General features: G+C 71.1%; 109 protein-coding genes, 1 tRNA gene and 6 pseudogenes (2 of these 116 only partly in view). 55 read left to right on the forward strand and 61 right to left on the reverse strand.

What is annotated here, in order from left to right:
• Nucleotides 1–638: the 3' portion of an SDR family NAD(P)-dependent oxidoreductase gene (locus Phou_RS13580; protein WP_173056385.1), read on the forward strand. The gene continues 148 nt to the left of window position 1, outside the view; 638 of the gene's 786 nt are visible here — the last part of the coding sequence; its start codon lies beyond the left edge, outside the window; the stop codon is at nt 636–638.
• On the opposite strand, the gene Phou_RS13585 is transcribed toward Phou_RS13580, so the two are convergent.
• The 3 genes from Phou_RS13585 to Phou_RS13595 all read right to left on the reverse strand — a co-directional run bounded on the left by Phou_RS13585 (nt 607) and on the right by Phou_RS13595 (nt 4,750).
• Entirely contained in the window at nt 607–1,503 is an 897-nt protein-coding gene (locus Phou_RS13585; RefSeq protein WP_173056386.1) for an HD domain-containing protein, read from the reverse strand. The two genes, Phou_RS13580 and Phou_RS13585, sit on opposite strands and share 32 nt — an antisense overlap.
• A 149-nt stretch (nt 1,504–1,652) precedes the next feature.
• Nucleotides 1,653–2,822: a hypothetical protein gene (locus Phou_RS13590; protein ID WP_173056387.1), complete on the reverse strand. Its 1,170-nt coding sequence runs from the start codon at nt 2,820–2,822 to the stop codon at nt 1,653–1,655.
• Nucleotides 2,819–4,750, reverse strand: coding sequence for a phosphotransferase (locus tag Phou_RS13595; protein ID WP_173056388.1), 1,932 nt, complete (start codon nt 4,748–4,750; stop codon nt 2,819–2,821). The genes Phou_RS13590 and Phou_RS13595 overlap by 4 nt, the downstream gene beginning before the upstream one ends.
• Nucleotides 4,751–4,879: 129 nt before the next feature.
• Between Phou_RS13595 and Phou_RS13600 the strand changes: the two genes are divergently transcribed.
• On the forward strand, nt 4,880–5,329 hold the full coding sequence (locus Phou_RS13600) for a hypothetical protein (RefSeq protein ID WP_173056389.1): 450 nt from the start codon (nt 4,880–4,882) through the stop codon (nt 5,327–5,329).
• 5 nt (nt 5,330–5,334) lie between these two features.
• Here Phou_RS13600 and Phou_RS13605 read toward each other — a convergent pair whose 3' ends face one another.
• The gene (locus Phou_RS13605) at nt 5,335–5,727 is read right to left on the reverse strand and encodes a cupin domain-containing protein (protein ID WP_173058340.1); all 393 of its coding nucleotides are present in this window, start codon (nt 5,725–5,727) and stop codon (nt 5,335–5,337) included.
• A gap of 107 nt (nt 5,728–5,834) precedes the next feature.
• Between Phou_RS13605 and Phou_RS13610 the strand changes: the two genes are divergently transcribed.
• Nucleotides 5,835–6,866 carry a potassium channel family protein gene (locus tag Phou_RS13610; RefSeq protein ID WP_173056390.1) on the forward strand — a complete coding sequence of 344 codons (1,032 nt, stop codon included), beginning with the start codon at nt 5,835–5,837 and terminating at the stop codon, nt 6,864–6,866.
• On the opposite strand, the pseudogene Phou_RS13615 reads toward Phou_RS13610, so the two are convergent.
• Nucleotides 6,863–8,823: pseudogene (locus Phou_RS13615) on the reverse strand (vWA domain-containing protein). The gene Phou_RS13610 and the pseudogene Phou_RS13615 sit on opposite strands and share 4 nt — an antisense overlap.
• Nucleotides 8,820–10,223, reverse strand: coding sequence for a sigma 54-interacting transcriptional regulator (locus Phou_RS13620; protein WP_173056391.1), 1,404 nt, complete (start codon nt 10,221–10,223; stop codon nt 8,820–8,822). The pseudogene Phou_RS13615 and the gene Phou_RS13620 overlap by 4 nt, the downstream one beginning before the upstream one ends.
• 442 nt (nt 10,224–10,665) lie before the next feature.
• Between Phou_RS13620 and Phou_RS13625 the strand changes: the two genes are divergently transcribed.
• From Phou_RS13625 to Phou_RS13660, 8 genes are all read left to right on the forward strand, one after another.
• Nucleotides 10,666–11,769: a hypothetical protein gene (locus Phou_RS13625; RefSeq protein WP_173056392.1), complete on the forward strand. Its 1,104-nt coding sequence runs from the start codon at nt 10,666–10,668 to the stop codon at nt 11,767–11,769.
• Entirely contained in the window at nt 11,756–14,344 is a 2,589-nt protein-coding gene (locus Phou_RS13630) for a sensor histidine kinase (protein ID WP_173056393.1), read from the forward strand. Before Phou_RS13625 ends, Phou_RS13630 begins: the two co-directional genes overlap by 14 nt.
• Nucleotides 14,341–14,772, forward strand: coding sequence for a roadblock/LC7 domain-containing protein (locus tag Phou_RS13635; protein WP_173056394.1), 432 nt, complete (start codon nt 14,341–14,343; stop codon nt 14,770–14,772). Before Phou_RS13630 ends, Phou_RS13635 begins: the two co-directional genes overlap by 4 nt.
• Nucleotides 14,769–15,209: a DUF742 domain-containing protein gene (locus Phou_RS13640; RefSeq protein ID WP_173056395.1), complete on the forward strand. Its 441-nt coding sequence runs from the start codon at nt 14,769–14,771 to the stop codon at nt 15,207–15,209. The genes Phou_RS13635 and Phou_RS13640 overlap by 4 nt, the downstream gene beginning before the upstream one ends.
• On the forward strand, nt 15,187–15,777 hold the full coding sequence (locus Phou_RS13645) for a GTP-binding protein (protein ID WP_173056396.1): 591 nt from the start codon (nt 15,187–15,189) through the stop codon (nt 15,775–15,777). The genes Phou_RS13640 and Phou_RS13645 overlap by 23 nt, the downstream gene beginning before the upstream one ends.
• Nucleotides 15,778–15,813: 36 nt before the next feature.
• Nucleotides 15,814–16,515, forward strand: a complete 702-nt coding sequence (locus tag Phou_RS13650; protein ID WP_173056397.1) for a hypothetical protein — start codon at nt 15,814–15,816, stop codon at nt 16,513–16,515.
• A 333-nt stretch (nt 16,516–16,848) separates the two neighbouring features.
• Entirely contained in the window at nt 16,849–17,601 is a 753-nt protein-coding gene (locus tag Phou_RS13655) for a nucleotidyltransferase domain-containing protein (protein WP_173056398.1), read from the forward strand.
• A gap of 72 nt (nt 17,602–17,673) precedes the next feature.
• Entirely contained in the window at nt 17,674–18,390 is a 717-nt protein-coding gene (locus Phou_RS13660; RefSeq protein ID WP_173056399.1) for a cellulose binding domain-containing protein, read from the forward strand.
• A gap of 9 nt (nt 18,391–18,399) precedes the next feature.
• On the opposite strand, the gene Phou_RS13665 is transcribed toward Phou_RS13660, so the two are convergent.
• From Phou_RS13665 to Phou_RS13695, 7 genes are all read right to left on the reverse strand, one after another.
• The gene (locus Phou_RS13665) at nt 18,400–19,284 is read right to left on the reverse strand and encodes an N-acetylglucosamine kinase (protein WP_173056400.1); all 885 of its coding nucleotides are present in this window, start codon (nt 19,282–19,284) and stop codon (nt 18,400–18,402) included.
• A 7-nt stretch (nt 19,285–19,291) separates the two neighbouring features.
• Entirely contained in the window at nt 19,292–20,494 is a 1,203-nt protein-coding gene (locus Phou_RS13670; RefSeq protein WP_173056401.1) for a family 16 glycosylhydrolase, read from the reverse strand.
• Between the two features lie 74 nt (nt 20,495–20,568).
• Entirely contained in the window at nt 20,569–21,390 is an 822-nt protein-coding gene (locus Phou_RS13675) for a carbohydrate ABC transporter permease (RefSeq protein ID WP_173056402.1), read from the reverse strand.
• The gene (locus Phou_RS13680) at nt 21,387–22,271 is read right to left on the reverse strand and encodes a carbohydrate ABC transporter permease (protein ID WP_173056403.1); all 885 of its coding nucleotides are present in this window, start codon (nt 22,269–22,271) and stop codon (nt 21,387–21,389) included. Before Phou_RS13680 ends, Phou_RS13675 begins: the two co-directional genes overlap by 4 nt.
• Before the next feature lie 16 nt (nt 22,272–22,287).
• On the reverse strand, nt 22,288–23,679 hold the full coding sequence (ngcE, locus tag Phou_RS13685; protein ID WP_173056404.1) for an N-acetylglucosamine/diacetylchitobiose ABC transporter substrate-binding protein: 1,392 nt from the start codon (nt 23,677–23,679) through the stop codon (nt 22,288–22,290).
• Nucleotides 23,680–23,700: 21 nt separating this feature from the next.
• On the reverse strand, nt 23,701–24,435 hold the full coding sequence (locus tag Phou_RS13690) for a sugar isomerase domain-containing protein (RefSeq protein ID WP_173056405.1): 735 nt from the start codon (nt 24,433–24,435) through the stop codon (nt 23,701–23,703).
• Nucleotides 24,436–24,462: 27 nt separating this feature from the next.
• Nucleotides 24,463–25,365 carry a MurR/RpiR family transcriptional regulator gene (locus Phou_RS13695; RefSeq protein WP_246273531.1) on the reverse strand — a complete coding sequence of 301 codons (903 nt, stop codon included), beginning with the start codon at nt 25,363–25,365 and terminating at the stop codon, nt 24,463–24,465.
• 405 nt (nt 25,366–25,770) lie between these two features.
• Here Phou_RS13695 and Phou_RS13700 point away from each other — a divergent pair, with 405 nt between their 5' ends.
• The 4 genes from Phou_RS13700 to Phou_RS13715 all read left to right on the forward strand — a co-directional run bounded on the left by Phou_RS13700 (nt 25,771) and on the right by Phou_RS13715 (nt 31,479).
• Nucleotides 25,771–26,328, forward strand: coding sequence for an RNA polymerase sigma factor (locus Phou_RS13700; RefSeq protein ID WP_173056406.1), 558 nt, complete (start codon nt 25,771–25,773; stop codon nt 26,326–26,328).
• A gap of 2 nt (nt 26,329–26,330) precedes the next feature.
• Nucleotides 26,331–28,190 (forward strand): EAL domain-containing protein, encoded by a 1,860-nt coding sequence (locus Phou_RS13705; protein ID WP_173056407.1) that lies wholly within the window; start codon nt 26,331–26,333, stop codon nt 28,188–28,190.
• 119 nt (nt 28,191–28,309) lie between these two features.
• On the forward strand, nt 28,310–30,367 hold the full coding sequence (pta, locus tag Phou_RS13710; protein ID WP_173056408.1) for a phosphate acetyltransferase: 2,058 nt from the start codon (nt 28,310–28,312) through the stop codon (nt 30,365–30,367).
• Nucleotides 30,364–31,479: an acetate/propionate family kinase gene (locus Phou_RS13715; RefSeq protein WP_173056409.1), complete on the forward strand. Its 1,116-nt coding sequence runs from the start codon at nt 30,364–30,366 to the stop codon at nt 31,477–31,479. The genes pta and Phou_RS13715 overlap by 4 nt, the downstream gene beginning before the upstream one ends.
• Here the strand turns inward: Phou_RS13715 and Phou_RS13720 are convergent.
• On the reverse strand, nt 31,453–31,617 hold the full coding sequence (locus Phou_RS13720) for a hypothetical protein (RefSeq protein ID WP_173056410.1): 165 nt from the start codon (nt 31,615–31,617) through the stop codon (nt 31,453–31,455). The two genes, Phou_RS13715 and Phou_RS13720, sit on opposite strands and share 27 nt — an antisense overlap.
• 116 nt (nt 31,618–31,733) lie before the next feature.
• Between Phou_RS13720 and Phou_RS13725 the strand changes: the two genes are divergently transcribed.
• The 4 genes and pseudogenes from Phou_RS13725 (at nt 31,734) to Phou_RS13740 (ending at nt 36,636) form a co-directional block, all read left to right on the forward strand.
• Nucleotides 31,734–33,932 (forward strand): MMPL family transporter, encoded by a 2,199-nt coding sequence (locus tag Phou_RS13725; RefSeq protein WP_246273532.1) that lies wholly within the window; start codon nt 31,734–31,736, stop codon nt 33,930–33,932.
• Between the two features lie 92 nt (nt 33,933–34,024).
• Nucleotides 34,025–34,864, forward strand: coding sequence for an alpha/beta hydrolase family protein (locus tag Phou_RS13730; protein ID WP_173056411.1), 840 nt, complete (start codon nt 34,025–34,027; stop codon nt 34,862–34,864).
• 44 nt (nt 34,865–34,908) lie between these two features.
• Nucleotides 34,909–35,723 (forward strand): annotated as a pseudogene (locus tag Phou_RS13735) (NAD-dependent protein deacetylase).
• Nucleotides 35,713–36,636, forward strand: a complete 924-nt coding sequence (locus Phou_RS13740) for an alpha/beta hydrolase family protein (RefSeq protein ID WP_246273533.1) — start codon at nt 35,713–35,715, stop codon at nt 36,634–36,636. The pseudogene Phou_RS13735 and the gene Phou_RS13740 overlap by 11 nt, the downstream one beginning before the upstream one ends.
• A 7-nt stretch (nt 36,637–36,643) precedes the next feature.
• On the opposite strand, the gene Phou_RS13745 is transcribed toward Phou_RS13740, so the two are convergent.
• From Phou_RS13745 to Phou_RS13755, 3 genes are all read right to left on the reverse strand, one after another.
• Nucleotides 36,644–37,606, reverse strand: a complete 963-nt coding sequence (locus tag Phou_RS13745; protein WP_173056413.1) for a zinc-binding dehydrogenase — start codon at nt 37,604–37,606, stop codon at nt 36,644–36,646.
• 13 nt (nt 37,607–37,619) lie between these two features.
• On the reverse strand, nt 37,620–38,807 hold the full coding sequence (locus Phou_RS13750; RefSeq protein WP_173056414.1) for an NAD(P)-dependent malic enzyme: 1,188 nt from the start codon (nt 38,805–38,807) through the stop codon (nt 37,620–37,622).
• A 112-nt stretch (nt 38,808–38,919) separates the two neighbouring features.
• A complete protein-coding gene (locus Phou_RS13755; RefSeq protein ID WP_173056415.1) occupies nt 38,920–39,231 on the reverse strand; it encodes a S26 family signal peptidase in 312 nt (103 codons plus the stop codon).
• A gap of 84 nt (nt 39,232–39,315) precedes the next feature.
• Between Phou_RS13755 and sodN the strand changes: the two genes are divergently transcribed.
• The 3 genes from sodN to Phou_RS13770 are packed head-to-tail and all read left to right on the forward strand — an operon-like array spanning nt 39,316 to nt 40,656.
• Nucleotides 39,316–39,720, forward strand: coding sequence for a superoxide dismutase, Ni (gene sodN, locus Phou_RS13760; RefSeq protein ID WP_173056416.1), 405 nt, complete (start codon nt 39,316–39,318; stop codon nt 39,718–39,720).
• A 20-nt stretch (nt 39,721–39,740) separates the two neighbouring features.
• On the forward strand, nt 39,741–40,226 hold the full coding sequence (locus Phou_RS13765; protein WP_173058346.1) for a GNAT family N-acetyltransferase: 486 nt from the start codon (nt 39,741–39,743) through the stop codon (nt 40,224–40,226).
• Nucleotides 40,227–40,248: 22 nt separating this feature from the next.
• A complete protein-coding gene (locus Phou_RS13770; RefSeq protein ID WP_173056417.1) occupies nt 40,249–40,656 on the forward strand; it encodes an ATP-binding protein in 408 nt (135 codons plus the stop codon).
• A 255-nt stretch (nt 40,657–40,911) separates the two neighbouring features.
• Here Phou_RS13770 and Phou_RS13775 read toward each other — a convergent pair whose 3' ends face one another.
• The gene (locus Phou_RS13775; protein WP_308784449.1) at nt 40,912–41,616 is read right to left on the reverse strand and encodes a FadR/GntR family transcriptional regulator; all 705 of its coding nucleotides are present in this window, start codon (nt 41,614–41,616) and stop codon (nt 40,912–40,914) included.
• Between the two features lie 62 nt (nt 41,617–41,678).
• Nucleotides 41,679–42,107: a hypothetical protein gene (locus Phou_RS13780; RefSeq protein ID WP_173056418.1), complete on the reverse strand. Its 429-nt coding sequence runs from the start codon at nt 42,105–42,107 to the stop codon at nt 41,679–41,681.
• Here Phou_RS13780 and Phou_RS13785 point away from each other — a divergent pair.
• Both Phou_RS13785 and Phou_RS13790 read left to right on the forward strand, forming a co-directional pair.
• Nucleotides 42,106–43,029 carry a diacylglycerol/lipid kinase family protein gene (locus tag Phou_RS13785; protein WP_173056419.1) on the forward strand — a complete coding sequence of 308 codons (924 nt, stop codon included), beginning with the start codon at nt 42,106–42,108 and terminating at the stop codon, nt 43,027–43,029. The two genes, Phou_RS13780 and Phou_RS13785, sit on opposite strands and share 2 nt — an antisense overlap.
• Nucleotides 43,030–43,429: 400 nt before the next feature.
• Nucleotides 43,430–43,684, forward strand: coding sequence for a WhiB family transcriptional regulator (locus tag Phou_RS13790; RefSeq protein ID WP_173041450.1), 255 nt, complete (start codon nt 43,430–43,432; stop codon nt 43,682–43,684).
• A 407-nt stretch (nt 43,685–44,091) separates the two neighbouring features.
• On the opposite strand, the gene Phou_RS13795 is transcribed toward Phou_RS13790, so the two are convergent.
• The 4 genes and pseudogenes from Phou_RS13795 to Phou_RS13810 all read right to left on the reverse strand — a co-directional run bounded on the left by Phou_RS13795 (nt 44,092) and on the right by Phou_RS13810 (nt 47,435).
• On the reverse strand, nt 44,092–44,856 hold the full coding sequence (locus tag Phou_RS13795; protein WP_371872119.1) for a sirohydrochlorin chelatase: 765 nt from the start codon (nt 44,854–44,856) through the stop codon (nt 44,092–44,094).
• Nucleotides 44,838–45,574, reverse strand: a pseudogene (locus Phou_RS55445) (phosphoadenylyl-sulfate reductase). Before Phou_RS55445 ends, Phou_RS13795 begins: the two are co-directional and overlap by 19 nt.
• Nucleotides 45,571–45,732 (reverse strand): hypothetical protein, encoded by a 162-nt coding sequence (locus Phou_RS13805; RefSeq protein ID WP_173056420.1) that lies wholly within the window; start codon nt 45,730–45,732, stop codon nt 45,571–45,573. Before Phou_RS13805 ends, Phou_RS55445 begins: the two are co-directional and overlap by 4 nt.
• Nucleotides 45,729–47,435: a nitrite/sulfite reductase gene (locus Phou_RS13810; protein ID WP_371872120.1), complete on the reverse strand. Its 1,707-nt coding sequence runs from the start codon at nt 47,433–47,435 to the stop codon at nt 45,729–45,731. The genes Phou_RS13805 and Phou_RS13810 overlap by 4 nt, the downstream gene beginning before the upstream one ends.
• 380 nt (nt 47,436–47,815) lie before the next feature.
• Between Phou_RS13810 and Phou_RS13815 the strand changes: the two genes are divergently transcribed.
• The gene (locus Phou_RS13815) at nt 47,816–48,646 is read left to right on the forward strand and encodes an SCO4651 family lipoprotein (protein ID WP_173056422.1); all 831 of its coding nucleotides are present in this window, start codon (nt 47,816–47,818) and stop codon (nt 48,644–48,646) included.
• Between the two features lie 4 nt (nt 48,647–48,650).
• On the opposite strand, the gene Phou_RS13820 is transcribed toward Phou_RS13815, so the two are convergent.
• The 3 genes and pseudogenes from Phou_RS13820 to Phou_RS13830 form a co-directional block, all read right to left on the reverse strand.
• Nucleotides 48,651–50,156, reverse strand: a complete 1,506-nt coding sequence (locus Phou_RS13820) for a sensor histidine kinase (protein ID WP_173056423.1) — start codon at nt 50,154–50,156, stop codon at nt 48,651–48,653.
• A gap of 152 nt (nt 50,157–50,308) precedes the next feature.
• Nucleotides 50,309–51,313, reverse strand: a complete 1,005-nt coding sequence (locus tag Phou_RS13825; protein WP_173058352.1) for an SIS domain-containing protein — start codon at nt 51,311–51,313, stop codon at nt 50,309–50,311.
• 291 nt (nt 51,314–51,604) lie between these two features.
• Nucleotides 51,605–53,133: pseudogene (locus Phou_RS13830) on the reverse strand (MDR family MFS transporter); the annotation flags it as partial.
• Between the two features lie 96 nt (nt 53,134–53,229).
• Between Phou_RS13830 and Phou_RS13835 the strand changes: the two are divergent.
• Nucleotides 53,230–53,811 (forward strand): TetR/AcrR family transcriptional regulator, encoded by a 582-nt coding sequence (locus Phou_RS13835; RefSeq protein ID WP_173056424.1) that lies wholly within the window; start codon nt 53,230–53,232, stop codon nt 53,809–53,811.
• Between the two features lie 492 nt (nt 53,812–54,303).
• Here the strand turns inward: Phou_RS13835 and Phou_RS13840 are convergent, their stop codons facing one another.
• Nucleotides 54,304–54,795, reverse strand: coding sequence for a GNAT family N-acetyltransferase (locus tag Phou_RS13840; RefSeq protein ID WP_173056425.1), 492 nt, complete (start codon nt 54,793–54,795; stop codon nt 54,304–54,306).
• Entirely contained in the window at nt 54,792–55,007 is a 216-nt protein-coding gene (locus tag Phou_RS13845; RefSeq protein WP_173056426.1) for a biotin/lipoyl-binding carrier protein, read from the reverse strand. The genes Phou_RS13840 and Phou_RS13845 overlap by 4 nt, the downstream gene beginning before the upstream one ends.
• 160 nt (nt 55,008–55,167) lie before the next feature.
• On the opposite strand from Phou_RS13845, the gene Phou_RS55450 reads away from it, so the two are divergent.
• A complete protein-coding gene (locus tag Phou_RS55450) occupies nt 55,168–55,242 on the forward strand; it encodes a 50S ribosomal protein bL37 (RefSeq protein ID WP_369814844.1) in 75 nt (24 codons plus the stop codon).
• Nucleotides 55,243–56,688: 1,446 nt separating this feature from the next.
• On the opposite strand, the gene rsrA is transcribed toward Phou_RS55450, so the two are convergent.
• The 5 genes from rsrA to Phou_RS13875 all read right to left on the reverse strand — a co-directional run bounded on the left by rsrA (nt 56,689) and on the right by Phou_RS13875 (nt 59,882).
• Nucleotides 56,689–56,973, reverse strand: a complete 285-nt coding sequence (gene rsrA, locus Phou_RS13855) for a mycothiol system anti-sigma-R factor (protein ID WP_173056428.1) — start codon at nt 56,971–56,973, stop codon at nt 56,689–56,691.
• A 6-nt stretch (nt 56,974–56,979) separates the two neighbouring features.
• Nucleotides 56,980–57,768, reverse strand: a complete 789-nt coding sequence (locus Phou_RS13860) for a sigma-70 family RNA polymerase sigma factor (RefSeq protein ID WP_173056429.1) — start codon at nt 57,766–57,768, stop codon at nt 56,980–56,982.
• Between the two features lie 87 nt (nt 57,769–57,855).
• Complete coding sequence (locus Phou_RS13865) at nt 57,856–58,470, reverse strand: alpha/beta hydrolase family protein (protein WP_173056430.1); 615 nt, start codon at nt 58,468–58,470, stop codon at nt 57,856–57,858.
• A gap of 27 nt (nt 58,471–58,497) precedes the next feature.
• A complete protein-coding gene (locus tag Phou_RS13870) occupies nt 58,498–58,896 on the reverse strand; it encodes a WhiB family transcriptional regulator (RefSeq protein ID WP_246273537.1) in 399 nt (132 codons plus the stop codon).
• 272 nt (nt 58,897–59,168) lie between these two features.
• On the reverse strand, nt 59,169–59,882 hold the full coding sequence (locus Phou_RS13875; protein WP_173056431.1) for an SOS response-associated peptidase: 714 nt from the start codon (nt 59,880–59,882) through the stop codon (nt 59,169–59,171).
• Nucleotides 59,883–59,971: 89 nt separating this feature from the next.
• Here Phou_RS13875 and aroA point away from each other — a divergent pair, with 89 nt between their 5' ends.
• The gene (gene aroA / locus Phou_RS13880; protein ID WP_173056432.1) at nt 59,972–61,270 is read left to right on the forward strand and encodes a 3-phosphoshikimate 1-carboxyvinyltransferase; all 1,299 of its coding nucleotides are present in this window, start codon (nt 59,972–59,974) and stop codon (nt 61,268–61,270) included.
• The gene (gene rsgA, locus Phou_RS13885; RefSeq protein ID WP_173056433.1) at nt 61,243–62,334 is read left to right on the forward strand and encodes a ribosome small subunit-dependent GTPase A; all 1,092 of its coding nucleotides are present in this window, start codon (nt 61,243–61,245) and stop codon (nt 62,332–62,334) included. Before aroA ends, rsgA begins: the two co-directional genes overlap by 28 nt.
• A gap of 970 nt (nt 62,335–63,304) precedes the next feature.
• Here the strand turns inward: rsgA and Phou_RS13890 are convergent.
• Nucleotides 63,305–63,841, reverse strand: coding sequence for a DUF2087 domain-containing protein (locus tag Phou_RS13890; protein WP_173056434.1), 537 nt, complete (start codon nt 63,839–63,841; stop codon nt 63,305–63,307).
• 51 nt (nt 63,842–63,892) lie between these two features.
• On the opposite strand from Phou_RS13890, the gene hisN reads away from it, so the two are divergent.
• The 3 genes from hisN (at nt 63,893) to Phou_RS13905 (ending at nt 66,179) form a co-directional block, all read left to right on the forward strand.
• Nucleotides 63,893–64,705 carry a histidinol-phosphatase gene (gene hisN / locus Phou_RS13895; protein WP_173056435.1) on the forward strand — a complete coding sequence of 271 codons (813 nt, stop codon included), beginning with the start codon at nt 63,893–63,895 and terminating at the stop codon, nt 64,703–64,705.
• 95 nt (nt 64,706–64,800) lie between these two features.
• The gene (locus tag Phou_RS13900) at nt 64,801–65,670 is read left to right on the forward strand and encodes a hypothetical protein (protein WP_173056436.1); all 870 of its coding nucleotides are present in this window, start codon (nt 64,801–64,803) and stop codon (nt 65,668–65,670) included.
• Nucleotides 65,671–65,783: 113 nt separating this feature from the next.
• Complete coding sequence (locus Phou_RS13905; RefSeq protein WP_173056437.1) at nt 65,784–66,179, forward strand: ATP-binding protein; 396 nt, start codon at nt 65,784–65,786, stop codon at nt 66,177–66,179.
• Between the two features lie 3 nt (nt 66,180–66,182).
• Here Phou_RS13905 and Phou_RS13910 read toward each other — a convergent pair whose 3' ends face one another.
• The 3 genes from Phou_RS13910 to Phou_RS13920 are packed head-to-tail and all read right to left on the reverse strand — an operon-like array spanning nt 66,183 to nt 69,128.
• On the reverse strand, nt 66,183–66,824 hold the full coding sequence (locus Phou_RS13910) for a response regulator (protein ID WP_173058356.1): 642 nt from the start codon (nt 66,822–66,824) through the stop codon (nt 66,183–66,185).
• 14 nt (nt 66,825–66,838) lie between these two features.
• Nucleotides 66,839–67,966, reverse strand: a complete 1,128-nt coding sequence (gene macS / locus Phou_RS13915; protein ID WP_173056438.1) for a MacS family sensor histidine kinase — start codon at nt 67,964–67,966, stop codon at nt 66,839–66,841.
• Nucleotides 67,959–69,128: a PP2C family protein-serine/threonine phosphatase gene (locus tag Phou_RS13920; protein ID WP_173056439.1), complete on the reverse strand. Its 1,170-nt coding sequence runs from the start codon at nt 69,126–69,128 to the stop codon at nt 67,959–67,961. Before Phou_RS13920 ends, macS begins: the two co-directional genes overlap by 8 nt.
• A 112-nt stretch (nt 69,129–69,240) precedes the next feature.
• Between Phou_RS13920 and Phou_RS13925 the strand changes: the two genes are divergently transcribed.
• Nucleotides 69,241–69,669: an ATP-binding protein gene (locus tag Phou_RS13925; protein WP_173056440.1), complete on the forward strand. Its 429-nt coding sequence runs from the start codon at nt 69,241–69,243 to the stop codon at nt 69,667–69,669.
• 505 nt (nt 69,670–70,174) lie between these two features.
• Here Phou_RS13925 and Phou_RS13930 read toward each other — a convergent pair.
• Nucleotides 70,175–71,113, reverse strand: coding sequence for a ribose-phosphate diphosphokinase (locus Phou_RS13930; protein ID WP_173056441.1), 939 nt, complete (start codon nt 71,111–71,113; stop codon nt 70,175–70,177).
• 130 nt (nt 71,114–71,243) lie between these two features.
• Here Phou_RS13930 and Phou_RS13935 point away from each other — a divergent pair, with 130 nt between their 5' ends.
• Complete coding sequence (locus tag Phou_RS13935; RefSeq protein WP_173056442.1) at nt 71,244–72,458, forward strand: glycoside hydrolase family 16 protein; 1,215 nt, start codon at nt 71,244–71,246, stop codon at nt 72,456–72,458.
• A 10-nt stretch (nt 72,459–72,468) separates the two neighbouring features.
• On the opposite strand, the gene Phou_RS13940 is transcribed toward Phou_RS13935, so the two are convergent.
• Entirely contained in the window at nt 72,469–73,875 is a 1,407-nt protein-coding gene (locus Phou_RS13940; RefSeq protein ID WP_173056443.1) for an MFS transporter, read from the reverse strand.
• Between the two features lie 81 nt (nt 73,876–73,956).
• Between Phou_RS13940 and Phou_RS13945 the strand changes: the two genes are divergently transcribed.
• A complete protein-coding gene (locus tag Phou_RS13945) occupies nt 73,957–74,574 on the forward strand; it encodes a TetR/AcrR family transcriptional regulator (RefSeq protein WP_173056444.1) in 618 nt (205 codons plus the stop codon).
• Here the strand turns inward: Phou_RS13945 and Phou_RS13950 are convergent.
• Nucleotides 74,544–75,374, reverse strand: a complete 831-nt coding sequence (locus tag Phou_RS13950; protein ID WP_173056445.1) for a phosphoribosylaminoimidazolesuccinocarboxamide synthase — start codon at nt 75,372–75,374, stop codon at nt 74,544–74,546. The genes Phou_RS13945 and Phou_RS13950 overlap by 31 nt on opposite strands.
• 74 nt (nt 75,375–75,448) lie before the next feature.
• Between Phou_RS13950 and Phou_RS13955 the strand changes: the two genes are divergently transcribed.
• Nucleotides 75,449–76,216 carry a polyprenol monophosphomannose synthase gene (locus Phou_RS13955; protein ID WP_173056446.1) on the forward strand — a complete coding sequence of 256 codons (768 nt, stop codon included), beginning with the start codon at nt 75,449–75,451 and terminating at the stop codon, nt 76,214–76,216.
• 3 nt (nt 76,217–76,219) lie between these two features.
• Here Phou_RS13955 and Phou_RS13960 read toward each other — a convergent pair whose 3' ends face one another.
• The 6 genes from Phou_RS13960 to Phou_RS13985 form a co-directional block, all read right to left on the reverse strand.
• A complete protein-coding gene (locus Phou_RS13960) occupies nt 76,220–76,462 on the reverse strand; it encodes a hypothetical protein (protein WP_173056447.1) in 243 nt (80 codons plus the stop codon).
• 390 nt (nt 76,463–76,852) lie between these two features.
• Nucleotides 76,853–80,110: a S8 family serine peptidase gene (locus Phou_RS13965; protein ID WP_246273538.1), complete on the reverse strand. Its 3,258-nt coding sequence runs from the start codon at nt 80,108–80,110 to the stop codon at nt 76,853–76,855.
• A 134-nt stretch (nt 80,111–80,244) separates the two neighbouring features.
• Nucleotides 80,245–80,883, reverse strand: coding sequence for a pyridoxamine 5'-phosphate oxidase family protein (locus tag Phou_RS13970; RefSeq protein WP_173056448.1), 639 nt, complete (start codon nt 80,881–80,883; stop codon nt 80,245–80,247).
• The gene (locus tag Phou_RS13975) at nt 80,880–81,218 is read right to left on the reverse strand and encodes a GNAT family N-acetyltransferase (RefSeq protein ID WP_173056449.1); all 339 of its coding nucleotides are present in this window, start codon (nt 81,216–81,218) and stop codon (nt 80,880–80,882) included. The genes Phou_RS13970 and Phou_RS13975 overlap by 4 nt, the downstream gene beginning before the upstream one ends.
• Before the next feature lie 54 nt (nt 81,219–81,272).
• Nucleotides 81,273–82,451, reverse strand: coding sequence for a sensor histidine kinase (locus tag Phou_RS13980; RefSeq protein ID WP_173056450.1), 1,179 nt, complete (start codon nt 82,449–82,451; stop codon nt 81,273–81,275).
• A complete protein-coding gene (locus Phou_RS13985) occupies nt 82,448–83,104 on the reverse strand; it encodes a response regulator transcription factor (RefSeq protein ID WP_173056451.1) in 657 nt (218 codons plus the stop codon). The genes Phou_RS13980 and Phou_RS13985 overlap by 4 nt, the downstream gene beginning before the upstream one ends.
• A gap of 155 nt (nt 83,105–83,259) precedes the next feature.
• Between Phou_RS13985 and Phou_RS13990 the strand changes: the two genes are divergently transcribed.
• The 5 genes from Phou_RS13990 to Phou_RS14005 are packed head-to-tail and all read left to right on the forward strand — an operon-like array spanning nt 83,260 to nt 86,754.
• The gene (locus Phou_RS13990; protein WP_173056452.1) at nt 83,260–83,823 is read left to right on the forward strand and encodes a hypothetical protein; all 564 of its coding nucleotides are present in this window, start codon (nt 83,260–83,262) and stop codon (nt 83,821–83,823) included.
• Nucleotides 83,820–84,629 (forward strand): peptidoglycan-binding domain-containing protein, encoded by an 810-nt coding sequence (locus tag Phou_RS13995; protein WP_218579017.1) that lies wholly within the window; start codon nt 83,820–83,822, stop codon nt 84,627–84,629. The genes Phou_RS13990 and Phou_RS13995 overlap by 4 nt, the downstream gene beginning before the upstream one ends.
• Nucleotides 84,626–84,895 (forward strand): hypothetical protein, encoded by a 270-nt coding sequence (locus Phou_RS51095; protein ID WP_218579018.1) that lies wholly within the window; start codon nt 84,626–84,628, stop codon nt 84,893–84,895. Before Phou_RS13995 ends, Phou_RS51095 begins: the two co-directional genes overlap by 4 nt.
• On the forward strand, nt 84,892–85,551 hold the full coding sequence (locus tag Phou_RS14000) for an ABC transporter ATP-binding protein (RefSeq protein WP_173056453.1): 660 nt from the start codon (nt 84,892–84,894) through the stop codon (nt 85,549–85,551). Before Phou_RS51095 ends, Phou_RS14000 begins: the two co-directional genes overlap by 4 nt.
• The gene (locus Phou_RS14005) at nt 85,552–86,754 is read left to right on the forward strand and encodes an ABC transporter permease (RefSeq protein ID WP_246273539.1); all 1,203 of its coding nucleotides are present in this window, start codon (nt 85,552–85,554) and stop codon (nt 86,752–86,754) included.
• A gap of 25 nt (nt 86,755–86,779) precedes the next feature.
• Here the strand turns inward: Phou_RS14005 and Phou_RS14010 are convergent, their stop codons facing one another.
• The gene (locus tag Phou_RS14010; RefSeq protein WP_173056454.1) at nt 86,780–87,523 is read right to left on the reverse strand and encodes an ATP-binding protein; all 744 of its coding nucleotides are present in this window, start codon (nt 87,521–87,523) and stop codon (nt 86,780–86,782) included.
• Between the two features lie 347 nt (nt 87,524–87,870).
• Here Phou_RS14010 and Phou_RS14015 point away from each other — a divergent pair, with 347 nt between their 5' ends.
• From Phou_RS14015 to Phou_RS14030, 4 genes are all read left to right on the forward strand, one after another.
• The gene (locus Phou_RS14015; protein WP_173056455.1) at nt 87,871–88,206 is read left to right on the forward strand and encodes an STAS domain-containing protein; all 336 of its coding nucleotides are present in this window, start codon (nt 87,871–87,873) and stop codon (nt 88,204–88,206) included.
• A 41-nt stretch (nt 88,207–88,247) separates the two neighbouring features.
• The gene (locus tag Phou_RS14020) at nt 88,248–88,955 is read left to right on the forward strand and encodes an STAS domain-containing protein (RefSeq protein ID WP_173056456.1); all 708 of its coding nucleotides are present in this window, start codon (nt 88,248–88,250) and stop codon (nt 88,953–88,955) included.
• A 101-nt stretch (nt 88,956–89,056) separates the two neighbouring features.
• Nucleotides 89,057–90,166 carry a SigB/SigF/SigG family RNA polymerase sigma factor gene (locus tag Phou_RS14025; protein ID WP_173056457.1) on the forward strand — a complete coding sequence of 370 codons (1,110 nt, stop codon included), beginning with the start codon at nt 89,057–89,059 and terminating at the stop codon, nt 90,164–90,166.
• Between the two features lie 4 nt (nt 90,167–90,170).
• The gene (locus tag Phou_RS14030; RefSeq protein ID WP_173056458.1) at nt 90,171–90,947 is read left to right on the forward strand and encodes a hypothetical protein; all 777 of its coding nucleotides are present in this window, start codon (nt 90,171–90,173) and stop codon (nt 90,945–90,947) included.
• Here the strand turns inward: Phou_RS14030 and Phou_RS14035 are convergent.
• The 5 genes from Phou_RS14035 to Phou_RS14055 all read right to left on the reverse strand — a co-directional run bounded on the left by Phou_RS14035 (nt 90,913) and on the right by Phou_RS14055 (nt 95,192).
• Nucleotides 90,913–92,139, reverse strand: a complete 1,227-nt coding sequence (locus Phou_RS14035) for an RNA polymerase sigma factor (protein ID WP_173056459.1) — start codon at nt 92,137–92,139, stop codon at nt 90,913–90,915. The two genes, Phou_RS14030 and Phou_RS14035, sit on opposite strands and share 35 nt — an antisense overlap.
• Complete coding sequence (locus Phou_RS14040) at nt 92,136–92,492, reverse strand: YciI family protein (protein ID WP_173056460.1); 357 nt, start codon at nt 92,490–92,492, stop codon at nt 92,136–92,138. The genes Phou_RS14035 and Phou_RS14040 overlap by 4 nt, the downstream gene beginning before the upstream one ends.
• 86 nt (nt 92,493–92,578) lie before the next feature.
• Nucleotides 92,579–93,559, reverse strand: a complete 981-nt coding sequence (locus tag Phou_RS14045) for an alpha/beta hydrolase (RefSeq protein ID WP_173056461.1) — start codon at nt 93,557–93,559, stop codon at nt 92,579–92,581.
• A 28-nt stretch (nt 93,560–93,587) separates the two neighbouring features.
• Entirely contained in the window at nt 93,588–94,205 is a 618-nt protein-coding gene (locus Phou_RS14050; RefSeq protein WP_173056462.1) for a dihydrofolate reductase family protein, read from the reverse strand.
• Between the two features lie 135 nt (nt 94,206–94,340).
• Complete coding sequence (locus Phou_RS14055) at nt 94,341–95,192, reverse strand: SDR family NAD(P)-dependent oxidoreductase (protein ID WP_246273540.1); 852 nt, start codon at nt 95,190–95,192, stop codon at nt 94,341–94,343.
• A 79-nt stretch (nt 95,193–95,271) separates the two neighbouring features.
• Here Phou_RS14055 and Phou_RS14060 point away from each other — a divergent pair, with 79 nt between their 5' ends.
• Together Phou_RS14060 and Phou_RS14065 are read left to right on the forward strand one after the other, a co-directional pair.
• A complete protein-coding gene (locus Phou_RS14060) occupies nt 95,272–95,919 on the forward strand; it encodes a winged helix-turn-helix transcriptional regulator (protein WP_173056463.1) in 648 nt (215 codons plus the stop codon).
• A 63-nt stretch (nt 95,920–95,982) separates the two neighbouring features.
• Nucleotides 95,983–96,660, forward strand: a complete 678-nt coding sequence (locus Phou_RS14065; RefSeq protein WP_218579019.1) for a DUF899 domain-containing protein — start codon at nt 95,983–95,985, stop codon at nt 96,658–96,660.
• A gap of 14 nt (nt 96,661–96,674) precedes the next feature.
• Here Phou_RS14065 and Phou_RS14070 read toward each other — a convergent pair whose 3' ends face one another.
• Nucleotides 96,675–97,577, reverse strand: coding sequence for a LysR family transcriptional regulator (locus Phou_RS14070; protein ID WP_173056465.1), 903 nt, complete (start codon nt 97,575–97,577; stop codon nt 96,675–96,677).
• A gap of 106 nt (nt 97,578–97,683) precedes the next feature.
• Between Phou_RS14070 and Phou_RS52605 the strand changes: the two genes are divergently transcribed.
• Entirely contained in the window at nt 97,684–98,670 is a 987-nt protein-coding gene (locus Phou_RS52605) for a VOC family protein (RefSeq protein ID WP_246273541.1), read from the forward strand.
• Between the two features lie 252 nt (nt 98,671–98,922).
• Here Phou_RS52605 and Phou_RS14085 read toward each other — a convergent pair.
• The 3 genes and pseudogenes from Phou_RS14085 to Phou_RS14095 form a co-directional block, all read right to left on the reverse strand.
• Nucleotides 98,923–98,996 (reverse strand) — tRNA-Met (locus tag Phou_RS14085).
• Between the two features lie 83 nt (nt 98,997–99,079).
• Nucleotides 99,080–102,087 (reverse strand): annotated as a pseudogene (locus tag Phou_RS14090) (UPF0182 family membrane protein).
• A gap of 89 nt (nt 102,088–102,176) precedes the next feature.
• The gene (locus tag Phou_RS14095; RefSeq protein ID WP_173056466.1) at nt 102,177–103,193 is read right to left on the reverse strand and encodes a YlbL family protein; all 1,017 of its coding nucleotides are present in this window, start codon (nt 103,191–103,193) and stop codon (nt 102,177–102,179) included.
• 85 nt (nt 103,194–103,278) lie between these two features.
• Here Phou_RS14095 and Phou_RS14100 point away from each other — a divergent pair, with 85 nt between their 5' ends.
• Nucleotides 103,279–104,490 (forward strand): zinc-dependent metalloprotease, encoded by a 1,212-nt coding sequence (locus Phou_RS14100; protein ID WP_173056467.1) that lies wholly within the window; start codon nt 103,279–103,281, stop codon nt 104,488–104,490.
• Between the two features lie 6 nt (nt 104,491–104,496).
• On the opposite strand, the gene Phou_RS14105 is transcribed toward Phou_RS14100, so the two are convergent.
• Nucleotides 104,497–105,093, reverse strand: a complete 597-nt coding sequence (locus Phou_RS14105) for a hypothetical protein (protein ID WP_173056468.1) — start codon at nt 105,091–105,093, stop codon at nt 104,497–104,499.
• A gap of 43 nt (nt 105,094–105,136) precedes the next feature.
• Between Phou_RS14105 and Phou_RS14110 the strand changes: the two genes are divergently transcribed.
• The 4 genes from Phou_RS14110 (at nt 105,137) to Phou_RS14125 (ending at nt 108,000) form a co-directional block, all read left to right on the forward strand.
• Nucleotides 105,137–105,538 (forward strand): HIT family protein, encoded by a 402-nt coding sequence (locus Phou_RS14110; protein WP_173058366.1) that lies wholly within the window; start codon nt 105,137–105,139, stop codon nt 105,536–105,538.
• A gap of 57 nt (nt 105,539–105,595) precedes the next feature.
• Nucleotides 105,596–106,258: a peptide-methionine (S)-S-oxide reductase MsrA gene (msrA, locus tag Phou_RS14115; protein ID WP_173056469.1), complete on the forward strand. Its 663-nt coding sequence runs from the start codon at nt 105,596–105,598 to the stop codon at nt 106,256–106,258.
• A 327-nt stretch (nt 106,259–106,585) separates the two neighbouring features.
• Nucleotides 106,586–107,536 (forward strand): ribonuclease Z, encoded by a 951-nt coding sequence (locus Phou_RS14120; protein ID WP_173056470.1) that lies wholly within the window; start codon nt 106,586–106,588, stop codon nt 107,534–107,536.
• On the forward strand, nt 107,497–108,000 hold the full coding sequence (locus Phou_RS14125; protein WP_173056471.1) for a GNAT family N-acetyltransferase: 504 nt from the start codon (nt 107,497–107,499) through the stop codon (nt 107,998–108,000). The genes Phou_RS14120 and Phou_RS14125 overlap by 40 nt, the downstream gene beginning before the upstream one ends.
• Before the next feature lie 178 nt (nt 108,001–108,178).
• Here the strand turns inward: Phou_RS14125 and Phou_RS14130 are convergent, their stop codons facing one another.
• Nucleotides 108,179–108,796 (reverse strand): gamma carbonic anhydrase family protein, encoded by a 618-nt coding sequence (locus tag Phou_RS14130; protein WP_218579020.1) that lies wholly within the window; start codon nt 108,794–108,796, stop codon nt 108,179–108,181.
• Between the two features lie 252 nt (nt 108,797–109,048).
• Entirely contained in the window at nt 109,049–109,354 is a 306-nt protein-coding gene (locus tag Phou_RS14135) for a hypothetical protein (protein ID WP_246273542.1), read from the reverse strand.
• Nucleotides 109,355–109,485: 131 nt separating this feature from the next.
• On the opposite strand from Phou_RS14135, the gene Phou_RS14140 reads away from it, so the two are divergent.
• Entirely contained in the window at nt 109,486–110,463 is a 978-nt protein-coding gene (locus Phou_RS14140) for a S1C family serine protease (RefSeq protein WP_246273543.1), read from the forward strand.
• An 82-nt stretch (nt 110,464–110,545) separates the two neighbouring features.
• Here Phou_RS14140 and Phou_RS14145 read toward each other — a convergent pair.
• Nucleotides 110,546–110,782: pseudogene (locus Phou_RS14145) on the reverse strand (transposase); the annotation flags it as partial.
• A 53-nt stretch (nt 110,783–110,835) separates the two neighbouring features.
• Here Phou_RS14145 and Phou_RS14150 point away from each other — a divergent pair.
• Nucleotides 110,836–110,991: a hypothetical protein gene (locus Phou_RS14150; protein WP_173056473.1), complete on the forward strand. Its 156-nt coding sequence runs from the start codon at nt 110,836–110,838 to the stop codon at nt 110,989–110,991.
• Between the two features lie 331 nt (nt 110,992–111,322).
• Here the strand turns inward: Phou_RS14150 and Phou_RS14155 are convergent, their stop codons facing one another.
• Nucleotides 111,323–112,283, reverse strand: partial view of a cystathionine beta-synthase gene (locus Phou_RS14155; RefSeq protein WP_173056474.1) — the 3' portion only. 413 nt of this gene lie beyond the right edge of the window; 961 of the gene's 1,374 nt are visible here — the last part of the coding sequence; its start codon lies off the right edge, out of view; it ends in the stop codon at nt 111,323–111,325.

A 112,283-nucleotide genomic window follows, 5' to 3' on the forward strand; every position in this document is an offset into this window, starting at 1 on the left:
TCCAGGCCGACCTCTCCTCGCTGGCCGAGGTGCGCCGGCTCGCCGGCGAGGTCGAGGGTGACCTGGACGTGCTGGTCAACAACGCGGGCGTCGGCTTCGGCGCACCCGGCGCGCCCCGGGAGCTCTCGGCGGACGGTTACGAGCTGCGGCTGGCCGTCAACTACCTCGCGCCGTACCTGCTGACCCAGCTCCTGCTCCCGCGCCTGAAGCGGGCCGCGCCGTCCCGGATCGTCAACGTGGCCTCGATCGGGCAGCGACCGTTCGATGTGGACGATCCGATGATGGAGCGCGGCTACGACGGCACCGAGGCGTACCGGCGGGCGAAGCTGGCCCTCATCGCGTACACCTTCGACCTGGCCGACGAGCTCGCCGGCACCGGCGTGACCGTCAACTGCCTGCACCCGGCGACGCTGATGCCGACGACGATGGTGGTACAGGCCGGCACTGGCCACGTCGACACGCTCGAACGAGGGCTCCAGGCGACGCTGCGGCTCGTCGTCGATCCGCGGCTCGCGGGCGTGACCGGCCGTTTCTTCGACCGCGAACGCGAGGCGCGGGCCCTGGACCAGGCCTACGACCCGGACTTTCGCAAGCGTCTCCGGGAGCTCACCGAGTCGCTAGTCTCGGCACGGGCGTGAGCCGCGCGCGGCTCGGCAGCCGCCCCGCGGCCAGCGCCCGGGCCCGGTCGGTGACGGCCGTCCTGGCGCCCACGAAACACAGGTCTGGCTGCTGCTCGCGGACGGCGTCGATGCGCGGCCTGAAGTCGGCGGGGCTCGCCACACCGATCCGCACCGCCCGCCGCACGAAGTCGTCTTCGTCGATGAGCACGAGGTCGACGTCGCCGTAGCGGGCCAGGTAACGCGGCATCACCTCGCCGCGCATCCAGCTCGACCGGCACACCATCTCGTTGTTGACCGGGAAGACGCGGGGACGGATGAAATGCGCCTTGACGGCCGACGCGACGTCGAGCAGGCGCTCCGGCCGGTCTTCGCGCTCCAGCACGCGCCACATCAGGTCGCGGAAGAGTCGGGCGAACTCGGCGCGGAACACCAGCGGGTCGGGCGTGCCCGTGCCGTGGAACTCGCGGGCCAGCCGGCGGGCCCGGCCGCGCCACGGCTCGGCGCGGAGCCTGAAGCCAAGCACCCGGGAGACCGTGTCGGGGATGTAGTCGGGCCGCACGTTGAGCCCGGTCACGAGCAGCAGCGGGTCTTCGACCACGCCGGTGATGGCGTCGGCGCCGAGCACGATGCGACCCTCGGGACTCAGCTCGTCGATCCGCTTGTGGTGCACGCCGGCGAGGTCGGCGAAGTCCTCATCGGACAGTCGAGCGTCGAGGAGCGCCTTGCTGAACACGCGGGTGTTGCCGGCCTGGTCGAACCGCCCCACCTCGGTGTTGTGCGCGAAGGGCCACCTGTTGAGGTCGTGGTGGAGGCAGAGTCGCACGACGCGCTCGACGTCGACACCGGGCTGCCGCTCGGCGAGCCGCCGGGCCACCCAGGTCATGCGGCCGACATGCCATATCCGGGCAAATGCCGACGAACGAGGATCGCGGTCTTCTCCGTATACCGAAACAAAGCCCGTGATGCGACGCAACCGACGAAGCGCGCGAACAGTGCTGTAACCGCTGGGCGCCAGGGGAGCCGGAACGACCGTCACGCCGCGATCCCCCCTCCGGTAAACGACCCCAGCCACGCCTTCTGACGGCGCACACCCTGGGCTCGAATCGCCATATGCCGACCGTAGCCGTGCAACAGTGTATTGTAGTCAAACTCGTCGATCATGTCACCGATCACCAGCTCCCCCGCCGTGACCGATACCAATCCTGCGTCGAGACTCAGGAAGGCGGCCACCCTGGCGGCCAGGGTCGCACCGCCCGTCCACTCACCGGCCGCCGCCACGGCGCACCGGTCACGCTGCGCTATCGGGCACGCGGCGGGCAGGCAGCGGCTCTCGACGAACGGCGGCCGCCACGTGCCCAGGGCCTCAGGCCGTCCACTGAGGAACGCCAGCGCGCAGGACGTGTTGCGGTACAGCGGGTAACCGGCCGCCACGGCGAACTCGCGCGCCTCCGCCCAGCCCTCGTCGTCGAACACCTCACCCTCGCCGGGCGGCGCGGCCATCGACTGGTCCAGCAGCGTGACGAGGCGCTCGTCCGCCAGCGGTACCCCCGGCCCGCGGGTGAGCCCGACCACCACCGAGGCGGACAGGCCCGACGTGGCCAGCCGCCCGACAAGCTTTTCCAGGTCGGCGTGGCTCGGGCGGAGCTCGGCCACGAACGGGCGCCAGAAGTGCACCGCCTTCTGGTGGGTGGTGCGGGACACGAGGCGGGCGTTGTCGAGCGTGGTGTCCAGGTCGGCGACCGGCCCGCGCTCAAGCGGCACGCCGGCGGTACGCGCCATCGACTGGCTGAGAAACCAGTAGATCGGGAGGCCGGGCGCGTCAAGCGCGCTGAGCAGGTCGGCGTCGAGCCGCCCCTTGGTCACCACGACGACCGGTCGGCGCGGGATGCGCTCCGCGAGCAGCTCCACGATCCGCACCAGCGCGTCCCGGTTGGGGCGGGTCAGCACCATGTCGGTGTAGTTACCCACGCAGAGCGGTGTCTTGTCGTACGCCGGGTCGATCACGCCGGCCCGCCGCCCGTACAGGTGATCTTCGACGGCCGCCACCACCATCTCGGGGGTGGCCCGCACCTCCGGGCGGGCGGCGCGCAGGCCGAGGGGGCCGAGATAGCAGTACGCGCAGTCCGCCGGGCAGCCGAGAATCGGGTCCACCGTGATCCACGAGTCGTGCTCCGCCACCAGGGGGACGGCGGCCCGGGTCACCTGTCGTCCGTCGCCTGCCACGCGTCGAAGACCGCCGTTCGCGCTCTCCTGCATCGCTCCTCCAGCGAAGTAGCGTCGGTGACCGCGTCCGCGTTGTTCCAGTGGAACGAGAACGTCTCCTCCAGGAGCCGCTTCATGTGCAGGCCGCCCGGCTCGAACTGCAGCTCGAACGTGTCGAACAGCACCCGCTCGCGCCGGTTGCGGGAAGCGTGGAAGTACGGCTCGAAGAAGGTGGCCTGCTCCGTCAGCAGCACCGTGGCGCCGAGGCCGAACCGGGCGAGCCTGACCTCCACCAGGCTCTTGTACTCCTCCCGGAGAATCTCGTATCCGCGCAGGCTGGCCTCGAACTTGCGGGCCAGGTCGGCGTGCAGCTCCAGACGGTCCGGCACGACCGAGCCGAGCCGGCGGCCGTCCGGGTCGTAGCTGGCGGAGATCCCGTACGCCTCGAGGAAGTACGGATTGCAGATCACCATCTGGAGGCTTGCGCCCGCAGCCAGCAGGTGCAGGATGCGGGAGTTGAACACGCCACGAGTGGCCAGGTACGAATACCCCGTCTCGGCGGTGATCCGGACGGACGCGCCGCGGGCGGCGGAGGCGTGCAGTGCGGCCTCCTTGGCGCGATTGCGCTTTTCGTTCGTGAGCCGCTCGTGTCCGTGCATCGGCACATACGCGGCGGTGCAGCGTAGCAAGGTCAACGCTTCGGCGGTGGTCGATATCACTGTATCCGGAGCGTAGCGATGACCGTCAAGCATTCTGCGCAGCGCAGTGATCATCCGGAGCAGCGAAAGCATGTCGACCCCGGCCGCGACAGGGCCGTTGTTGGTCACCCATCGGATCCGCTTGAGGCATTCACTGAGCAGAAACCAGCGGTACATCATCGCGGCGCCCGGCAGTGACGTGCCGCGCAGCACCGCGCACAGCTCCTGCCGCCACATCCGCAGGCTGCGGCGGTGCCGCGGCTCGTCGGGCGAGTCGCGGAGGGCGAAGTCGTCGTCGCCGACAAGATTGACGGTCTCCAGCAGCTCGTCCTGCACGAGCGCGCCGCTGTGCGCGTGGCGGGGAGTGGTGTGCAGGACCAGGTCCACCTCGAACCGGGCCAGGTCCTCGAAGACGTGCGCCTGCCGCCCCTTGCCGAAGTCGATCAGGTCGACCTCCGCGCGCACGCTGTTGACGAGGATGTTCGCCAGGTGGGCGTCGCCGTGGATCAACCGCCGGTCGGCCACCGGCGCCACCCGCACCGCGGCTGCCGCCTCGGTGTACCAGGCGCGGAAGTCGCGCAGGTCCTCGATGTCGGACCACAGCGCCGCGGCCGTGGTCAGGCTCGCGTTGATGTCCCGCTCCCAGTCGACGTCCGGCAGGTAGTCGACGAGCGCCCGCCCCTCTTCCTCGTTCTGCAGGTCGGCGTTGCGCACCAGCAGGCTGGCGACCTTGTAGAGGCAGGCGCGCACGGTCCGCTCCGGCGGCGCGCCCTCCACCGTCTGCGGCAGCGCGAACGCCTGGAGAAACCCGCCGAACTCGCTGTAGTCGGCCAGCTCGCGGTACGTGCGGCTGCCGATGTAGCGGTACGCCATCGCGCTCCAGCTCTCCGACTGGTCGCGAAATTCGACGTCGACCGGGCCGTAAATGCCGTCGAGCTGGTTGTTGACGAGCCATTCGTCGGCGGAGCCCAGGAATTGGACCCGGTTTTCGTGCTCCAGCCGAATCTCGCCGGTCGGGCCGCCTTTGAGAATGAAAAGGCCGCGTCCCGGCGCATACACGAGTGCGACGAGCAGGCCGCTGTAGCCGCCTTGCAACACGCGCACGTCGACCGTGGCGCCCGCTTTGGACCTGTCCGGCGGCTGATCCCCCACCACCAGGTGGACGAGGCGCCGGACATCGCCGGCCGTCAGTTCGGAATGCTTGCCGATCACGGTCAGCCGGGGCGGCACGAAGTCTCCAGACGACAAAAGAAACGAGGGGTCAAGGCCGATGCTAGCCGCGCCCAGATTGTCTGGTCTACCGGTGCCGTGCCCGCTTCGCTACTCTGCGGTTCGTCTACTGGGGAGGGATCATCACCGATGGGTGTTGGCGAGTGGGCGGCCTTCACGGCCGCGTTCATCAGCGGCGCGAACATCGTGGTCACCGCGGTCCTGACCCGCAGCCGCGACCGTACGAGCTGGTCGCGGGAGGCCCTCTCGGACACGCTGGTCGCCCTGCTGGAAGCGAGCTGGCGCAGCTCGGACGCGGCCCGCGAGCGTCACGGCCTCGGCACCCATCCCGGTGACGCGCAGATCGCCGCTCGGCTTGAGGACACGATGGAGGCCGCGTTCGCCGAGCTCCGCACCAGCCTGACCCGCCTGCGCCTCTTCGCGTCGGAGCCCGTCGGCGCGGCCGGCGTCGACCTGCTGATCAGGCACCGTGAGCTGCGCGACGCCCCCATGACCGACCAACCGGCCCGCCTGGAAGCGGTCGGCGCGGCGCGCCGCAAGCTCATCCAGGCGGCACGCCGCGACCTCAAGACCGACTGACGGCGTTACTTCGACGGCGGCTCGTCCTGGCCGGACTCCTCGGCCTTGTCGGCCTCTTCCTTCGTCTTGTGCACCGCGCCGTCCGCGTGCTCGGGCGGGCCGTACACCGTGTAGAGGACCAGAGGGTTGGGGCCGGTGTTGACGAAGTTGTGCTTCGTGCCGGCCGGTACCGCGACGAGGTCTCCCTGGGCGACCTTCCGGGTTCGGCCGCCGACCTTCGCCTCGCCCACGCCGCTGACGAACGTGAGGATCTGGTCGGTGTCCTCGTGCACCTCCTCGCCGATCTCACCGTTCGGCGGGATGGTCATGATCACTAGCTGTGCGTGCTCGCCAGTCCACAGAACGCGCCGGAAGTCCCGGTTCTCCTCGGCGACGGTCGCGATCGTGAAATGCTCCATGTCCTCTTCGTACCCCATTCTCGGCTTGATCAAAGCCAGACCGGGACTGTGCAAGTCAGGACCAAGCCGCTGATCTATGGTGTAGGCGTGCAGGCCCGAGACGTACCGTGATCCATCTACCGTCACCCGCGCGGGGGCCGCTACGCGCGCTCAGCACGCGCCTGGTCGCCGCGGTCGGCCTGGTGCTGGGCATCGTCTTCGTGGTCTTCCTGGACCGCGACGGCTACCGCGACGTCAACGAGGACGGGCTCACGCTCCTCGACTGCTTCTATTACGCGGTCGTGTCGCTGTCGACGACGGGCTACGGCGACATCACCCCGATCTCGGAGAGCGCGCGGCTCGTCAACGTCATCGTGATCACGCCGGCGCGGGTGCTCTTCCTGATCATCCTGGTCGGCACGACACTTGAGGTGCTTACCGAGCAGTACCGCACGAATGCTCGCCTTACGCGGTGGAGAAGGCTCTTGAAGGACCACGTGATCGTCTGCGGCTACGGGACGAAGGGACGCAGTGCCGTCGCGGCGCTGCGCGAAAACGGCTTCGACACCAGGCGCATCGTCGTGGTCGAGTCCGACCGCGCGGCGGTGCGGCAGGCGACGTCCGACGGGCTTGTCGCGCTGGAGGGTTCGGCCACCCGCTCGTCCATCCTGGCCGACGCGCATGTCAAGGACGCCAAGGCGGTCATCATCGCGACCGACACCGACGAGGCGAACGTCCTGGTGACCCTCACCGCGCGGCAGATGACCGCCGGCAAGGTGCGGATCATCGCCGCCGCGCGCGAGGCGGAAAACGCCCCTCTCCTCAAGCAGAGCGGCGCCCACCAGGTGATCGTCTCCTCCGCGACGGCCGGCCGCCTGCTGGGTCTCTCCACGTCCGCGCCGCCCCTCATCGACGTGGTGGAAGACCTCCTCACCCCCGGACACGGCATGGCGCTGGCGCTCCGCTCGGCCGACCGCGCCGAGGTGGGCAAGTCGCCCCGCAAGGTGAGCGAGCTGGTGATCGCCCTGGTCCGCCACGGACGCGTGCTTTCGCTCGCCTCTCCCGAATGCGCGATGATCGAGACCGGCGACCTGCTGGTCTACATCCGCGACGACACCGCGGCACCGGTCGAGACCACCGTCAGCCGCGACGCCTCCTAGCGGCGCGCGCGGCCGCGGCGGGCCCGGATGTAGTCGTTGACCACGTAGCTGCCGAGGTCGTCGGTGTCGGGGTGAAGACGCGGCCACCGCTGCGCCTGGCCACGGCGTCCACGAAGCGGCGCAGGCCCGCGTCCTCGCCGAGCATGAAGAGGTTGAGCGTCGCGCCGTACCTGGTCAGGGCGTCCACCTCGGCCACCGTCGCCTGGACGGTCTCGCTCAGCGGCGGCCAGAAGAACACCGCCTCGCCGTCCTCCAGATGTGCCGTGGGCTCACCGTCGGTCACCACCAGCACCACCGGCTCGCTGCCCGAGTGCTTGCGCAGGTGCCGGCCGGCGAGCTGGAGGGCGTGCTGGAGGTTGGTGCCCTGCACGTAGTCGGGTTCGACGGCGGCCAGCTCCTCCGACGTGAGCCGCGTGGCATACCGGCCGAAGCCGATGATCTGCAGCGCGTCCTGCGGAAACTTCGTCGCGACGAGGTGCGAGAGGGCGAGGGCCGTCTGCTTCATCGGGCCCCAGCGCTCTTCGGCGACCATCGAGTACGACAGGTCGACGCAGAGCGCGACGGCAGCCGAGGCACGCCGCTCGGTCTCCACGACCTCGAAGTCGTCGACCGCGAGCGAGACGGCCGAGGAGCGTGCCGAGGTGCTGCGGCGGACGGCGTTGCCGACCGTACGCACCACGTCGATGGGCTGCTCGTCGCCGAACTCCCAGGGCCGAGACGCACCGGTGATCTCGCCGGCGGCGCCCGCGTCCCGGAGGTCGTGCTGGCCCCTGCGGCCGGTCTCCAGCGAGGCGAAGACGCGGCGCAGCGCGGTGCCACCCAGCCGGCGCAGCGCCTTCGGGCTGAGCGTGAGCCCCTCGCCGCCGCGGGCCAGCCAACCCTGCCGGCGCAGCTCGCGCTCCAGCTCCTGCAGGCGCCGCACGTCACCGGCCGCGCCCCGGCCGAGGATCCGCTCGACCGCTTCCACGTCGATGTCGTCGAGCGTCGCGCCGGGGTGCTCCTGGCCGAGCTGGTCGAGCAGCTCGTCCAGGTCGCCGATCTCGGCGAGCGCGCCGGCCGCCTCGCCGTACCCGAGTCCCTGCTGGCCGCGCACCTGGGCGCGCCGGTCCCAGCCCAGGTCGGGCCGGAGGGTGCGCAGGTTGGCGGTCAGCCGGGCCATCTGGTCGGCGAGCCCGGCGTTGCCCAGCGCCTGGGCCATCAGCCGGGACAGCTCCTCCTGCTGCTGCGCGGAGAGCGAGCGCATCAGCCGTTCACCCGCGGCGGCGCGGCGGGCGAGGGCGTCGATCAGCTCGTCGACAGTGCCGGGCTTTTCCGGGAAGAACTCGCCGTGCCGCCGCATGAACTCGGCGAACGTGTCGGTCGTGTCCTCGCCCCGGGCGTGCCGGTCGAGCAGGTCGTTGAGGTCGCCGAGCATCTCGGCGAGGCGGCGCTGGGCGGCCGGGTCGGGGTTGCCGAGCGCCTCGCGCATGCCCGCGAAGCGCTGCTCCAGCACCTCGTCGCGCAGGCCGTCGAGGATCTGCTGGTACGTGCGGCGCGCGTCATCGCTTGCCCACTGGTAGTCGGAGAGCTCCTCGACCGCCCGGGCGGTGGAGCGGGGCAGGCTGTCCAGCCGCGCCTCGCTGAACCGGGCCGCGTCGTCGGTGCGGCTGGCAAGCTCCTCCCGCTCGGCGGCGAGGGCCTGGTCGAGCAGCGCCTGCGAGCGGGTCACCGCGCCGTCGAGGTTGCCCCGGCGCATCGCCTCGCGGCGCATCCGCCGGGCCCGGGCGGCGAGGTCGTCAAGCCCCCGGCCGCCGTCTGGGCCGCGGCGCAGCAGGTTGCGCAGCGCTTCGCGCAGGCTGCCACCGGCCAGCACCTCGGCACCGACCTGGTCGACCGCGGCACGCACGTCGTACGGCGGGGCGAGCGGGTCGGGCCCGCCTTGCCACGCGCCGTAGCGGAACCGGTTCGGACGCTTCATTCCCGGCTCCCGTAGAGGGTGCGCCCCTCCTCGGTCATGGCCTTGGAGAGGCGGCGGGTCAGGTGCAGCCCTTCCAGTGCGAACTCCACGCCGGCGGCGGCCTGCTGGACCGTTGGCGCGTCGTCGAAGCCGAGCCGCTCGAGCACCTTGGCCAGCCCGGGCACGGTGCCGACCTGGCGCAGCAGGTCTTCGGCGCCGACAAGCTCGCCGGTCTCCACGATCGCGCCCTCGGCCACCAGGTCGGTGAAGCCGGACAGGTCGAGCCCCGCCAGCCGGGCCCGGAACGTCTCGGCGGTCGCGGTGCGGAGCAGGTGGGCGAGTACCTCGATCTCGCGCCCCTCCTCGCCACTCTCGAACTCGACCTTGCCGCGCAGCGTGCTGGTGATCGAGGTGGCGTCGCCGATGCGGGCGGTCGGGATCGGCTCGCCCACGATGCCGCTGCGGCGCAGCGCCGACGCGGCCACCGTCTCGGCCGCCGCGATCGCGAAGCGCGCGGAGACACCGGAGCGGGCGTCGACCGACGGCGACTCGCGGACCGCGCGGGCGAAGCGGGCGATGACCTCCAGGACGTGGTCGGGCACCTCGGCCACGAGCCGCGCCTCCTGGCGGATCAGGTCGAGCTCCAGCCCCAGCTCCAGCGGATAGTGGGTACGGATCTCGGCGCCGAAACGGTCCTTGAGCGGCGTGATGATGCGGCCGCGGTTGGTGTAGTCCTCGGGGTTGGCGCTGGCCACGAGCAGCAGGTCGAGCGGGAGGCGCAGCTGGTAGCCGCGGACCTGCACGTCGCGCTCCTCCAGCACGTTGAGCAGCGAGACCTGGATCCGCTCGGCGAGGTCGGGCAGCTCGTTGACCGCGAAGATGCCGCGGTTGGTGCGCGGCACGAGTCCGAAGTGGATGGTCTCCGGGTCGCCGAGGGTGCGGCCCTGCGCCACCCGGATGGGGTCGACGTCGCCGATGAGGTCGCCGACGCTCGTGTCCGGCGTGGCGAGCTTCTCGCCGTACCGCCGGGAGCGGTGCAGCCAGCGGATCGGCAGCTCGTCGCCGAGCTCCTCGGCCTGGCGGCGGGAGGTCGGGGTGAGCGGCTCGTACGGGTGCTCGTTGAGCTCGGAGCCCTCGATCACAGGCGTCCACTCGTCGAGGAGCCCGACAAGCGAGCGGATGACGCGGGTCTTGCCCTGGCCACGCTCACCGAGCAGGACCATGTCGTGGCCGGCGAGGATGGCGCGCTCGACCTCGGGCAGCACGGTGTCGTCGTATCCGACGATGCCGGGAAACCGTGGGCTGCCGTCGCGCATCTGAGCCAGAAGATTTTCGCGGAGCTCTTCCTTGACCGTGCGGTGCCGGTGACCGCTCGCGCGGAGCGCACCGACCGTCCTGATGGTGTCAGGCGTTGATGTCACCGGCCAAAACTAGCTCGGCTCTGTTACCAGCGGTCGAAGTGCAGGTTCGGATGCCCATGCGGGCAGGGCGGATCGGGCGACCCCCGGTCAACCGCCCGGACGGACTAGGGTGACGAGAGGCGTTTAATCGATCAACTCGCGGCGCTTCCTGACTGACCGGACACTCAGCCCGTGCCAGAGCAATTCGGATGTCGCGTATTCCGACCTTTACTGACGAAGTAGGTGCAGCAAACCTTTGCTGCCCGCTTCCCGCGACGCTGTGATCGACTCGCCCTCACGCTGCGCATTGGGAGCGCTCCCGCCTGCAACGCCCGGCTGGTGAAACGGTTCCGGAGCGCCACTACCGGGCCTAAGTTCCTCGACGGGTGGCACCGCGAAACGTTTCGCGCGAGCTGTGGGGGCCCTGCCATCCCATCCGTCGCTGCCGCCGGGAGGGTGGACGATGAGCGCTGCCACGCCGAACGCGCCCACGAGGGTTTCGCTGCTGAGACCGCTGCTCGTGTTCGCACTGCTGATCCCCGTCGGGGTGCTCTTCGGGCAGGCGTGGCAAGGGCAGTCGGACCGCCTCTCCTTCGCCGCCCGGGAGCGGCAGGGCATCGAGTACCTCACCACGCTCGGCCAGGTGACGACCGCGCTGACCGACGCGCAGTCCGCCGCGGTGGCCGGGCGGCCGGCGGACCGGGCCGCGGTCACGCGAGCGGTCGACGCCACCACCGCCGTTGACGACCGCCTCGGCGACGAGCTGCGTACGAGCGAGCGCTGGTCCGGCCTGCGCGTGAAGATCGAGGCGCTCTCCTCGGTGCCGCCCGGCGACAAGGCGCGGATCTACGACGCGTACGGCGAGGTCACCGACCTGCTGCTCGCCCTCTACGGCAAGGTCCGGGAGAACTCGCAGCTGATCCGCGACCCCGAGGCGGACACGTACTTCCTCCAGGACGGCGCGGCCGAGGAACTGCCTGAGTCGGTGGTCGCGGCGGGCAAGTTCGCCGACCTCGTGGTCATCGCCGCGGGCCGGCCCGCCGCGGAGCGCACGGCCGCGATCGCCGACCTCACCGCCGCGCGGGGCGCGGTCCTCGACCCCGCCGCCGACCTCGCCGACGGTCTGCAGTCCGCGGTGGACAGCACCGAGAGCCGCACGCTCGGCGCCAACCTGCTCAGCCGGCTGGACCGCTTCCGCCGCAGCATGGACGGGCTGGCCACCTCGGCCGGCTCGCTCGACGGGCGGTCACCGCTGCCGACGGCCGACCGGCTCAACCCCGCCCGGATCGAGGTGCAGTCGGCCGCGTCCGAGCTCTCCAACGCGATCCTCGCCGAGCTCGACGTGCTGATCGCCGACCGGCAGTCGGGCATCCGCACGGAACGGTTCGTCTCGCTCGCCACGCTCGTCGTGGCGGTGCTGGGCTGCGCGGTACCGGCGGTGCTGGCCCTGACCAGGCGACGGCGACACCGGCGTCCGTTCGACGGTCCACATCGGCCGGTGCCACCGCGCACCTCGGCGCCGGCGCAGACCGAGAGCCAGTGGGAGCCCGTCGGTGCTGCTCGGTAGGCTGCGCATCCGCGGCAAGCTGGCGGTCCTGGTCATGGTGCCGCTGCTCCTCGTCGGTGTGCTCACCGTCCCGCTCGTCGTCAACCGGGCCGGCCTCGCCGGCCGTGCCGCGGACACCGCCCGCACCGTGCGGATCGCCAGCGAGGTCGGCGGCCTCGTCGGTGACCTGCAGCAGGAGCGCATGCTGTCGGTCGGCTACCTGCTCGGCACCGTCGACACCGCCGGCCTCACGCTGCAGAGCACCGCGGTCGCCGACCGCACCGCGGACCTGCGCGCGTCGCTCGGCGACGACCTGCCGCCCGCCGTGTCGCGGGCGATCGACACGATCGGCGACCTGGAGAAAGTACGCGCCGGCGTGCTCGGCAGGGCCATCCGCAGCGACCAGGTGATCGCGGCGTACGGCGCGGTGACCGCCCGCATCCTCGACTCGCTGCGTCTGCTCGACAACATCGACGTGGCCAGCGCCGGCGGGCGGCAGGTTGTCGCACTCGACGCCGTACTCCAGATGAACGACCTGATCAGCGCCGGCGCCGCGCTGATGGTGGTCATGGTCGCCGAGCGCAGCGCCGGCTCGATGACCGGCTACACCGCCAACATCGCCGCGCTGCAGGCCATCATCACGCGCTTCAACGCGTACGCGACGCCGGAGCAGAGCAGCCTCTTCCAGCTCGTCCAGCAGGCACTCAACGACCGGGTGGGCGCCGACTTCCCGGTCACGGTGCAGACCAACCCGCTCCAGGCGCTGGCCCGGTTCACGGTGCAGCAGCTCTACCCGTCGCTCGAGTCGTTCATCGTCCTGGGCCGGTTCGTCGAGCGCAAGATCGTCACGGACGTCACGGCGGAGGTCGAGCGGCAGCAGACGGTCGTCCTCACCACCGCGTACGGCGTCATCACGCTCGCCCTCCTCGTGCTCATCGGCGTCGTGCTGATGAGCGTCGTCGTGGCGCGCGCGGTGGCCCGGCCGCTGTCAAGCCTCACCCGCTCCGCCGAACGCGTGGCCACCGTCGCCGAGACCGAGCTGCGGCGGGTCGCCGACGAGGACGCCGACGACGAGGCCGAACCCATCCATCTGGAACCCGTCGACGTCCGCTCCGCCGACGAGATCGGCGACCTCGCCCGCGCGTTCGACAGGGTGCAGACCACCGCCGCCCGGCTTGTCGAGCGGCAGGTCAGCAGCCGGCGGAACGTGGCGCAGATGTTCGGCCACGTCGGCCGCCGCACGCAGAACCTGGTGGGCCGGCAGATCGCGCTCATCGACCGGCTGGAGCAGGAGGAGACCGACCCGCAGCGGCTGCAGCAGCTGTACCGGCTCGACCACGTCTCCAGCCGCCTGCGGCGCAACGCGGGAAGCCTCGTCGTGCTCTCCGGCTCGGCCGGCGTCTCCGGTGCGGAGGAGCACATCGTGCCGCTGCCGCTCGCCGACATCGTGCGCCTCGCGCTCGGCGAGATCGAGGAGTACACCCGAGTCGACGTGCAGGTGCCCGGCGGCATCGCGGTCGCGCCCGCGGTCACCGGCGACCTGGTGCTGCTGCTGGCCGAGGTGATGGAGAACGCGACGGTGTTCTCCCCGCCGCACACCCGCGTCACGGTCAACGCGATGGTGACCGGCCACGTGGTACGCCTCCGCGTCGTCGACCACGGCCTCGGGCTGTCCCCCGAGCGGATCGCCGAGGAGAACGCCCGCCTGGCCCGCCGCGAGCGCCTCGACCTGGCGCCGACCGAGGTGCTCGGGCTCTTCGTGGTCGGGCGGCTGGCGCGTAAACACGGCCTCGCCGTCGCGCTCTCCGAGACGCCGGGCGGCGGCGTGACCGTCACCGTCGACATCGGGCAGGACCACCTGGTGCGCACCGCGATCCAGGAGCCGGACCCGGTGCCACCGCCCCAGCCGCCGAAGCCGGCGCGCGGCCTCGCCTCGGTACGGCACCTGAACGTGGCACCGTCGTACGGCGGCGACGAGCCGGCGGTCGTACAGCGCGCGGTGGCCCGCGCCCTCGTGGCGACCGCCGAGCACGAGCCGTCCTTCAACGTGGACGCGCTGGACCGGGCCACGCGCACGATCGGCAGCGGCAACTCCTGGAACGCGTTCGCGCCGCGGCCAGCCGCACCGCCGGTACCCCCTGCTGATCCGGCACCGGCGGCGACGCCCGCGCCCGCGCCGCGGACCGCGCCCACCCACGGTGGCCTCCGCCAGCGGGTCCCGGGAGCGCAGCTCCCGGAGGGGACGGCACCCGGCGCGGACCGCACGCCGGCGCCCACGGGGGTCGATGCCGCGACGGCGCGGGCGCTGGTGGAGGAGTTCGAAGCGGGGGTACGCCGCGCGGAGTCCACCGTGTCCGACGAGCCGGTCGCGCGCAGCGAGGTGCCGCCGGTGATCGCGCCGCCCGCACCGGGCCCGCGTGCCCCACTCACCCGCCGGGTGCCCGGCGCCACGCTGCCGGCGGACATCCCGACCCAGCCGCCGCCGCAGGTACTGCCCGACCAGTGGTCGCCCGATCCGGACGCGGCCCGGGACTCGCTCGAGCAGTTCGAATCCGGCGTCGCGCGCGCCTTGCAGCAGGAAGGAACCCAGCAGTGAACAACTCACTCCAGTTGAGCCCCGAGGCGCAGACCTTCAACTGGCTCCTGGACTCGTTCACGTCCAGCACGGCCGGTGTGCGGGAGGCCATCGCGGTCTCCGCCGACGGCCTGCTGATGGCGATGTCCAACATCGCCGACCGCGCGAACGCCGAGCGGCTCGCCGCTGTGGTCTCCGGGCTCACCAGCCTCGCCGGCGGGGCGGCCAACTGGTACGCCCTCGGCGGCCTCAACCGCGTGGTCATCGACATGACGGGCGGGTACCTGCTGGTCACCGCCATCAGCGCGGGCTCGGTGCTGGGCGTGATCGCCGAGCGGACGGCCAGCCTCGGCACGGTGGCGTACGAGATGACGCTCTTCGCCAGCCGCGCCGGCGGTGCGCTCACGCCGCGCCTCATCGCGGAGCTGAAGAACGCCGCCCAGTCGTGACCCACGTCCCGCCCGAGGAGCCGGCGGGGCCCGCCCGCATCCGGCCCTTCCTGGGCGTCTCGGGGCTTGGTGCGCAGCCGGCGGACGCCACGCCGGCCGGGCTGCGACCGTTTGTGCTCACCTCCGGCCGGGTGGACGGCGTGGACCCGGACATCGGCCTGGAGACACAGGTCACGGCCCGCTCGGACGGGCCGCTGCGCACCGGTGTACCGGTGTCCAGCCTGGCGCCCGAGCTGCGCACGATCATGGCGCTGTGCGCGGAGCCGATCTCGGTGGCCGAGATCTCCGCGCGGGCCCGGCTGCACCTCGGCGTGACCCGCATCCTCGTCGGCGACCTGCGGGCCGCCGGCTACCTCGACGTCCACGCGCGGGATGCCGCGCGTCCCGACCCCGACACCATCCTGCGAGTGATCCGTGGACTTCGTGCGATCTCCTGAGCAAGCACCCCCCATTCCCGTCAAGATCGTGGTCGCCGGCGGCTTCGGCGTCGGCAAGACCACAACCGTCGGCGCGATCAGCGAGATATCGCCGCTGACGACCGAGGCGGTCATGACCACCGCCGGGGTCGGCGTGGACGACCCCGGCCAGGCCACTGGCAAGACCACCACGACGGTCGCGATGGACTTCGGCTGCGTGACCATCGATCGCAGCCTGAAGCTCTATCTCTTCGGTACGCCCGGACAGTCCCGCTTCGGCTTTATGTGGGATGACCTGTCCCACGGAGCGCTCGGTGCGCTGGTTGTGGTTGACAGCAGCCGGTTAGATGACTGCTACCCTGCGGTGGACTACTTCGAGCGGGCGCGCATACCATTCGTCGTCGCGGTCAACGCGTTCGACGGAAAGCTCGCCCACGACCTGGACGAGGTCCGGTGGGCCCTCGCGGTCGACGAGCGGATCCCCGTTGTCGCCTTCGACGCCCGCAACCGGATTTCTGTGAGAGACGCACTGCTAGTCCTACTGGATCGCGCGCTGGATGATGCGGTACAGGGAGAGACCGCGAAATGAGCCGGCGGGCTCGCTGGCCCTAGGAGGTGTTTCGGAGTGCGCGGTGGACTGGACGACGCGCTGGATCGCTTGGCGCGCATGGACCAGTTGCGCCGGCGGGCCGAAGGCGCGTCTGGCGGTCTGCCCACGGCACACGGGCTGGCCGAGGCGATCGAGGCGGTCCGCCGGGTAGTCGAGCGCCATCCCGACCTCAACGTGACGCTCTACGGCGAGCAGGGTGAGGGCAGCGCCGAGGTGCGCATCGGCTGGGAAGACGGCGTGGTCCGCGCCAAGATCGTCTCGGTCGAGGGCCCCGAGGCCTCCAGCTTCGGGCCTGGTGACGGGCCGCCGCTGCCGGTGCTGCCGGCCGAGATACCGCCGATGAGTGACCTGCCCCGGCCGCTCACCGTGGACGCCCACCAGGGCGGCCGCCACTCCGGCCCGCCCCCGGTGCCCGAAATGCCGCGCCTGGTCGACCCGGGCCGCCTGGCCGACCGGCGCCGGCACCGCGCGGCCGCCGACACCGGCTTCCTGCCCGACCCCGGCGGCCTGGCCCCGGCCGCACCACCACCCCCGCCTCCTCCGCCACCGCCGCCCGCCAGCGACCTGCCGCCGCGCCCAGCACCGCCGGCGGGTGACCTTCCGATGCGGTCGGCGCCCCGGGCCTGGAAGGCCGAGCACGACGACAACGCCGCGGCCCGGTTGGCGGCGATGATCCGCGAAGACCCGTCGCTGCTGGCCGGCCCCGAAGAGCGCTAGAGCTTTCGGGCGCCATAGCAGCCACTCGACGTCGGAGTTGGGTTGCTGGCCGTGCGACAGCTTCCGATGTCCTCCCAGCTCACGGCGTCCGCGCCCCAGCGGCCGCCTTGCCGGGGTAAGGCAGGCACGGTCGTCGCGGTCTGTGACTGTCGATCAGGTGGAGGCGGTATGAGCTCCGAGACCTTGGTGAGTTAGCGCGTTATTTCGACGCTAACTTGCCAAGATCTGCCGGTTCGGCTCCTGGGGTGAGCTGGGCGACTGCGGAGGGTGAGGCGGCAACCGCGGGCCTAGCTAAGTCGGGGCTGAGGTCGGGGCCGCGCTAGTCTGCGGCGCGTGCCCCACGACGTGGATCAGGTCTGCGCGCGTTACCTGGAGCTCGCCGACCGGCACGAGCCGGGCCTGGTCGAAGGCCTCTACCTCCAGGGCTCGGTGGCGCTCGGCGACTACCGCGCCGGGGTCAGCGACATCGACTTCGTCGCCGTCACCACGCTGCCGCCGGACCCCGTCGCCATCCGGGCGGTCCACGCGGGGCTGCCGCGCCGGCCGCACTTCGACGGGCTCTACGTGACCTGGGACGACCTGCGGCGCGACCCCGCGCAGGCGCCGCCCGGTGTGGGGGTGCACGAGCGGCGCGTCGATCCGGAGTCGCGCTTCGAGCGGAGCCTCGTCACCTGGCACGTGCTCGCGCAGAGCGGCGTGGCGGTCCGCGGGCCGGCGGTCGCCGAGGTCGGTGTGTTCACCGACTGGCCGGCCCTCGCCGAGGCCACGCTCCGCAACCTCGACGAGTACTGGGCGCCCTGGCTCGCCCGCGCCGGCCGTGGACCGGTGGGGCTGACGCCGTGGGCGGCGTGCTGGGGTGTGCTCGGCGTCGCGCGGCTGCGGCACACCCTGGCCGCGGGGCGGGTCACCTCGAAGACCGAGGCCGCCGGCTACGCCCTGGCCACCGCCGAGCCGCGCTGGCACCGGGTGATCCAGGAAGCGCTGCGCATCCGGGTCGGCGGGGCGCCGCGGTACCGCAACCCGTGGCGGCGCCGCGCCGACGTGGTCGGCTTCGTCTCCTCGTGGCTGGACGTCGCGCCGTCGTGATGGCCGCCCAGCGGTTCGGTCGCGAATCCGGACACCTGGACCGCCCGCACGGCAGCACATACATTGATGGCTATGCATCTTCGGATTGGGCGGCTCGCCCTCGTGGCGGTCCTGGCCGGGTTCGGCGCGGCCGTCGTGCCCGCGGCCGCCGCGCACGCAGCCACCGCTTGTGAGGTCACCTACACGGCGACGAGTTGGAGCGGTGGCTTCACCGCCAGCGCTCAGATCAAAAACCTTGGCGACCCATGGAACGGGTACACGGTGGAGTTTCGCTTCACCGGCGACCAGACCGTGACCTCCAGTTGGAACCACATCTGGTCGCAGTCGGGGCAGGCGGTGACCGTCCGGAGTGGACCGTACGCGGCGCCGGTGCCGACCGGCGGGAGCATCTGGCTCGGCTTCAACGGGCGTTACAGCGGCGTCAACACACCACCCACCGGTTGGCGGGTCAACGGCGTGGCCTGCTCGGTCACGGGCCAGCCGCAGGCCGTCATCGCCGAGCCCGACACCGTCACGATCCCCGAGGGTGGCGGCGGGTCGTTCACGATCCGGCTCAGCCACCCGCCGGCGCAGCAGGTGGCGCTCGGCATGTCCCTCTCCGGCACCGGCGTCTGGGCCTCGCCGCCGGTCGTCCTCCTCTTCACGCCGAACAACTGGAGCACGCCGCAGAGCTACCCGGTCATGAGCATGCAGGACAGCGACACGGTCGACGACCGTGCGGTGGTGACGCTCTCCGTCACCGGCTACACGCCGGACACCGTCGTCCTGCAGCAGGTCGACGACGACTGAGCGGCGTGCCTAGCGGAGGAGGCGGGCGGCCAGCCTGGCGGCCCCCTCCTCACCGGGGGCGGCGAGGCACACCACCGCTTCGGGCCAGGTCACCCGGAGCTGGTCGTGTACCGACGCGCGCAACCACGAGCAGTGCCGGAGCACGCCGCCGGCGAGCACGATCGGGCTCCGGTCGCCCGGCGGGCGAATCTCGGCGACCGTCTCGCACAGGTGCGTGGCGGCCTCGTCCATGATGGACAGCGCCAGCGTGTCGCCGTCCGCCGCCGCGGCGGTCACGAGTGGTGCCAGGGAGGCCAGGTCGCGCGGCTTCCAGGTGTGCACCGCCACCACGAAGGGGTCCGCCGCCGTCTCGTCCACCGCGGCCGTGACCCGGGCGACGAGCGGGCCGGGTGGGTCGCCGCGGTAGAGGGCACGGGCGGTGGCGGTCGCGGCGGTGCGGCCGATCCAGAAGCCGGAGCCGAGGTCGCCCAGAAGCCATCCAAGACCGTCGGCGGTACGGAAGATGCGACCGCCGCTGATCTCGGCGGCCACCGCGCCCGTGCCCGAGATGAGCACGCTCCCGTCCGGCTCGCCGGTGCCCGCGGCGAACGCCACCTCGGCGTCGCCGACGACGTGCAGCGGGCACTGTACCCCCAGGGTGTCGAACGCGGCCTGCAGCACCGCGGGCCGTGACCCCCCGGCGGCGCCCGCGACCGCCACACCGATCCGAGAAGCGTCCACCGTGGACAGCGCGGCGGAGATGGCGGCGGTCAGGTTGGCCGCCGCCTCGGCGGCCGGGATGGTGACGGGGTTGGCGGCACCCGCGCGGCCGAAGCCGGCACGGGTGCCGCCGAGGGTGGTGACGACCGCGCGGGTCGCGGTGCCACCGATGTCGATGCCGAGGACGAGGGTCATCTACGGATCAGCAGCGACCGAGGTCTTCCCACTGCTGGGTCCAGCCGGGCTCGCTGCCCTGCGTCCACCAGCGGGCCCGCCACAGGTGCACGCCGTCACCGGACGGCGGGCCGCCCGGCACGCCGTTGGCGCTGCGCTGGTGGCGGACGGTGTTGCCACCCAGGTACACGGAGTTGATGTTCCAGAACGGCGCGGAGGAGCAGCCCGGCCCGCCGGTCGGGTTCACGGTCGGTGACACCGAGGGCGAGACGGACGGGGAGACGGTGGGCGAGACCGACGGTGACACCGGCGGGGTGGGACAGGAGCCGCCGGTACCCACCGTGTCGGTGTGCGCGGTGCCGGCCGAGCGGAAGGCGGCCACGCGAGCGGCGGCCTCGGCGGGCGTGAGCGCCTCGTTCACCGTGTGGTAGAGGTAGTCGACCTGCTGGCGATAGGTCGCCATGCCACCGGTGTGTGTCGCGGTGTCGATGAACCACAGGTTGAAGTTGATCGACATGGGCGTCTCGGGATAGTAGATGCCGCTGTGGTCGGCGACGAGCGCACCGTCCACGTAGTACTTCACGTGACCGGCGGAGACCGTGAACATCAGGTCGTGCCAGCCGGCGAAGCTCTGCCGCTGCGCGGTGTGGGTGTTCACCGCCTCCCACGGGTCGGGACGGTACGTCTCCCACGTGGTCTGGTAGAAGATCGGACCCTGCTCGCCCCACCCGCCGTTGGGCAGGTACTCGAAGTCGATCTCACCGTAGTTGGGGTCCATCGCCGCGTTGAGCGGGGTGATGGTGAAGAACGTCTCGACCAGGTGGTCGCCGTCGTTGCCGCTGACCGGAGCGTCGGCGAACTTGACCCGGGCCGCGTACGTGCCCTCGAAGAACTTGCGCTGATGCAGGAACTCGGACTGGCTTGTACCGCCGGCGGTGCCGTCGGTGGCGGCTTGGAGCTGGAGCGACTTCGCACCGTCCACTGTGGGGAACGAGACGTTGGAGGCGGGCCAGGAGGCGCCGGGCACACCCGGGCCACCCGAGTTGGTCCGCACCGACCAGCCCCGCTGACCGATCAGTGGGTCAGCCGGGCCGCTGTAGTTGAAGTCGTCGAAGAGCACTTGGCAGGGGGCGAGTGCGACGGCCGGGGCGGCGCTGCTCGCCACGGCGGCGACGGTGCCGGCGGCGAGGGCCGCGGCGGTCGCGGCGAGTCCAGCGGAGAGGCGTTTCACGGCGTGCTCCTTTCTGGATGGCGCTTGGGGGTGTGGTCACCTCAACCCGCGGGGGCGCGCTGAGGCGGGTGGGATCACCGCACCGCGCCGGCGGTCAATCCGTCGCGGATCTGGCGCTGGAACAGGATGTACGCGACGAGGACGGGCAGGATCGCGATGACGAGTCCCGCGAACAGGCCGCTCCAGTCGCTGCGATAGCCCTGGCTGACCGCCAGGAACGCGAGTCCCTGGGCCAGGACGTACCGGTCCGGGTCGGGGTTGAGCACAAGGGGAAGCAGATATTGGTTCCACAGCCCGAGGAAGTTGAAGATGCCCACGCTGACCAGCCCCGGGCGGGCCATCGGCAGCATGATGCGGAAGAACACCGCCGCGTGCGAGCACCCGTCGAGAAACGCGGCCTCGGCGACGGCGGTCGGCAGCGTGCGGAAGAAGGCGTGCAGGAAGAAGACGGTGAACGGGAGGGCGTAGGCGGCGTACACGAGGATCAGCCCGTGATAGGTGCCGAGCATGCCCAGCTGGTCCACCACGAAGAACAGCGGCACGAGCGCCAGGAAGACGGGAAAGAGCATCCCGGCGACGAGCGTGTAGTAGATGACCCGGTTGCCGGGGAAGGGGTAGCGGGCCAGGCAGTACGCGACAAGCGCGCCGAAGAGCATGGTGAGCACGAGCGCGCCGCCGACCACGACGACCGTGTTGAGCAGGTACCGGCCGATCGACGCCTCGGCCCAGGCGCGGGCCCAGTTGTCGAAGCGGGGTGTGGCCGGCAGCGACCACGGGCTGTCGAAGATCTCCGCGTCGGTCTTGAGCGACGACACGACCGCCCACAGCAGCGGGAGCGTGACGAGCAGCGCCCAGACGAGGAGCACCACGTGTACGAGGCGACCTGTCGTTCTCATGCCATCTCCACGCGCTCGCGCCGGGTCACGCGGAGCATGAGCACGGTCAACGTGAGGGTGAGGAAGAAGAGCGCGACGCCCATGGCGGAGGCGTAGCCGTACTTGCCGTATGTGAAGGCGTTGCGGTAGAGCGACAGCCCCATCACCTCGGTGCTGTTGTCCGGCCCGCCCGGCCCCACGGTCATGATCTGTACGAGCGCGAAGCCGTCGAGCGCGATGATGCCCAGGTAGACGAAGGCGACCTGCACGCTGTCCCACACGAGCGGGAGCGTGATCCGCCAGAAGAGCGTGAAGGCCCCGGCGCCGTCGATCAGTGCCGCCTCGGTGATGTCCGCCGGTATCGACTCGATCGCGGCCGCGAAGAGCACGACGTAGAAGCCGACCGCCGACCAGATCAGGGCCGCCATCACGCACCAGAGCGCGAACCGCGGCTCGGCCAGCCACGAGCGCTCCAGGGTGGACAGGCCGATCCGGTCGAGGAAGCCGTTGAGCAGCCCGCTGTTGGGCGTGTACACGAACTGCCACAGCACGGCGATGATGGCGACGGAGAGCAACTGCGGGAAGAAGTAGAGCACCCGGTAGGCCCGCAGGAGGCGGCTGCCCCGGGTCGAGGTGGCGAAGAAGAGGGCGAGCGCGATGGTGACCAGCGGCACGACCACGAGCATCAGGCCGTTGTGGCGCAGCGCCGACAGGAACAGCGGGTCACTCCACAGCCGGGTGAAGTTGTCCAAGCCGACGATGTTCACGTCGCTGGAGACGCCGTTGAAGTCGGTGAAGGCCAGGTAGAACGCCTGCGCGTACGGCGACACGACGAAGACTGCGTACAGCAGCAGGGGCGGGATCATCGCCCCGGCCAGAAACCGGTACCGGCCGTGTCGCATGGTCACCCTCCCGCGCTCAGCGCTTGTGCTTGGCGACCGAGGAGTCGGCGGCGACGGCGTCGGCCGCCTTCTGCACCCGTGCCGCCCACTTGTCCGGCGTGGTGCGCTTGGTGAGCAGCTCCCCGGTGGCGTCGTCGAGCGCCTTGGACAGCGGTGGGTACCAGGTGCGGAAGCGGTATCCGAACATGTTCGGACCGGCGGCCTTCGCGGTCTCGGCGGTGGAGGCGAGGCCGCTGCTGAGCGTCAGCCCGTCGGTCGCTCCGGCGACGACCGGCAGCGCCTTGGAGTTCTGCGCGAAGCCGCGGGCCACCTTCTGGGAGAAGAGGATCCGCAGGTACTCCAGGCCACCGCGGGCGTTGCCGGCCTTGGCCGGCACCAGGAACGACTCGCTGCTCGCGGCCATCACCGCGCCGCTGGGCAGCTTGTCGGCGCCGGTCAGGGACGGCACGGTGCCGAGCACCATGTCGAACCCGGCCGGGGTGACCTGCTGCTGCTCGCCCTCCAGCCAGGAGCCGCAGGGGATGAACGCGGCCTGGCCCTTGCTCCACGCGTTCTGCGCCTCGGTGTGCGACAGCGCCTCCGAGCCCGGCAGGATGTAGCCCTGCGCGGCGAGCTGGTAGATGGCGTCCGCGGCGGCCAGCATCGACGGGCTCTTCCAGATGCCCGGCTCCAGGTTGTCCACCGACTTGACCAGCTCGTGCCCGCCGGCCTTGGCTGCCAGCGAGACCAGCGGGTCGTTCATGTACTCGGGGAACTTGCCCTGCCAGGTCCACGGCGCGATGCCGCTCTTCTTGATCTCGCCGCAGAGCGTGAGCATCTCGGCCCAGGTCGTCGGGTAGGTCCAGCCGTTCTTGGCGAACAGCGACTTGGAGTACCAGATGCCCCAGAGGACGGAGGAGTAGTTGAGCACGAGCACCTTGCCGTCGAAGGTGCCGTCCTCGACCACGCCCGGCATCAGCGTGTCCCGGACCTTCTTCGACGGGTCGTCGACGCTCGGCGCGTCGAGCAGCTCGGTGAGGTCGGTGAGCTTGCCGGACGACACCAGCGTCACGAGGTCGAGGCGGCCGGCGCCGCTGTTGTCCACCACGTCCGGCGGGTCGTCGGAGATGAAGCGGGGCTGGAGCACCTCGCCGACCCGCTGGATGCCCTTGTGGTCCACGGTGGCTTTCGGAAAGCGCTGCTCGTAGAGCGTGCCGGCCTCGATGGCGTACTGGTCGCCGTAGCCGCCCTTGAAGACGACCACCTCGAGCCCGGCGTCCGCCGGGGCGCCGAACGGGTTGTCGGCGGTGGCATCGGCCTTCGTGCCCTTGTCGTCATCGTCGTCGGCGCCGCCCGTGGCACAGGCGCTGAGCGCCGTCGCCGCGACCGCTCCGACCAAAAGCGTGCGTCTGGTGGGATGTCTGTGCACGGTATGCCTACCCTTCGAGGGCTAGGCGGTGCGCCGGATGCGGCCGGCGTACCGCGCTTCAAGGAGCTGGTTGTGCTCGTGCCCGCCGGGGATGTTGGCGGACAGGTAGATGGGTGGGGTCTGCCCCGCTTCGGCCAGCCGGGCGACCACCTCGGCGACGACCATCTGAGCCAGGACGGCGGCGGTGACCGAGGAGACGGCGCCGACCTGGCCGGGCAGGGCCACGTCGCCGTACGGCGCGCCGTTGTCGAGCACCACGTCGGCGATGTCGGACAGCCGCTTGCCGGAGGCGTGCAGGGGCGTGACGCGTTCGCTGTGCTCCAGCGAGGTCACCGCGATCAGGTCGTGTCCCCGCTCCTTGACGAGCAGGGCGAGCGCGACCACGACGCCGTTGACGCCGGAGTTGGAGGCGATCACGAAGACGTCCCGCGGGTCGACCGGGGCCAGGTCGTAGAGCTGCTGGGCCACGCCGGGGTCGCGCTCCAGGCCAGGGTCCTCGAGCACCGCGCGGGGTTGGCCACCGTAGAGGACGATGTCCCGCAGCGCGATGCGGTTGGTCGGCACGAGCCCGCCGGCCCGGCCCGCGATCTCCATGGCCAGCGCCTCGGAGTGGCCCGAGCCGAACGCCTGCACGACTCCCCCGCGGTCCAGGGCGGCGGTGATGAGGCTCGCGGCGCCCTTGACGCCGTCCGCCTGGCTGGTGCCCACCTTTGCCACGAGCTCACTGATCATCGAGAGGTACGCCTGGGCCGTCATGTGTGAGCTCCCCCGGGAGATAGGCGGTCAGCCGCGGCGCCGTCGCGCAGCGGGTTGGTCACGCAGGCGGTGCGCCTCGACGGCGCGCGCGGTCACCTGGAACGCCTCGGTCGTGCGCTCGTAGGTGCGCTGGGCCACCGCGACGTAGATGAGGTCGAGCGCGACGAGCTGGGAGTGGAGCGCGGAGAGCGCGGCCACCCGGAACGTCGTCTCGTGCACGGCCGTGGTCAGCGTGATGTCGGCGGTCTCGCCCAGCGGGGAACGCTCGAACGACGTGACCGCGACGGTCAGCGCGCCCTGCGACGCCGCCTCGGCGAGCATCTCGATCACCTCGCGGGTGCGCCCGCCGTGTGAGAGGGCGATCGCGACGTCGCCGGGGCCGAGGAGGGCCGCGTTGGTGAGCGCCTTGTGGGCGTCCTCCCGGTACCACACCGGGATGCGGATGCGCTCCAGCCGGAACGCCATCTCGCGGGCGGCGGTGCCGCTGCTGCCGAGCCCGAAGAGCTCCACCCGGCCCGCCGTCGCGATGGCGTCGGCGACCCGCGCGACCTTGTCGAGGTCGAGGCCGGCCGCGGTCTCCTGGATGGCCCGGGAGTCCGCGCTGGCGATGACGCCGAGCACCCGGTCGAGCGGGTCGCCCGGCTCGATCTCACGGTCGATGTCGGTGTCCCACCGGGCCTGCTCCTGCCGGCCGATCTCGGCGGCCAGTGCGACCCGGAGCGCCGCGTACCCGCGGAAGCCCAGCACCCGGCAGAACCGCGTGATCGTGGCGGTGGACGTGCCGGCACGCTCGGCGAGGTCCACGATGGACGCCTCCGCCGCCACGGCCGGGTCCTCCAGGATCTGCTCCGCCACGCGCTGGAGCGCATCGGGGAGCGTGGACAGCTCCATCCGGAGCCGGCCGATGACGCCCTGGGTCTGTACCGCCACCGAAATTCCTTTCGTCGTTGCTTTGTGATGAAGAAAATTATGATTGGACGCCCCGCTACGTCAAGAGCGAGCGAAAAAATTTTGATGCGCCGGGGGTGGCCTCACCCAGGCGTTTGACCACAAAGGACCAAGCGTGTGCTTACCGCTACGTTACGTAAAACATGGCCTGAGCCCACGCCGTTCATCCTTTCGGTCTGTCTAGTTTGGCCGATCGGACGAAAAAATGCTGGTAGAAAGCATGACCACCGATCACTTGGGGAACCTGTGCCCCTCAACGCACCTCCCAAGCAACTCCTACCGACAGTGATATGCGGGACGATGATGCGGGGAGCGAACGGTGATCAATCTTTTGACGCTTGGGGGAACGAGCGTGCCAGCGCGCGGAGCCGGTGAGGTGGGCAGGGCGTGACCATAGTCGAGCCCAGCATGACCGCCGCCGAGCAGCGGCTGGCCGAGCTGGACGCCTCCTTCGAGGACTTCTGCCGGGACAACATCGTGGCGGTCGAGCGGTTCCTCCGGAGCCAGTGCGGCGACCGCGAGCTCGTCCAGGAGGCGGTGCAGGAAACGCTCATCACGGCCCGCGACAAATGGGACGTGATCAGCGGGTACCAGAAGCCCCTGGCCTGGGTCTACAAGACCGCCCGCTACAAGCTGATGAACGAGCAGGCCCGCCAGCGCCGCGAGTCGACCCTCCCCCTCGAAGAGGTCTCGAGCGACCGCCTCGTCGCACCGCCGGCCGACTCCCGCGAGGCACAGGAGTGGCTCCTTCGCTGCCTGCGCCGCCTGCCCGAGCGCCAAGCGGCCGTGTTCGCGCTCGCCTTCGAGGGCTGGACCGATCCGGAGATCGCCCGGATCCTCGGCATGGCGGACAACACGGTCCGCTCGTACAAGACGGCCGCTCGCCGGCGGCTCAAGGAGCTCGCCGAGGAGGCCGGATTCACCGTGCCCGCCAGGGGACGCTGACGGTGGACCTCGACGACATCCTGGCCTTGGCCGCCAGCCACCAGCCCACGGTCTTCGAGCGGGCCAGCGCGAGCCGCAACACCCGCTGGGTGCAGCAGCAGTACGCGCGGGCCAAGGCCGACGGCCGCGACCTGGTGGGCGACGTCGACCCGCGTGACCCGCTCGACGGCGACACCGGCGAGATCCCCCGGATCACTCGTACCGCGCAGCTCGCCAAGCAGGGCACGGTGCGGTGGGACGCGGCGACCAACGAGCTCGCCTGGTCCGACGAGATGTCACTGATCTTCGGCCGGGCGCCCGGCGTGGTGCGCCAGAGCCTGGAGACGCTCATCGGGCTGGTACACCCGGACGACGAGCGCCGCATCCGCGAGGCCGCCACCTCCGCGTGGCGCGAGCGTACGGCCACCGAGCTGACCTGCCGGGTGGTGCAGCCGGGCGGGATCACCCGCTGGGTGCACTGCTACATCGAGGTGCTCACCGGCACGGCCGGCGAGCCCACCGGCCTCATCGGCACCGCGCAGGACGTCACCGAGCTGGAGCTCGCCCGCCAGGAGCGGGAGCGGCGGGCCCGCCGCAGAGAGATCGTCGAGCGGGCGTCGGGGAGCTTCGGCCCCGGCACAGGGCTGCGCGACCGCGCGGGATTCAGCGACGAGCTCGACCGCGCCCGGCGCACCGGCAGCGGCGTACTGCTGATCGTGGCCACCGAGCCGCAGGGCGGCACCGAGCCGCAGCGCCTCTCCGAGGTGGTCGCCACGTTCGTCATGCAGGTGGCCCGCCGCGTCGACATCTGCGGCGTGCTCGGCCCCGGCGAGTTCGGCGTCCTCATGCCCGACATCGGGCTGCGCCCGGCCACGTCGATCGCACAGACGATGGTGGAGAAGCTGCGGGCACAGCTCTTCGTCGCCGGGCCGCAGGCGCTGCGGATCGACGCGTGGGGCGGCCTGGTCCGTTTCGAGGCGCACGACGAGAGCAGCAGCATCGACCTGCTGATCGACGCCGAGTCGGCGTGGCGGCACGCGAAGGAGAGCGGCGCCGTCCTCAAGGCGCTGCCCCGCCCCGCTCCGGCCGACGAGCGGCAGGAGGCGTGGCGCACGCGGGTGCGCGCGGCGGTCGCCGGCAACGGGTTCACGCTGTACACGCAGCCGATCCTCGACCTGCGGCTCAACCAGATCACCCGGCAGGAGATCCTGCTCCGCACGCTCAACGACGCGGGCAACCCGGTGCCGCCCTCGCCGCTGCTCGACATCGCCGAGCACGTCGACGAGACGCTGCCGATCGACCTGTGGGTGATGGACAACGCGTTCGAGCTGATCGCGCAGGGGCCGCCCACGCCGCACTACCAGATCAACGTCTCCGGGCGGTCGCTCGGCGAGCCGGGGCTGCTCGGGCGGGTGCAGGACCTGCTGCACAAGCACGATGTCGACCCCCGCCGGATCACGTTCGAGATCACCGAGACCGCGCGGATCGACAACCGGTCCGGGGCGCTCTACTTCGCGCGCGCGATCCGCGAGCTGGGCTGCCAGCTCGCGCTCGACGACTTCGGCGCGGCGTACAGCTCGTTCATGTACCTGAAGTCGTTCCCCATCGACCTCGTCAAGATCGACGGCGCCTTCATCACCGACATCGTGAACTCCCCCACCGACCAGGCGCTGGTGCGCTCCATTGTGGAGGCTTGCCAGGCGCACGGTGTGCTGACCGCCGGCGAGTACGTGCGGGACGCCGCGACGATCGAGCTGCTGCGCGGCTTCGGCGTCGACTTCGCGCAAGGCTACGAGGTGGGCCCCCCGATGCCGATCGCCGGCGCGCCCGCGTCGTCCGGCACGTCGATCGAGTTCGACCTGCGAATCGACTCCCCCGCGTAACCCTTTTGCGGTTGATCAGGGAGTTGGTGGGTGTGTCGGCCGGTGTGTCCACCCACAGGTCCCTGATCAACGCCCCGGGTGGCCGGGGCGGGCGGGGGCGCTGGAAATAGGGTGGGTGGGTGACACGAAGCGTCTACGTTGCCGGGCTGGGGCCGGGTGGCGGCAAGTCGACGATCGCGCTCGGCCTGGCCGAGCTGCTCTCCCGGCAGGTGGAGGGCATCGGCGTGTTCCGGCCGCTCGCTCCCAGCGCCGAGGGCGGGCGGGACGCGATCCTCGACCTGCTGCGCGAGCGGTACCGGATCGAGGACCCGTACGAGGACCTCTACGGGGCCACCTACTCCGAAGCGGGTGAGCTGATTTCCGCCGGGCGGCGGGAGGAGCTGATCGCGCTGATCGTCGGGCGCTACCGGGAGGTGGAGCGGCGGCACAAGGCGATGGTGATCGTCGGCAACGGCCTGCGGGCCGACGACGAGACCGACGAGCTGGCGTTCAACGCGCGCCTGGCCAACGAGTTCAGCAGCGTGGTCGTGGCCGTGGTCGACGGCCTGGAGCAGGACCCGGAGGAGATCGCCACCGCAGCCAGCGGCGGCTACCACGGGCTGAGTGACCTCGGCGCCACCGTGCTCGCGGTGATCGCCAACCGGGTGCCGCCGGGGACCGAGATGCCCGAGCTGCCCGTGCCGGCGTACGCGGTCCCTGAGGTGCCGACCGTCTCCGCGCCCACCGTCGCCGAGATCGCCGCTGGGTTGGGCGCGACCCGCCTGACCGGCGACGACGCCGCGCTCGACCGGGACGTGCTCGACTTCGTCGTCGGCGCGGCGCACGTGCCGCTGATGCTGGAGCACCTGACCGACGGCTGCCTGCTGATCATGCCGGGCGACCGGGACGACCTGCTCGTGGCCGCCGGCGCGGCGCGGGCGGCCGGCACGCCCGCCATCGCCGGCGTGGTGCTCACCCTCGGTGTACGGCCCGATCCCCGCGCGATGCGGCTCGTGGAGTCGCTCGGCGCCGGGCTTGCCGTGCTCTCGGTGGCGACCGACAGCTACCACACCGTCGAGGCAATCGGCCGCATCGAGGGGCGTCCCACCGCCGCCAGCCCGCGCAAGGTGGAGGCGGCGATCGGCGCGTTCGAGTCCAGTGTGGACAACGAGGAGCTGATGCGCCGGCTGGACGTGGCGCGGGCGCCGCGCGTGACGCCGCTGATGTTCGAGTACGAGCTGATCGACCGCGCCCGCCTGGAGCGCCGCCACCTCGTGCTCCCCGAGGGCACCGAGGAGCGGATCCTGCGCGCCACCGAGACGCTGCTTCGGCGTGGCGTGGCCGACCTCACGCTCCTCGGCGACCCGGACGAGATCGCGCGCAAGGCCAAGGACCTCGGGCTCGACATCGCGGGCGCCTCCATCGTGGACCCGGCGGCGAGCCAGTGGCTGGACGAGTTCGCCGGGATGTACGCCGAGATCCGCCGGCACAAGGGCGTCACCCTCGACCTGGCCCGCGACGTGGTGCGGGACGTGAGCTACTTCGGCACGATGATGGTGCACACCGGGCGGGCGGACGGCATGGTCTCCGGCGCCACGCACACGACCGCGGCGACGATCCGGCCGGCCTTCGAGATCATCAAGACGGTGCCGGACGTGTCGGTGGCCTCCAGCGTCTTCCTGATGCTGCTGGCCGACCGCGTGCTCGTGTACGGCGACTGCGCGGTCAACCCCGACCCGGACGCCGCGCAGCTCGCCGACATCGCACTGTCCTCCGCGGACACCGCCGCGCGCTTCGGCGTCGAGCCGAGGGTGGCGATGCTCTCCTACTCGACCGGCTCGTCCGGCGCGGGCGCCGACGTGGAGAAGGTCGCGGCCGCCACCGCTCTCGTCCGGGAGCGCCGGCCGGACCTGCCCGTGGAGGGTCCGATCCAGTACGACGCGGCGGTGGACCCCGGCGTCGCCCGCACGAAGCTGCCCGGCAGCACGGTCGCCGGCTACGCGACGGTCTTCATCTTCCCGGACCTGAACACGGGCAACAACACGTACAAGGCGGTGCAGCGCACGGCGGGAGCGGTGGCGGTCGGCCCGGTGATGCAGGGGCTGCGGCGGCCGGTGAACGACCTCAGCCGCGGGGCGACCGTCAAGGACATCGTCAACACGGTCGCCATCACGGCGATCCAGGCGGCCACGTCGTGAAGATCCTCGTACTCAACAGCGGCTCGTCGAGCGTCAAGTACCGCCTCTACGCGGACGAGCAGACAGTCGACAAGGGAGTCGTCGAGCGGGTCACCGACCACGACGCCGCCCTCGCCGAGGTGACCGAGCGGCTCGACCTTTCCGATCTGGACGGTGTGGGACATCGGGTGGTCCACGGTGGACTGCGGTTCAGCGAGCCGACTCTTGTCACCGACGAGGTCGTCGCGGCCGTACGGGAGCTGATCCCGCTCGCGCCCCTGCACAACCCGGCCAACCTCGCCGGCATCGAGGTGGCGCGCCGCCGCCTTCCCGGCGTGCCGCAGGTCGCCGTGTTCGACACGGCGTTCCACCGCACGCTGCCCGAGGAGGCGGCCACCTACGCCATCGACGCGGACCTGGCGCGTGAGCACGGCGTGCACCGGTACGGCTTTCACGGCACCTCCCACGCGTACGTCTCGCGGCGCGTCGCAGCCCTCCTCGGGCGTCCACTGGAGACGGTCAACACGATCACGCTGCACCTCGGCAACGGGGCGAGCGTGTGCGCCGTCGAGGGTGGACGGTCGGTCGCGACGTCGATGGGGCTCACGCCGTTGCAGGGCCTGGTGATGGGCACCCGATCGGGTGACATCGACCCGGGCGTGCTCGTCTACCTGGCGCGCAACGCGGGGATGGGCGTGGACGACCTCGACGACCTGCTCAACCACCGCAGCGGGCTCCAGGGGCTGGCCGGCGCCGGCGACATGCGGGAGGTGCTGAGCCGCCGCGCCGCGGGCGACCGGGCCGCCACGCTCGCGCTCGCCGTGTACTGCCGGCGGATCAAGGAGTATGTGGGCGGGTACTACGCGGTGCTCGGCCGCCTCGACGCGATCGCGTTCACGGCCGGGGTGGGCGAGCGGGCGGCGGCGGTGCGTGCCGAGTCGCTGGCAGGCCTGTCACGGCTGGGTATCGAGGTGGACACGGAGCGCAACGAGCGGGTCGAAGAAGGCATCATCTCGCCGGACGGTGCGCCGGTCACGGTGCTCGTGGTGCCGACCGACGAAGAGCTGGAGATCGCTACGCAGGCGCGCGGCGTGATCGTGACCGGATCAGCCCGCGGCGAGGAAGGCGACTAGCGCGATCAGGATCGCGGCCAGCACCGCGATGCCGATGATCAGAGGCAGGCGGGACGGCGCCGCCTCGGCCTCCGGGCTCTGCGCGAAGGAGCGGAACGCCTCGGTGTTTCCGCTCGGGTCCACGTACTCGTCAGACATGGCCATGACCATAGCGTGGTAGGGCAGGCCCTACCACGAACGCGCGGCAGTCCCCACCAGAAAGTGGGGTGTGCGCTGGATCGAGGTGGATCAGCCCCGCTCATAGCGTCATGGACATGACGACATCCATGTTGCGACCGCCGGAAAGCCGGTCGGACGAGAACCTGACGAGCCACCGGCGGCCCCGCAACCTGGCCGCCTCCGTCGCCCGCTTCAGCACGCGCCACCGCGCCACCGCGATCGTCGGGTGGCTGCTGTTCGTGATCGTGGCGACCGCGCTGAGCGCGGTGATCGGCACGGTCGGCGCCGAGGACAGCGACTACGGCAACGGCGAGTCCAAGCGCGCCGCCGAGATCATCGACGCGGCCGGGTTCCCCGAGCGGGCCGGCGAGATGGTGATCGTGCAGAGCGGCACGCTCACGGCCGACTCGATCGAGTTCCGTACCGCGGTGCGGGACACCGCGGCCGCCGTCGAGGGCACCGGCCAGGTCGAAAACGTGAACACCGACGCGGTCTCCGGGGACATGCACTCGGTGCTCGTCACGTTCGACATGAAGGGTGACCCGGAGACGGCCGCCGACCGGATCGACCCGGTCTTCGACGCGGTGGCCGGCGTCCAGGACAAGCACCCGGACCTGGTGGTCGCGCAGACCGGCGAGGTCAGCATCGACGAGGCGATCGACGCGCAGGTCAGCGGCGCGCTGGGGACCCTGTCGATGCTCTCTCTGCCGGTCACGCTCGGCATCCTGCTCGTGGCGTTCGGCGCGCTGCTGGCCGCCGTACTCCCGCTGGGCCTGGCCATCACCGCGTTCCTGGCGTCCCTCGGCCTGCTGGCGGCGAGCAGCCGCTTCTTCCCGGCGGACGACACGGTCACCCACCTGATGCTGCTCATGGGCCTCGCCGTGGGCGTCGACTACTGCCTCTTCTACATCCGCCGGGAGCGCGAGGAGCGGGCCAAGGGCGCGAGCGCGGACCAGGCGCTGGCCATCGCGGCGGCCACCTCCGGACGCTCGATCCTGATCTCCGCGTTCACGGTCATCATCGCGATGGCGGGCATGTTCCTGACCCAGGACGTCACATTCATCAGCCTGGCGGTCGGCACGATCCTCGTGGTCGCGACCGCGGCGCTCGGCTCGCTGACCGTGCTGCCGGCGATGCTCTCCAAGCTGGGCGACAAGGTCGACCTGGGCCGCATCCCGGGCCTGTACCGGCGCAAGTCCGACGGCCGGTTCTGGCGGTTCATCCTCCGCGTGGTGCTGCGCAAGCCGGGCGTCTCGGCGACCATCGCGGCGCTCGCGCTTGTCGCGCTGGCGCTGCCGGCGCTCGGCATGAAGCCGGCCTCGGACGGCATCGAGGGCGTCAAGCACGACGAGGCCGCGATCAAGACCTACGACCGGGTACAGGCCGCCTTCCCCGGCGGTGCCGACCCCGCGACGGTCGTGCTCAAGGCGGCGGACGTCACCGACCCCGCGATCACCGCGGCCATCGCCGACTTCAAGACCAAGGCGCTGGCCACCGGCCAGCTTCACGAACCGGTGTCCGTCGAGGTCAGCCCGGACAAGACGGTCGCCCAGATCCACATCGGGCTTTCCGGCACGGGTACCGACGACGTCTCCGAGGACGCGGTACACACCCTGCGGGACGACGTGATCCCACACTCGCTCGGCGGCGTGGCCGGCGCTGAGGTGGCGGTCACCGGCGAGGCCGCCCAGTCGGTCGACTTCAACCACGCGCTGACCCGGAGCGTCCCGCTGGTGTTCGCCTTCGTGCTGGGCCTGGCGTTCGTGCTGATGCTGGTCTCGTTCCGCTCGGTGGTCGTGGCGCTGACCGCGATCGTGCTCAACCTGCTCTCGGTGGCCGCCGCCTACGGTGCGCTGACGCTGGCCTTCCAGCACGGCTGGGGCGCCGGTCTGATGGACTTCCAGGAGCGCGGCACGATCACGAGCTGGATCCCGCTGTTCCTCTTCGTGATCCTGTTCGGCCTGTCGATGGACTACCACGTGTTCGTCCTGAGCCGGATCCGGGAGGGCTACGACCGCGGCTGGCCGACGAAGCTGGCCGTCTCCCGCGGCATCCAGAACACGGCCGGCGTGATCACCAGCGCGGCGGTGGTGATGGTGGCGGTGTTCGCGCTCTTCACCACGGCGCCGCTGACCGCGATGAAGGAGATGGGCTTCGGCCTCGCGATCGCGGTGCTGATCGACGCCACGATCGTGCGAGCGGTGCTCCTGCCCTCGGTGATGGCGATGCTGGGCGAGCGGAACTGGTACCTGCCGCGCTGGCTCGGTTGGCTGCCGCAGCTGTCGCACAAGTAGCCCACTGGTAAGAGACCTTGGTGTCCGGATGGCCGCCGTACGGGAACCGGAAAGCCGGCCCAGTACGGCGGTCTCGTCCGTACCGTCGAAACATGAAGCGGTCCGCAGCGGGACTCGTCGGCGTGGTCCTGTTGCTCGCTTCGGCGGCGTGTGGCGCTCCGGCGCCACACGCCGTTTCCTACGCCTCCGCCCCGTCCGTCACCTATCCGGTGGGCGTCCGCGCGCTGCCGCTCAGCCGCGGCCAGGCCCGTCCGCTGCCGACAACGCTCTGGTACCCGGCCCTCCACGCCGGGCCCGACGCCCCGATCGCCACCGGGCGCTTTCCCGTGGTCCTCTACAGCCACGGCCTATACAGCCTCCCCGCCCACCACGCCGAGATCATCAGCCGCTGGGCCGCGGCGGGCTTCGTGGTGGCGGCCCCGGCGTACCCGCGCACCCGCGAGGACGCCCGCCGCTTCAGCCGCGCCGACGTCCGCAACCAGCCCGCCGACGCGTGGCACGTGGTGCGCGAGGTGCTGGCCCTCGCGGCGTTCGACGGCCACCTGGACAGCAGCCGGATCGGTGCGGCGGGGCACTCGGCCGGCGGGTACACGACCGCGGGCCTCTTCACCGCCGGCCACGACCGCCGGCTGCGCGGGGGCATCGTGATCGCTGGTGCGGGGATGGCGGGCGCCTTCGCCGGGCCGCCGGCGGCGATGCTCTTCGTGCACGGCACCGAGGACCCGACCGTGCCGATCGAGGCGGCGCGCGCGGCGTACGACCGGGTGCACTGGCCCAAGACGTTCCTCGCGCTGCCCGGGCAGGACCACGGCGCGTACCTGACCCCGGGCCGGCCCGGCTTCGCCCAGGTGCTGGCGGTGACGCTCGACTTTCTGCGCTGGACCCTCTACGACGACGCCGCCGCGCGGAGCCGCCTGTCGCTGGAAAGCTGAGGCACCATGGATGGGTGATCGACGGGACCGAGCGGCTGGCCGAGATGGTGGCGGAGGGTGGCGTGGCCGTCCTCACCGGCGCCGGCATCTCCACCGACTCCGGCATTCCGGACTACCGGGGCCGGACGGTGTGCAGGCCAGGCACGCGCCGATGACCTACCAGACCTTCACCCGGGACTCGGTCGCCCGCCAGCGGTACTGGGCGCGCAGCCACGTCGGCTGGCGGACCATCGCCCGCGCCGAGCCCAACCCCGGGCACGTTGCCGTCGCCGACCTCCAGGCCGGCGGGCTGCTCCGCGGGGTGATCACGCAAAACGTCGACGGCCTGCACCAGGCAGGCGGCTGCACCGGCGTGATCGAGCTGCACGGCAACCTCGACCGGGTGGTCTGCCTCGACTGCGGCGAGGGGACCGCGCGGGACGAGCTGGACCGGCGGCTGCGGCTGGTCAACCCGGAGTTCCACGCGCAGGTGATCGCGGTCAACCCCGACGGTGACGTCGACCTGCCGGACGCGGCCGTGCAGCGGTTTCGCCTGGTCGGCTGCCGGGCCTGCGGGCGGGGCACGCTCAAGCCCGACGTGGTCTTCTTCGGCGAGACGGTGCCTCGGCCGCGGGTGGACGCCAGCTTCGCGCTGGTGGAGAGCGCGCGCATGCTGCTCGTGCTCGGCTCGTCGTTGACCGTGATGTCGGGGCGCCGCTTCGTGCTGCGCGCGGCCAAGCTCGGCATCCCGGTCGCGATCGTCAACCGTGGGGCGACCCGGGGCGACGCGTACTCGGCGCTGACGCTGGACGCGCCGCTCGGTGTGGTGCTGCCCGAGCTGGTTCGCCTCGTGGGCGCCGGAGGCCTGGTTGCGCGCTAGCCTCGCGGCCGCGTCCGCGCTCCTGCTCGCCGGCTGCTCGGTTTCCGTGCCTCGGCCCGCCGCCACCTCCGCACCCCCCACCTCCTCGACCGCCACGCCCTCCGCGTCACCGGCGCCGGCCGCGACCGGGCGGGCGCCGAGGCAGACCTTCGACGTGGACACGCGGCAGCTGCGGCTCGCCCGGGGCGACCGGCCGCTGCCGGTGACGATCTGGGCACCGGACGCGGACGCCGGGCGCTTCCCGGTGATCCTCTTCAGCCACGGGCTGACCGGCACGCCGCGCGACTACCAGCCGCTGCTCGAGCGCTGGGCCTCGGCGGGTTTCGTGGTCGTGGCGCCCACGTACCCGTACACGAGCCGCGGCACCGAGCGCCTCGACGCCTTGGACGTGGTCAACCAGCCGGCCGACGCCACGTACGTGCTGACCGAGGTCCTCAAGCTGGACCGCCGCGCGGGCGACGCGCTGCGCGGGCGCCTCGCCACCGACCGCCTCGCCGCCGCCGGTCACTCGGCGGGCGGCATCACCACCATCGGCCTCTTCAGCGTGGCCCGTGACGAGCGGCTCGACGCGGGCGTGGTGCTCGCCGGCAGCGCGCTCGGCGTGGGGCTCGGCTTCACCGGCCCGCCGGCGCCGCTGTTCTTCGTGCACGGGCAGCAGGATTCGGTCGTCTCGTACGCGTCGGGCAGGGCCGCCTACGACAGCGTGCCGTGGCCGAAGGCATTCCTCACCCTCCCCGACGGCGACCACGGCCAGTCGCTGCTGCGTGAGGGCAACCGGGCCTTCGACGTGGTGGCCGGCTCGACGCTCGACTTCTGGCGGTGGTCCCTCTACGGCGACGCCGACGCCAAGCGGCGGCTGCCCGGCGACGTGGGCTCCACCGGCCTGGGCCGCCTCGACGACAAGCTCGGGTGACCCGCCGCTAGCGGGTGTGGTCGACGACCACCTTGCCGAAGACGTCGCCGGAGTGCAGGCGGGCGAACGCGGCCTCCACCTCGGAAAACGGGAAGACGCTGTCGACCACGGGGCTGATGCCGCGCTCCTGGCAGAGGGTGAGCAGGCCGGCCAGTTCCTCGGCCGTGCCCATGGAGGTGCCGAGGATCTCCAGCTGCATCGCGAAGACGCGACGGAGGTTGACCTTCGGCTCGTGGCCGGCGGTCGCGCCGGAGACCACGATGCGACCGCCGAAGGCAGCCGACTTGAGCGAGTGGTCGAACGTCGCGGCGCCCACCGTCTCGATGACCACGTCGACGCGCTCGGGCAGGCGGGCGCCCGGCTCCAGCGCGGTCGCGCCGAGTGCGGCGATGCGCTCGCGCTTGGCGGCGTCGCGGCTCGTGGCGTACACCCGCTTGCCCAGCGCGGCGGCAAGCACGACGGCCGCCGTCGCCACACCGCCCCCGGCGCCCTGCACCAGCACGGACTCGCCCTCGTGGATGCGGCCGCGGGTGGTGAGCATGCGGTACGCCGTCAGCCACGCGGTCGGCAGGCAGGCGGCGTCCGCAAAGGACATGCCGGCCGGCTTGGGCACGACGTTGGCGCGGGGCACCGCGACCCGCTCGGCGATCGTGCCGGGGTACCGCTCGGACAGCAGCGAGTAGCCGCGCGGGTCGGCGGAGTCGGCGATCACCGCGTACACGACGACCTCCGCGCCGGAAGGATCCAGGCCCGCCGCGTCGCAACCGAGGATCATCGGCAGCTGCTGCGCGGACAACCCGACGCCGCGCAGTGACCACAGGTCGTGGTGGTTGAGGGAGCTGGCCTTGACCTCGACGGTCACCCAGTCCGGGCTCGGCGGTGCCGGCTCGGGCTGCTCCCCCACCCCCAACGCGGCGAGCGGGTTGTCGTCGTCGAACGCGGAGGCATACGCGGCACGCATGATCCGCACGCTAGCAAAGGCGTCAGGCGACGCGGGCGACTCCGTCGCGCCGGGCGGCATCGGCCACAGCCTCTGCCACCGCGGGCGCCACGCGCGGATCGAGCGGCGAGGGCACGATCGCGTCGGCCCGCAGCGCGTCGGCCACCACGCCGGCGATGGCCTCCGCGGCGGCCACCTTCATGCCGTCGGTGACCGTCGTCGCCCGCGCGTCGAGGGCGCCCCGGAAGACGCCGGGGAACGCGAGCACATTGTTGATCTGGTTCGGAAAGTCGCTGCGGCCGGTGGCGACCAGCGCCGCGTACCGCGAGGCCACGTCGGGGTGCACCTCGGGCGTGGGGTTGGCGAGTGCGAAGACGATCCCCTCGGGCGCCATGCCGGCCACCGCCTCCTCCGGGATCTGGCCACCCGAGACGCCGATCAGCACGTCCGCGCCGGCCAGCGCGTCCGTGATGCCACCGGTGACGACCCGGCCGTGGTGGAGCGCGCCGTTGGTGGTGGCGGCGAGCTCGGACTTGACCGGGGTGAGGTCACTTCGCCCACCGTGGATGACCCCGCGCGAGTCGGCGACGATGACGCGGTCGGCGTCGACACCGCCGGCGATCAGCATCTTGGTGACCGCGACGCCGGCCGCGCCCGCGCCGCTCACGACGACGTTCAGATCATCCATCTTGCGGTCGAGCAGGGTGACCGCGTTGCGCAGGGCGGCGAGCACCACGATCGCGGTGCCGTGCTGGTCATCGTGGAAGACCGGGATCGGCAGGGCATCGTCGAGCCGCCGCTCGATCTCGAAGCACCGGGGTGCCGAGATGTCCTCGAGGTTGATCCCGCCGAACGAGGGCGCCAGCGCGGTCACCACAGAGATGATCTGGTCGACGTCCTGCGTGTCGAGGCAGATCGGCACCGCGTCCACGCCGCCGAACTGCTTGAACAGCACCGCCTTGCCTTCCATGACCGGCATCGCGGCGCGCGGGCCGATGTTTCCCAGGCCCAGCACGGCGGTCCCGTCGGTCACGACGGCGACGGTGTGGCCGGTCCAGGTGTACTCAGCGGCGAGGTCCGGCTCGGCCGCGATCGCCTCGCAGACCTTTGCCACACCCGGCGTGTACGCCAGTGAAAGATCCTCGCGGCTGGTCAGCGGCACCGTGGCGGCGACGGCCATCTTGCCGCCGCGATGGAGCTCAAAAACGGGGTCTAATGAGGACGAAGACATGCGGTGACTCCCCAACGTTTGTTTCCTCGCTCGCCCCTGGCAGCGAACGCTTCGGGCCCGCCGGCTGTGCACGCGACGGTGAGTGCACGAGGGGCGGTGCGCGGTGCGGGGGTCACCCGGTCCGAAACTTGAGCATAAACCCCGGGCGCGGCCAATAGCGCAGCACCACCCGCCCGATCACATCTGCCACCCCGTAAGCACGGGAGTCATCCGTGACCAGACCGTTGTCTCCCTGTACCCACCAACCGCCGTCTTGTGCGCGGACCGCGCGCTTTACCACGAGCAGGTCGGGCCGGGACCTGAATCTCGCCACGACGACGTCGCCCGGCCGTATCGCGCGGCCGCCGCGCCGCACGATCAAGGCGTCGCCGTCGCGCAGCGCCGGCACCATGGACGGGCCACGCACGAGAACCGCGAACGGCATGTGTGTTTCACCTCTCGCGCATGGGGCAGTCGGACAGGGAGTAGGGTCTTTCCCGGATCATCGCAAACGTCATGGAGGGTCCTTATGCGACTTCCACGCATCCTTGCTCCGCGCACGATTGTCAGCGCCCACTGCGACCTGCCGTGTGGCGTCTACGACCCTGCGCAGGCACGGATCGAGGCCGAGTCGGTGAAGGCGATCGCCGAGAAGTACCAGGCGAACACCGACTCCGAATTCCGTACGCGGGCTCTGATCATCAAGGAGCAGCGCGCCGAACTGGTCAAGCACCACCTGTGGGTGCTGTGGACCGACTACTTCAAGCCGCCGCACTTCGAGAAGTACCCGCACCTGCACCAGCTTTTCAACGAGGCCACCAAGCTCGCGGGCGCCGCCGGCGCCAAGGGCTCGGCCGACCCGGCGAAGGCCGACGAGCTGCTGAGCAAGATCGAGGAGATCTCCAAGATTTTCTGGGAGACCAAGCAGGCGTGACCCCAGCTTCTTCCGAGGTCATGATCCGGCCGGCACGTCCTGACGACGTGCCGGCCATCGTCGCTATGGTGCACGAGCTCGCCGAGTTCGAGCGGGCGCCTGAGCAGTGCCACCTCACCGACCCGCAGCTCCACGCCGCCCTCTTCGCACCACAGCCGGCCCTCTTCGGCCACGTCGCGGTCCGCTCCGGCGACGTCGTGGGGTACGCGCTGTGGTTCCTGAACTTCTCCACCTGGGAAGGCGTGCACGGGATCTACCTGGAGGATCTCTACGTCCGCCCCTCGGCCCGGGGCACTGGGGCCGGCCGGCTCCTGCTCACCACCCTCGCACGGATCTGCGTGGAACGCGGGTACCAGCGGCTGGACTGGTGGGTCCTGCACTGGAACCCGGCCCGCGACTTCTACGCGGCGCTCGGTGCGGCGGCCATGGACGAGTGGGTCCCGTACCGGCTCGCCGGACCTGCCCTCCATAAACTGGCGATGCCGGAGTCCGTCGAACGGCCCTGAGCCGGTAGAGTCGCTGGGCGGGGTGAGTCAGCTGACAGTGCATGTGGAGCCGGTGATCGAAGACGACGTTGTGTTGCTCACCGTGCCGGCCGACGTCGGATATCTCGGGGTGCTGCGCACAGCGACGGCTGGCCTTGCCGCGCGCCTGCACTTCGCGCTCGACGAGATCGAAGACCTGCGGATCGCGGTCGACGAGGCGTGTGCGATGCTCCTCGCCATCGCCAGCCGGGATGCCGAGCTCGAGTGCCGCTTCTCGGTCACCGACGACGCGCTGAGCGTCGAGGTCTCGGTCAACACCGTGCGGGGCGCCCGGCTGCCGGCCGAGTCCTCCTTCGCGTGGAAGGTGCTCACCGCGCTCACCACCGCCGCGTCCGCCATGGTGGAGGACGACCGCGCCTCGATCCGGCTGCTGACGCGCCGCTCCCCCTGAGCCTCTCTTCGCGGCCAACGGCGCACGGAGGCCGAGCTGCCCGCAGAGGCCGCGCCGCCCGCAGAGGCCGAGCTGCCCGCAGAGGCCGCGCCGCCCGCAGAGGCCGCGCCGCCCGCAGAGGCCGCGCCGCCCGCAGAGGCCGCGCCGCCCACGGAGCACGACCCACGGCGAAGCGCGACCAGCCGCGGAGGGTGAGGCCGCGGGAGCAACGGTCCGGACCACCGCGGACATCGCGGTAGCCCTCTTCTTCTGAAGTCAGTCCGGTGGGACGAGCGCCGTCCGGATGAACGTGATGTGCTCGCGGGCGACCTTGGTGGCGCCCTCGGCGTCCTGCGCCTTCACGCAGCGCAGCAGCTCGCGGTGGTCGAGGTCGACCTGCTGCCAGAAGCCGGGCGGCGCCGTGGCGGCCACCTCCCGCTCGTTCGACACCTGGTAGAGCGGCCGGCTGAGCAGCTCGAAGAGCGGGTTGCCGGTGGCGGCGACCAGCGCGGCGTGAAACGCCTTGTGCGTGGCCAGCAGCGCCGTCACGTCCATCTCCGCCGGGTCGAGCAGCGCCGCCTCCAGCTCCGCGATGTGCCCCTCCGTGCGCCGGCGGGCGGCCTGGGCGGCCGCCGGCACCTCCAGGGACTCGCGCACCTCAAGCAGGTCGCAGAGGCCGGCGGTGGCGGTGCTGATCAGCAGGTTGAGGCCCGTCGACAGCGTGTCGGAGAGGTCTTGCGGGCTGGGATGGGCGACGAAGCTGCCGCCGGTCACCCCCCGCGTCGTGACGATGAGATGCTGGCTGGCGAGCAGGCGTAGCGCCTCTCGCACGGTGCTGCGGCTGACCCCTGAGCGGGCGCACAGCTGTGGCTCGGTCGGGAGTCGTTCACCCGGCCGGAGCCTCCCTGATGTGATCTCGGCCCGGAGGTCTTCCGCGAGCGTTTGGTACGCCGGTGGCCGCACTGCCCCGTCTACACCCACGGCGACACTTTAGGGGCGCGGGCGCGCAAACGGTGGCACAGCCATCCGTTCGGGTGTCGTGTTCAGCCCAGACCGAGCGCTTTGGTACTCGATGGGGTGACCAACAGCGCTCCGACCGCCACCGCGATCGTGATGATCGGGACGCCGGCCCACGCGAGCCCGCCCTGGATCATGAAGTAGCCGATCGGCAGCAGCATCAGCTGGAGCACGATGGCCGGCCCACGCGCGCCCGCACGGCGGTTGGACAGCGCCCTGGCCAGCACAAAGAGCAGCGCGGCGCCGGCGATGGCGAAGGCGGTCACCATGAGCGCGACGGCCATGCTGTTGGCGGTGCCGGTGAGGTCCTCGTACACCAGGTACGCGGCGACGAGCGCGACCGCGGCCGCCTCCGCGATCAGCAGCCACACCGCCCAGCGCAGCGTGCCGGGCAGCGCCGGGGAGTCCTGGATCACGCGCACACGATACTCGCCGCGGAGTACAGTCCCGCCCATGCGGGCGTTACTGGTCGTCAATCCCAAGGCGACCACCACGAGCGAGCGCGCGCGGGACGTGCTTGTGCGGGCGCTCCGCAGCGAGTTCGACCTCACGGTGGAGCAGACCCGCCGGCGCGGGCACGCGATGGCCCTCGCCCGCGACGCGGCCGCCGACGGCGTCGACGTGGTCTTCACTCTCGGTGGCGACGGCACGATCAACGAGACGGTCAACGGGCTCATGGCCGGCGCCCCGGTCGAGACCCGCCCCGCGCTGGCCGTGGTGCCGGGCGGCTCGACAAACGTCTTCGCCCGAGCGCTCGGGCTCCCCAAGGGGTGGGCCGAGGGCGCGAGCGTGATCCTTGAGGCCCTGCGCACCGGCCGGGTCCGGACAATCGGGCTGGGACGTGCCGACGACAGATATTTCACATTCTGCGCCGGACTGGGTTTGGACGCTTCGGTGGTGCGGCGAGTCGAGCAGGCCCGACTGCGCGGGCGCACATCGACTCCCGCCCTTTACATGCGTTCCGCGGTGACTCAGTACTTCACAGCGATGGACCGGCGTCACCCCGCTATCACCTTGGAACAGCCGGGTGAGTCGGCCGAGAGCGAGCTATCGACGGTCATCATCCAGAACACCGCGCCGTGGACCTTCATCGGCGACCGGGTGATCAACCCCAACCCGGATGCGTCGTTCGACCTCGGCCTCGACGTGCTCGCCCTGCGCCGACTGCGTGTGCCTAGCACAACACGCACAGTGACGCAGCTCCTGTCCCGCCATCGCCAGCCGCACGGCTCGCAGGTGGTACGGCTGCACGACATCGCGGAGTTTTCCCTGGTGGCGGAGCGACCTCAGGCATTCCAGCTCGACGGCGACTACCTCGGCGAGCGAGAAAAAGTCCGCTTCACGAGCGTGCCGGGCGCACTGCGCGTAATCTGCTAGAGGACACCTCGCGGCTCATCCGTCCTAGGGATTGCGCCGGAAATGTCGGCAATGCGGCGCGGACTGTACTACATTGACTGGTGACTGTCGCACACCGGGTGCTGACTCAAGGTCAAAACCCGGACAAAGGGGTTGTGGGCTTGCTCACCCGCTCGGATTTTTTCCGAGCGTCCCCTTGACATCGCGGGAGTTCGTGAAAGTATTCACAAGCGAAACGAGTTACCGGGAAGTTGCGCGGGCATGCCCGCCGTGTGGCACGTTCACGCAGCTCGACCGGTCCCAAAGCCTGCTAACGCGCTGCCGATCGGATGAATGCGCAAAGTCGCGATCGGCACTGCGGGCGCAAATAGAGTTCCACCGCATTAATTGCCACCGATCCAGAACGAGGAGTGTTGCCGCCATGGACTGGCGCCACCATGCTGTCTGCCGCGACGAGGACCCGGAGCTGTTCTTCCCGATCGGGACGTCCGGCCCTGCGCTCCTGCAGGTCGAGCAGGCCAAGGCCGTCTGCCGGCGCTGCTCCGTGACCGACGAGTGCCTCCAGTGGGCCCTCGACTCCGGTCAGGACGCCGGCGTCTGGGGCGGGATGAGCGAAGAAGAGCGGCGCGCCGTCAAGCGTCGCGGCGGCCTGCGGGTCCGCGCTCACTCTGCCTGACAAACAGCACCACACACAGCATCAACGCCCCGGGCTCCAGGCCAACCGGGGCGTTTTGCTGTCCGCATCCGGTGCCCCTTTCTCGTCCGAGCGCCATTGCCCACACACGCGGCCGGCCCCCGCACCCGGCGGCCATAAGCCCGCACGCGGGCGGCCATAGGCCCGCGCGCCACAGGCACGCACGCGACCGGCCCGGCATCAGGATCCCCCTGCGGTCCCGGACCGCCCCCGGCCGCCCCGGACCCGCCCTGACACCCGGGCCGGTCGCGCTGTGCGCGGGACTTCCCCCCGAACTGTCCCGCGTGCGAGAAAGACGCCCTGAGGCGCGGTCGGGGCGTCTCTCTGGGATGAGGAGCCCACGCGCCACGCCTTGATACGGGTCGGTTGGACTACTGCCGGCGGCAGTATCAGGCGGCAGCGGCTGCCGAGGCCGGCAGCGCGGCTGCGTCGGCCCGGGCCAGCACCAGCCGGGCAAGCTCGATGGCGCCCTCGAGCGGCTTGGCCGCGGCGACGGCGCCCGCCTCCAGGGCGGAGTCGACCACGGTGTCGTAGAGCAGCCCTGGCGCCAGGAAGTACGCCGCGACGCCGATCCGCCGCGCACCGGCCGCACGCAGCTCCGCCACCGCTTCGGCGCCGGTGGGCGGGGCCGCCGACGCGTACGCCACGCGGGCCGGCGCACCCAGGTAGGCGCCGAGGGCGGCGGCGGCACTCACCACGGTCTGCCGCGCGGCGGCGTCGCGGGTGCCCGCCGCGGCGAGCACCACGGCGTCGAAGCCGGAACCCGCCTCGGCCAGCCGCCGCCGCAGGCCGGTGAGCAGGAGGTCGTCGACGGGAGCGCCGGCGGGCGGGCCGAGCACGTCGGTCACGTCGACCGGCACGCGAAGGCCGGCGGCGCGGGCGGCCCGCACCATCTCGGGCACGTCCACCCGCCCGTGGTACGCCGACGTGAGCAGCAGCGGCACAAGTGTCACCCGCTCGTGGCCCGCGGCCTCCAGCGCGGCCAGCACCTGTCCCGGGCGGGGCAGTGTGTGGTCCAGGTACGACGCGCGGACATCCACCCCGGGGCGGGCGGCCGCGACCGCGCGGACGAGGGCACGGGTAGCCCGTGCCGCCCGCGGATCGCGGCTGCCGTGCACCACGAGAAGGATCGGTGTCACGTGTGCAGGCCGCACTCGGTCTTTTCGAACATCGCCCACCGGCCGGCCCGCGGGTCCTCGCCGGCCTTGGTGCGCCGCGTGCAGGGCCAGCAGCCGATCGAGGTGTACCCCTTCTTGAAGAGCTCGTTGACCGGCACGTTCCACCGCGAGATGTACGCGTCGACGTCGGCCTGGGTCCACGCCGCGATCGGGTTGACCTTGACCTTGCCGCGCTTGGGTCGAACGCGACCACCGGCGTGTTGGCGCGGGTCGGCGACTCTTCGCGGCGCAGCCCGGCGGCCCACGCGTCGTAGTCGGCGAGCGCGCGCTCCAGCGGCTCGACCTTGCGCAGGAAGCAGCAGTCGTCGGGGCTCTTGTTGAACAGGCGCGGCCCGTACTCCCCGTCCTGCTGGCCGACGGTCAGCCGCGGGCGGATGGAGCGCACGTTGACGGGCAGCGTGGCCGCCACCGCGTCACGCACCTTGAGCGTCTCCGGGAAGTGCAGGCCGGTGTCGAGGAACACCACGTCGACGCCGGGCGCCACCCGCGAGACCACGTGTGCCAGCACCGCGTCGGCCATCGAGCTCGTCACGCAGAAGCGGTCGCCGAACGTCTCGGCCGCCCACCGCGCGATCTCCTCGGCGGGCGCGCCTTCCAGCTCGCGACCGGCCTCCTCGGCCAGGAGACGCAGCTCTGTCGAGCGATCAGTGGCCGGGTTGAGAAGGCCCAGACCCACGGCGTTCACGGGGCTCACCGGGTTACCGCCTTTCGCACCAATCCGATGAACTTGACGGAGAACGCACGCGCGCAGCCCCGGCACTCCCAGGTCCCGTGCCCCTCCTCGGACGGGCGCAGGTCCTCTTCTCCGCAGTACGGGCAGTACATGGGTGCGGCGCGGGACTCAGTGCTCATCGCAATGCCTCCTCATCAGCCCTCATGACCCAGGTGGCGAACGCCTCGCCCTCGGTGCGGCCGTCCAGGTAGCGGCGGGCCAAGCGTTCCACGTACTCCGGTAGCTCGTCCGCGGTGGTCTTGAGCCCGCGGACCTTGCGCCCGAACCCGGCCTGCTGGCCCTCGGCCATGCCGAGACCTCCGCCGAGATGGACCTGGAAGCCCTCCACCTGCTGCCCGTCCGGCCCCATGACGATCTGGCCCTTGAGGCCGATGTCGGCGGTCTGGGTGCGCGCGCAGGCGTTGGGGCAGCCGTTGATGTGGATGGAGATGTCGGCGTCCATGTCGCCGAGGCGCTCCTCGAGCCGGGCGACGAGCTCCTCGCCGCGCCGCTTGGTCTCGACGATCGCCAGCTTGCAGAACTCGATGCCGGTGCACGCCATCGTCCCGCGCCGCCAGCTCGACGGCCGGGCCTCCAGGCCGATCCCGCGCAGCGCGGTGACCAGCGAGTCGACGCGCTCCTGCGCCAGGTCGAGCACGAGCAGCTTCTGGTACGGCGTGAGCCGCACCCGCCCGCTCCCGTGCGCCTCGACGAGGTCGGCGAGCTGGGCGAGCTGGGTGCCGGACGTGCGACCCACCACCGGCGCCGCGCCGACGTAGAAGCGACCGTCGGCCTGCCGGTGCACGCCGATGTGGTCGATCGGCTTTTCCGGCAGCTCGGGCGCCGGCCCGTCCAGCAGCGTGCGGCCCAGGTACTCCTTTTCGAGCACCTCCCGGAACCGCTCCACGCCCCAGTCGGCGACCAGGAACTTGAGCCGGGCGCGGTGGCGCAGCCGGCGGTAACCGTAGTCGCGGAAGATGCCCACCACGCCGGCCCACACCTCGGGCACCTCGGCGATCGGCACCCACACGCCGAGGCGCTGCGCGAGCATCGGGTTTGTCGAGAGGCCGCCGCCGACCCAGAGGTCGAACCCCGGCCCGTACTCCGGGTGGTCGACGCCGAGGAAGGAGATGTCGTTCACCTCGTACGGCATGTCGGCCAGCCACGAGATCGACGACTTGAACTTGCGCGGCAGGTTGGAAAACTCCTTGGCGCCCACGAAGCGCTCCACGATCGCGTCGATCGCGGGCGTGGCGTCGAGCTTTTCGTCGGCCGAGATGCCGGCCACCGGGCTGCCCAGCACCACCCGCGGGCAGTCGCCGCACGCCTCGGTGGTCTGCAGCCCGACCGCCTCCAGGCGGCGCCAGATCTCCGGCATGTCCTCGACGCGGATCCAGTGGAGCTGGATGTTTTGCCGGTCGGTGATGTCGGCCGTGTCCCGCCCGAACTCCTGCGAGATCGTGGCGATCGTGCGCAGCTGGTCGAGGTCGAGCTGCCCGCCGTCGACGCGGACGCGGAGCATGAAGTACTCATCGTCGAGCTCGTGCGGCTCCAGGATGGCCGTGCGACCGCCGTCGATCCCGGGCTTGCGCTGGGTGTAGAGCCCCCACCAGCGGAACCGCCCGCGCAGGTCCTGCGGGTCGATCGAGCCGAACCCCCGGTGCGCGTAGATGTTTTCGATCCGGGCGCGGACGTTGAGCGGGTTGTCGTCCTTCTTGGTGCGCTCGTTGGGGTTGAGCGGCTCGCGATGTCCCAGCGCCCACTGCCCTTCGCCGCGCGCCTTGCGCGGGCGTGCGGCCGGCCGGCCTTCCGAGCTTGTGACCGCCATCCTGGCGTCCTCCATGTGCTTGATCAGGATGGACGCGCGAGGCTACGCCGCTGATCTTGGAGGCCGGCGCTCTCTACGCGCCCGGGAACGGATAGATCGGGCGACGTCAGTGAGCCCGACACATGGCGCTGCGGACGCGGCCGTAGTCAACGTGGCGCCGGGAGGTCAATCCCAGCGACACGGCACGGCGCTCGGCAACGGTCACGAGGGTTAGCTTCTCACAGCGACCCGTGACCGCCAACCAGCCGCCCAGATGCCGGGAGTGTGGTTTGTAACACCTGGGCAACAAGCTGTGACCCCCGGCCAGGGTGAACAGAAACGGGGCAGAGGACACGGGATTGCGCGATATAGCATGCGCGCGCCTTTGGTAATTCATTCAAATACGGGGAGATACCGTGTCATTACGCTCCAAGGTTGCTGTGCTGGCGGCTGCCGCGCTTCCGGTGCTGGGCCTCGCCGCGTGCGGTGGTGATTCCGGCTCCGGCACGCCGTCCGCGCCGCAGGAGCAGGGTGTGCTGGCGATGCTCGTCGCCGACGCGAAGGGCTCGCTGGCGAAGGCCGTCGACAAGGCCACGAAGGCCGAGTCCGTGACCATGAAGATGGACGGCACCGCCGCCGGTGAGACCTTCAAGGGCGAGGGCACCTTGCTGTACGGCAAGGACCCCAAGGCCGAGTTCTCCATGGAGGCCGCGGGCACCGCCACCAAGATGCTGATCATCGGTTCGGTCATCTACATCGAGGTGCCCGAGGCGGACCGCGCCGAGATGGACGGCAAGCGCTGGATGAAGATGGACGTGAGCGCGGCCGGTGAGCAGGCGGGCTCCGGGTTCGCCAAGCAGATGGACGACATCGACCCGGTGCGCCAGGTCAAGACCCTGCTCGCGGCCGAGTCGGTCACGGTGGTGGGCGAGGAGACGATCGACGGTGTGAAGACGGTCCACTACACGGTGACCAACCCGCTCGCCACGTACCTCGGCCAGCTCGACGCGGACATGCGCGCGGCCACCGAGAAGGAGCTGTCCAAGGCGGGCATCAAGGAGATCAAGACCGACCTCTGGGTGGACGAGAAGTACCAGCCGCGCCGGGTGCACGTGGTGATGGGCAGCATCAGTGACATCACCGTCACGTACACCGACTACGGCAAGCCGGCGACCATCACGGCGCCGCCTGCGGCGGAGGTGTTCGACTTCGCCGAGATGCTCGAAGGTCTGAAGACCGGAGGCTGAGGCCTCAGCGCTTGGTCAGGGGGAGCGCGAGGACCGCCTCGGTGCCTCCCTCTGGCCGGGCGCGCAGCTCGATCGTGCCGCTCAGCTCGCCGGTGACCAGCGCCCGCACGATCTGCAGGCCCAGCCGCCCGCCCTGCTCCGCGTCGAACGTCTCCGGCAGCCCTCGCCCGTTGTCCACCACGGTGACGTGCAGCTGCTTGCGGTGGCGGTGGGCCGAGACCACCACCTCTCCCACCGCGCCCACGCCGTCGATCTCCGGAAAGCCGTGCTCGACCGCGTTGATCAGCAGCTCGTTGAGCACCATCACCAGCGAGGTGGCCATCTCGGCCGGCAGCACGCCGAACGTGCCGTTGCGCCGCATCGCCACCTTCGACGCGGTGGTGCCCACCTCGGCGGCCGCGGCGGCGACCCGGTCGACGATGCCGTCGAACTCCACCGCCTCGTCGCTCGACATCGACAGGGTCTCGTGGACGAGGGCGATCGAGGCGACCCGGCGTACCGACTCCTCCAGCGCCGCCTTCGCGGACGGCGTCTCCACCCGGCGGGCCTGGAGGCGCAGCAGGGCCGCGACGGTCTGCAGGTTGTTTTTCACCCGGTGGTGGATCTCGCGGATCGTGGCGTCCTTGGTGACCAGCGCCCGGTCGCGGCGCCGCACCTCGGTCACGTCGCGCACCAGCACCAGCGCCCCGATCGGCACGCCGGCCGGCATGAGCGGCAGCGCGCGGGTCAGCACTGTCGCGCCCCGCGCCTCGATCTCTTTGCGCGACGGCGCCTCCCCGCCGAGCGCCGCCAGCACGCGGGCCGAGGCGTCGGTGCCCTCCAGCGGGTCGTCGGCCAGGCGTGCGGCGAGGGCGGCCAAGTCTTCGCCCACCAGGTGGGAGGCGAAGCCCAGCCGGCGGAACGCGGACTGCGCGTTCGGGCTCGCGTACGTCACCTTGCCGCTCGCGTCCAGCCGGATCAGCCCGTCACCCACCCGCGGCGCGGACGTGGTCTCGATGCGGCGGCTGATCGGCGGAAACGTGCCGTCGGCCATCATCTGCGCCAGGTCGTCGGCGGTCGTGAGGTAGTTGAGCTCCAGCTGGCTCGGAGTGCGCGCGGTGGAAAGGTTGGTGTCCCGCCCCACGACCCCGATCACGCTGCCCGGCTCGCCCTCGGCGTCGCGCAGCCGCACCGGGATCGCCTCGTGGCGGGCGGGGGTGTCCCCGTACCAGACCGGGTCGCCCTCGCGCCAGATGCGCCCCTGCCGGTAGGCGATCGTCAGGTGCGCCACCTCGGGCCCGCCGACGGTGCGGCCGACCTGGTCGTCCTGGTACGCCGTGGGCGCGGTCGTCGGCCGCACCTGCGCCACGCACAGAAACGACTCGTGCCCGTTGACCGGCACCCACAGCAGCAGGTCGGCAAAGGAGAGGTCGGACAGCAACTGCCAGTCGCCGGCGAGCCGGTGCAGGTGGTCGATGTCTTTGGACCCCAGCGAGGTGTGCTCTTCGACCAGGTCGCGCAGCGTAGACACGCTGCAACTCTAGGCCCTGCTTGAAAAGATTTGTCCCCCGTCCGCGTCACCTGCGGACCGCATGCGCGGGCGCCGGGGAACCGTGGAGCGCAGCGGAGCGTTTTCTTTGGGCGCTTTCCCGCGGGCACCGCTGCGGTCGGCGGGCCAAGCGCTCAGAGGGTCGAGGTCACCTTCTTGAGTCCTCGCGGCGCGTCGGGGTCTTCGCCGCGGGCCAGCGCGAGCGCGAGCGCCAGCCGCTGCAGCGGCAGGATGTCGAGCATCGGGGCGAGGCGCTCGTCGACCTCGGGCACGGCGAGCTCGCCCTTGGCGCCGACCGTGAGCACATCGGCCTTGCGCTCCCGCAGCCGCGCGAGCACGTCGCCCATCGCGGCGCCGCCGGGCCCTGACCCCACCACCGCCAGCACCGGCACGTCGGGGTCGGTCATCGCCAGCGGGCCGTGCAGCAGGTCGGCGCCGCTGAAGGCGAGGGCCGGCAGGTAGGACGTCTCCATGAGCTTGAGGGCGGCCTCGCGGGCGGTCGCGTACGCGTACCCCCGGCCGGTCGTGACAAGGCGCGCCGCGAACCGGTAGCGGCCCGCGACGGTCTCCGGCGCGGGGTCGGCAAGCACGCGCGCCGCGAGGTCGGGAAGGGCGGCGAGCTCCGCGGGTGGCCGGCCGCCGCCGGCCCGCACGCTCTCGACAAGCAGGAGGAGGGCCAGGAGCTCAGCGGTGTACGTCTTCGTCGCCGCCACCGCCCGCTCGTGCCCCGCCGCCACGTCGACCGACAGCTCGGCGGCCACGGCAAGCGGCGAGTCGGGATTGTTGGTGATCGCCAGCGTGAGCGCGCCGGACGCGCGGGCCACCCGCACGACCTCGGTGAGGTCCGGCGAGCCGCCACTCTGGCTGACGCCGATGACCAGCGCGTGCGACAGGTCGGGGCGGGCACCGTAGACCGTCACCGCGCTGGGCGATGCCAGCCCGGCGGGGAGGCCGAGGAGGATCTCCGTGAGGTAGGCCCCGTAGAGCGCGGCGTGGTCGGACGTGCCGCGCGCGGTGAGCACGACGTGGCGCGGCTGCCGCTCGGCGATGACGGCGGCGGCGCGCGCGATGGCCTCGACGTGTGCCGGCTCCAGGAGCCGCGCGTAGACCTCCGGCTGCTCCGCGATGTCCGCGGCCATGCCCGCTCCCGGCGTCCCCACGATGACCTCCTGGATGTGGCTCTCGCATGCGCAAAGCTGCTCGTTCGGTGCTCATTCTTGCACGGTCTCGCGCGCAAACACAACGCATCGCGCACGGGTTCACACCTCTTTGGGTTCCCGCGAGCGGCCATTTCGCACGCGATAAGGGCGCCCCTCCGGTCGGAGGGGCGCCCTTCGGATTCGCGCGGGGTTACGGCACGGCGGGCGCGTCCGCCAGGGCGCGCTCGGCCCGCTCTTCGGGAGTCGCCGTCGCCGCCACCTCGGGGCACCGCGCAGCGGGATCTCCTTCACGAACCAGGCGAGCACCGGCACCAGCACCGCGAACGCCACCGCCCACCAGAAAACGCCCGCGATCGAGTCGGCGAGGCTGGTCAGCAGGCCGTTACGGGCCGCGGCGGGGAGGCCGGCCAGCACCGCCGGGTCGAAGGTCCCCGCGCCGCCGCCGCCACTGAACTGGTCGGCGGCCTGTGCGCCAAGCTTGTCGGTCAGCTCGCTCTGGAAGCGGGTGGCGAAGACCGCGCCGAACAGCGAGACGCCGAACGAGCCACCGATCGAGCGGAAGAACGTCGCCGCGCCGCTCGCCGCACCCAGGTCGCGCTGCTCGACGCTGTTCTGCGCGATGAGCATCGACGTCTGCATCAGGAAGCCCATGCCGGCGCCGAGCACCACCAGGTACGCACCGAGCTCGACGCGGCTCGTGTGCGCGTCCAGCAGGGTCAGCAGCAGCATGCCGACGGTCATCAGCACGCCGCCGATGATCGGGAAGAGGCGGTAGCGGCCGGTGCGGGTGATCGCGCGGCCGCTCAGGATCGAGACGACCAGCATGCCGAACATCAGCGGGAGCAGGAGCAGGCCGCTGCCGGTGGCGGAGGCGCCCTGCACGTACTGCTGGAAGATCGGCAGGAAGTTCATCGCGCCGAACATCGCGAAGCCGAGCAGGAAGCCGACCGCCGAGATCAGCGCGAAGTTGCGGTTCTTGAACAGGCCCAGCGGCAGGATCGGCTCGGCCGCGCGGCGCTCCACGAAGCCGAAGAAGGCAAGTGCCACGGCGGCGAGGCCGACCAGGGCGAAGATCTGCGGCGAGGCCCAGTCGTACTCGTTGCCACCCCACGTGGTGATCAGCACCAGCGCGGTGATGCCCACGGAGAGGAGGCCGGCACCCAGCCAGTCGATCTTGTGCTCGGTCCGGTACTTCGGCAGGTGCATCTGGGTGATCAGCACCAGCAGCGCGACGCCGCCGAGCGGCAGGTTGATGTAGAACGCCCACCGCCACGACAGGTGGTCCGCGATGAAGCCGCCCAGCAGCGGCCCGGCCACCATCGCGATCGCCATGACGCCGGCCATCATGCCCTGGTAGCGGCCACGCTCGCGGGCGGCACCAGGTCACCGATGATCGCCATCACGCCCACGATCAGGCCGCCCGCGCCGAGGCCCTGCACAGCGCGGAAGCCGATCAGCTGGAACATGCCGTCCTCCGGCCCGCCCAACATCGCGGAGCCGGCCATCCCGGAGAGCGCGGAGCCGATCAGGAAGATCACGATCGAGGTGAGGAAGACGGTCTTACGCCCGTACAGGTCGCCGACCTTGCCCCAGATGGGGGTCGAGACGGTGGTGCCCAGCACGTACGCCGTGACCACCCACGTGAAGTGGTCCAGCCCGTCGAACTCGCGAACAATGATCGGCAGCGACGTGCTGACGATCATGTTGTCGAGCATGGCGAGCATCATCGCGATCATCAGGCCGACCAGGACGACCCGGATCTTTGGCTGGTTGGCCGAACCTTGATCCGTGACAGTCATGTGACGCCTCCCCCGGCTGATAGATTCCTTACTTGCCGTACGGTAAGCTCGCAACTAACCGGTCGTCAAGTAAGTTTGCTGGGTAAGGTGGTTCAGGTGAGCGAGGGCACAGGCGACACACGGTCGCGCATCCAGGCCGTGGCGCTGGAGCTGTTCACCGAGGAGGGCTACGAGAAGACCTCGTTGCGCGAGATCGCCGAGCGGCTCGGCGTGACGAAGGCGGCTCTCTACTACCACTTCAAGAGCAAGGACGAGATCGCCAACAGCTTCATCGAGGACCGCATCGGCATCATGGATCGGCTGATCGAGTGGGCCGAGTCCCAGCCCCCGACGGTCGAGACCCGGCGCACGCTGCTCGAGCGGTACGCGGATGAGCTCTTCGGCAGGGACAAGCACCCGGTGATGCGCTTCTTCGAGCAAAACCAGACCGCGATGAAAAACTTCTCCGCCGGCCAGGAGCTGCGCGCCCGCATGATGCGCCTGGTCGACCTGCTCGTGCGGCCGGCGACCTCACACGAGGCCCAGGTCCGCGCCGCGCTGTCGCTCTTTTCCGTGCACAGCGCCTGGTTCACCGCCCGCGACCCCGAGATCACCAGCGACCAACGCCGCGCGACCGCCCTAAAGATCGCCTACGAGCTGCTGGACAAAATCAGCACCGAACCCCCAACCCCCGCCTAACGACGCGGCCCCGCGGTGATCGTGGACGTCCGGTGCCCCTGAGGGACTCAACAGCCCCCTGAGGGGCAGCTCACGTCCACGATCCGCCATGGACCGGACATCGCCCCCGGCATTCGCCGTCCGAGTTGGGATTGCTTGCCGCGCGACAGCTCCGGTGTCTTCCCAGCTCACGGTGTGTCCGTCTGAGTCCGCCGCGGTTCGGCACCGTCGTCGCGGTCGGTGACTGTCGACCAGGTGCAGGCGGTGTGAGCTTCGAGATCTTGGTGAGTTAGCCCGCCTTTTCGACGCTAACTTGCCAAGATCTGCGGGAGCGGGTGCTGGGCCACCGCGGAGGGTGAGGCCGCGGGAGCAACGGTCCGGACCACGACGGGCGTCGCGGTAGCTCAGAATCGCTTCTCATGCAGTGGCCGGCCTCGCCGGCCGGGGTGACCAGCAGCGGCGCCGCGCCGAGTGACCAGCAGCAGCCGCCGGCCGTCCACAGAGCGACCCGCGCTAGAGCGCCAGCCTCAGTCCCAGCAGGCGCACGCCCGGCGAGGGTGACCAGTCGAGCTCCGGCTCGCGCACGAAGCCCAGCCGGGCGTAGAGGCGCTGCGCGGGCGTGGCGAAGTCGCGGGTGCAGATGACCACGGCCTTGCAGTCCAGGTCGCGGGCCCGCTGAACGCACGCGCGGGCCAGTGCCTCGCCTGCGCCGCGGCCTTGGGCGGCGGGGTCGACGGCGAGCATGCGGAACTCGGCCTCGCCCGGGCCGGACAGCTCCGCGTAGGGCGAGCCGTGCAGCACGAAGGTCACCGCGCCCAGCACCTCGCCGTCGCCGTCGGTCGCTACCAGCAGCTCGCCGCCGGCTTCGCGGGAGGCCACGTCGGCGAGCGTCGCCGCGTACGGGTTTTCGTCTCTGAGCTGGCCGTCCGCCTTATACGCGGCGACGGTGATGCGGGCGATGGCCTCGTGGTCGGTGGGGAGGGCGGTGCGGACGGTCACGCTCATTCGATCACCGCGATGAGGTCGCCCTCCTGGACGACGTCGCCTTCGTTGACCGCCAGCTGCTGGATCGTGCCGTCGCTCTCCGCGATCACCGGGATCTCCATCTTCATGGACTCCAGGATGACGAGGGTGTCCCCTTCGGCGACGGTGTCACCTGCCGACGCGACGACCTTCCAGACGTTGGCCACCATCTCGGCGCGGATCTCCTCGGCCATCGTTGGCCCTCCCTCGTGAGCGGAGTGTAGGTGCGTCGGTATCAAATCATGCCCGGCTAGGATCCGTGATGTACGCCGGCTCCGCCGCCACGGCGCCCGCCGACTATGGCGGTGCGGAGGCGGCACCCACATGCTCAGCACACGTCCCTGGGAGGCGCGCATGGCTAAGAAGTCTCGCAAGAAGAAGGCCCGCAAGAAGAGCGCGGCCAACCACGGCAAGCGCCCCAACTCCTGAGCTGGGGCCTACGGCGCCCCTGAGGTCGTCTTCTCGACGGCTTCGGGGCGCTTTGCTCTTCCGGGACCGCGCGGTCCCGCCGGGCCACCAGCAGCGCGTCCACGGCCGCCACGATCGCGATCAGTGCGGCGAGGCGGAGGCCGATCGCCTCCTGGATGCCGAAGCGCCAGTACTCCCCCGCGCCGAACCAGATGCCGGCCAGCAGGCTCACGCCGGAGCCCACCGCCACCACGGTGCCGGCGAGCGTGAGGTCGGGCCGCCGCCGGGCCGCCACGACGAACGCCGCCGCCGCGAGCAGCATTGCCACGCCGAGCGCCTTCAGCACCCAGCTGCGCGGCGGGAAGGCGAGCTTTTCGACCGCCATGGGCACCACGCGCTCGGTCTTGGCGTAGTCGGAGCCGGCCACCGAGAGCCGCACCACCTCGCGCATCTGTCGCGCGAAGACGCCCGGCTCCGCGGTCGCGTACCGCTGCCAGACGTCGGATGCGTTGCGCTCACCCCAGGCCTTGAAGTCGGTGCACTGCTCGTACGCCGCCGCGAACTTGGCGGTCTCCCACGCCGGCCCCGCGGCGATCTCCTCCATGCCCGGGCACGACGGCATGTCGAACTCCCGCTGGAAGATCGCCTTCACCTCGGGGTCGGGTAGCACGTGCAGCCGCAGCCGGAAGAGCATGAGCCCTTCCTCGTGCCGTACCTCCGGGGTGGCGCTCCAGCCCGTGTAGGTGCGGTCGACGACCGGCGTGATCGCGGTGCACCAGATTGTCGCCAGCACCAGCGCGCCCGCCGCGACAAGCGTCTGCCGCCGCCGCGCCGGCCGCCGCCAGGCCACGATCGCCAGCGCGAGGATCAGGAAGACCACGAAGACCCGCACGTCGGTCCGGGTGAACGTCCACCAGACCGCCGCCGCGGTCGCCGCACCGAGATGCCAGACCGATCCGGTACGGGCCCAGAGCAGCATCAGCGCGAGCGTGAGTACGCCCAGCGAGATCGAGAGCGACTCGGAGAGGATCGCGAAGTCCCAGTTGGCCACCTGGGGCAGCAGGCCCAGCGTGAGCACGGTGGCCGCCGCCAGGATGCGGGTGACGAGCGTGCGCAGGCACGTCCACAGCGCCCAGGCGAGCAGCGCCCACGCCACGGTGCCGACCGCCCACTGGGCGACCGCGCGGGCCTCGTCGTTCGGGAAGATCGCGTAAAAGATCGGCACGCCCCACAGGCGCGGGGCGTGCCCGGTGAGTGACACAAGCGTTCCGCGGTCGAAGGCGGGGTCGCCGCGGTGCGCGTACGAGAAGGTGTCGAACGAGGTGAAGACGTCGCCCCGCACGCAGATGAAGACCCGGGCGGCCACGAACAGGGCCAGCAGGCCGGTCAGCACCGCCTCGGGCAGTCGCACCAGGCGGCGCAACCGGTCTGTCAGCACGGGGGGACTCCAGCGGGAACGAGATCCGATCAGTCGGGCAGATACTCCCGGGAGTCGGCCTCGAACACAAGCTCACTGAGCCGGACGCGCAGCCGCTCGCGCAGCTCCGTGGGTGCCCGCTCGTCGCCGCAGCAGCGGGCGACCAGGGCCTTTACCTCCTGCTCGATGCCGTACTCCCGGAGGCACGGCGAGCACTCGTCGAGGTGGGTGCGGATCAGGTCGCGCCGCTCGTCAGAGCACTCCAGGTCGAGGTAGAGGTATACCTCGGCAAGCACGTCACGACAGTCTGTTTCGTGTGGTTCACCGCAACTCACGGTCTGTCACACCTCCTGGCCAGCTGCTGCGGTGTCGGGCGACGGGCTGCGATTGAAGCCCCGCTCGGCAGCGTAGCGCTCCAGCAGCTTGCGCAGGTTACGCCGACCACGGTGCAGCCGGGACATCACGGTGCCGATGGGAGTGCCCATGATGTCGGCGATCTCCTTGTAGGAGAAGCCCTCGACGTCGGCGAGGTAAACGGCGAGCCGGAACTCCTCCGGCAGCTGCTGGAGAGCGTCCTTGACGTCACTGTCCGGCAGCCGCTCGAGCGCCTCGGTCTCGGCCGACTTCAGGCCGCTCGACGTGTGGGACTCCGCCTCGGCGAGCTGCCAGTCGGTGATCTCCTCGGTCGGCGCCTGTATCGGCTGGCGCTGCCGCCGCCGGTACGAGTTGATGTACGTGTTGGTGAGAATGCGGTACAGCCAGGCCTTGAGGTTGGTGCCCTCTTCGAACTGGTGAAAGGCCGCGAACGCCTTGAGGAAGGTCTCCTGGACCAGGTCCTCGGCGTCGGCGGGGTTGCGCGTCATGCGCAGGCCCGCGGCGTACAGCTGGTCGACGAACGGCAGTGCGTCGCGCTCGAAGCGCGCTCGCCGCTCGTCGGTCCTCTCCGGTCGGGTCAACCGAACGTCCCCCCTCGACTGTCCCGCCGAGGATACGCGGAACGCCTGGTCGGCGCCTGAGGAAGGCTCACCTGTCACCGGGTTAGCCGCGAGCCAGTCCGGCCCGCCCAGGAGCTGACGCACGCGCTCGACCTCGGGGTTCACCCGATCAGAGGGTCGCGTACTGGTTTGCACCGATCCTGCCCCTTCCGCAGTATGTGCTTCCGGGGGCTAGAACACGTACCCGATGGGGTGCATTCCCCTGCGGTGCTGGTCAGGACCTCATCGGGCGAGACGCCGCTCACGGAGCCAGGCGACCGCGATGGCGGCGGTGCCCTTGGGGTCACGGCGCAGGTCGTGTCCCTCACCTGGGCGTACCTCGATCAAGGTGGCGGGCCCACCGGTTGGGATGCCGAACGGATCGCGGTCGCCGTTGAGCACCAGCGTGGGGATCCCCGCGGGCAGCTCGTCCTGCCGGGAGCGCTCCGGCCGGCCCGGCGGATGGAGCGGAAACGCCAGGCAGACGATCGCGGCGGCGCCGAGGTCGGCGGCGGTGCGGCAGGCGACCCGCGCTCCGCTGGAGCGGCCACCCACGACGAGCTTCGCCTTCGGATGGTCGGCGAGCAGCTCGCGCACGACCGCGGCCCACGCCTCGTCGAGCTGTGGCGCGGGCGCCGGCGCGCGCCGGCCGGCGACGCGGTAGGGCTGGGTGACGAGTGCGACCGTCACCCCGGCGGCGTGTGCGGCGTCACGGAGCGCGACAAGGTCGAGCGCGCCGACCCCGCCGCCGGCACCGTGCCCGAGCACGAGCAGGCTCTTTGCTCGGCCGGACGCGGGGGTCAGGTCGACCAGGGCCGGCCCGCGGGGCGTGACGATCTCACGGCTGGTGTCAGACACTCGCCCATACTCGCCGAAACGGGATGGTCAGCGCGTGTTTAACGGAACCAAGGTCAGCAGCTGGTCGCGGACCGGTGGGCCCGCGCTCTCCGCCACCTCTGTGTCCCGCTGCACCTGCCCGCGCCAGGCGACAAGCATCGCCCGCCGCTCACGCGGTGTCGTGGCACCCCAGACCCCGTGGCAGTCGCCGACCTCCAGTGCCCAGGCCAGGCAGGCTCCCTGCACGTCGCACGTGCGGCACAGGGCCACCGCGGCGTCCGCCGGCTCACTGGGAGCAGGAAAGAACGTCTCGGGGTCCACGCTCTGGCACACGCCTCGCGTGCGCCACGCATCGTCCAGCTGCCGCTCACTCAGCGCCCGAAGCAGCCTCGGGTCACGCCGTGCAGCGGCAACCTCGTGCGGGCGTGGCATCCGCGCCCGTGTCATCCACCCACCTCCCCCGTGGGACCGGCGAAGTAATGGTTGTTGCCGTCCGCCCAGTGCGAATCGACACCTCTGCCGGCGTTGTGTTCTATCGCATTCGCGCCTTGCAATTCAAGGGGTTGCATAGATCCTGGCCGAAAGGCCAATCGTCTATTCACCACGAATAGCGGAAATGAGCACACAGCGTGATGGGAGCGCTCCCGTGCGCTATCGCTCGGTACTTTTTCTGATCACGGTGCGTCAGAAGAGCGGAAACCAATCAGAAACACTAACGATCAAAATAGCGTCAACTCGACCGGTTCCTCGGGAGGCCCGCCGAGTGTCGCCCCGGGCACCCGCTCGACCAGATGCGGCCCGTCGTTGCGGACATCGCCCACGTCCGGACCCACCGGGCGAATCTCGATCCCGGCCAGAAACTCGTCGCTCGGCGCGTTCAGCAGCTCCTCGGCGTCGCCTCCACCGGCGAGCCAGCCCGCCCACCGCTGCCACGGCAGCAGCAGCGGCATCCGGTCGTGCACCAGCGCCAGGTCGCCGATCGCGGCCGTGGTCACGACGCTGAAGGTCAGCCCCTCGCCCCACGGCGACCACAGGCCGGCCATGGCGAGCACACCGCCGTGCGCGGGCGTCATGAAGTACGCCTGCTTGCGGCCGTCCGGCCTGCGCAGCCACTCGTACCACCCGTCGGCGGGCACGAGGCAGCGGCGCTTGGCGAACGGCGACGCGTACGCGCTCGACGTGGCCACCGTCTCCGCCCGCGCATTGATCATGCGGGCGGCACCCTTGGCGTCCTTGGCCCAGGTCGGCACCAGGCCCCACCGGGCTCCGGCCAACACCCGCTCGCCCCGGGACGTGGACATGCGCACGATCGGCACCGGGTCGGTCGGCGCGACGTTGTAGTCCGGCGTCAAGCCCCCCGCGGTGTCGTCGTACGCCTCGAAGAGCGCGCTGAGGTCCGCCGCGCTGCGGGTGGTCGCGTACCGGCCGCACATGCCGCTCACGCTACCGCGCCCGTCTCGACACCTGGGAGAAGCCGGATCGGCGATCACGATTGGTGGGCGGCGGACGGCAGACTGTACGGGTGGCCGACACGAGCGCGAGACGCGCACCCACCCCGTGGACCGCGCCGACCGCCAAGGAGCCGGTCGCGACCACGTTCCGCCTCCCCGGCTCCAAGTCGATGACGGCGCGTGCCCTCGTGCTCAGCGCGATCGCGGACGGCCCCTCGACACTCCGCCGCCCGCTGCGCGCCCGCGACACCGAGCTCATGGCCGCCGGGCTGCGCGCCATGGGCTCCCAGGTGTCCACACTGGACGATGACCGCTGGGTGATCCGCCCCAACCCCCTGGCCGGCCCCGCGCACATCGACGTCGGCCTCGCCGGCACGGTCATGCGGTTCGCGCCGCCGGTGGCGGGGCTCGCGACCGGGACGGTGACGTTCGACGGCGACCCGCGCGCCCGGCAGCGGCCGCTCGGCCCGCTGGTGGGCGCGCTGCGTTCGCTCGGGGTCCGGATCGACTCCGCGGACAGCGGCGGGCTGCCGCTGGCCGTGCACGGCACCGGCCGGGTCGCTGGCGGCGAGGTGGAGATCGACGCCTCCGCGTCCAGCCAGTTCGTGTCGGGGCTGCTGCTGGCCGGCGCGGCGTTCGAGCGCGGGGTGGTCGTGCGCCACGCCGGCCCGCCCGTGCCGTCCGCCCCGCACCTGCGGATGACCGCGCTGATGCTGCGCGCGGCCGGCGCCGCGGTCGACGACACCACGCCGGACGTGTGGGCGGTGCAGCCCGGCCGGCTGTCGGGGCGCGCCTGGATCATCGAGCCGGACCTTTCCGGCGCGGCGCCGTTCTTCGCGGCCGCGCTGGTCACCGGCGGCGAGGTGACGCTCCTGGGCTGGCCGCGCACGAGCTCCCAGCCGGTCGACCGGCTCCGCGCGCTGCTGCACGAGATGGGCGGCGAGGTGTCGCTCGGCACCGAGGGGCTGACGGTTCGCGGCACCGGCGCCGTGCACGGGCTGGACGCCGACCTGTCCGACGTCAGCGAGCTGACCCCGGTGCTGGCCGCGCTCGCCGCGCTCGCCGACTCGCCCTCCCGCCTGCGCGGCGTCGCGCACATCCGCGGCCACGAGACCGACCGCGTGGCGGCGCTGGCCCGCGAGCTGAAGGCGTTGGGCGCCGACGTGACCGAGAGCCATGACGGGCTGGAGATCCGGCCGAGGCCGCTGCGCGGCGCGCCCTTCCAGACGTACGACGACCACCGCCTCGCCCACGCCGCCGCCGTGATCGGCCTGGCCGTCCCGGGGGTCGAGGTCGACGATGTGGCATGCACGTCGAAGACCCTGCCCGAGTTTCCGGCACTATGGTCAGCAATGGTGGCCGGAAGCTAGGCCCGGGGCGGCGCGGGGGAGGGATCCTGACGGGGAAGAAGCGGCGGGAGTACGACGAGGACGACGTACGGGTCCGCCCGTCGCGTTCCTCGCGCCCGCGCACCCGCACGCGGCCCAAGCACTCCGACGCCGTCGAGGGCTTCGTGGTGGCGGTCGACCGCGGGCGGTACACGTGCCACGTCGGCGACGCCAGCATCACCGCGATGCGGGCCCGCGAGCTGGGCCGCAAGTCCGTGGTGGTCGGCGACCACGTGGCGATCGTCGGCGACATCTCGGGAGCGCCGGGCGCGCTGGCCCGGATCGTCCGGATTGCCGAGCGCACGTCCGTACTGCGCCGCACCGCCGACGACGACGACACCACCAACGAGGGGCGGCTGGAGCGCGTCGTGGTCGCCAACGCCGACCAGCTCGTGATCGTCAGCTCGCTCGCCGACCCGCCGCCGCGCACGGGGTTCATCGACCGGTGCCTCGTCGCCGCGTACGACGCGGACATCGACCCGCTGCTCTGCCTCACGAAGGCCGACCTCGCCGCGCCGGACGCGGTGCTGGGCTACTACGCCGAGCTCGACCTCCCGCACGTGCTCTGCCGGCCGGACGCCGACCTCGACGACCTGCGCGCCACGCTCACCGGGCGGATCTCCGTGCTGGTCGGCCACTCCGGCGTCGGCAAGTCCACGCTTGTCAACCGCCTCGTACCGGCCGCAGACCGCGCGGTGGGCGCGGTGAGCGCGATGGGCAGGGGGCGGCACACGTCGACCAGCGCCGTCGCGCTCCAGCTCCAGGACGAGAAGCCGAGCTGGATCATCGACACCCCGGGCGTACGCAGCTTCGGCCTCGCCCACGTCTCCGCGGAGAGCCTGCTGCACGGCTTTCCCGACCTTGTCGAGGCCACCGTCGACTGCCGGCCCGGCTGCGAGCACACGGCCGACGACCCGGGGTGCGCCCTCGACGCGTGGGTGGCCGCCGGGCACGCTGACGAGCGGCGGCTCCGCTCGTACCGCCGGCTGCTCGCCTCCCGATCCGGCGACCCCGATCCCGAGGCCGCCGCGACCGACCCGCTCTAGGTCCTCGGTTCCGTCCGGCTTCGCGATCGGCGAAGATCCACCCCAGACAGATGCGGGCTACCGCGATGTCCGCGGTGGTCCGGACCGTTGCTCCCGCGGCCTCACCCTCCGCGGTGCGAGATCCCACCACCGCACCAGCCCGCGGTTGCGACGAGCCTGCTCGACCTTGCCGGGCGGCGCCGGACCCCGCCGGCAGCCGGCGCGCCGCCTTCTCAGCGAGTCGCTCGGCGCGGCAGCGCGGAACCGGCCACGAGCGCCCTCGCCGACCTCCATGACCGACGCGGCCGCCCACCGATCAACGCGCGACGCTCGTCCCGGTCCAGGTCGGTCGCCGCTCCACGCGTTCAGAAAAACCACCGTTGCTGGTGAACCGCGGACGGTCCGGACCCAGCGCCACATGGGAGTTTCAGACCCACGCCGACTGAAACCGGGAGCGTCGCACAGGCCCGGACAACAGCCTGGGCCGCCGGCGCCACCCTGGCCGCAACGGCGGCCCGAGCCCAAGAGAGCACCGCCGAGCGTCTCAGCGCCAGGCTCGCCGCACCGCCTTGACCGCACCCCGCCGGGATCGGCAGCCTCGAGTTGGGGTTGTGGGAGCCGCTATGCCCGCGGGTGCCATCTCACCCTCCGTGGTCGCCCAGCTCAAACCAGGAGCCCACTCCGGCAGATCTTGGCAAGTTAGCGTCGAAATAACGCGCCAACTCACCAAGATCTGGACTGCGGCGCCGCTTGCCCCCGACGGATGGTCGCTGACGGTAGTAGAGCCCTCCAGGACGGCGCCGCATCGTGGGCGGACTCGGCGCCGCGGTCCGTGACTGCCATTGGACCAGGCCCTCGGGTTGAGCCTGGCGACCGCGGAGGGTGAGGCCGCGGGAGCAACGGTCCGGACCACGACGGGCATCGCGGTAGCCCGGATCTGCTTCGAACTGGATCTTCTGAACGGCGACCACGGTCGCGGCCCGCCCGGACTTTAGACCTCGACGTAGCCGCCGCTGCGCCAGTAGACGCCGTCCTCGCGGGTCATCAGGCCCTCGTCGACGAGGTAGCGGCGCAGCGAGGCGTGGTCGTCGTGCCAGGCGCGCAGGATCGCGTCGACCGCCCGCTCGGGGTAGCGGATGCCGGGCTCGAAGGAGGCGGCGACGTGCTCCAGGATGATCCGCCGTTTGGCCCGCGCGGCCGGCATGCGCACGATCCGCCCGTCGCGCACGAAGACGCGCAGCACCGCCGCCTTGGCGCGGTCGGGGTCCAGGTCCTCCTCGGCGGCCGGTGCCGGGGCGTGCTCGCGCACGGACTCCTTGAACGCGTTCGCCTCCGCGACGATCCGTCCGTCCACGCTCGCCACCAGGCCACCCACCTCCAGGCGGCGGAGCGCGACCACGACCTGGCGGGCGGGCAGGCCGGTGCTGGCCGCCACTTCGGAGGGGCTGGCCGCACCCAGCACCACGGCGGCGAAGGTGGTGAGCCGGTCAGGCTCGGCGAGCAGTCCACACAACGCATCCGGTCTCATAAACGGGACGCTATCGCGTGCAGGGGGTTCCGATCAGCTACCTTTCCCGCCATGGCCCGGTACGCCGATGACCTGTCCCTCGCCCACGTGCTCGCGGACACCGCGGATTCCATCTCCGTGGCGCGGTTCCGGGCGCTCGACCTGCATGTGGAGTCGAAGCCCGACCTCACGCCGGTCTCCGACGCCGACACCGCCGTGGAGCGCGCTCTGCGCGCGACGCTGGCCCGCACGCGGCCGCGGGACGCGGTGCTCGGCGAGGAGTACGGGGTGACCGAGGCCGCCGCGGGGCCCGGCACCCGCCAGTGGGTGATCGACCCGATCGACGGCACGAAGAACTACATCCGTGGCGTGCCCGTGTGGGCGACGCTGATCGCGCTGATGGAGGGCGACCAGCCGGTGGTGGGGCTGGTCTCCGCGCCGGCGCTGGGGCGGCGGTGGTGGGCTGCCGTGGGGCACGGGGCGTACGCGGGGCGGCACACCGCCGCGGCAACGCCGATCAAGGTGTCCGGCGTGAACCGGCTCGCCGACGCCAGCTTCTGCTACTCCGACCTGATGGGCTGGGAAGAGAACGGCCGCCTCGGCGCAATGCTCAGCATTCTCCGCCAGACGTGGCGTAACCGGGCATACGGCGACTTTTACGGCTATATGCTCTTGGCTGAGGGTGCGCTTGACGCGATGGTCGAGCCGGAGCTGTCGCTGTGGGACGTCGCCGCGCTGGTGCCGATCGTGACCGAAGCCGGCGGCTCGTTCACCGACCTGGACGGCCGCGCGGGGCCGGGTGGCGGCAGCGCGGTGGCCACAAATGGCAAGCTCCACGCCGACCTGCTCGAACGGCTATCCACTCCGGGGATTGAGGCGCTCTGAGGGGTGGTCCGGCGCGAGCCGCCGAGGCAAGGGCTCGACAATCCCGCTAGAGTCGCCGGGTGGTATCCACTGGCGGCTGGTGTTTCCTCACTGCGATGATCTTGGCGTACGGTGTCGCCAACCTCCTCCAGTCCGTGGCCGCCACCCGCACGACGGTCCACCACACGTTCGACCCGGGCCTCCTGCTCCGCCTGGCCAGCCACCGCACGTACCTGGTCGGCTTGGGCTGCCAGGGCCTCGGTTTCCTGCTCGCCTTCCTCGCCCGCCGCGATCTGCCGCTCTTCCTCGTGCAGGCGAGCGTGGCCGCGGGCCTCGGCGTGACCGCCCTGCTCGGCGTGCTGGTGCTGAAGTGGCGCCTGCCCGCGGCCGAGGTCGGGCTGCTGGTCCTGCTCTTCGCCGGCATCGGCGCGCTCGTGCTCGCCGCCGAGCCCGCCCCGTCCCGCCAGATCGGGCCGCTGGGCCTCGCCGCCCTGGCGATCGCGCTCGCGGTGATCGGCGCCCTGGGCTTTTTCGCTGTCCGCCTGCACGGCGCGCCCGGCTCGGTCGCGCTCGGCTCACTCGCCGGCATGGCCTTCTCCGCCGCGGCCGTGGCCGCCCGCCCGCTCGCCGCCGTCCACTCGGCCGAGGCGCTGCTCTTCCACCCGCTGCTCTACCTGCTGCTCGCCCACACCGTCGTCGGCCAGCTGCTGCTCGGCCTGGCCATGCAGCGCGGCTCCACGACCGCCGCGGTCGCCGCCATGGACGCCGCCGGCGCGGTGCCCGCCGCCATCATCGGCCTGCTCTTCCTCGGCGACCGCATCTGGCCGGGCCGGGAGTGGCTCGCCATGGTCGGTTTCCTGGTCACGCTGGCCTCGGTGATCGGCCTTACCCGCTACGCGGAGCCACAGCACCACCACCAGGTCGCGCCGGTCCACCGCCGCCGCCCGGTGCGCCTCCACCAGCCCGTGCCCGCCGCCCGCCGCTAGGCGCTGTTTCGAATCCTTTGAAACACAGGGCCCAGCTGGGCCGTGAGGTTCGCGCAGTGACAAAGACGCATGGCCCGCGCCGGGCGGGGGTACCTCATGGGCAGGTGACCCTGATGCAGACCAAAGCGACCACACCGGCGCCAGAACACTGGTTGAGTCTCGAACTCGAGCCCCGGCTCGAGGCGGCTCAGATGGCCCGCGAGCTGGTCGCCACCGCCTGCGCCAGCTGGCACCGGGAAAGCCTGGCCGAGCCCGCGAACATCGCGATCTCCGAGCTGGTCAACAACGCGGTGCTGCACGCGGGTACGCCGCTGACCGTCCAGTTGGCCACACACCGGGAGGAACTGCTCATCGCCGTCCGGGACGGGTCCACCGAGCCGCTGCGGCCACGAACCCCGGCACACACCTCGTCCGGCGGGCGCGGCCTGCTGCTCCTGGACGCGATCGCCGCCAGCTGGGGCTGCGCGGTCCGGGATGGCGGCAAGGTCGTGTGGGCGGTACTCCGCTGACGCTCAGTCGGGCGCGTCGAGTCCCCGCTCGATGGCGTACCGCGTCAGCTCCACCCGGTTGTGGAGTTGGAGCTTGCCGAGCGTGTTCTGCACGTGGTTTTGCACCGTGCGGTGCGACAGCGTGAGCCGGGCGGCGATCTGCTTGTACGACAAGCCCTTGGCCACCAGCCGCAGCACCTCGGTCTCGCGCTCGGTCAGCCGGGGCGCCGCGTCATCGTCCACCGGTCCGCCGCCCTTGGCCAGCCGCCGGTACTCCCCCAGCACCAGACCTGCCAGCCCCGGCGTGAAGACCGCGTCACCGGCCGTGGTGCGGCGCACCGCCTCGAGAAACTCCTCCGGGCTCGCCGACTTCACCAGGTATCCGGTCGCGCCGGCCTTCACCGCGTCGAGCACGCTCTGCTCCTCACCGCTGGCCGAGAGCATCAGCACCCGGACGCCGGGGAGCGCAGCGAGCAGGCCGCGGATCACCTCCACGCCGGAGATGTCGGGCAACTGGAGGTCGAGCACCACCACGTCGGGGCGCGCGGCGGGCGCGATCCGCACCGCCTGGCCACCCTCGCCGGTCGTGGCGACCACGTCGTAGCCGGCCTCGGCCAGGTCGCGTGCCACGCCCTGACGCCACATCGGATGGTCGTCCACCACCATCACCCGGGTCTGGCTCACCCGGTCACCCTAAGGCGCAGCTCCACCTCGGTGCCCTCCCCCGGTGCCGAGACGATGTCCGCGGTGCCGCCGAGGTCCGCCATCCGGCCGCTGATCGACTGCGCCACGCCGAGCCGTCCCTGGCCGGCGGCCTCCGCGAGCCGGCCGGCCGGTATGCCCGGCCCGTCGTCGCGCACCGACACCGTCACGGTGCCGGACTCCTCCTCCAGCAGTACCCACGCGCGCGTGGCGGGGCCGCCGTGCCGCGCGACGTTGTCGAGGGCGGCACCCACGGCCGCGCCGATCTCGTGCGCGACGGTGGCCGGCAGCCGCACCGGTGTCGCCGGCGCGGCGATCGTCACGGCCGGCGACGCGTACCCGTCAAGGATCGTGCGCAGGTCGACGTCAGGCCCGGCGCGCGGCCGCGGCGCGCGCCCACCCACGAGCGCCCGCAGCGCCGCCTCCTGCTCACCGGCGAGCTTGGCCAGCTCGGCAGCCTCGCCGTCCAGGTGAGCGGCGCGCCGCTGCACCAGCGCGAGCACCTGCAGCACGGAGTCGTGGATGCCGCGCGCCAGCCGCTCCCGCTCGCGGGTGGCGGACTCCAGCTCCACCGCCCGCTGCAGCCGCTGCTCAGACTCGACCGCGAGGCGCGCGACGTGCCCCACGGCCACGCCGGCGAGCAGCATCAGCATCAGCCCGGTGACCGAGGCGTGGGTCAGCTTCGCCCGCACCGTCACGTCGGCCGCGCCGACGATCAGCGCCGCGATCGCGCCCCGGCGGCGGCCGCCGGAGACGGCCCAGGCCAGCACCGGGCACGCCTGCCAGGCGACGGCGAGGGAGGGCACGCCGTCGTCGATCGCGGTGCGGCCGACCACCCACGACGAGGCGAGCAGGAGTACGAGCGTCACGGCGAGATCGGTCCCGAACAGCGGCCAGCCGCGCCAGGCCGGGCGCGCGTACAGGTACGTGGCCGCGACCGACCAGCCGACGAGCACGGCCAGCGCCGGGATGGCGCCGAGCGGGTGTGCGTAGTCGGTGAGGTTCAGGGCGACCATCACCACCACGTACGCCATGGAGGCGAACCGGAACACCGCGATCGCGCGCCACAGCGGCACCTGGAAGGTGCCGGTCGGATCCTCAGCCATCGCCGACCGCGCGCAGGGCGAGCACGCACGTGTCGTCGTCCGGGCTGGCCGGCTGGAGTCGGGCGAGCAGCGCCTGCAGCGGCAGATCCGCCCCACCGCCGAGCGCGCGCAGCACGGGCCCGAGCCAGTCGCTGTCGAACGTGCGCCGCTCGATCAACCCGTCCGTGTAGATCAGCATCGTGTCGCCGGGGGCGAGCGCGGTGGTGGCCGTGCCGTACTCCGACGTGCGGAGGGCGCCGACCAGCATGCCTTCTGGGCGCTGGAGGGGCGCCGCGCCGCCGCGGGTGAGCAGCACCGGCGGCGGGTGCCCGGCCTGCGCCCAGGTGACCGACGAGGTCTCCGGGTCGAAGCGGGCCACCGCCGCGGTGGCGGTCGGACCGGTCGGGTCGTCGCAGACCATCTGGTTGAGGTAGCTGAGCAGCTGTGCGGGATCGTCGGTGGTCACCGCCAGCGCGGAGAGGGCGTGCCGCAGCCGCGCCATCTTGGCTGCCGCCGGCATGCCGTGCCCGGCCACGTCGCCGACCGCGAGCAGCGTGCGGTCGCCGGGCAGGTGCACCAGGTCGAACCAGTCGCCGCCCACCCGCGCCACCTCCTCGGCCGGCTGGTAGCGCACCGCCGCCTCCAGACCCGGGCGGCGCACGGTGCCGGCGGGCACGGGCAGAATCACCTGCTGGAGGGCGGCCACGACACTGTGCTCGATGCGGAGGCTGGCCTGCAGCTCGGCGGACTCGGCCTCGACGTCGGCCAGCCGAGCGCGGTCGCGGGCGGCCGCCTCGAAGACGCTGACGTCCTGGATGATCCCGTACACCAAGCGGGCCTTTCCGTCCCGCCCGCGCTCCGCCTCGAAAATCGCGCGGATGTGGCGTATTCCACTGCCGACCGCAATCCGAAAGGTGACATCTATCGGCTTTGCGTCACCGATCAGCGACTGGACCGCCTTGTCCGCGCGCCCGAGGTCGTCGGGCACGATGTACTCCCTGGCCTGCGCGAGGCTCGCGGGACCGGCCGCCCGGTCCCGCTCGAAGATCTCAAATAGGTGGTCGGACCAGTGGACCGTGTCGGTGACCAGGTCCCACTCCGCCCAGCCCAGGTTGCCCAGCCGCTCGGTGCGCGCGAGCCGGTCGAGGATCTCGGCCGCACTCTTCGTGGTGCTTCTTCGCACCCCCTGACCATCCCACACCCCATCCGAGACCGGCGACACTGCGCGACCTTGTGCCCAAACAATCAAACTCAGGGTGGACGGACGGCGATGGCCCTACCACCAGTCGGCGGCTGTGTCTTCACTTCGGTACGGTTGGCCCATCGACACGGTCCCGCTCCTCACCGAGACCTTCGAGCGCAGCCAGGTCACCCGGCTGCGCCATGCGGTCGCGTCGTGCGTGGGCAAGGCCGGCTTGGTCGGCCAACGCCTTGACGACTTCGTGCTGGCGGTCAACGAGCTGCTCACCAACGCGGTGCGCCACGGCGGCGGCAAGGGCCGGCTGAGCCTGTGGCGCCGGGGCGACGAGGTGGTCTGCGAGGTCTCCGACCACGGCGAGGGCTTCGACGACACGCGCCTGTCCAGCGGCGCCCGCCCCGCCGCCGACACCCCGGGCGGGTGGGGCCTGTGGCTGGCCGGCAGGCTCAGCGACCGCATGGAGGTGCAGACCGGCCCAGGTGGCACGACCGTGCGGATCAGCGCCGCGCTGGGGCCAGCTTCGTAGGGGTGCGGCGGCCTTGAAGATGTGAGTTGTCGTGCACGCCTCGCCTCCCCACCACCGTCCGCGTCACCCCGGCCACTGCCAAGGACGCGGGCTGCCGGCAGCCGCATTACGAGGAGTCCTGCTCCGGCAGGGGATGGCCCTCGGACCCTCCAGCGGTCCACCGACGCACTCCGTCCGGCGGCACCATCCCGGATCTTTGCGGACGACAGTGCAGGAAGTCCGATGGGCCGTTCGGGATTCCGTCGACCCGCACAGGTCCTGGCTTCGCAGGTCAGAGCTCATCGGCTCCACGCCGACCTTTAGAGACCTCCAACGCGAGGTAGCGGGCAGGAGTCCCCGTTAGCCGCGGCGGGCCGTTCAGAACTCCTTCGGCAACGGGGTTGGCTGTGACGTGCATGGCGCGAGGATCGGTATCGGTCCGTGGGCGCATTGGTGCGCCCAGGTTGGGAGGCACGCACATGCCACACCCCCGCCTCCAGCCGGGGCCAGACCTACCCCCGTCGCGCTAGCTGAAGAGGGCGCTCACCGATTCTCCATTGTGGATGCGGCGCATCGCTTCGGCGAGTGCCGGTGCCACGGAGAGCACACGCAGCTTGGGCACACGCTTCTCGATCGGGATCGGCACGGTGTTCGTGCAGACGATTTCCAGCACGCCCTCCTGCTCGCTGAGCCGGCGGAGGGCGTCGCTGGAGAACAGGCCGTGTGTGCACGCGAGGCGGATCGAGCGGACCTTCAGCTCGCGCAGGTGGTCGATCAGCTCGATCATCGTGCTGCCCTTGGCGATCTCGTCGTCCAGCACGATCACGTCGCGGTCGACCACGTCGCCAATCACGGCGCTGATCTGCACGCGGTCGTCCGGGAAGCGCTGCTTGGCGCCGGCGGCCACGGGGGTGCCGATCATGCGGGCGAAGTGCGACGCCTCCTTGGCGTTGCCGAGGTCGGGCGAGACGACCACGGCCTCCGCGAGGTCGTACTGCCGGAAGTGCGCGGCCAGCTCGCGCAGCGCGTGCAGGTGGTCGACCGGCATGGCGAAGAAGCCGTGCACCTGCGGCGAGTGCAGCGTCAGGGCGAGTACGCGGTCGGCGCCTGCGGTCTTCAGCAGGTCGGCGACCAGGCGCGCGCCGATCGAGATGCGCGGTGCGTCCTTCTTGTCCGAGCGGGCGTACGCGTAGTGGGGCATCACGACGGTGATCCGCCCCGCCGAGGCGCCCCGCGCGGCGTCGAGCATCAGCAGCAGCTCGACGAGGTTCTCCTGCACGGGCGGGACGAGCGGTTGGATCAGGAAGACGTCACGTTCCCGGCAGTTCGCCTCGAGCTGCACCTCGAGGCAGTCGTTGGCGAATCGGGACACTCTCACGGGGTGTAGTGGCACATCCAGATGGGCGCAGATCTCCTCGGCCAGTTCCGGGTGGGCGGTTCCGCTGAACACGGCGATGTCACGCACGCACCGGATCCTAGGCGGTGGCCCGGAAGCGCCCGGTATCACCTCTAACATGCCACTAGAAAACGCTCTCTTGACAGCACGTTCATCGATCTGACAGGTTTGTTAACTACATCGAGGAGCGTGATGCTTTATGCGGAGAGCCCTGTTGGTCCTGGCGCTCGTGGCGGCCAGCCTCTTCGTGCCGGCGACAAGCAGTCCGGCACTCGCCGAGCCGGGCGCGCTGACCTGGTCGGACGAGTTCAACGGCGCGGCCGGTAGCGCACCGGACGGCAGCAAGTGGCGCTACGACATCGGCGGCAGCGGCTGGGGCAACAACGAGCAGCAGTACTACACGAACAGCACCCGCAACGCCGCGCTGGACGGCGCCGGAAACCTGGTGATCACGGCCCGCCGGGAAAACCCGTCCAACTTCCAGTGCCACTACGGCACGTGCCAGTACACGTCCGCGCGGCTGCTCACGTCGGGCATCTTCCAGCAGACGTACGGCCGCTTCGAGGCGCGCATGAAGCTCCCCTTCGGTCAGGGCATCTGGCCCGCCTTCTGGATGCTCGGCACCCCGGTGAACTGGCCCAGCAGCGGCGAGATCGACATCATGGAGAACATCGGCCGTGAGCCCAACACCACGCACGGCACGGTGCACGGGCCCGGCTACTCGGGAGCGGGCGGCATCGGCGCCGGCTACAACGGGCCGCGCTTCGCCGACGCCTTCCACACCTTCACCGTCGACTGGGCGCCCGACTCGATCACCTGGTACGTGGACGGCAACCAGTTCTTCCGGATCACCCCCGCCTCGCTCAACGGCAACCAGTGGGTCTTCAACCGCCCGTTCTTCCTGATCCTGAACCTGGCGGTCGGCGGCCTCTGGCCCGGCTACCCGGACGGCACCACGACGTTCCCGCAGACGCTGACGGTCGACTACGTGCGGGCGTACGCGTGGAACACCGGCGGCGGCAACCCGCAGCCCGGTGGCAACACGATCGTCGGGGTCGGCAACAAGTGCGTCGACGTGGCCAGCGCGAGCACAGCCAACGGCACCGCCGTGCAGCTCTGGACGTGCAACGGCACCGCCGCGCAGAGCTGGACCAACGGCGCCAACTCCTCGCTGCGCGCGCTGGGCAAGTGCATGGACGTGACGGCGGCCGGCACCGCGGACGGCACGGCCGTGCAGCTGTACGACTGCAACGGCACGGGCGCACAACAGTGGCGGGTCGAAGCGGACGGCGACATCGTCAACATCGGATCCAACAAGTGCCTCGACGCCCGCGGAGCCAGCTCCGCCGACGGCACCCGGCTGCAGATCTGGACCTGCACCGGCGGCGCCAACCAGAAGTGGCGCCGCGCCTGAGAACGCTCTCTCAGGCAGCTCCCGCCCTGGCCGCTTCGGCCAGGGCGGGAGCCTTTGGGGTGCGCGGAGGCGGCGGCAGCAGCACGGTGGCCGCAGCGGCCACGAGGAGCAGGATCGAGGCGATCAGGAACGCCCGGCTGTAACCGGCCGTGACAGCCGCGCCGGAGGCACCGAGATCCTGGGTGTGCGCGGCCGCGATCGTCGCCAGCGCCGCGAGCCCGACCGAGCCGCCGATCTGGCGTGAGGAGTTGAGCAGGCCGGAGACGAGCCCGCTGTCGCCGCGCGCCGCACCGGTCGTGGCCGCGGCGGCCAGCGGGGTGAACGTCAGCCCGATCCCGGCGGTCATCACCATGCCGGGCAGCAGTACCCCGGTGACGAGTCCACTGTCCACAGTCAGCCGGGACTGCCAGAAGAAGCCGGCCGCGGCCACCAGCGCGCCGAGCACCACCGTCGCGCGGATGCCGATCCGGGCCATCAGCCGCGGCGCCACCCGGGCGGCCGCGATGATCGCCGCCGTGTGCGGCAGGAACGCCAGGCCGGCCTCCAGCGCGCCGTAGCCACGCACGTTCTGCAGGTACAGCGAGACGAAGTACCACATCGCGAAGCCGGCGCCACCGGTCAGCAGGATGACCACGTTGGCGCTGGAGACCGAGCGGGATCGGAAGATCCGCAGCGGCATGAGCGGCTCGCGGGCCACCCACGCCTGCACGGCCAGGAACCCCAACAGCAACAGGATGCCGGCGACCAGCGGCAGCAGCGTGGCCGCCGCACCCCAGCCGTGCTCGCGGGTCTGCGTCACGCCGAACGCCAGCGACGTCAGGCCGGCGGTCACGGTCACCGCGCCGAGCACGTCCAGCCGCCGCCCGCCGCCGTCCCGGCCGGGATCGAGCACGAGCAGCGCCACGACTATCGCGGCGGCCCCGATCGGCACGTTGATCAGCAACGTCCAGCGCCACGAGAGGAAGTCGGTGAGGAGGCCACCGAAGACCGAACCGGCGGCTCCGCCGGCCGCGCCGACCGCGCTCCACACCGCGACCGCGCGGGCCCGCTGCGGACCTTCCGGGTACGTCGCGGTCAGGATCGCGAGCGTGGCGGGCATCAGCAGCGCGCCGCCGAGCCCCTGCACCGACCGCGCGGCCACCAGGGCCCACGGCGCGGTGGCCAGACCGCCGGCCAGACTCGCGCCGGCGAAGAGCACCAGCCCGGCGATCAGGGCCCGGCGCCGCCCGAAGAGGTCGGCCACCCGGCCGCCGAGCAGCAGGAAGCCGGCGAACGCCAGCGCGTACGCGTTGACGACCCACTCCAGGCCACTCGGGCCGAAGCCCAGGTCGTCGCGCATCGCGGGCAGCGCCACGTTGACGATCGAGACGTCCAGCACGACAAGGAACTGGGCCGCGCAGGTGACGAGGAGCTTCACGGTACCCCCAAACGGAGCGGAGCGTTCTGCTCCGTTACCCTAACGGAACGATCCGCTCCGGTCACCCGTAAGATCAGTCACATGAGCCGCCGCGCCGAGGCCGACCGCAACGACGAAGCCGTCTTCCTCGCCGCCCGCGAGGTCTTCGCCGAGCTGGGCGCCGACGCGCCGATGTCCGCCATCGCGGCCCGCGCGGGCGTGGGGATGGGCTCGCTCTACCGCCGCTACCCCAGCAAGGTCGACCTCATGCGGGCGATCTGCACCACCTCGATGGAGCGGTCGATGGCCGAGGCCGACGCGGCGCTCGCCGAGGAGCCGGACGGCTGGTCGGCGCTCACCCGCTACATGCGCCGCTGCGTCGACCTGCGGGTCGGCTCGCTGGCCCGGCTGGCCGGGACGTTTCCGGCGACGGAGGAGATGTTCGCGCTCGCCGAGCGGGGCCACAAGGTGATCGACGAGATCGTCGGCCGCGCACGGGCCGAGGGGACGCTCCGCGCCGACGTGACGAGCGCCGACATCGTGCTCACGATCAGCGAGATGAGCGTGCTGCCCGGCGGGCCGTACCGCCATCGCTGGCTGGCCCTGGTGCTCGACGGGCTGCGCGCGCCCGGCGCCGGCGCGCTGCCCGGCCCGGCGCCCGACTGGTCGAGCGTGCGCGAGCGGTGGGTCTACCAGGAGAGCCCGGTCAGCCGCTCGTAGACCTCGATGTACCGCGCGCGCGTCGCCGCCACGACCTCCTCGGGCACCTCGGGCGCCGGCGGCTGCTTGTCCCAGCCGGTGCCCGCCGCCCAGTCACGGACGAACTGCTTGTCGAACGAAAACTGGGCCCGCCCCGGCTGCCACGAGTCGGCCGCCCAGAACCGCGACGAATCCGGCGTCAGCACCTCGTCGCCGAGCACCAGCGTGCCGTCCGGCGCCCAGCCCAGCTCCAGCTTGGTATCGGCGATCACGACGCCCCGCTCGGCGGCGATCTCGGCACCCCGCCGGTACACCGCGAGAGTGATCCGGCACAGCTCCTCGGCGGTCGCCGCGCCGACCTCGGCGGCCACGTCGTCATAAGTGATGAACTCGTCGTGCTCGCCGACCGGCGCCTTGGTCGTCGGCGTGAAGATCGGCTCGGGCAGCAGGTCGGCCTCGACGAGCCCGGCCGGCAGCGGGACACCGGACACCGCGCCTGACTTCTCGTACTCCTTGAGCCCGAGGCCGGTCAGATAACCGCGGGCGATGCACTCCACCGGCACCATGCGCAGCCGCCGGACGCGGATGGCCCGCCCGGCGAACTGCGGCGGCACGTCGGACGCCGAGATCACGTGGTGCGGCACGAGGTCGGCGAGCTGCTCGAACCACCACAGCGAGAGGCGGGTGAGCACCGCGCCCTTGTCCGGGATCGGGGTGGGCAGCACGACGTCGTAAACGGACACCCGGTCGGAGGCCACCAGGATCAGGTCGTCGCCGTCCGCGTAGACGTCGCGGACCTTGCCGGAATGCAGGAGCTCCACCCCGTCACCGTAGCGGCGGGACAGGCCCGCACAGGCGGCGGGCGCCTCTCGGCGGGCAGCGATACCCTTACGCGGTGACAAAACCTGTCGAGTTGCCCACGCCCTGGCGGGACGCCCGATTGACTGTCGTCGTGCCCACGTTCAACGAAGTGGACAATATCGCCCCGCTCGTCGAGCGGCTGCTGGCGCTGTCCATGCCGGGCCTGCACGTGCTCATCGCCGACGACAACTCACCCGACGGCACCGGCGAGGTCGCCGACAAGCTCGCGGCGGAAAACCCAGGGCGGGTCACGGTCGTGCACCGGGCGGGCAAAGAGGGCCTCGGCCGGGCGTACGTGGATGGCATGGGCCAGGCCCTCGACGGCGGCGCGGAGTTCGTCGCGCAGATGGACGCCGACCTGTCCCACCCGCCGGAGGCGCTTCCCGGCCTCCTCGGCACGCTCATGTCGACCCGAGCCGGTGTCGTGATCGGCTCCCGCTACGTGCCGGGTGGCGAGCTCGACGAAAACTGGCCGCTCTACCGCCGCGCGCTCAGCGGCTGGGCCAACTTCTACGTCCACACCCTGCTCAACGTGCGGATCCGCGACCTCACGGCCGGCTTCAAGGTGTGGCGGGCCGACGTGCTGCGCGACATCGGCCTCAACCGCGTGCAGTCAAACGGGTACAGCTTCCAGGTGGAGATGCACTACCTGGCGACGCAGCTCGGACACACGATCATCGAAGTGCCGATCCGCTTCGAGGAGCGCACCAGCGGCGCCTCCAAGATGACCACCAAGACCAAGATCGAAAGCGCCGTGATGCCCTTCCGCCTGCGCTGGAAACACCGCGCAAAGGGCGACTGAGCGTCAGCGGCCCTTGTTGCGGCGGCCGCGGGTCAGCGCCAGCAGGCTGATCACGATGATCGCCACCACGATCAGGCAGCAAAGCCCGGCAAAGAGCCCGAATCCCCCCATGCGGGGGCGGCGCCGAGCCGCCTCGAGGACGATCTCGTTGTCGGCGGCCCACGCCGCGGCGGGCACGAGCACGGCGGCCACCATGCCGATGAGCACGGCCGTCGCGCGTGCCCACCATCGAGTCAGAAATGACATGACCCCATGGTCCCCTCTCGGGGCAACTCGCGGGCCCATCCACGCGCGCCGGCCCGGACATTCCAACTTCAGAAAGAGATTTGAGCTACCACGACGTCCGCGGTGGTCCGGACCGTTGCGCGGGGCCCCGGGGAAACGGGGAGCGCAGCGGAGCGTTTTCTTGGGATGCGTTCCCGCAGCCTCACCCTTTGCGGTTGGCAGAGCCCGCGGGGGCTTGCCTCGCGGAGGCGGCAGCGGAGGCCGGGGATCTCGGCGAGCGCTGGCGAGCCGCCGGCCTCCGCGGTCTCCGGCGGGAGCAGCGGTCCGCAGCTGACGCGAACCCGGGAAATATGCCTAAAATGATCGGGGCGCCCTCCAAAGCAAAGGAGGACGCCCCGATTCGTTACGGACCTAGCTGACGGAGCCGATCGCCACGCCGGCGCGGCCCACCACGGCGCCCTCGTCGGTGAGGATGACCGCCTCGCCGAAGAGGCTGCGGCCGCCGGCCGGCACCGCGTTGGCGGTCACCGTGCCGCTGACCGTGGTCGACGCGCCGTTCGCGAGCGGTACGACCGTCGACGGCACCTCGATGCTGCCGAGCGACGCCGCGAAGAACACGTCGCGGTAGTCGTACGCCGTCGAGCCGGTCGGCACGGCGAACCCGTCGATCTCGATCGTGTACGTGCCGGCCGGCGGGTTCGCGATCGACACCGACTCCTCGGCGTCACCGTCGGCGTCGAAGTCCACGACCGCCCCGTTGCGGAGCACGAACAGGTCAAGGTCCGCACCCGGGTCACTCGGGTTGCCGATCTTCACGTCCAGCCGGGTCGCACCCGCCGGCACCTCCACGTCGAACGTCTGCACCTCGCCGTCGGCGATGGTCGGACGCTGCACCGAGGCACTGCCGAGCGAGCCGCCCTGTGCGGACACGTTGATCGGGCCGAACTGGTTGGTGATCTTCCAGCTGACCGGGTTGGCCGCACCGGCCGTCACGGTCGGCAGCTCGATCACCGGCGGCTCCACCTTGACGCCCTGCACCCGCGCGGTGAGCGAGTACGGGTTGTCCAGTGCCGGCGAGGTACGCCGCGACTCGACCTCGATCTCCCACACGCCCGGTACCGGGTTCTCGTACGACCGCTCCTGCGGCTTGCAGGCGGCCGGGTCGGAGTAGTTTGTGTAGCAGTTCGGGCTGCTGTTGTCCTCCTGCCGGACGCCGTGCGGGTTGAACGTGATGAACCGCGTCTGCGAGCCGGTCGCGATGCCGGAGAGGTTCACCTGCAGCGCGGCCGCACCCGGCGGCACGGTGACGAAGTACGTCCGGTGCGAGTTGCGGTCCACCTCGCCCGCGGCGCTGAACGAGTAGTTCGGCTTCTTCACGTCGTTGGACGCGATCACCGTGTTCATCACCTCGAAGTCCACGACGGACGTGGCCGGGTCGTCGACCTGGAGGATCGCGCCGTGCGCACCGATCGACGGCTTGGCGTTCACCGTGATGGAGACGGTCTTGTTCAGCGGCAGCACCACGCTGCGCGGCGCCGAGAACGTGCCGTCGTTGCCGAGCCAGTTCAGCTCGTGCCGGAGGTTGCCGGCCGGGCCGCTCGTGCGGGTCAGCTTGACCGTGTACGACTTGTTCACTCCGGCCTTGGGTCCGCCGTTGGCGGCGGCGCACCTGTTGTAGATGCCGGTGCCCTGGCCGGGCGGGGTGAGGAAGCCGGACAGCTCGGTGCAGACCGGCGCCGACGACGTGTACGTGCGGGTCTCGACGCCGCCGCGCAGCAGCTGCCACGCGCCCGGCACGTTGACCATGCCGCTGCCCTGCCCGAACGCCGGTACGCCGTCGATCCACTTGGCCGAGCTGTAGAGCGCCCGGCGCAGCGCGGCCGGGGTGACGCCCCGGTCGGTCGCCTTCGCGGCGGACAGCAGCAGCGCGACCGCGCCCGCGGTCTGCGGCGACGACATCGAGGTGCCGTTGGACATCAGCAGGCCCGGCGGCAGCGGGTAGCCCGCCTCGGCCACCGGCCCGCCCGGCTGCCACATCGGCCCGGTCGAGATGGCCGCGCCCGGCGCGGTGATGTTCGGCTTGAACCCGCCGTCCTCGCGCGGGCCGCGGGAGGAGAAGTTGAACAGCGCGTTCTTGACCCGCACCTTGGAGCCGTAGTTGGCCAGCCAGGTCTCCTTGCTGATGCTGGCCGCCACCGCGATGACGTCGGTGGCCACGCCGGGGTCGCCGACCGAGTTGACGCCCGGACCGTCGTTGCCGGCCGAGAGGACCAGCTGTACGCCGTAGTCGTTGATCAGGCGGTTGTAGAGCGCGGCGCGGGCGTTGCCACCGTCGTTGAACGCCGGCAGGCCGCCGATCGACATATTGACCACGTCGACGCCACGGTTGATGACCATGTCAGCCATGCCGTCCAGGAGCGCCGCCGCGGTGCAGCCGCCGGTCCAGTTGCAGGCGCGGCCGGAGACGATCTTCGCGCCGGGGGCGGCGCCGTCGAAGACCGGGTTGCCGAGCATGTCGTTGGCGGCGGTGATGCCGGCGACGTGCGAGCCGTGCGAGCTCTCGACGATGCCGATGTTGACGAAGTCGGCGACGCCCGGCAGGCCCGCCGGGGTGGTGTCGACGTCCTCGCGGTACTCGACCGTGAACGGCATCTGCTCGCGCACGGCGGTGGCCGGGTTGTCGGTGCCGAAGTGGCCGACGTCGAACTTCTCCGCGTACGGCCGCATCACGGCGTCGTCGGTGAAGTTGAGGTTCTGGTTGGTGTCGACGCGGATGTCGTGGCTCACCGGGTCGTACAGCACACCGAAGAGGTCGCTGGTGTCGCCGTCGCGGTTGACGTCGCCGGCGGGGTCGCCGCCCGCGGTGATCGCCTCGTTGAACCGGTTGATCCGGTAGGAGCCGGCCGGGGCCGTCCAGGTGCCGCCCGCGTACGAGAAGGTCGGCCCGGTCACGGCGGTGAGCATGGCGCGCCAGGTGCCGTCCGGGTCGAAGATGGGGTCGGTCGCGGTGAACCAGTCGACGACCTTCCGCTCACCCGTGGTCGTGGTCTGCAGGGCGGGGTTGTCGAGGTCGACACCGGAGTCGAGGATGCCGATCGTCACGCCGCGCCCGTCCCACGTCGGGTGCTGGTCCTTGAACCTGACCGCGCCGGTCTCGTGCGTCGGCATGAAGGGGTTGGCGGCCGGCGTGTCCGCGCCAGGGCCGGCGACGGCCTGCGCGGTGGCACCGCTCGGTGCGGCCTTCGCGTCCGGCGCCGGGTCGGGCAGGGGGATCGACTCGTTCAGGTCGACGGCGGCGACGCCCGGCAGCTTCGCGGCCTTTTCCACCGCGCCGGTGGGTACGCGGGCACGGACGTAGCCGATCGAGTCGTACCGCTTTGCGACACTGCCGCCCAGCTTGGTGAGCCCGGTCGCGACATCCTTCGCGTCGCCCTTGTCCGTGGCGACAATCAGCATCACGTGCTGCTCGCCCTTCGCCTTGGCCTGAGCGAGCAGGTCGGCGTCGTGCGCGTCGAGGGTGTCCGCGGGTGCGGTCTTGATGCTTTCCGGTGTATCCGTCGGGTCAGCGCTGGCGGGCGAGGGAAGACCCGCGAGCGTCATGCCGGCCGCTACGCCCGACGCGAGCAGCAGGGCAGCACTACGCCGACCCCACGAGGGGAGTTTTCTCACGTACCGTCCTCCGAGGCAGAAGCCCTGTTGTGCAGGGCGCGACAGGCGAGATCCTTCGCTTCCTGACAATGGGTGTCACTGCCTGGAGGACGGTTGTGACCCTCTCGTGACGTTACTCAGTACAAATTAGACAATCACCCTGCGTACAAGCCCTTGGCGTATTCCGGTCCGTAGTGCTTTTCCAGCACCTCGATCGGGTCGTCCGGACGCTCCACGCACTTGGCAATCCAGGCCCGCGACGGCAGTGCTTCCGGGTCCCAGGTCTCCGGCCGCCACAGCTTCGAGCGCATGAAAGCCTTGGCGCAGTGGAAGAAGACCTGCTCGACCTCCACGACGAGGGCAAGCCGCGGCCGGTGCCCTTTGACCACCATGTCATCGAAGAACGGTGCATCCCGCACAAGCCGGGCCCGACCGTTGATTCGCAGCGTGTCGCCCCGCCCGGGGATCAGATACACCAATCCGACATGTGGGTTGCGCAGTATGTTGCGGAACCCGTCAGCACGACGGTTTCCCGGCCTCTCCGGGATCGCGATGGTGGCGTCGTCGAGGACCACCGTGAAGCCGGGCGGGTCACCCTTCGGCGAGACGTCGCAGTTGCCCTCCGCGTCCGCGGTGGCGACGAGGCAGAAGGGCGAGGCCGCCAGCCACTGCCGGTGCACGTCCGCCAACGCCGTCCGCACCTTGTCCCGCACCGGCGTCGTGGGGCTGCCCCCGACGATCTCGGTGAGCTCCTCGTCGGACGTGACCTCGACAAGACCGCTCAGCACACTCATGTACCAACCTCCCCGTTGTCCGCGGGCAGTTCGAAGCGGGCCCGCTGGTCGACCGGCACCAGGTCCAGGTACTCGTGGTGCCGCGAGATGTACCGCCGCACGAACGGGCAGAACGGCAGCACCGTCGCACCCTGGGCCCGCGCCGCGTCGAGCGCTCCGCTGACGAGCACCGAGCCGAGCCCGCGCCCCTCGAAGCGTTCGTCGATCTCGGTGTGTGTGAAGGAGATCGTGGACCCGTTCCGCCGGTACGCCACGAACCCGGCCGCCTCTCCGTCCACCAGGACCTCGAACCGGCTCCCCGCACTGTCCTCCGCTACCACCACCGAGTCGCTCATGCCCCCGATTCTCCCCCACGGCGCCCGGATGGTGATCGGCCGGCGGACGTGGGGTTATGCCGGTGCGGGGATCGGGGCCGCCGGGAGGGTGACGGTCACCACGAGGCCACCGCCTTCGCGCGGGCGGGCGGTCGCCTCGCCGCCGTGCGCCCGGGCCACCGCGCGCACGATCGAAAGGCCGAGGCCGGCGCCCGGCACGGCCGAGCCGATCCGGTCGCCGTTCAACCGGTGGAACGGTTCGAAGATGCGTGACATCTCGTACGGCGGTACCACCGGACCGGTGTTCGTGACCACCAGCACGGCCGAGCCGTCCGGCTGGGTGTCTGTGCAGATGGCCACCCAGCCGTCCGCCGGCACGTTGTGGCGGACGCCGTTCTCCACGAGGTTCTGCACGAGGCGTTCGAGCAGCACGGAGTTGCCGGTCGTCGGCGCCGTGCCGGGCTCGGTGAGGATCGAGACATCGCCCTGCTTCGCCTGCTCCGCCACGTGTTCCACGATGTCCGCGAGGTCTACATAGGAGCGTTCGGCGACCTCCCGCTCCGAGCGGGCCAGCACGAGCAGGCCGTCGAGCAGCCGCTCGTGGCGGCCGTTGATTTCCAGCAGCGTCTCGCCCAGCTGCCGTACCTCAAGTGAGGCGGCCCGCCGGTGCACGGCGACCTCGAGCAGCGCGCGGTTGAGCGTCAGCGGGGTACGCAGCTCGTGCGAGGCGTTCGCCACAAACCGCCGCTGGCCGTCGAAGGAGCGGTCGAGGCGCTCCAGCATCACGTCGAACGTGTCGGCCAGCCGCTTCACCTCGTCGTGCGGCCCGTCCAGAGCGATCCGCTCGTGCAGTCCGCTGCCGGCCGCCGGTGCGTCGGCGATCCGCCGTGCGGTGTCGGTCATCCGCTGCAGCGGCTGCAGCAGGCGGCCGGCGATCAGCCACCCCAGCGCGGTCGCCGCCACACCGGCCAGCACCAGCGCGATACCGCCCTGGGTGAGCAGGGCGTTGAGCGCGTCGTCCCAGGTGTCGCCGACGACCTTCGCCTCGAAGGTGCCGCTCAGGCCTTGACCTTCGCCGGGCGGCGGGGCCACGGGTACCTGCGTTTGGCCCTGGAACGACGTGATCCGCTTGTCGGGATCCGGGATGCGCTGGGCGATCAGCGCGTACGTGACGCCGAGCAGCAGCACGCCGGCAACCAGGAAGAGCCCGCCGTAGAGGAGCGTCAGGCGGGCGCGGATGGTCAGACGGTTCACGGAATCCGGTACCCCACTCCCGGGTCGGTCAGCACGACGGGCGGGTCGCCGAGCTTGCGGCGCAGCTTGAGGATGGTCATCCGGACCGCGTGGGTGAACGGGTCCGCGTGCTCGTCCCACGCCTTCTCCAGCAGCAGCTCGGCGGAGACCGCGGCGCCTTCGGCGCGCAGCAGCTCGGCCAGCACCGCGAACTCCTTGCGGGACAGCGGGACATAGCGCCCGTTCCGGTACACCTCCCGGCGGTGCAGGTCGAGCCGGATGCCTGCGCGCTGGAGCACCGGCGGCGCGGCCGGGCGGGAGCGGCGGCCCAGCGCCACGACGCGGGCGGCCAGCTCGGGGAAGGCGAAGGGCTTGGGCAGGTAGTCGTCGGCGCCGAGGCTCAGTCCGGCCACCCGGTCGTCGATCCCGGCGGAGGCGGTGAGCATCAGCACCCGCACCGGGGAGTCGCCGGCCACCACCGCGCGGCACACATCGTCGCCGTGCACCACCGGCAGGTCGCGGTCGAGCACGACCACGTCGTAGTCGTTGACCTCGATCCGCTCCAGCGCGGCACCGCCGTCGTGCACGACGTCGACCGCGTGCGCGTCGCCGCGCAGCCACTCGGCCACGGCACCGGCGAGCAGCGGCTCGTCCTCGACCACCAGGATCCGCATACACCCATGGTGACCCACGGTGACGTCAAGCCGGCGTCACCGTTTTCGGAAACGCCCCCGTGATCCCCACCTCGCTCTACTCGGCATTGGCGGCCGGATGAGCCGGCCGCCGCCATCCAACGGCGGACGACCGACGACGGATACGGAGAGAGGTCATGCGGATCAGGACAGGTCTCGTGCTGGGGCTGCTGGTGGCCCTGAGCGCGGCCGGCTGCGGCGGAGGCGGTGGCAGCGGCGACGAGGTGGCCACGGCCGGCGGCAAGACGCCGGAACCGTCGGCGAGCGCGTCGGCGAGCGGCAAGGACGACCGGGACGCGATATTCGCGTACTCGAAGTGCATGCGCGAGAACGGCGTGCCGGAGTTTCCCGATCCGGAGGTGGGCGACCGCGGCGAGTTCCGGCTGTCGCTGCCGGAGGGGGTCGACAAGGCGAAGGTCGACGCCGCGCAGGAGAAGTGCAAGAAGCTCATGCCGAACGGCGGTGAGCCGATGAAGGTCGACGCCGAGCGGCTCGAACAGATGCGCAAGTACGCCAAGTGCATGCGCGAGAACGGCGTCCCGAAGTTTCCGGACCCGACCGAGGAAGGCGGCTTCGCGATCAACGGCGACGAGGTCGGCGACCCGCTCGGCCCGACGTTCAAGGCGGCCGAGGAGAAGTGCCGCTCCGTCATGCCCGGCCCCGACGGTGGCCGGAGCTTCACCGAAAAGAAGGGCGCGTGAGCGGGCGGCGCCGGCGCCGGACCGGCCGGGTGGTGGTCGCGGCGGGCGCGGTGGTGGTCGCCGGCGCGGTGGCGGCCACCGGGCTCGGCCTCGGCCTGCCGGGAGGCGACACGCCCAGCGAGGCGAGCAGCGACCTGCCGCCGGCCACTGCCGAGGTGACCCGCCAGACGCTGGTGGACACGCAGAGCGAGAGCGGTGAGCTGGGCTACGGCACCACGACGTCGGCGTCCGCCCGCTCGGGCGGCACGGTGACGGGCCTGCCGGCGACGGGGTCGGCGGTCAAACGGGGGCAGGCCCTCTACCGGCTGGACAACGCGCCGGTCGTGCTGCTGTACGGGTCGCTGCCCGCCTACCGCACGCTCGGGGTGGGCACGGAGGGCGCGGACGTGACCCAGTTCGAGAAGAACCTGCGCGCCCTCGGGTACGACGGCTTCACGGTGGACGACGAGTACTCCAGCGCGACCGCCTCGGCCGTGAAGGAGTGGCAGGAGGACCTGGGTCTGCCGGAGACCGGTTCGGTCGAGCTGGGCCGGGTGGTCTTCGCCGCCGGCGAGGTGCGGGTCGACAGCCACGACGCCGAGGTGGGCGAGGCCGTCCAGCCGGGCACGGCCGTGGTCTCCTACACGGGTACCGCCCGCGTGGTCACGGTCGAGCTGGAAGTCTCCGACCAGCGGCTGGCCCGCAAAGGCGCGCCGGTCGCGGTGACGCTGCCGGACGGCAAGCAGACCCGCGGCAGGATCGCCAGGACCGAGCTCGTCATCCAGCCGGCCGAGGGCAGGAGCCCGCGTCGACGACGGTTGAGGTGACCGTCTCGGTGGACGACGCCAAGTCGGTCGCCGGTCTCGACCAGGCGACGGTGGACGTCGCGTTCACCGCCTCGGAGCGGGAAAACGTGCTCACCGTGCCGGTCGCCGCGCTGCTCGCGCTCGCCGAGGGCGGCTACGGCGTACAGGTGTTCGACGGCACGGCCACCCGGATCGTGGCGGTGGAGACCGGCATGTTCGCCACCGGCCGGGTCGAGATCTCCGGCGACGGCATCGCCGAGGGTATGGCCGTGGGGATGCCCTCGTGAACGCGCTCGTCGAGCTGGACGCGGTGACCAAGGAGTACACCGGTGGTGTGGTCGCCGTACGCGGCGTCTCCCTGAGCGTCGGGTACGGCGAGGTGGCGGCGATCGTGGGTCCGTCCGGCTCGGGCAAGTCCACGATGCTGCATCTGATCGGCACGCTTGACCGACCGTCGGCGGGTGTCGTCCGGATCGACGGGTACGACGTGGCGGCACTCTCCGACCGCCAGCTGTCCGCGCTGCGGGCACGCCGGATCGGTTTCGTGTTCCAGCAGTTTCACCTCGCAAGTGGACAGTCCGCATTGGACAACGTCGCGGACGGCCTGCTCTACGCCGGCGTACCCATGAAGGAGCGCAAGCGGCGGGCGGAGTCCGCGCTGGACCGGGTGGGGCTGGCGCACCGCCTGGACCACCTGCCGCACGAGCTGTCCGGCGGCGAGCGGCAGCGCGTGGCGATCGCCAGGGCGGTCGCCGGCGAGCCCGCGCTGCTGCTCGCGGACGAGCCGACCGGCAACCTCGACTCGGCCTCGGGTGCCGGGGTGATGGCGCTGCTGCGCGAGCTGCACGCGTCCGGTACCACCGTCCTGGTCATCACCCACGACCGCGACATCGCGGCGAGCCTGCCCCGGCAGGTGTCCATGTTGGACGGGGCGGTGGTCTGAGTGGCGACGGTGCTCTCCCCCGCCCGGCTCGGCCCGCGAGACGTGGTGCGGGTCGGCGGTGCCGGGCTGCGGACGCGGCCGCTGCGGGCGTTCCTGTCGGCGCTCGGCATCGCGATCGGCATCGCCGCGATGACCGCCGTCGTCGGGATCTCCTCGTCCAGCCGGGCCGAGCTCGACCGCGAGCTGGCCGCGCTCGGCACCAACCTGCTGACCGTCGGGCCGGGCAAGACAATCTTCGGCGGGGACGCGACGCTGCCCACCGAGTCGGTGGCGATGGTGTCCCGCATCGGACCGGTGAGCGAGGTCGCGGCGACCGGAAAGGTTCCGGACACCAAGGTCTACCGCACCGACCGGATACCGGAGGCGGAGACCGGCGGCATGACCGTGCAGGCCGCCCACCTCGACCTGCTCGGCACGGTCGGCGCCACGCTCACCAGCGGCACGTGGCTGAACGCGGCGACGTCCCGCTACCCGGCCGCCGTGCTGGGCGCGGCGGCGGCCCGGCGGCTTGGCATCGGGGCGGCGGGCGCCGGCATCCAGGTGTACGTGGGCGGCAAGTGGTTCACCGTCATCGGCGTCCTCGACGAGGTGCCGCTCGCGCCCGAGCTTGACTCGGCGGTCCTCGTCGGGTGGGCGGCGGCGGAGTCCTATCTGGACTTCGACGGCCACCCCACTACCGTCTACACGCGCTCGGACGACGCGTCCGTCGAGGCGGTACGCGCCGTGCTCGCATCGACCGCCAACCCCGAGGCGCCCAACGAGGTGGAGGTCTCCCGGCCGTCCGAGGCCCTGGAGGCGCAGCGGGCGACCGACCGCGCGTTCACCGGGCTGCTGTTGGGTCTGGGCGCGGTGGCGCTGCTCGTGGGCGGGGTGGGAGTGGCCAACACGATGGTCATCTCCGTGCTGGAGCGGCGCGCCGAGATCGGCCTGCGCCGCTCGCTGGGTGCCACGCGCGGGCAGATCCGGGTCCAGTTTCTGGCCGAGTCGCTGCTGCTGTCGGCGCTCGGCGGGGCGGGTGGCGTGGTGCTGGGCATCGCGGTCACCACCGTGTACGCGAGCACCCGCTCGTGGCCCTCGGTGGTACCGGCGTGGGCGATGGCGGGTGGGGTGGGCGCGACGCTCGTGATCGGGGCGATCGCCGGCCTGTACCCGGCGATCCGCGCGGCCCGCCTCGCGCCGACGGAAGCGCTTGCCACACCCTGAGATCGCGGTGGCGCCGTGCCGGTACCTACCGGCGCGGTGCCGCTTCGAGCACTGCCCAGACGACCTTTCCGCCCTCGGTGGGCAGGCACCCCCAGCTCAGGGAGACGGTGTCCACCAGGGCCAGCCCACGCCCGGAGAGGGACGTCAGCGAGACCTCTCGTTGCAGCCTCGGCTCTTCGGAGCTGCCGTCCCGCACGGCGATCTGCAGGTACTGGTCACGCAGCGAGAGCCGGAGCGTCATCATCGTGTGCGCATGCGCGACGACGTTGTTGACGAGCTCGGTCACCACCGTGCACGCCGGCCCCAACAGCCCCGGGACCTCCCACTGGAAACACACCTCGGTGACGATCTCGCGGGCCCGCCGCCCGGCGCCGATAACGGGGAGCAGGTCTTCGCTGGCCATGGGCACGGCCGCACGGCGGACGAGCGAACGCACGCCGTCGGCGAGGCTTGGCAGCACGGGCATGCTGCCATCGATCGAGCGCTGCCGCAGCAGCTCGGCCGCTTCGCTCTGCGGGGCGCAGAGCACGAGCGGGACAGCCGGCCACCGCTCCGTCTGCCGGACCACCGCCGGGAAGACGGACAGCGCACTCGGCTCGGCGAGGCGCATTTCGGAGAGGTCGACGAGGACCGCCTCCGGCTGCTCGGCCAGACACTTGATAAGTGACGAACGGACCGCGGCCGCGCCTTTGACATCCAGGACTCCCACCACGCGCGCCAGCGCATACGCCTGGTGGTCGTCGATTAAACACTGGACGGCTGTCGGCATGGCACCTCGTTGTCCGCAGGGAGCCTCCCCGCGAGGTTACCCGCCGTTCGCCCCCGAAAACGTGGCGGCTGGCGGTCCGGGCGTGACCGTGGATCACCAAAAGGTGACGACCCCACCGCATTACCCGGATGCGACCGCACCGAAACGGTTAATGTGCCGCGCGGCGCTGCCCGCTGCCGCCGCATGTGCCCAGGTCAGCGCGGGCTGCGTGGGCGGCCGCGAGGGCGGGCTCCACCCCTTCGGCAACGGCACCGCCGCCACGACATCGCGTCCGACATGTCGCTCTGTGCCCAAGGGGCGTTACGGGTTTGCCCCCTCGGGTACGGTCCCTTGCGGAGGGATGGTCGATGACATACAACTTCGACCTCCGGGTGGAGATGCCGGGCGGTGGCACCGCGCGAGTCGTCATCAGTGGCGAGATCGACATGGCTGTCACAGAAACGCTCTCGGCGAGCATGTTCGGCGTTCTCCGCGCCGACGGGGTCCGATTGGTCGAGGTGGAGTTGTCCGCGGTGGGATTCATTGATGCCTGCGGTGTGGGCGCCCTGCTCGCGGCGCGCAACGACGCGCGCGGGCAGGGAAAGACGTTTGTGGTTTCCGGCGCGCGCGGCCTGCCGCGCCGCGTTCTGGAGATGACGGGTGTGCTGGGCGCGCTGGCCAGAAAGCCGGTCGGGGCGAGGTGATGCTCAAGCGGTTGCGGTGCACATTCGTTCACGAGCCACCGATGGCGGTGCTGCGCGTCGACGGGCAGCTGACCCTCCGGACGGCGACGCAGCTTCGCAGGGCTCTGCTCAAATGCCTTGCCGAGCAACCGATCGCGATCCTTGTCGACGTCTCCGGACTCACGGTCGAAGACGACATGAGCGTCACGGCGTTCATGGCGTCCGCGCGTCACGCGGCGGCCTGGCCCGGCGTGCCGCTGCTCATCTGCGCGCCCTCGCCCGGCATGCGGGCGGCATTGCGGCGGCTCCGTGCCGATCGGCACCTGACGCTCTGCACCGATCTCGACCACGGGCGCACGATGGCTGCGGCCCGCGTGCAGCCCGCACAGGTGCGCGACAGCTTTCCCGCCGCCGCGGCATCGGTGCGCGCCGCCCGCACCCTCGTCGCCGGCGCCTGCGAGCGCTGGCGGCTGCCGGTGGTGGCCGAGCCGGCACGCATCGTCACCACCGAGCTGGTCACCAACGCGGTGCGCCAGGCCGGTACCCCTATCGAGCTGACCGTCACCCGCGGCGGCCGCCACCTTCATCTCGCCGTTCGCGACTTCCACGGCCGGCGTTCGCGGCTCGTCACGACGGCGGACGAACCGACGCCCGGTGCAGCCGGATTTCCGCTCGTCGAGGCTGTCTCGTCAAGTTGGGGTTGCACTTTCCTGCCCGACGGTAAGGTCACGTGGGCAAGCCTTCATCTCACGGCACGTTCGCGTATCTGATCCGGTGGGATATTCCGCCAGCCAACTGGGTAGGAATCGCGAGTTCGCCCGCGCCCATTCGGGGCCGTGCCTTCAGGCTTCTGTCATTCAAGGAGGCGGTGATGCACTCGGAACAGGACACTGCCCAGCTGAACCTCGACGAGGAGGCGGCGCGGTATGGCGAACGCGCCGTACATGACCCGTCCGCTCGGGCGGAGTTCGTGGAGCTGTGCCTGCCCCTTGCCCATCGGCTCGCCCACCGCTACCGCGGAAGGGGTGAGCCGTTCGCGGACCTGGAGCAGGTAGCCCGCCTCGGCCTGGTCAAGGCGGTCGACCGGTATGACGCGGAACGCGGTTCCTTCACCGCGTTCGCGGTCATCACCATCCTGGGCGAGCTGCGCAAACACTTCCGTGACCGCACCTGGGGCGTGCGCGCGCCACGGCGGCTCCAGGACCTGGTCGTGCAGATCAGGCACGCGGGTTCGGACCTGACAAACACGCTGTCCCGCGCGCCCAGCACCACCGAGCTCGCGGATCGCCTGCACACCACCACCGACGAGGTGGACAAGGCGATGCTGTCGGCCGCCGGCTACACGTTGCTGTCGCTGAACGCGCCGGTCACCAGCCCGGGCTCCGGCGGCGGGACAGCCGAACGGGGCGACCTGATCGGCGAGGTCGACGGCGATCTGGCCGCGATCGACGACCGGCTCACCATCCAGTCCCTTCTGGACCGGCTGCCGGAACGCGAGCGGCAGATCCTCATCCTCCGCTTTTACGGCAACCTCACCCAGGTGGAGATCGCGCAGCGGTGCGGCATCTCGCAGATGCACGTGTCGCGGCTGCTTTCCAAGACGTTGACCTGGCTGCGCAACGCCATGCTCAGCGACACGCCACCGCACTGGGGCGATGTGGAGGAGGCGGGGCTTGTCGCGCCGCGCCTGCGGGTGACCACGACACCGGCGGGCGGCGGCACGCTGACCGTCGCGATCGGCGGCGAGGTCGACCGCGACAGCGCCGACGAGCTGCGCCAGGCCATCCTGAACGGGCTGGCGCGCCGCCCGAACACACTGCAGCTCGACCTTTCCGCGGTCCCGTTCATCGACGCGGCCGGGATCGCCGCACTTGTCTCGGGCTACCAGGAGTCGCGGCGGGCCGCCGTCGATCTGCGCCTGCGCGGCACCCAGCCGCACGTCCGGAGGATTCTCGCGATCGCACGGCTGCCCTATATGTAGAAGGGTGCAGCCCTCCTCGACCTCGCCGGTGACGTCCGGCGCGGCGGTCTCGTCTGGCGCGGTGGTCGAGGAGGTGCGCGGCGGCTGGTCGCGGGTTGTCCGCCGGGTGGCGGCCACGGCTGCGGGGCTCGCCGTCCTGGTCGCGGGGACGGCCCTCTGGGAGTACGGCCGGCGGGCCGGCGACACCGTGCCCGCCGACCCGGGCGACGTGGTGCTCTTCGCCACGTTCGGCCACTACGGCGGCGAAGCGTGGCTGCGCCGGCGGACCCGGCGTGGTGACCTTCGCTGGCGCCGCGCGCTGCCCCTGCCCGGTGGGACCCGTCCCGGCCTTGTCGCCCGGCGGTCCAGGCGGTCGCTGGCCATCGACGCCGTCGGCCTGTGCGGCCTCCTCGGCGGCACCCTTGTCTTCAGCGGCTCGGCCATAGACGGGTGGCTGGGGCGCATCACGACCGCGATATGCGTCGTGGCGCTGCCCTTGGCCGCGCTGGCGGTCTTCCAGCGGCTGCGCTGTCCCGTGCTCGTGGCGGTCACCTCACGGGGTGTCGTGGCCGAGGGTGAGGAGCTGCCCTGGGAGCTCATCACATCCGTGCGCCGCGGCAAGGACGGCGTGGACCTGCGCCTGCGTGAAGACGGCGAGGTGCGGCACGTCAGCGTGGGTGGCCACGAGTGCACCGTGTCCAACGAGCGCCTGGCCGATGTAATCGCGTACTACCTGGACACGCCGCACCGCCGCAGCACGCTCGACCTCAATGCGCCCGGACCTCTTCCAGCCGTCCGATGAGGAATGCGCGCTCGACCTCGTTGTCGGTCAGGGCCAGCGCCTCCTCGTACGCGTCCGCCGCCTCCGCCCAGCGCCGCAGCCGCCGCAGGAAGTCGGCCCGCACCGCGCTGAGGTAGCCGTAGGTGGCAAGTGCCGGGTCGGCGAGCAGTGGCGTCAGCGCGTCGAGCCCGGCGGCGGGCCCGTCCCGAAAGCCGAGCGCGACGGCGCGGTTGAGCTCGACCACCGGCGAGGGCCAGAGCTGGAGCAGCACGCCGTAGAGCGAGACGATCTCCGACCAGTCCGTCTCCTCCCACGCCTTCGCCTCGGCGTGCACGGCGGCGATTGCGGCCTCGACCGCGTACCTGGTCGGCGCCTGCCGGCGCAGCGCGTCGGTGAGCAGCGCGGTGCCTTCGCCGATCAGTCGGGTGTCCCAGCGGCTGCGGTCCTGTTCGGACAGGAGCAGCAGCCGCCCGCTGTCCGACAGGCGGGTGTCCGCACGCGACTCGACCAGCAGCAGCAGGGCGAGCAGGCCGGTGATCTCCGCTTCGTTCGGCATCAGGAGGTGCAGCATGCGGGCCAGCCGGATCGCGCTCCCGGTCAGGTCCCGCCGGACCAGCTGCGCACCGGTCGGCGCGGTGTGCCCGGTCGTGAAGATCAGGTGGACCACTTCCAGGACCGCGCTCAGCCGCTCGGCCAGCTGATCCGGCGCCGGCACCCGGTACGGGATGCGCGCCTTGGCGATCTTCTTCTTGGCGCGCGTGATCCGCGCGGCCATCGTCGCCTCCTGCACGAGGTAGGCCCGCGCCACCTCGGCCGTCGACAGCCCGCACACCAGCCGCAGCGTCAGCGCGACCTGGGCGTCCCGCCCGAGCGCCGGGTGGCAGCACGTGAAGATCAGCCGGAGCCGGTCGTCGTCCAGCCCGTCCTCCGGCCCGGGCACCGGCTCGTCGGACACGAGCAGGGGCATCGCCCGCCGGAAGGTTGACTCCCGCCGCAGGACGTCCCGCGCCCGGTTCCGCGCGATCGTGGTGAGCCAGGCTCCGGGCCGGTCCGGGATGCCCGTCCGCGGCCAGGTCAGCAGCGCCTGCGCGTACGCGTCCTGCGCGCACTCCTCCGCCAGGTCGAGATCCCGGGTCAGCTGCGCGGTGGTGGCGAAGACGCGCGCCCACTCGGCGCGGTGCGCCTCCGCCACCGCCTCGCTCACCGTGGTCATCCGTGATCGACGATCGGCCGGATCTCGACGCCGCTGTGGTCGGCGTGCACCTCGGGCAGGAGTGCGGCCAGGCCCATGACCTCGTCGAGGTCCGCGGCCTCCATCAGGTAGTAGCCGCCGACCGCCTCCTTGGCCTCCAGGAACGGGCCGTCCGTGGTGGTCACCCCGCCCACGCCATCGGTACGCAGCGTGGTCGCCATCGGCGCGAGCTCCAGCTCGTGCCCAGCGAGGACCCGCGACCCGGCTGCCTTGCTGAACGAGGCGTGCCCCGCCTCGAGCTCTTTGCGGTCCTCGGCGGTCATCGCGTCCCACCGCTGCGCGTCGCCGTAGATGAGGATCAGGTACTTGGCCATGTCAAAGTCCATTTCGTGACCGGCCCTCAGCGGGCCTCCTACCCTAACGACGAGCACGTCCCCCGCCAGATCGACAACACCGGCCTTCATTCGGCGAGCAACCGCCGGAGCCAGTCGGCGCGCGCCATGATCGCGGAACGAGAGATCGCCGCCTCAGGCGCGATTGCTTCGAACCCGTGGAAGCCACCCGGCCAGACGTGCAGCTCCGCCACGCCACCGCACTGCCAGATGCGGCTCGCGTACGCGACGGATTCGTCCCGGAACACCTCCGCCGAGCCGACCGCGATGTACGCAGGTGGCAGGCCGGACAGGTCCGCCTCGCGAGCCGGGGCGGCGTAGCTCGACACGTCGCTACCGCCTCGGCGGTCGCCGAGCAGAGCGTCCCAGCCGGTCTGGTTCGACGTCCGGTCCCACACCCCGATGCCGTCGATCTGCACGCTGGACACGGTGTCGTTGCGGTCGTCGAGCATCGGGTAGTCGAGCAGCTGGCCGAACAGCGCGGGACCTCCACGGTCGCGGGCCAGAAGCGCGACGCCGGCCGCCAGCCCGCCGCCGGCGCTGCGACCGCTGACGACGATGCGACCGGGATCGATGCCCAGCTCGGCCGCGTGCCGCGAGGTCCACACCAGGCCGGCGTAGCAGTCTTCGACCGGAGCCGGGTCGGGGTGCTCGGGCGCCAGCCGGTACTCCACCGACACCACCGCCAGCCGCAGCGGGGCGGCCAGGTCGAGCACCTTGTCGAGACCCATCCTGTGGTTGCCCATCACCATGCCGGCGCCGTGGATGTGGTAGATCGCCCCGACGGTGCCCGAGGCCGCCGCCGGGCGGCAGATCAGCAGCGTGATGTCCGGCGCGCCGTCCGGGCCGGGCACCCTCCGCTCCTCCACCGTGTACGTCCCGCCACGAGCCAGCGCCTCGTCCGGCAGCGGCGGCATCGCCGCGATCGCCTCGCGGGTGGGAGAGATCATGTCCGGGGTCATCGTTGCCGGAAGCGCCTCCCCGAACATCGCGAGCACGGCCGCGAGCTCCGGGTCGAACGGTGGCGCCTCGTGGTGGCTGGCTGGCATCGTCAGAGGTCCTTCCCGTCTCGCGGCTTCAGCCGGCCGTCGCCGTGGCGTACCGCGGGCGACCGCCGGGCCGGTAGACCTGGATGATCACTCCGCTCGGGGTGCTCCGGGTCTCGAGGAGCTCGAGCGCGGCGTCCGGGCCGGCCTCGGGAAACAGCCGCGTGCCCTGTCCGACGACCACCGGGACGGTGAGCAGGTTCATCTCGTCGACGAGCCGGTTGTCGAGCAGCCACCGGATCAGGGCGCCGCTGCCGTGCACCTGCAGCTCACCGCCGGGCTTGGCCTTCAGCTCCCGTACGGCCGCCGCGACGTCACCGGACAGGACCGTCGTATCCGCCCACTGCGGGTCGGTGATCGTGTTCGACGCGACGTACTTGGGGCGCGTGTTCAGCGCCGTCCAGATCGGGTTGTCCCCCGGGTCCGCCCACGTCCCCCACGAGGCGGCGAAGATCTCGTAGGTCTGCCGCCCGAACAGGAACGCGTCGGCCCTCGCGTACACCGCGTTCAGGAAGGCCCCGCCCTCGTCGTCCCAGAACGGCGCGACCCATCCGCCGCGCTCGAAGCCGCCCCTGCGGTCCTCGTCCGCCCCGCCGAGCCCCTGCATCACGCCGTCGACGGTGAGCATCGTGGTAGTGGTGATCTTCATGATCGTGGCCCTTCTCCAGCTCCGTGTGTGGCCGCCTCCTCAGGCCGCCTCTCACTGCCGCTACGAACGCCCCCACCCCGATCCGACAGGTTCCGCCGAGATTTCTTCGAGGAATCGCTGTTACCGCGGCGCCCCTCAGTCGACGAGAGCGCCGGCGGACAGGTTGGCGATGGTCCCGGTGATGGTCCGGGCTCGATCCGAGGCCAGGAACGCGGCCGTCTCCGCTATCTCGTTGAGCGTGGGCAGCCTCTTCAGAAGCGTCCCCTGTGCCAGCCCGCCTTCGAGGAACTCCTGGACCGACTGCCCCGCTCCGGCGGCCACCTGCGCGAAGAGGTCCTTGGTGTAGGAACCAACCGCCGGCGCATCCACGACAGCGTGCGGGCGGATGCCGATGACGCGAATGTTGCTGGGTGCCAGCTCCGCGGCCAGGACGCGCGAGAAGGCCTCCTTGCCGGCCGCGCTCACGCTGTGCCCCAGGATGCCGCCGACTGCCAGCTTGGCTCCCGGCTCGGAAAGGGTCAGGATGACGCCGGGACGCTCGCCGCCCATGTGCCGCGCCACAGCCTTGCTGGTGATGAAGAGCGTCCGCAGAAAGCCGTCGATCGGCCGCATGAACTCGTCCAGCGACAGGTCCGCCAGCAAGGTCCCCTGGTCGTGCATGACGCTCACGGCGTTGAGGGCGACGTCGATGCCCCCGGCCGTCTCGGCCACCACATCGGCGTGCTTCTCGACCGCACCCTGGTCGAAGACGTCGACCTGCGCGGTCTCCACCACCCCGCCTTCGGCCTCGATGTCCCGCGCCACCGCGTCGAGCTTCGCCTGCGTCCGCCCGGCGATGAAGACCCGTGCGCCTTCCCGGGCGAACACCCGCGCGACAGCGCCACCGATGGCGCCTCCGCCTCCGTAGATCACCGTGCTCTTGTTCTCGAGCAGCAACCCGCTCATGTGTGTCCTCCAGCGATGGGTTCCGACCGGCCGTGCCCGCAAACAGTAACCACGGTCAGTTGTTAAAAACAACTAGTCGCTGTGGTACTTTCAGACCAGGTCGGACGAGGAGGGGGCGGCCATGCCCACCAGCCGCAGCTACCGGGACGCGTGCGGGATCGCCCGCGCCCTCGACGTCGTCGGGGAGCGGTGGGCCCTCCTGGTCGTCCGCGAGCTGCTGTTGTCACCACAGCGCTTCTCGGAGCTGCGGCACGCCCTGCCCCACGTCAGCTCAAACCTGCTCGCCGACCGCCTCCGCGAGCTCGAGCACAACGGGGTGATCAGGCACAGCCCGGAAGGCCCGCGGGTCTACGAGCTGACCGAGTGGGGACGGAAGCTGGAGCCGATGCTGCTGGCCCTCGGCACCTGGGGAGTCGACGCCCCACAACCCCCGCAGCCGGCCGCGCTCAGCGCCTCTTCCGTGCTGATCTTCCTGCAGGGTGCCGGTCGCACCGACCCCGCGGCACCGCCCGCCACCTGCCGTCTCGAGCTCGACGGTCGCGTTTGGACGGTCCGCCTCGCGTCCGGGCGGGTCGAGGTCCAGCCCGGCGAGCCGGCGACGGCGGACGCCTCGCTCCGCGCGGAGCCCAAGACCCTCAGCGCCCTGCTGGACGACCCAGCCGCACTGACGGCCGCACGCGCCGACGGCAGCGTCGCCGTCGTGGGGGACCTGTCAGTCATCGACCGCCTGCTGCACGCGGTCGCCGGCCCACGCCTCGATGACACCTGAACCGATGAGTTTTCTCGCCGGGAGCGGTCATTAGGAAGAGGTGTCACGAAGGAGATGATCATCATGGCCAATCCGCCCGTTGTCGACCACGCGACCTGGCGCAAGGAGCTGGACGAGTTGCGCGCCCGCGAGAAGGCGGCGACCAGGGAGCTCGACGCGATCGCCGCGCAGCGACGAAGGCTGCCGATGGTGAGGATGCCCGAATACACCCTGGTCGGGGCCGAAGGTCCGGTCCGGCTCGTCGACATCTTCGCCGGCAAGTCGCAGTTGATCGTCTACAACCACATGTGGGACCCCGACGCCGAGTGGCAGTGTGGCGGCTGCACCAGCCTCACCTCGTCGTTCACCCGCCTCGGCTTCCTCGACAACTACGACGCCCGGTTCGTGATCGTCACCCAGGGCCCGATCGACGCGGCCCTCGCCTACGCCGAGCGCGTCGGCAACACGATGACGTGGTACTCCACGGCCGACAGCCCGTTCGGTGCGGACGTCGACGCACCACCCGGCGGCGGCTTCGCGCTGAACGTCTTCCTGCGCGACGGCGAGACGGTCTACCGCACCTGGCACACGTCCGGACGCGGAGTCGAACAGATCACTTACACGTTTCCCCTGGTCGATGTGTTGCCGTACGGGCGGCAGGAGGAGTGGCAGGACTCCCCGGAGGGCTGGCCGCAGAAGCCGACCTACAGCGGCTGGCTCGACTCCCCCGACGTCGCCCGGCTGTACGGCCGCGCGACCTGACACGTGGCTGACCGTCAGCTGGGCGCCTGGTCGGGTCGTACTGGCTCGCCGGGGCGGGTCTGCTGGACGGTGTGGTGCAGCGCCTCGATGAAGGCCGCGGTGGCGGGCGGATCCGGCGGGTCGCCGTAGGTGGCCAGGTAGACCCGCCGGCGAAAGTCGGGCAGTGGGGTGGCTTCGATGCCGGGTGCCCGGTGCGTGCGTAATGCGAGGCCGGGGATGGTGGTAACGCCCATGCCGGCGGCGACGAGGGCCTGCTCGACGATCACGTCGTCGCTGGTGTAAACGATCTGCGGGATGAAGCCCGCCTGCCCGCACGCGTCGACGAACTCGCGGCGGCAGTTTTCGCAGCCGGCGATCCACGCCGAGTCGCGATGGTCCAGCAGCGTCTGGCCCGGCTCGAGGCTGAGCAGGTGCATCGGGTCGTCGAACAGGTGCGTGACGCGGATGTCGTCCGGTGTGGTGTCGTCGTAGCGGAAGATGATGGCGGCGTCGATCTGCCCGTCGCGCAGCAGGTTCAACGCCACCTGCGGGTGGGCGTCGGCCAGGTGCAGCTCGATGCCGGGGTGGTCGCGGCGCAGGCGGGCGGCGGCGTGCGGCACAAGGGCGGCGAGCGCCGACTGGAAGCCGGCCACGCGGACCCGGCCGGTGCGCAGTCCCACCATCGCGGACAGCTCCGCGGCAGCGGTGTCGACCCGGCCGACGATCTCCGCGGCACGGCGCGCCAGGTGCTCACCCTCCGGCGTGAGCCGGATGCCCCGCCCGATGCGCTGCACGAGGCGGGCGCCGGTCTCGGCCTCCAGCCGGGCCAGATGGTGGCTGACCGCCGGCTGCGAGTACTTCAGATGCTTGGCGGCCTTGGTGACCGAGCCGTGCGCGGCGACAGCCGCGAGGATGCGTAGCCGCACGATATCCAGCATTCATCCATGTTAGTTATGGGTAGCCGCAGAAGTTGTCATTGGACGAATGAGTCTTGCTCGGTAGAGGCTGAACGGGACGGCTCCGCTTCCGACCGAGGAGGACGACATGGCGGGCACGCTTCTCCAGCAGACGCCTCCGGGCGGCTTCATCGCCGGCCCTACCGACGATCTCATCGCCGCGGTGCGCCAGGTGATCGGCATGCGGGCCGACTGGGCCCGGACCGCGGAACTCGTCGCCGATCAGCTCCGCGCACACCTGCCCGGCCCCGACGTCCTGACCCCCGCCCAGCGGCGCGGGCAACCCGACCGACCGGCTGGTCACGTCCTGCACGCCGAGCCGGACGGCACGTTCTCCATCCTCGGCCTGGTCTGGCGACCCGGTCAGACCACAAGGATTCACGACCACATCACCTGGTGCGTCGTGGGCGTCCTGCAGGGCGTCGAGCATGAAGATCTCTATGACGACCAGCTCAACCTCACCGGCACCCGCGAAAACCCCGTGGGCGAAGTCAGTGGCTTCGCCCGCCGGGCGACATCCACCGGATCCGCAACACCGGCGCCCGCACCGCCATCAGCCTGCACATCTACGGCACCGACATCACCCGGATCGGGTCCAGCGCCCGCCGCTACTACAACTGAGAGAAGGAGAACCACCATGCTCAAGCGAATGGACAACGTCCTCATCGTGGTCGACGACCTTGCGGCCACGATCGCGTTCTTCGTCGAACTCGGTATGGAGTTGGAGGGCCAGACAACAGTCGAGGGTGAATCGGTGGACAAGGTCGTCGGGCTCGACGGCGTCCGAGCGGACATCGCCATGGTGCGGACCCCGGACGGCCACAGCCGGGTCGAGCTGACGAAGTTCCACACGCCGGCGGCGATCAGCGGCGAGCCAAAGGACGCACCGGCGAACACGCTGGGCATGCGGCGCATCATGTTCGCGGTCGAGGACATCGAGGACGTAGTCGCCCGCCTGCGCACCCACGGCGCCGAACTCGTCGGTGAGCTGGTCCAGTACGAGAACAGCTACCGGCTCTGCAACGTCCGCGGCCCGGAGGGCATCGTCGTTGCCCTGGCCGAGCAGCTCAACTGACGGCCCGCCTCGACCCAAGCGCCAGGAGCGAAAAGCGTCAACGCGCCTGAGCGCCGCGCGTCCGGTCATCACCCTCGCCGCCGGCTTCGCCCTCAGCGTCTGCTCTCATGCCGTGCCCGGCATTGACCGTGACGCAGCACACACCATCACGGACCTGAATCCTCGGGGAAGAGGACGACCAATAGCGGGGCCGTTAGCGAGTGGATACAAAAACGCCCTCCCGGAGAATCTCCAGAAGGGCATCTCTGCTAGTAGCGGGGACAGGATTTGAACCTGCGACCTCTGGGTTATGAGCCCAGCGAGCTACCGAGCTGCTCCACCCCGCGTCGGCTCACCAACACTAGCGCACCCCTCCTCGTACCTGCAAAACGGGGCGGGCGTGGCGTGCCGCACGCGGGGTATTCGCAGCTCAGCCGCCCCCTGGGGTGGGTGATGGGGATGCGGGCGGCGGTGTCGCCGTGGCGGACGGGGTTGGGGTGGCGGTGTTGCCGGACGGGCGGTTGGCGGCGTCCAGGGCGGACTGGAACTCCGCCATCGCGTCGTCGAACGCCTTCAGCGCCTTGCCCTCGCGCTCGAAGTCGCCCGCGGCGCGCGCGGCCTTGACCTCGGCCCAGGCGGCCTCGACCTTGTCCGCCGCGGCGGCGAGCTCGGGTGTCAGCTGCTGGCCGGAGCCGGCGGGTGGCTGCTGGGGCGGGTTTTCACCCTCGGGCGGTGGTGGCGCCGCCCCCTGTTTGCCCTGGTCGACCAGCTCCTTGATGCCCTCTTGGAGGGTGTTGGCCAGCACGACGTACGAGCCGCCGTCGCCGTACGACATCAGGACCTTCTGCAGCACCGGATACGCGTTTTCCTGGTTGCTCTTTACGTACACCGGCTCGACGTAGAGCATGCCGCCGCCGAAGGGCAGGGACAGCAGGTTGCCGTACAGGACTTGGGCCTGGTTGGACGAGAGCAGGTTGAGGTCCTGTCTGATCTGGGCGTTGGTGTTGGTCATCCGTTGATGGACCTGCACCGGGCCCTGGACAGCGGTTTGGTCAGGCAGCTCCCAGACCTGCAGCTGTGGCTTGCCGTCCACATAGGAGCCGGAGATGAGCGCGGCCAGGTTCTGCCGGCCCAGTGGCGTTACGGCCGAGGTTATCTGGAACCGCGGCTCGTTCTGCTCGGGGAACTGGGTGAGCAGGTAGTACGGCGGCTGCTTCACGCCCGTGTCGGGCGCGTCCGGCGTGTTCGGCACCTCCCAGAAGTCCGAGCCGTTGAAGAACTCGCCCGGGTCGGTCACGTGGAAGCGGGCCAGCAGGTTGCGCTGCACCTTGAAGAGGTCGGCCGGGTAGCGGAAGTGCGCGGCCAGGTCCGGGGGATCTCCGCCTTCGGTGTGACGAGGTCGCCGCCGAAGGCCTTGTTCCACGCCTTGAGCACGGGGTCGGTGTCGTCGAACTCGTAGAGCCGCACCGTGCCGTCGTACGCGTCCACAGTGGCCTTGACGGAGTTGCGGATGTAGTTGACGTTTTCGCGGGCGAGCTGGAAGGTGCCCACGTTCGTCAGCTCGTCGGCGGTCTCCGTCTGGAGGTTGATCCGCTGGGCGTAGGGGTACGTGCCGGCGGTCGTGTAGCCGTCGAGGATCCACTGGATGCGGCCGTCGACCATGGCCGGGTAGGGGTCGCCGTCCATCGTCAGGAACGGGGCCACCTTCTCGACGCGGTCGCGCGGGTTGCGGACGTACAGCAGCTTGCTGTTGTCGTTGACGGCGTCGGAGAGCAGGAAGTTGGACTCCCGCTCCTTGATGCCGTAGAGCAGCCGCCGCATGAACGAGCCGATCTCGACGCCGCCCTCGCCCGTGTACGTGTAGTTGATGCCCTGGTCGCCGCTGGCGCCGGTGGGGCGGTCGTACTCGACGTTCCGCTCGGGGTCGGTCTGTCCCACGATCGCGTAGTCGGCGCCCTGCTGGCCGCCGCCCACCCGCTCGCCGTAGTAGATGCGCGGCTGCTCGACCTCGATCTGCTCGGTCTGCGAGGCGCACTGGTCGGGAGTGTTGTCATTGCCGAGGAAGCCGGAGACGAAGTAGGGCTGTCCGCCGCAGACCACCTGGTTGGCCGGTGCGCCGACCAGGCCGAAACCATGGGTGTACACGGTGTGGCGGTTGAGCCAGTTCCCCTGCTGCGCGGTCAGGCGGCTGTAATTGATCTCGCGGACGCCGACCACGTAGTCCTGGGTCTTGTTGTTGATCGTGTACCGGTCGATGTCGAGCTTCTGCCCGAAGTCGTAGAAGCCACGCACCTGCTGCAGCTGCGTGTACGACTGGGAGACGAGCTCAGGGTCGAGCAGGCGGATGTTGGGCACCACGGAGGTGTCGGTGGCCAGTGACGCCGGTGGCGTGAGGTTTGTGGCCGTGTACGCGTTCATGTCGGTGTCTTTCAGACCGAACGCTTGTCTCGTGGCGTTGATGCTCCGCTCTATGTACTCCCGCTCCTTGTCCCGCACGCTCGGGTTGACCTCGAAGGTCTGCACGGCCCACGGGTAGATGCCGCCGATCGCGACCGCCGAGATGGCCAGGAGCGCGAGGGAGACGCCGGGCCACACGAGGTTGCGCATGACCGCGTTGGAGAACACGATGATCGCGATCGCGACCACCACCGAGATGTAGGCCAGGATCTCCTTGGCCGGCAGCAGCGCGTTGATGTCGGCGTAGCCCGCGCCGTAAAGGTTGGGCGGGTCCTGCTCGAGCAGGAGGGCGCGCCGGTCCAGAACGTACGCGATGGCCTTGAGCAGCACGAACGCCGCCACCAGCGAGGTCAGGTGGGCCCGCGCGGCGGTCGTCATGCGGTCGCCGATGCCCTGCAGCCGCACGCCGCCGAAGATGTAGTGGACGGCCAGCGCGCCGAGCACCGAGAGCACGACCGCGGTGAAGCCGACGCCGAGCAGGTAGCGCCAGAACGGGTACTCGAAGACGTAGAAGCCGACGTTGATCCCGAACTCGGGGTCTTTCGCCTCGAACGGCATCGAGTTGCGGAAGAGCAGCCAGTCGCGCCACCGGCTCTGCCCGGAGAGGCCGGCGAAGAGGCCGATGATCACGGAGAGCACCGCGATCCAGGTGCCGATGCGAGGGCTGAGCACCATCCGGTACCGCTCGAGCGTCGCCTGCTCCGCCGAGTGGGGGCGCAGCAGCGGGCGCAGCCTGTACGCCAGGTAGAGGTTGCCGCCGACCACCACCGCCATGGCCAGGCCTATGGCGAAGAAGAGCAGGATCCGGGTGGTCAACACGCCGGTGTACACCTGCGTGTAGTCGACCTCGTCGAACCACAGCCAGTCGGTCCAGACCTCGACGGCCCAGCCCATCAATGTGAAGAGCAGAAAAACCCCGATGAGGACGCCAACAGTGACGCGGCCCCTCCGGCTCATTCTCGGCAGAGGACTGCTACGCATGACCACGGTATGCTCCGCACGTTTGATGTCTGATCCGCTCCGATCAGGCACCTACAGTACGGGGTGTTCCTGAAGGTCAGTCCCCTAGGTCAGCAGAGGGGTGGCTGACCGCCGGCACGCAGCGTTTCCAGGGCCGCGAGCGCCTCGTCAAGCGTGGACACCTTGATCAACGGGAGCCCGGGGCGGGCGTTGGCCTTGGCCTCCGTGCAGTTGTCGATCGGGGTCAGGAAGTACACGGCACCGGCCTCCTTGGCACCCACGAGCTTCTGGGCGATGCCGCCGATCGGGCCCACGTTGCCCTCGTCGTCGATGGTGCCGGTACCCGCGATGATCTTGCCGCCGGTGAGGTCTTCGGGCTCAATCTTGTCGATGATGCCCAGCGCGAACATCAGGCCCGCGCTCGGCCCGCCGATCTCAGCCAGGTCGATCTTGAGCTCGAACGGGTGTGGCTGCTTCGGCTCGATCTCCACCCCGATGCGCGGCGGCTCGTCCTCGGCCGCCCGCGTCGTGATCTTGGTGGTGGCCGGCTTGCCGCCGCGCGTGTACTCGATCGTCAGCGCCGTCCCGGCCGGCTTGGAGCGCACGAGCTCGGTGAGCTTTGGCGCGCTGGTCACCGGCTGGCCGTCGACCTTTGTGACAACGTCGCCGGCCTTGAGGATGCCGTCCGAAGGGCCGCCCGCGGTGACGTTCTTGATCGTGACCTGTACCGGATATCCCAGCTCGCGCAGCGCGGCGGTCTCCGCGCTGCTCTGCGAGGCCTTGAAGTCCTCGGCGTTGCGCTCCTCGACCTGCTGCTCGGTCTGGTCCGGCGGGTAGATCAGCTCCCGCGGGACCACCGCCTCCTCGTCGCTGAACCACCCCGCGATGGCGGAGAGCAGCTTCACGTCCGGCTGCACGCCCACCGTGGTCAGCCGCAGCTGCCCGGCGGACGTGGAGGTCTGGGTGCCGTTTACCTGGATGACCTCTTTGCCGTCCTCTTTACCCAGCGTGTCGACGGTGGGGCCGGGGCCGAGCACCACGTAGGGGATCGGGGCGGCCAGCACTCCCACACTCAGCAACGCCGTGATCAACGCGCCGAGGAGGACAGTGACACCGCGACGTCTCATGCGCGAAGCGTACCTACCCCGGTTTCACCCTGAGCTGACAGCGCGGGCACGGCGTGAGCCCAGGGCCGGGCGTACCGTTGGTCACGTGCCTGATATCCCGTTCGGCTTCGCTCTCCCGGGTGCCCAGCCGCCCGACCCCAACGATCCGCAGCAGATGCAGCAGTTCATGGCTCAGCTGCAGCAGCTGCTCGCGTCGCCGGGCAGCGGCCCGGTCAACTGGGATCTTGCCCGCCAGGTTGCGGTGAGTCACCTCGGCGCGACTGACCCGGCGGTCAACATATACGAGCGCAACGAGGTCGAGGAGGCACTCCGCCTGGCCGACCTGTGGCTCGAGCCGGCCGCGGCGCTCCCCTCGGGCATCCGCAACTCGGTCGCGTGGAACCGCAACGAGTGGATCTACAACACGCTCGACGTGTGGCGCAAGCTGTGCGACCCCGTCGCCGGCCGCATGGTCGCCGCGATGGGCGACCTCGTGCCGCCGGAGGCCCGCGCCCAGCTCGGCCCGATGCAGTCGATGGTCACCACGCTCGGTGGCGCGCTCTTCGGGGGCCAGCTGGGGCAGGCGCTCGGCTCACTCGCCGGCGAGGTGCTTTCCGCCGGCGACATCGGACTTCCGCTCGGACCGGCCGGCACGGCCGCGCTCGTCCCCGCCAACATCAAGGTGTACGGGGAGGGTCTCGAGCTGCCACTCGACGAGGTCCGCCTCTACGTGGCGCTGCGCGAGGCCGCTCACCAGCGCCTCTTCCAGCACGTCCCGTGGCTTCGGGGACACGTGCTGAGCGCCGTCGAGACGTACGCGGCGGGCATCACCGTCAACCGCGAGGCCATCGAAGAGGCGATGGGCCGCATCGACCCCACCAACCCGGAGTCGATGCAGGCGGTCGCGCTAGAGGGCATCTTCACTCCCGAGGACAGCCCGGCGCAGAAGGCGGCGCTGGCCCGGCTGGAGACCGCGCTCGCGCTGGTCGAGGGCTGGGTGTGCCACGTCGTCGACCAGGCCGCCGGCGACCGCCTCCCCAATGTCATCCGCCTCGGCGAGGCGTTCCGCCGCCGGCGCGCGGCGGGTGGGCCGGCGGAGCAGACGTTCGCCGCGCTGGTCGGCCTGGAGCTGCGCCCGCGGCGCCTCCGCGAGGCGGCCGCGCTGTGGGCGGCTCTGACCGAGCACCGCGGGACGGCTGGTCGTGACGCACTCTGGGGCCACCCGGACCTGCTGCCGTCGGAGGAAGACTTCGCCGACCCGCAGACGTTCGCAAGGTCCCAGCTGGACCTCGGCGATCTCGGCGACCTGGGTCTGTAGCCCTCGTTACGCGGACAGCAGCGCCCGCGTCGTCTCCCAGCCTTCGACGGCGGGGTCGAGTGTGGCCAGGTCGGCGGGGCCGCGAAGGCGCCGCCACCCGGGGCTCGACCCCACGTCCGGCAGGCTGGGCGCGGCCGACCGCACCGTGGTGATCGACCCGCCGTCCAGGTCGAAGGCGGGCAGCCAGTCCGGCGACGGAAGGCGCGACGCCACGCCCAGCAGCCCCGGCCCCGGGTCGGCGGGCGCGACCGCGAGTGGGCGGGTAGTGAGCGGTCGCAGCAGCTTGCCCACCAGCAGTCCGGGCAGGTCCGGCGCGTCGGCGGCCAGCGCGGCCGCCTGCTCGTGCCCATCCTTGGCCGCCGCCGCGAAGACCGCGCCGGCGGTGAGATCCGGTACCTCGTACACCGGCATGGAAGGCCATGCCACCGATTCGGCCAGCGTGCGGTCCTCGGCCAGCGCGGCGATGGCCGGCTCGACCTCATTGAGCGTGGCCAGCAGGTCGACGACGTCTTCGGCGAGCGCGGCGCGCCACGTCGCCAGGTCGACACCGGGCGGGCTCCAGGCCACCGGACCCAGCACCGCGATCACCACTCGCCTCGTCACGGTCACCAGGCTACTGGCCTACTCTTCCGGGGTGGCTGACTGCTTGTTCTGTGGCATCGTCTCGGGTTCGGTGCCGGGTTTCGTGGTGGCGGACGAGCCGGCGGGTTTCGCGTTCCTCGACACCAGGCCAGTCTTCAAGGGGCACACGCTCGTGGTGCCGCGCGACCACTCGGTGGTGCTCGCCGATCTCCCCGCCGATCAGCTCGCCCCCTTCTTCGGCCTGGTGCAGCGGATGTCCGTGGCGGTCGAGGAGGGTTTGGGCGCCGGCGGCACGTTCGTGGCGATGAACAACAAGGTGTCGCAGTCGGTGGCCCACCTGCACGTTCACGTGGTGCCGCGGACCAAGGGCGACGGCCTACGAGGTTTCTTCTGGCCGCGCACCAGGTACACGTCAGATGACGAGGCCCGCGAGTACGCGGGGAAGATCTCCGCCGCCCTGTCCTGACCCCCGGTAAGGGTTGACCCCCGCCGGTGTTGCAGACAGCGGAGAAAGGAGCGTGCAGTGTTTCTGCGGCGCATGAAGCTTGAAGTCCCCACTCCCGACCAGGCCCTGCCCGGTCGCTCGATCGAGATGCCGGTTGCCGACCGCCACACCGTGCTCGGCACCCCCCTGCGCGGCCCATGGCCGGCCGGCGCGGAGGTCGCGGTCTTCGGGATGGGCTGTTTCTGGGGCGCCGAGCGCTTGTTCTGGCGCCTGCCGGGTGTGATCTCGACCTCGGTCGGCTACGCGGGTGGCTCCACCCCAAACCCGACGTACGAGGAGGTCTGCTCCGGCATGACCGGCCACGCCGAGGTGGTCCAGGTCGTGTACGACCCGAGCAAGATCGGGTACGAGCAGCTGCTGAAGGTCTTCTGGGAGAACCACGACCCCACCCAGGGCATGCGGCAGGGCAACGACGTCGGCACCCAGTACCGCTCGACCATCTACACGACGACGGACGAGCAGCGCGTGGTGGCCGAGGCGTCGAAGGAGGCCTTCGCCCCGGTGGTGAAGCGCAGCGGCCGTGACGACATCACGACCGAGATCGCTCCGCTTGGTTCGTACTTTTATGCCGAGGACTATCACCAGCAGTATCTGTCAGACACCAAGAACCCGAACGGGTACTGCAACCACGGGCCCAACGGGATGACGTGCCCGATCGGTGTGGGCAAGGTCGAGTCCTGAGCCCTGGCCGGGCGCTTCCAGCCCGCCGTGACCGTGTGGCGAAATAGGCGTTGCCGATCTACCGGCGGGGTGGATAGCGTTGCGGTACACGGGAAGGGAGGTGGTCCAGCTTTGTGTAGCAATAGGACTCGTGAGGTGGCTGTCCGCTAGCCGCTGTCCTTGACACAGCACGTCGTCGAGACCGTGTGGCAGCGGTGCGGCGAATTCAAGTCAGCCACCCGACCCCCGGGGTGCCGGCCCAGTCCAGCCGGCCCGTGCGCGAGCGCATGGAAGCCCCGGGGGTCGCTTTATATCCGGGGCAGGCCGGGGCGAGGCGGAGGAGGGCGAGTGCGCGAGCTTGTCGTCCTCGGCACCGCCAGCCAGGTGCCCACCCGCCACCGCAACCACAACGGGTACCTGCTGCGCTGGGACAGCGAGGGCATCCTCTTCGACCCGGGCGAGGGCACCCAGCGCCAGATGCTCCGGGCCGGCGTCGCTGTCTCGGACCTCACGCGTATCTGCGTGACCCACTTCCACGGCGACCACAGCCTCGGGCTGCCGGGTGTGATCCAGCGCATCTCACTCGACCGGGTGCCGCACCCGGTGACCGCACACTTTCCGGCGGGCGGCGCGCACTTCTTCGCCCGGCTGCGGCACGCGACAAGCTTCTACGACCACGCCGACATCCGCGAGGCGCCGGTCACCGGCGACGGGCCGATCGCCGCGGGGCTCGAAGCCCGCCGGCTTCACCACTCGGTCGAGACCTACGGGTACCGGCTCACCGAGCCCGACGGGCGCCGCATGCTGCCGGAGCGGCTGGCGGCGTTCGGCATCGCCGGCCCGGCCGTCGGGGAGCTGATACGCCAGGGCGGCCTCGACGTCCACGGGCGGCGCGTCACGCTCGACGAGGTGAGCGCGCCTCGGCCGGGGCAGAAGTTTGCGTTCGTCATGGACACCGGGCTGTGCGACAACGTGTTCGCGCTGGCTCAGGGTGTCGACATGCTCGTCATCGAGGCCACTTTCCTGACCGAGGACGCCGCGATGGCCGCGCAGGTCGGCCACCTGACCGCGGCCCAGGCCGCGCGGGTCGCCACCGAGTCGGGGGTACGGCGCCTCGTGCTCACCCACTTCTCACAGCGCTACGACGATCCGGCGCGGTTCGAGGCCGAGGCTCGCGAACACTTCGACGGCGACATGGTGATAGCCGAAGACCTGATGAGAGTGCCGGTGCCGCCGCGGCGCCAGATAGCCTCGGAACAATGGCGTTCACGATCCGATCCGCGGGTGAGCGGGACCTGACCGCCGTCGGGACCTTGCACTACCGGTCGCGCGCGGCCGCGTATTCCGGCTTTCTCCCCGCCGAGGCGCTCGAGGCCGTGCCCGCGTCGAGCATGGCGGACTACTGGGTCGAGCGCTGGCGGTACGAGCGGGACAACCACCAGCTGACCGTCGCCACCGAGGAGGGCGAGGTCGTCGGCTTCACCTACCTGGGGCCGGACGAGGAGCCGGACACCGGCATCCTGCACGCGATCCACGTCTCGCCGGACGTGCAGGGTCGCGGGGTGGGCGGGGCGCTGATGGCCGACGCGCTGGAAAAGCTCGCCGCGGGCGGGTGGCGCCGCGCCGTGCTGTGGGTACTGGCGGACAACGCTCACGCGCGCGGCTTCTACGAGCGCGGCGGCTGGGCGCCCGACGGCGTGCGCCGCGACGACTTCATCGGCCCGGCGCTGGTGCACCAGGTGCGCTACGCGAGGCCCCTCTAGGGCTTGTCCCGCGGGCCCGGCAGCGGAGGTCGGGGATCTCGGCGAGCGCCAAGCTCGCCGCCGACCGCAACGGTGCCCGCGGGAAAGCACCCAAAGAAAACGCTCCGCTGCGCTCCACGTTCCCCCGGGGCCTGCGTATGCGGTCCGCAGGTGAGGCGGACGTGGGCGAAGAATTCCCTCAGAGCACCTCGTCGTCAGCGTGCGCGCCGAACTCGGCGACCCGGACCTCGGTGATCCGCTCGTAGCGGGCGATGCGGTCGCTCCACTCGGCCTGCACGCCGAACGCGGCGGCGGCGAAGTTGACGTCGCGCACCGCGGCGGTCAGCTCGTCCGGGCGGTCGGAGCCGATCACCCGGACGGGATCGCCCACGGCGACCGACATCGGCGGCACGAAGTACTCGGCGGGCAGGACCGTCCGGGCGTGGACGAGCGCGCCGACCGCGACCACCGCGCCGGGCTCGAGGCGAGCGCCCTGGAGGACGGTGATGCCGGTGGCCAGGTACGCGCAGCGGCCGACCTCGCAGCCCAGCAGCGTCGCGTGGGGTGAGACGAAGACGTGGTCGCCGAGGATCACCGGATGGGGCGGGTCGGCGACGGCGGTGGCGCGGAGCACCGCGTTTTCGGCGATCACGCACGCCTCGCCGATCTCGATGTGTGCGCCTTCGGCGTCGAGCGTGGCGCCGTACATGATGCGGGCCCGCGGTCCGACGCGGACGTCGCCCACGAGGGTCGCGTTCGGCGCGACGTAGGCGCTGGGGTCGACGGTGGGCTGGGCGCCGCGATGTCTGATCAGCATGCCCACAGAGCTTGCCATCTCAAATGCCCGGAAATCGGCCGGGCGAGAGTACGTGACCGATGTATGCGGGGGAACCGGTGATCACGTACCCTCGCCCGCCGTACCCAACCCAAACCGGGGGAAACGCCTGGCCGGAGGCGCCGGACCGACGGAGGCTTGCCGGTCTCCAAGCTTGGGTGGGCCTTTGCGGGGCGCCGGGGTGCTGGCGGGGCACCGTCGGCGTCGACCGCGGGTGTTCACGTCTTAGGTTGTTCAGTCGAAGGAGCCGCGGTTGGTGGGACCCCAGCGGCCCGGTACGCCCAGGTCGTCGCGCCAGCTTGGCAGTGCGCGCAACCCGTTCAGGTCGTGCCGTGCCGTCCACGCCTCGCGCCAGGGCCGGCGGGATGCCGCCTCGGCGCGTTGGGCGAGTCGCCTGGGTGGGCACGGCCACTTCGAGCCGCACCAGACGCACTTGCCGTCATGGTCGGGTTGTGCGTGCCGGCCGAGCATGGTTTGTGCGTCCCGCCAGAGCAGGCGATCCACCACGTCGGTCGGCTCCGTGTGGTCAGTGCTGACCATTCCGTCCGTCCCCCCTTTCGGGAGCCACGCTTAGTCAACGTGGTCCGCGAGGGTCCTGATCGGACAGGCTGTGCGACACGGCAAGAATGCCACTTTTGGGGGCGTTCGCTGTGAGCGGATGCCGCTCGGGCATGGCATTGCCAGTGGGCGGCGTTGCCAAGCTCATGAGCACCGACAGCGAAGCCGAGCGGGCGGCGCTTGACGCGTACTCGCAGGTCGTCACCGGTGTGGCCGAGCGAGTGCTGCCGAGCGTGGCCGCCCTTTCGGTACGCACCGCACGCGGTGGTGGCGCCGGATCGGCGGTCACCTTCACCGACGATGGTTTTCTCCTCACAAGCGCACACGTAGTAACCGGCGCGACCGGCGGCACCGCCACCTTCGGCGACGGGTTGGAGACGCGGTTCGACGTGGTCGGCGCCGACCCCCTTTCCGATCTCGCCGTCCTCCGGGCGCAGGCGACCGGCGCCCCGCCGGCCGAGCTCGGCGACGCCGACGGGCTGCGCATCGGCCAGCTCGTCGTGGCGGTGGGCAACCCGATGGGCCTGGCCGGCTCGGTCACCGCGGGCGTGGTGTCGGGCCTGCGCCGGTCGATCCCGGCGCGCGACGGCCGGGCCGTAAGGCTGATCGACGACGTGATCCAGACCGACGCCGCGCTCAACCCCGGCAACTCCGGCGGCGCGCTAGCCGACTCGGCCGGCCGGGTGGTGGGCGTCAACACGGCGGTGGCCGGCTACGGCCTGGGTCTCGCCGTGCCGATCAACTCGACCACCCGCCAGATCGTCGGCGAGCTCGTCTCCAACCGACGCGTGCGGCGGGCCTGGCTGGGCGTGGCCGGGGTGCCGCTGCCGCTCCCACCCGCGCTCGCCGAGCGCCTCAACCAGAAGATGGGCCTGCGCGTGGTGGAGGTGGTGCCGGGCAGCCCGGCGGGGGTGGCGGGCATCTACCTCGGCGACGTGATCCTGTCCGCGGGAGGCCGGCCGGTCTCCACCGTCCAGGCCCTCCAGCGACTCATGCTCGGCCCGGCGATCGGCACCCGCCTCCCGGTCACGGTCCTACGCAAGGGCGCCCTGGTGGACGTGGTGACGATCCCGGCGGAGCTGGGCCGCTAGAGATTTTTTGGGGTCGAGGTGGCGGACTTCCGGGAGTCGGCCGCTCGGAGGGATGAACAACGGTCTACACCGCGGCGGCGTTCGGGATGCGCAGCTCCAGATCGCCGGCGGTGGCGGTCAGGGTCCGGGGCCGGTGGCCGTTGCGCTGCGCCGTCCGGGCCTTGGTGCGTTGGTGGGGTTCGGCGCCGATCACCGCAGTGAGCTCGGCCTCGATCAGGGCTTGATAGATCGTCTCGGCCGCGTGTCGGACCCGGTCGCCGACCTCGGCAGCCCGCGGTTGGTTCAACACGTGCAGCAGGGCGGATTGATCCAGAGTCATCGCGTGCAACTGCGTTCTCTGCGTGTTCTTGGTCGTTCACACAGACTCACGCGATGACCCATCTTCATACCGACGGAACGCCGGACAAGGTCCACTCCTACACCACCCGCCGGGACGCGACCTCCTTCGAGGCGGGAGTGCGCGAGTCCGCCCGCAGTTCGTCGCTGTCGTCGCGTTCTGTGACTGTCGATCAGGTGCAGGCGGTGTGAGCGTCGCAATCTTGGTGAGTAAGCGCGTTATTTTCGACGCTAACTTGCCAAGATCTGCCCGAGCAGGCCCCTGGGGTGAGGTGGGCGACCGCGGAGGGTGAGGCCGCGGGAGCAACGGTCCGGACCACGACGGACATCGCGGTAGCCCGGATCAGTTTCGAATTGGATCCTCTGAAACGGCGACCACGGTCGAACCGGGCTGCACCGGGCCGGACGACGACCGGCGGGCCGAGGCCCGCGCGGACATCCCGGCGAGTCGGCAGGCTCGTAGCCGTCTGGACTTCAAACAGGGCCCACTGCCTCGCGCGCGAGGCAGTGGGCAACAGAAGGGCTACGGCTTGGCGCCCAGGTGGGCGAGCAGATCCTGGCGGGTCAGCACGCCCTGCGGCTTGCCGTCCACGAGCACGAGCGCCGCGTCGGACTTCTCCAGCAGGCGTACGGCCTCGCTCACCGGCTGCCCGCCGCCGACCATCGGCAGAGCCGGGCCCATGTGCCGCTCGATCGTGTCGTGCAGGTGGGCCTGGCCGGTGAAGAGCGCGTCGAGCAGGTCCTTTTCCGCGATCGAGCCGGCCACCTCGCCGGTCACCACGGGCGGCTCGGCCTTGAGGACGGGCAGCTGGGAGACGCCGTACTCGCGCATGTAGTCGATCGCGTCGCGGACCGTCTCCGTCGGGTGAACGTGCACCAGCGACGGCATCCCGCCCGGCTTGCCGGTCAGCGCGCTCAGCACGGTGGGCTCTTCGCTGGGGGTGTCGAGGAAGCCGTAGCGGGCCATCCAGTCGTCGTTGAAGATCTTGGAGAGGTAGCCGCGGCCGCCGTCGGGCAGGAGCACGACCACCACGTCGTCCGGCTTGGCGCGCCTGGCCACCTCGAGCGCCGCCTGGGCCGCCATCCCGCACGAGCCGCCGACCAGCAGCCCTTCCTCGCGGGCCAGCCGCCGGGTGAGGTCGAACGACGCCTTGTCCGACACCTCGACGATCTCGTCGCAGATCGTGCGGTCGTAGGTCTCCGGCCAGAAGTCTTCGCCGACCCCCTCGACAAGGTACGGCCGGCCGGTGCCGCCCGAGTACACCGAGCCCTCCGGGTCGGCGCCGATGACCCGCACCGCTCCGCCGGAGACCTCCTTGAGGTACCGGCCCGCGCCCGAGATCGTGCCGCCGGTGCCCACGCCCGCGACGAAGTGCGTGATCCGCCCCTCCGTCTGCTCCCACAGCTCGGGACCGGTGGTCTCGTAGTGCGAGCGGGGGTTGGCACCGTTGGCGTACTGGTTCGGCTTCCACGCGCCGGGGATC

The sequence above is a fragment of the Phytohabitans houttuyneae genome, assembly GCF_011764425.1.
GTDB classification, from domain to species: Bacteria; Actinomycetota; Actinomycetes; order Mycobacteriales; family Micromonosporaceae; genus Phytohabitans; species Phytohabitans houttuyneae.

What these genes read in the sequence shown, in the direction of transcription:
- Phou_RS13805 (WP_173056420.1), bottom strand. Translation starts at nt 45,732, where the DNA reads ATGAGCACTGAGTCCCGCGCCGCACCCATGTACTGCCCGTACTGCGGA.
- Phou_RS14065 (WP_218579019.1), top strand. Translation starts at nt 95,983, where the DNA reads ATGGCCAATCCGCCCGTTGTCGACCACGCGACCTGGCGCAAGGAGCTG.
- Phou_RS13750 (WP_173056414.1), bottom strand. Translation starts at nt 38,807, where the DNA reads ATGTCTTCGTCCTCATTAGACCCCGTTTTTGAGCTCCATCGCGGCGGC.
- Phou_RS13680 (WP_173056403.1), bottom strand. Translation starts at nt 22,271, where the DNA reads ATGCGACACGGCCGGTACCGGTTTCTGGCCGGGGCGATGATCCCGCCC.
- Phou_RS14150 (WP_173056473.1), top strand. Translation starts at nt 110,836, where the DNA reads ATGACCCATCTTCATACCGACGGAACGCCGGACAAGGTCCACTCCTAC.
- Phou_RS13790 (WP_173041450.1), top strand. Translation starts at nt 43,430, where the DNA reads ATGGACTGGCGCCACCATGCTGTCTGCCGCGACGAGGACCCGGAGCTG.
- Phou_RS13600 (WP_173056389.1), top strand. Translation starts at nt 4,880, where the DNA reads ATGGGTGTTGGCGAGTGGGCGGCCTTCACGGCCGCGTTCATCAGCGGC.
- Phou_RS13810 (WP_371872120.1), bottom strand. Translation starts at nt 47,435, where the DNA reads ATGGAGGACGCCAGGATGGCGGTCACAAGCTCGGAAGGCCGGCCGGCC.
- Phou_RS13845 (WP_173056426.1), bottom strand. Translation starts at nt 55,007, where the DNA reads ATGGCCGAGGAGATCCGCGCCGAGATGGTGGCCAACGTCTGGAAGGTC.
- Phou_RS13825 (WP_173058352.1), bottom strand. Translation starts at nt 51,313, where the DNA reads ATGGCCGCGGACATCGCGGAGCAGCCGGAGGTCTACGCGCGGCTCCTG.
- Phou_RS14095 (WP_173056466.1), bottom strand. Translation starts at nt 103,193, where the DNA reads ATGAGACGTCGCGGTGTCACTGTCCTCCTCGGCGCGTTGATCACGGCG.
- Phou_RS13985 (WP_173056451.1), bottom strand. Translation starts at nt 83,104, where the DNA reads ATGCGGATCCTGGTGGTCGAGGACGAGCCGCTGCTCGCCGGTGCCGTG.
- rsgA (WP_173056433.1), top strand. Translation starts at nt 61,243, where the DNA reads ATGGTCAGCAATGGTGGCCGGAAGCTAGGCCCGGGGCGGCGCGGGGGA.
- Phou_RS14060 (WP_173056463.1), top strand. Translation starts at nt 95,272, where the DNA reads ATGCCCACCAGCCGCAGCTACCGGGACGCGTGCGGGATCGCCCGCGCC.
- Phou_RS14050 (WP_173056462.1), bottom strand. Translation starts at nt 94,205, where the DNA reads ATGAAGATCACCACTACCACGATGCTCACCGTCGACGGCGTGATGCAG.
- Phou_RS13990 (WP_173056452.1), top strand. Translation starts at nt 83,260, where the DNA reads ATGCGGATCAGGACAGGTCTCGTGCTGGGGCTGCTGGTGGCCCTGAGC.
- Phou_RS13605 (WP_173058340.1), bottom strand. Translation starts at nt 5,727, where the DNA reads ATGGAGCATTTCACGATCGCGACCGTCGCCGAGGAGAACCGGGACTTC.
- Phou_RS13900 (WP_173056436.1), top strand. Translation starts at nt 64,801, where the DNA reads ATGATCTTGGCGTACGGTGTCGCCAACCTCCTCCAGTCCGTGGCCGCC.
- Phou_RS14130 (WP_218579020.1), bottom strand. Translation starts at nt 108,796, where the DNA reads ATGCTGATCAGACATCGCGGCGCCCAGCCCACCGTCGACCCCAGCGCC.
- Phou_RS13690 (WP_173056405.1), bottom strand. Translation starts at nt 24,435, where the DNA reads ATGACGGCCCAGGCGTACCTCTCGATGATCAGTGAGCTCGTGGCAAAG.
- Phou_RS13970 (WP_173056448.1), bottom strand. Translation starts at nt 80,883, where the DNA reads ATGAGTGTGCTGAGCGGTCTTGTCGAGGTCACGTCCGACGAGGAGCTC.
- Phou_RS13870 (WP_246273537.1), bottom strand. Translation starts at nt 58,896, where the DNA reads ATGACACGGGCGCGGATGCCACGCCCGCACGAGGTTGCCGCTGCACGG.
- Phou_RS13910 (WP_173058356.1), bottom strand. Translation starts at nt 66,824, where the DNA reads ATGGTGGTGGACGACCATCCGATGTGGCGTCAGGGCGTGGCACGCGAC.
- Phou_RS13780 (WP_173056418.1), bottom strand. Translation starts at nt 42,107, where the DNA reads ATGGGCGGGACTGTACTCCGCGGCGAGTATCGTGTGCGCGTGATCCAG.
- Phou_RS13960 (WP_173056447.1), bottom strand. Translation starts at nt 76,462, where the DNA reads ATGTCATTTCTGACTCGATGGTGGGCACGCGCGACGGCCGTGCTCATC.
- Phou_RS13905 (WP_173056437.1), top strand. Translation starts at nt 65,784, where the DNA reads ATGCAGACCAAAGCGACCACACCGGCGCCAGAACACTGGTTGAGTCTC.
- Phou_RS14015 (WP_173056455.1), top strand. Translation starts at nt 87,871, where the DNA reads ATGACATACAACTTCGACCTCCGGGTGGAGATGCCGGGCGGTGGCACC.
- Phou_RS14040 (WP_173056460.1), bottom strand. Translation starts at nt 92,492, where the DNA reads ATGGCCAAGTACCTGATCCTCATCTACGGCGACGCGCAGCGGTGGGAC.
- Phou_RS13935 (WP_173056442.1), top strand. Translation starts at nt 71,244, where the DNA reads ATGCGGAGAGCCCTGTTGGTCCTGGCGCTCGTGGCGGCCAGCCTCTTC.
- Phou_RS13675 (WP_173056402.1), bottom strand. Translation starts at nt 21,390, where the DNA reads ATGAGAACGACAGGTCGCCTCGTACACGTGGTGCTCCTCGTCTGGGCG.
- sodN (WP_173056416.1), top strand. Translation starts at nt 39,316, where the DNA reads ATGCGACTTCCACGCATCCTTGCTCCGCGCACGATTGTCAGCGCCCAC.
- Phou_RS13660 (WP_173056399.1), top strand. Translation starts at nt 17,674, where the DNA reads ATGCATCTTCGGATTGGGCGGCTCGCCCTCGTGGCGGTCCTGGCCGGG.
- Phou_RS14140 (WP_246273543.1), top strand. Translation starts at nt 109,486, where the DNA reads ATGGCATTGCCAGTGGGCGGCGTTGCCAAGCTCATGAGCACCGACAGC.
- Phou_RS13755 (WP_173056415.1), bottom strand. Translation starts at nt 39,231, where the DNA reads ATGCCGTTCGCGGTTCTCGTGCGTGGCCCGTCCATGGTGCCGGCGCTG.
- Phou_RS14020 (WP_173056456.1), top strand. Translation starts at nt 88,248, where the DNA reads ATGGCGGTGCTGCGCGTCGACGGGCAGCTGACCCTCCGGACGGCGACG.
- Phou_RS13765 (WP_173058346.1), top strand. Translation starts at nt 39,741, where the DNA reads ATGATCCGGCCGGCACGTCCTGACGACGTGCCGGCCATCGTCGCTATG.
- Phou_RS14035 (WP_173056459.1), bottom strand. Translation starts at nt 92,139, where the DNA reads ATGACCACGGTGAGCGAGGCGGTGGCGGAGGCGCACCGCGCCGAGTGG.
- Phou_RS13875 (WP_173056431.1), bottom strand. Translation starts at nt 59,882, where the DNA reads ATGTGCGGCCGGTACGCGACCACCCGCAGCGCGGCGGACCTCAGCGCG.
- Phou_RS13725 (WP_246273532.1), top strand. Translation starts at nt 31,734, where the DNA reads ATGACGACATCCATGTTGCGACCGCCGGAAAGCCGGTCGGACGAGAAC.
- Phou_RS14125 (WP_173056471.1), top strand. Translation starts at nt 107,497, where the DNA reads ATGGCGTTCACGATCCGATCCGCGGGTGAGCGGGACCTGACCGCCGTC.
- macS (WP_173056438.1), bottom strand. Translation starts at nt 67,966, where the DNA reads ATGGCTGAGGATCCGACCGGCACCTTCCAGGTGCCGCTGTGGCGCGCG.
- Phou_RS14010 (WP_173056454.1), bottom strand. Translation starts at nt 87,523, where the DNA reads ATGCCGACAGCCGTCCAGTGTTTAATCGACGACCACCAGGCGTATGCG.
- hisN (WP_173056435.1), top strand. Translation starts at nt 63,893, where the DNA reads ATGGCCCGGTACGCCGATGACCTGTCCCTCGCCCACGTGCTCGCGGAC.
- Phou_RS14045 (WP_173056461.1), bottom strand. Translation starts at nt 93,559, where the DNA reads ATGCCAGCCAGCCACCACGAGGCGCCACCGTTCGACCCGGAGCTCGCG.
- Phou_RS13730 (WP_173056411.1), top strand. Translation starts at nt 34,025, where the DNA reads ATGAAGCGGTCCGCAGCGGGACTCGTCGGCGTGGTCCTGTTGCTCGCT.
- Phou_RS14070 (WP_173056465.1), bottom strand. Translation starts at nt 97,577, where the DNA reads ATGCTGGATATCGTGCGGCTACGCATCCTCGCGGCTGTCGCCGCGCAC.
- Phou_RS13585 (WP_173056386.1), bottom strand. Translation starts at nt 1,503, where the DNA reads ATGACCTGGGTGGCCCGGCGGCTCGCCGAGCGGCAGCCCGGTGTCGAC.
- Phou_RS13975 (WP_173056449.1), bottom strand. Translation starts at nt 81,218, where the DNA reads ATGAGCGACTCGGTGGTGGTAGCGGAGGACAGTGCGGGGAGCCGGTTC.
- Phou_RS13625 (WP_173056392.1), top strand. Translation starts at nt 10,666, where the DNA reads ATGAGCGCTGCCACGCCGAACGCGCCCACGAGGGTTTCGCTGCTGAGA.
- Phou_RS52605 (WP_246273541.1), top strand. Translation starts at nt 97,684, where the DNA reads ATGGCGGGCACGCTTCTCCAGCAGACGCCTCCGGGCGGCTTCATCGCC.
- Phou_RS13720 (WP_173056410.1), bottom strand. Translation starts at nt 31,617, where the DNA reads ATGTCTGACGAGTACGTGGACCCGAGCGGAAACACCGAGGCGTTCCGC.
- Phou_RS14135 (WP_246273542.1), bottom strand. Translation starts at nt 109,354, where the DNA reads ATGGTCAGCACTGACCACACGGAGCCGACCGACGTGGTGGATCGCCTG.
- Phou_RS13890 (WP_173056434.1), bottom strand. Translation starts at nt 63,841, where the DNA reads ATGAGACCGGATGCGTTGTGTGGACTGCTCGCCGAGCCTGACCGGCTC.
- Phou_RS13840 (WP_173056425.1), bottom strand. Translation starts at nt 54,795, where the DNA reads ATGAGCGTGACCGTCCGCACCGCCCTCCCCACCGACCACGAGGCCATC.
- Phou_RS13785 (WP_173056419.1), top strand. Translation starts at nt 42,106, where the DNA reads ATGCGGGCGTTACTGGTCGTCAATCCCAAGGCGACCACCACGAGCGAG.
- Phou_RS13665 (WP_173056400.1), bottom strand. Translation starts at nt 19,284, where the DNA reads ATGACCCTCGTCCTCGGCATCGACATCGGTGGCACCGCGACCCGCGCG.
- Phou_RS14025 (WP_173056457.1), top strand. Translation starts at nt 89,057, where the DNA reads ATGCACTCGGAACAGGACACTGCCCAGCTGAACCTCGACGAGGAGGCG.
- Phou_RS13945 (WP_173056444.1), top strand. Translation starts at nt 73,957, where the DNA reads ATGAGCCGCCGCGCCGAGGCCGACCGCAACGACGAAGCCGTCTTCCTC.